Genomic DNA, 81,436 nt, shown 5'->3' on the forward strand with positions numbered 1-81,436 from the left:
CACAAAACATAAATTTGGCACTGACATTCATCGACACACTGTTGAGTTCTCAAAGAACACACCCACACCCCAGAACCCAGTCCCAAGAACCAGATCCCGCAAGCGGGGCAACCACTCTAACCTACACACCCGACCGTACCGGGGCAAACCCCGGTCTGGCTGGACGTCCCAGCTGACTGCGGTCCGAGGACCCGGTCGAGCTGGAGGGCGCCGACGTCGGTGGTCGAGATCCGGCTGGCTGGTCTTGACTGCCTGGCCCGTCTCGCGCTCTGCCGTGCGGCGCAAGAAGAAAGTTACCCGGGCGGGGAGCACGCGTCAAATCCCCTGGACACCGACGCGGGCAGCCCGGGCAGCGCGGGAGAAGGTGCTGGTCACCGTGGTGGGCGCCCCTCCCCGCGAGCTCGACCCTGCCCCTCCGGACCCCCCACGTCCAGACCTGGGCCGGGGTGACCTGCGTCACCCCGGCCGGTCTCAGGACGTCTGCGCCGCCAGGACCACGTCGACGATCTCGTCCATGATCTGGGTCATCGAGTAGTCCTTGGGCGTGAACACCCGGGCCACGCCGGCGCTGCGCAGGGTCGCGGCGTCCTCCGGCGGGATGATCCCGCCGACGATCACCGGCACGTCCCCGGCTCCGGCCTCGGCCAGCCCCCGCACCACGGCGGGCACCACCTCCAGGTGCGAGCCCGACAGCACCGAGAGCCCCACGACGTGGACGCCCTCCTGCACCGCGGCCGCGACGATCTGCGCCGGGGTGAGCCGGATCCCCTGGTAGACCACCTCGAACCCGCAGTCCCGGGCGCGCACGGCGATCTGCTCGGCCCCGTTGGAGTGCCCGTCGAGGCCCGGCTTGCCCACCAGCAGCCGCAGCCGCTCCCCGAGCTGCTCCCCGGCCTCGGCCACCCGGGTGCGGACGCGGGCGATCTCGGCCCCCGCCTCCCCCACGGCCGCGGCGGAGGAGACGCCGGTGGGGGCGCGGTACTCGCCGAACACCTCCCGCAGCGCGCCCGCCCACTCCCCCGTGGTCACCCCGGCGCGCGCGCACACCACGCTGGCCTCGACGAGGTTCTGCTCGGTCTTGGCGGCGTCCTTCAGCCCGCGCAGCGCGCCGTCGACCTCCTGGGCGTCGCGCCCGGCCCGCCACTCCTGCACGGCGACGATCGCGGCGGCCTCCACCTGGGGGTCCACCACCTCGATCGCGCCCGCCCCCTCGACCTGCAGGGGGCTGGGCTCGGTCCCGTCGAAGCGGTTCACCCCCACGACGACATCGTCCCCGGACTCCATCCGGCGGCGGCGCTCCGCGAGCGAGGCCACCAGCTCGGACTTCATGTAGCCCTGCTCGACGGCGGCGACCGCGCCCCCCATGGCCTGGACCTTGTCGATCTCCTCCCGGGCGCCGTCCACGATCTCCTTGACGGCGGCCTCGACGACGTGGCTGCCGGCGAAGAGGTCCTCGTACTCGAGCAGGTCGGTCTCGAACGCCAGCACCTGCTGCATCCGCAGTGCCCACTGCTGGTCCCACGGCCGGGGCAGGCCCAGCGCCTCGTTCCACGCGGGCAGCTGCACCGCGCGGGCGCGCGCGTCCCGCGACAGCGTGACGGCCAGCATCTCGAGCACGATGCGCTGCACGTTGTTCTCGGGCTGGGCCTCGGTGAGCCCGAGCGAGTTCACCTGCACCCCGTAGCGGAAGCGCCGCTGCTTGGCGTCGGTCACCCCGTAGCGCTGCTCCACCAGCTCGGTCCACAGCTGGCCGAAGGCGCGCATCTTGCACATCTCCTCGACGAAGCGCAGGCCCGCGTTGACGAAGAACGAGATGCGGCCGACGACCTCGCCGAACCGCTCCTCCGGCACCTGGCCCGAGTCCCGCACGGAGTCGAGCACCGCGATCGCCGTGCACAGCGCGTACGCGACCTCCTGCACGGGCGTGGCCCCGGCCTCCTGCAGGTGGTAGCTGCAGATGTTGATCGGGTTCCACTTGGGGATGGTCGTGACCGTGTAGGCGACCATGTCGGTGATCAGCCGCAGGCTGGGCGCGGGGGGGAAGACGTAGGTCCCGCGGGACAGGTACTCCTTGATGATGTCGTTCTGGGTGGTGCCGGCCAGGGTCGCCAGCACGCTCTCCCGGTCCAGGCCCGCCGCCTCGGCCTGCTCCTCGGCCACCACCTGGTACAGCGCCAGCAGCCACATCGCCGGAGCGTTGATGGTCATGGACGTGTTCGCCTCGTCCAGCGGGATGTCGGCGAAGAGCGCGCGCATGTCCCCGAGGTGGGTGACGGGCACGCCGACCTTGCCCACCTCGCCCCGGGCCAGCTCGTCGTCGGGGTCGTACCCGGTCTGGGTGGGCAGGTCGAACGCCACCGACAGGCCTGTCTGGCCCTTGGCGAGGTTGCGCCGGTAGAGGGCGTTGGACGCCGCCGCGGACGAGTGGCCCGCGTAGGTTCGCATCACCCAGGGGCGGTCGCGTCCACGGTCGCTGGGAAAAGGCACGTCAACCTCCGCGAGATCCGCGCTGCGTCACCGATGACGAGCGTGAACGCAGCGTAGGGGACGGCGCTGCGGGGGTCTCCCGGGTGTGGTCCGGGCCTCACGACGGTCCCCGGCGCTCGGGGGCGGGGCCGAGTTGTCCCCTCTGGGGCGTCGGCGCACGATGTCCGGCGTGACGCTCCCCGGTCTCTACGGGCCGACCCTGGCCCTGCTCGCCGTGGTGCTGCTCGGCGTGCTGCTGTGGTGGACCTTCGGCGACTCGCGGACCATGCCCGCGCCCAACCACCGCAGCGGGCACGGCTACGGCCTGCTGGTCGAGGTGGGCCGCGTGCCCACGGCGGTGGCCGCGGCCGAGCTGCGGGCCCGCCTGGCCGGGGCGGGGGTCAAGGCCACCGTCTCCCCCGCGGGCGAGGGCGGCCACGCCGTCCTGGTGTTCCCCGCCGACGAGGCCGACGCCCGCACCGTGCTCGCCCGCGGCGCCACCGGCTGACCCCTGCCGCTGCCGCCCGTCGGGGGCCTGTGGCCGGTCAGTCCCCGGCCGGCACCCGCACCACGTCCGCGCCGAGGCGGGCCAGGTTCTCCACGAAGTGCGGGTAGCCGCGGTCGACGTGGAAGACGTCCCACACCTCGGTGGTGCCCTCGGCGCACAGCGCGGCCAGCACGAGGCCGGCGCCGGCGCGGATGTCCGAGGCCCACACGGGGGCGCTGGAGAGCCGGGGCACGCCGCGCACCACGGCGTGGTGGCCGTCGGTGCGGGCGTCGGCGCCCAGGCGCACCATCTCCTCGACGAACCGGAACCGGCCCTCGAACACGTTCTCGGTGATCATCGAGGTCCCGTCGGAGATCGCGGCCAGCCCGATCGCCATCGGCTGCAGGTCGGTGGGGAACCCCGGGAAGGGCAGCGTCACGAAGTCGACCGCCGTCGGCCGCTCGGGCTGCACCACCCGGAAGCCCAGCGGCTCGCGGGTGACGGTGGCCCCGGCGCTGCGCAGCTTCTCCAGCACCAGGTTGAGGTGGGCGGGGTCCACTCCCGTCACCCGGACGTCGCCGCAGGTCATCGCGGCCGCGACACCCCAGGTGGCCCCGACGATCCGGTCGCCGATGACGCGGTGCGTCGCCGGCTGCAGGCTCGTCACGCCCTCCACGGTCAGCGTCGAGGTGCCTGCCCCGGAGATCCGCGCGCCCATCTGCTGCAGCATCACCACCAGGTCGACGATGTCGGGCTCGCGGGCGGCGTTGTCGATGGTCGTGGTGCCGTCGGCGAGGACGGCCGCCATGAGGATGTTCTCGGTGGCCCCCACCGACGGGAAGTCCAGCCACACCTCGGCGCCGTGCAGGCCCTCGGCGTCGGCCACCACGCAGCCGTGCTCGATGGCGCTGGTCGCGCCGAGCTGGCGCAGCCCGGCCTGGTGCATGTCCAGCGGCCGCGAGCCGATGGCGTCCCCGCCGGGCAGTGCGACGACGGCGCGGCGGCACCGGGCCACCAGCGGCCCCAGCACGCACACCGACGCGCGCAGGGCCCCCATGGCGGGGAAGTCCGCGCGGTGGTGCGGCTGCGCGGGGGTGGTGATGCGGGCGACGTCGCCCTCGAGCTCGACGTCGCAGCCCAGGCCCCGCAGCACCTCCGCCATGAGGGGGACGTCGAGGATCTCGGGGCAGTTGGTGATGGTCGTGGTGCCCTCGGCCAGCAGCGCGGCCGCCATGAGCTTGAGGACGCTGTTCTTGGCCCCGCCGACGGCCACCTCGCCCACCAGGCGCCCGCCGCCGGTGACCCGGAAGTGCTCGTTCACGACTCCCGAGCCTAGTGCCGCCGGGGCCGCTCCCCCGACGGCGGTAGCGTCGCCCCATGGCCGTGCACCTGACCCGCATCTACACCCGGACCGGCGACGACGGGACCACGGGGCTGAGCGACTTCTCCCGGGTCTCCAAGACCGACCCCCGGCTCGTCGCCTACGCCGACTGCGACGAGGCCAACGCGGCCATCGGGGTGGTGCTGTCGGTGGGCCGGCCCGCCGAGGAGGTCGTGACGATCCTGCGGCGGGTGCAGAACGACCTGTTCGACGCGGGCGCCGACCTGGCCACGCCGGTGGTCGAGGACCCGCCGTACCCGCCGCTGCGGGTGACCGAGGACTACGTCACCCGGCTCGAGGGCTGGTGCGACGAGCTCAACGAGCGCCTGGAGCCGCTGACCTCGTTCATCCTGCCCGGGGGCACCCCGGCCGCCGCGCTGCTGCACGTGGCCCGCACCGTCGTGCGGCGCGCGGAGCGCAGCGCGTGGGCGCAGCTGGCCGCCTCCCCGGAGGACACCAACCCCGTCCCGGCCACCTACCTCAACCGGCTCTCGGACCTGCTGTTCATCCTCGGCCGGCTCGCGAACCCGGACGGCGACGTGCTGTGGAAGCCCGGCGGGGAGCGCTGAGGACCGGCCCGGTCAGCGCCGCCGGGTCCCCGGTCGGCCGCGGTCGCGCCGGCTCGGCGGGCTGGACTCGACCCAGGCGAGGAACGCCGTCAGGGAGCCGCCGGCCAGCGCGAGCTCGACCTCGCCGCGGCCGTCGTCGAGCAGCAGAACGGTCCAGCCCGGCGGCACCGTCTCCCGCTCCGCCGGCCGGGCGCGGCGGCGGTCGGCGACGGTGAGCCGCCGCCGCGCCACCCGCCGGTCGGGGCCCAGCCGCACGCTGGAGACGCGGTAGAACTCGAGCGCCTCCTCGTCGTAGCGGAGCACGCCGTGCCGCCAGCCCCGGCCCTCGGGGGCGGGCAGGCCGCGCAGCACCACCATCGAGCCGCCGCGGCGGAGCAGCTGCACGCGCCGCAGCACGAGCAGCGCGCCGAGGACCACCACGACGACCAGCAGCACCTCCGCCACCTGCAGCAGCACCGACCTGCGCGCCTGCCTCTCTCTCCCCGGCCGAGGCCGAGCGCGTCAGGCGCGCTCGGCCGCCTTGATCCGCCCCTTGGCGCGGGCGGACGCCACCGCGTCGTCCCCCGCCTCGTCGAGCTCGCGGCGGGCGCCGTCGGCGTCCACGTCCTCGGCGAAGTCCGCCGACTCGGCGAGCACCGACACCGTCCCCGCCGTCACGGAGAGGAACCCGCCGTGCACCGCGGCGACGACCCGGTCGCCCTCGGTGGGGGTGACGATGACGATGCCGCCCTCGACGAGCTGGCCCAGCACCGGCTCGTGGCCGGGCAGGATGCCGATCTCGCCCTCGGTGGTCTGCGCGAGCACCGACGTCGCGGTGCCCGACCAGAGCCGGCGCTCCACGGCGACGAGCTGCACGTCCATCTCCGCCACGGCTCAGCTCTCCGAGATGCGCTTGGCGTTCGCCTCGACGTCGTCGAGCCCGCCGGTGGAGAAGAACGCCTGCTCGGGCAGGTGGTCGTACTCGCCCTTGGTCACCTTGTCGAACGCCTCGACGGTGTCCTTGAGCGGGACGTAGGAGCCCTCCTGGCCGGTGAACTGCTGGGCCACGAAGAAGTTCTGGCCCAGGTAGCGCTCCAGGCGGCGGGCCCGGCCGACGAGGACCTTGTCCTCCTCGGAGAGCTCGTCCATCCCGAGGATCGCGATGATGTCCTGCAGCTCCTTGTAGCGCTGCAGGATCCGGATGACCTCCTGGGCGACCCGGTAGTGGTCGTCACCGACGACGGCCGGGTCGAGGATGCGCGACGTCGACGTCAGCGGGTCGACCGCCGGGTAGATGCCCTTCTGGGTGATGGCCCGGGAGAGCTCGGTGGTCGCGTCGAGGTGGGCGAAGGTGGTCGCCGGCGCCGGGTCGGTGTAGTCGTCGGCGGGCACGTAGATGGCCTGCAGCGAGGTGATGGACCGGCCCCGGGTGGAGGTGATGCGCTCCTGCAGCTCGCCCATCTCGTCGGCCAGCGTCGGCTGGTAGCCCACGGCGGAGGGCATGCGGCCCAGCAGGGTCGACACCTCCTGGCCGGCCTGGGTGAACCGGAAGATGTTGTCGATGAAGAGCAGGACGTCCTGCTCCTTCACGTCGCGGAAGTACTCGGCCATGGTCAGGGCCGAGAGCGCGACGCGCATGCGCGTGCCGGGCGGCTCGTCCATCTGGCCGAACACCAGCGCGGTCTGCTCGATGACGCCGGACTCGGTCATCTCCTCGATGAGGTCGTTGCCCTCACGGGTGCGCTCGCCGACCCCGGCGAACACCGACACGCCACCGAACTCCTGGGCGACCCGGCGGATCATCTCCTGGATGAGCACGGTCTTGCCCACGCCCGCGCCGCCGAACAGGCCGATCTTGCCGCCCTGCACGTAGGGGGTCAGCAGGTCGATGACCTTGATGCCGGTCTCGAGGATCTCGGTCTTGCCCTCGAGCTGGTCGAAGGCCGGGGGCTTGCGGTGGATGCCCCACTGCTCGCCGTCGCGGCCGGTGCCCGGCGCGTCGAGGCAGTCGCCCAGGGCGTTGAAGACGTGGCCCTTGACGACGTCGCCGACCGGCACCGAGATCGGCTTGCCGGTGTCGGTGACCTCGATGCCCCGGGTCAGGCCGTCGGTGGGCTGCATCGAGATCGCGCGCACCAGGTTGTCCCCCAGGTGCTGGGCGACCTCGAGGGTCAGCGTCTTGGCGACCTGCTCCAGCGCCACCTCGGCGTGCAGCGCGTTGAACAGGTCGGGGATGTGGCCCCGGGGGAACTCGACGTCGACGACGGGGCCGACGACGCGGACGATCCGACCGGCGCCGTCGGAGTCCGAGCTCTGCTCGGGGGCGGAAGTGGTTGCTGCAGTCATGTGCGTGGTCCCTCGTGTTGTCTCAGGTGAGCTGTCTAGTCGACGTCCGCGCCGGCTGACAGCGCGTTCGCGCCACCGACGATCTCGCTGATCTCCTGGGTGATCTGGGCCTGCCGAGCCTGGTTCGCCTGCCTGCTCAGCGTCTTCACCAGCTCGTTCGCGTTGTCCGTCGCCGCCTTCATGGCCGTGCGCCGGGCCGCAGACTCCGAGGCCGCCGACTCGAGCAGCGCCGCGTAGATCCGCGTGCCCACGTACTTCGGCAGCAGCGCCGCGAGCAGCTGCTCGGGCTCGGGCTCGAACTCGTAGTTGGGCGTGGGCCCCTCGGAGCGCTTGCCCGAGGACTCGTGCCCGGACTCGCGCCCGGACTCCTGCCCCGAGCCGGACGAGGACCGCTCGCCGCCGTCGCCGTCGCCGTCGTCCCCGTCGTAGTCGGCACCGCCGGCGCGGCCCACGAGCTCGACGTCGTCCGGGGTGGCCTCGCCGTCGTCGTCGTAGGCGACCTCGAGCGGCGCCACGCGACGCGCCATCGGCGTCTGGGTGAGCATCGACTCGAACTTGGTGTAGACGACGTGGATCTCGTCGACGCCCGCCGAGGAGACCTCGACCTCCTCGGCCCCGTCGGGTGCGTCGGCGCTCGACGGGCCCGACTCGGTCATCGCCGAGCGCAGGTTCGGCGAGTGCTCCACCGAGGTGCCCGCGAAGTCCACCATCATCACCGGCTGCTCCGCGCCGGCGAGGAACGAGGCGACCATCCGCTCGCTGGCCTGCGCCGCGTCGTCGTAACCCGGCTGCTGGGAGAACCCGGTCCACGAGGCCTCGACCTCGCGGCCACGGAAGCCGTAGTAGGAGACGCCCTTCTGGCCGAGCACGTAGAGCACCGGCTCCTTGCCCTGGTCGCGCAGCAGCTGCTGCAGCTCCTCGGCCGTGCGGAGCACGTTGGCGTTGTACGCCCCGCACATCCCCCGGTCGCTGGTGACCACCAGGACGGCGGCCCGCGTCGGGTTCTCCCGCTCGGTGAGCAGCGGGTGGTCGAGGTTGGACGACGCGCTGGCCAGGGCGGTCAGCACGCGGGTGATCTCCTCCGCGTACGGCTTGGACTCCTCCACCCGGGCCTGCGCCCGGGTGATGCGGGAGGTGGCGATGAGCTCCTGCGCCTTGGTGATCTTCTTGGTCGAGTTGACCGAGCGGATCCGCTGGCGGAGCTCGCGCAGCTGTGCGGGCATGTCAGGCGGTCACTTCCCCGACTTCTTGTTGACGGTGACCTTCTCGTTCTCCTCGTCCTCGGCGTCCATGGCCTCGGACTTCTTCTCCCGGACCACCGAGCTGCCGTCGGAGGCCTCGAAGTTCTCCTTGAACGCGTCGGTGGCGTCGACCAGGCGCTGGCCGTTCTCGTCCGACAGCGCCTTGGACTCGCGGATCTCGCCCAGGATGCCCTCGTTGTTGCGGCGCAGGTCCTCCAGCAGCTCGGTCTCGAAGCGGCGCACGTCGGAGACCGGCACGGAGTCGAAGTGGCCCTCGCTGCCGAGGTAGATGACCGCGATCTGCTCCTCCACGGGCACCGGGGAGTACTGGCCCTGCTTGAGCAGCTCCACGAGCCGGGCACCGCGGTCGAGCTGCGCCTTGGACGTGGCGTCGAGGTCGGAGGCGAAGGCCGAGAACGCCTCCAGCTCGCGGTACTGCGCCAGGTCGAGGCGCAGCGACCCCGAGACCTTCTTCATGCCCTTGATCTGGGCCGAGCCACCCACGCGGGAGACCGAGATGCCGACGTTGAGCGCCGGCCGCACGCCCTGGTTGAACAGGTCGGACTCCAGGAAGCACTGGCCGTCGGTGATGGAGATGACGTTGGTCGGGATGTAGGCCGAGACGTCGTTGGCCTTGGTCTCGATGATCGGCAGACCCGTCATCGAGCCGGCGCCGAGCTCGTCGGACAGCTTGGCGCAGCGCTCGAGCAGGCGGGAGTGCAAGTAGAAGACGTCGCCGGGGAACGCCTCGCGGCCCGGCGGGCGGCGCAGCAGCAGCGAGATCGTGCGGTAGGCCTCGGCCTGCTTGGTGAGGTCGTCGAACACGATGAGGACGTGCTTGCCCTGGTACATCCAGTGCTGGCCGATGGCCGAGCCGGAGTACGGAGCGAGCCACTTGAAGCCGGCCGAGTCCGAGGCGGGGGCCGCGACGATGGTGGTGAACTCCATCGCGCCCGCGTCCTCGAGGGCCGCCTTGACGCCCGCGATGGTGGAGCCCTTCTGGCCCACGGCGACGTAGATGCAGCGCACCTGCTGCTCCGGGTCGCCGGTGTCCCAGGCGTTCTTCTGGTTGATGATCGCGTCGACGCAGACCGCGGTCTTGCCGGTCTTGCGGTCGCCGATGACGAGCTGGCGCTGGCCGCGGCCGATCGGGGTCATGGCGTCGATGGCCTTGATGCCCGTCTGCAGCGGCTGCTTGACCGGCTGGCGCTCGAGCACCGAGGCTGCCTGCAGCTCGAGGACGCGCTGCTCCTCGGCGTCGATGTCGCCGAGGCCGTCGATGGGCTGGCCGAGGGGGTTGACCACGCGGCCGAGGAAGCCGTCGCCGACCGGGACGGAGAGCACGTTGCCGGTGCGCCGGACCTCCTGGCCCTCCTCGATGTCCTCGTAGTTGCCGAGGACGACGGCGCCGATCTCGCGCGCGTCGAGGTTGAGGGCCACGCCGAGCACGCCGCCGGGGAACTCCAGCAGCTCGTTGCTCATGGCGCTGGGCAGGCCGGACACGTGGGCGATGCCGTCGCTGGTGTCCGTGACCAGGCCGACCTCCTCGCGGGAGGCCTCCGGGGCGTAGTTCTCGGTGTAGCTGTCGATTGCGCTACGGATCTCGTCGGAGGAGATCGTCAGCTCCGCCATGGTGTCCTGCTCTCCGTCGGGTCGGTCTCGGTTCGGGTTGTCTGGTGGGGCCGCGCCGCGGGGACGGGCCGGGGTGGCGCGTCAGCGGCCGCCGAGGCGCGTCCGCAGTGCCGCGAGCCGGCCCGCGGTGCTGCCGTCGATGACCTCGTCGCCCACCTGCACGACGAGGCCGCCGGTGATGTCCGGGTCCACCTCCACGTGCACGGTGACGTCGCGGCCGTAGATGCGCGACAGGCTGGTGGTCAGCCGGTCGGACTGCTGCTCGCTCAGCGGGACCGCCGTGCGGACCCGGGCCACGGACTGCTCGCGCTGCCGCGCGGCGAGCCGGGACAGCCGGTCGAGCGCGTCGGCGGGCTCCCCCGTCAGGCGGACCACGGCCTGGTCGACCAGCAGGCGGGTCGCGTCGGCCACCTTGCCGTCGACGAGCCCGGCCACCAGCGAGAGCTTGCCCTCGGCGGTCGCGGTGCGGTCGGCCAGCGCCCGCTCCAGGGCGGCGGAGGACGCCACGATGCGGCCGAGCCGGAACAGCTCGTCCTCGACGGCGTCGAGCTCACCGCGCTGCTCGGCGGCCCGCAGGACCGCCTCCTGGCCGAGGAGCTCGAGGGAGTCGACGAGGTCGCGCGCGGAGGACCAGCGCTGGGACGCGGCCTCGCGCACCACGGCGAGCGCCGCGTCGGAGACCTTGCCGTCGAGCAGCCGCTCGGCCAGGCCGCTGCGCGACGCGGGGTCGGTGGCCGGGTCGGCGAGCGTGCGGCGCAGCGCCCGCTCCCGGTCCAGCACCCCGACCACGGCGAACAGGTCCGAGCCGGTGCGGGTCAGCGCGTCGGCGTCGGACGTGCCCGACCCGACGCGGTCGCGCACGACTGCGAGGGCCTCACGACTGGCGGCGTCCACGGCTGCTCACTCCCCCCGCGTCCGGCCGGAGCCGGACATCGCGTCGAGCTCGTCGAGGAAGCGGTCCACGGTCGCGGACCGCGCGGTGTCGTCGGCCAGCCGCTCGCCGACCACGCGCTCGGCGAGGTCCACCGCGGTGCGGCCGAGGTCGCCGCGCAGCTCGGCCACGATCTGGGCGCGCTGGGCGGTGAGCTGGCTCTGCCCCGCGGCCACGATCCGACGGCTCTCCTCCTGGGCCTGCTCCCGCATCTCCTCGATGATGAGCTGGCCCTGCGCCCGGGCGTCGTCGCGGATGCGCGCGGCCTCGCCGCGCGCCTCCGCCAGCTGGGCGTTGTACCGGTCGAGGGCCGCCCGGGCCTCGCGCTGGGCCTGCTCGGCCCGCTCGATCCCGCCCTCGATCTTCTCGCTGCGCTCGGCCAGCGTCCGCTGCACGCGCGGCAGCAGGTACTTCCAGAAGAAGAACGCGATCAGCACGAGGCTGACCGTGGACCAGATCAGGTCGTAGGACGCGGGGATGAGCGGGTTCTCGCCTCCCTCGGCGGCGAGGACCAGGGTCCCGTCAGTCATGTCGTCGGCCTCGTCCGGATCAGGCGAACAGGAAGCCGGCGACGATGCCGATCAGGGCGAGCGCCTCGGTGAAGGCGATGCCCAGGAACATCGTGGTCCGCAGCTGGCCGGCCATCTCGGGCTGGCGTGCGATGCCCTCGATGGCCTTGCCGACCACGATACCGATGCCGATGCCGGGGCCGATGGCGGCGAGGCCGTAGCCGATCGCGCCGGTGTTGATCGTCCCGGAGAGCTGCTGGGCGAGGTTCATCTGGGGTTTCCGTTCCCTTTCTGTTGGCCGCTCCGGGGAGGGCTCCCCGGCCGGTCAGGTGTGGCGCCGGCCCGGTCGCCGACGGTGGAGCAGATCAGTGGGCGTTCAGCGCCAGGTCGGTGTAGACGGCGACGAGGAGCGTGAAGATGTAGGCCTGCAGCGCGATGACCAGCAGCTCGAACAGCGTGAACGCGAACCCGACGAGGAACGTGAACGGAGCCGCGATGGTGAGCAGGTTGAGCTCGCTGAGGAAGTAGCTGGTCGCGCCGAAGAACAGCACCAGCAGGATGTGACCGGCCAGCATGTTGGCCAGCAGTCGCACGGTGAGCGTGAAGGGCCGGATCAGGAACGTCGAGATGGCCTCGATGATCCCGACGAAGACGGTCAGCGCGCCGGGCAGGTCGGGCACGACGACCGTGTTCTTCAGGTGCCCGCCGAAGCCGAACTTGCGGATGCCGGCGACGTTGAAGGTGATCCACCCGGCGACGGCCAGGATCAGCGGCGTCCCGATCAACGCGTTGGGCGAGATGTTGAGCAACGGGATGACGCCGGTGAGGTTGCCCGCCAGCACCGCGAAGAAGGTGATGGCGATGACCGGCAGGAAGCGTCGCCCCTGCTCCTTGCCCAGGATCTCCTCGGCGATCTGCACCCGGACGAAGTCCAGCGCGATCTCCCCGACGTTCTGCAGGCCGCGCGGCACGATGCGCGGGGTGCGGAAGGCCAGGAAGAAGAACCCGATCAGCGCGACGGTGCTGATGAGCTTGACCATCATGACGCGGTTGATCTCGAAGATCGTGCCGCCGAACAGGATGGCGGGCGGGTAGAACTCCTCGATCGAGGGCGGCGTGTAGCCCCCGCCCTCGGCGGCGGCCAGCAGGATGGCGCTCAGCGGTCTCTCCCGTGGTTGGCCGGGCCTGTCGGGCCCGGTCGGACGGTCAGGTCGACGGGTGGTCGCCGCCGTGGAGCACGACGACCGGGCGTGCCCGCCTGTCGTGCCCCGACTCTGTCACGGATGAGGGGTCGGCGGCACTGTCGACGGTGGTTCCGGGGGTCCGGCGGTGCCGGGACCCCCGTCCCCGGCAGCAGCACGTCGGCACGGACCGGGGTCCGGGGCCGAAGTTCTACCGCCTGTGGCAAACCTTACCAACCCGTGGGACTCCGGAGCGCCAGGAGGGTCTCCCCCGGCGGGGCCTGCCTAGGCGCTGGGCTCCGGGTCTACGTAGGGCACCCGGGTGCGCAGCACGGCCAGCGTCTCCAGGCTCAGCAGACCCACGGCGGCCAGAACCACCGTCAGCCCCAGGGTGGTCCGGTCGTAGAACGTCAGGCCCCGCAGCAGGGCGAGCACCACGACGAGCAGCAGCAGCTTGACGATCCAGCTGCCGAGCAGCACCGCGCCCGAGACGGTCGGGGCGAGGTCGCGGGTGAGCAGCACAGCGACGGCGGTGAACACCACGAACGCCGCGGCGACGGCCGCACCGAGCAGCCCGCCCCACAGCCCGGGGGTGCCCCGCACCAGCAGCCCGAGCACGCCGGCGACCACGGCCAGGCCCACGGCACCCACGGCCCCGGACCGGACGGCCGCCCGCAGCGGGGCGGACGGGTCGGGCCGGTCCGGGTCGCGGCGGTCCGGGGCGGGGGTCATCGCGGTCTCCTAGGGGGTGGGGTGGCGGGGGTGGCGCGGGTCGCGCAGCCGCGGGACGGTCGAGGCGAGCAGGGCGAGCAGCAGCCCGGCGGCCACGGCCCAGGCGACCACCAGCGGGTCGAACAGGGTGCCGGCCACGGCGCCGAAGGCGAGCACGCCCGCCCACAGGTAGATCAGCAGCACGGCCCGGCGGTGGGAGTGGCCGATCTCGAGCAGCCGGTGGTGCAGGTGCATCTTGTCCGGGCTGAAGGGGCTGCGGCCCGCCCGGGTGCGGCGGACCACCGCCAGCAGCAGGTCCAGCAGCGGGATGAACACCACCGCCGCGACGACGATGACCGGGCTCAGCAGCGCCAGCAGGTCCCGGGAGCCGTAGAGCCCCGGCTGCACACGGCCCGAGGCGCTGGTGGACGCCGCGGCCAGGACGAGCCCGAGCAGCATCGACCCGGAGTCGCCCATGAAGATCCGGGCGGGCTGGAAGTTGTGGGGCAGGAAGCCCAGGCACGCCCCGGCCAGCCCGGCCGAGATGAGCGCGGGCGGGTAGTAGGAGACGTCGCCGCCGGAGCTGCGCAGCAGGCCGAGGGAGAACGCGCAGGTGGCCAGCGCGGCGATGAGCGCGATGCCCGCCGCGAGCCCGTCGAGCCCGTCGACGAAGTTCATCGCGTTGGCCAGCAGCACGGTGAGCAGGACCGTGACCAGGCCGGCCTGCAGCTGGTCGAGCACGAGCACCGAGGCCTGCCCGCCCTCCCCGAACGGGTCGTAGAACAGGAACCACGAGAGCCCGAGGTAAACCAGCACCGCCGCCGCCGTCACCTGGCCGGCGAACTTGGTCAGCGCGTCGAGGCCGAACCGGTCGTCGAGCACCCCGACGGCGACGATGACCGCACCGGCCACCAGCACGGCCTGCAGGTCGGGGGTGAACTCGAAGCCCCGGGCCAGCGCGGGCAGCTGGTGGGCGAGGTACATCGCGGCGAGCAGGCCGCCGAAGATGGCCAGCCCGCCGAGCCGCGGCGTCGGGGTCAGGTGGACGTCGCGGTCGCGCGGGTAGGCGACCGCCCCGGTGCGCACCGCGAGGACCCGCACCAGCCCGGTGAGCAGGAAGGTGGCCGCCGCGGCCGTCAGGCCCACCAGGGCGAGCTCGCGGACCGGCACCCCGCCCCGGGTGGTGCCCGCCTGGGCGAGGAGCCCACCCGCCTCGGCGAGCAGCCCCTGCGCCACGACCACGCCCGGCTCAGCCGCGGGGGTACGCCGGGTGGGTGGCGACGAGCGCGGAGACCTCGTCGGCGATCCGGGCCAGCGCGGCGTCGCCCTCGGTCGTGCCGTGCTCGGCGCGGACCGCGGCGGCGATGAGCCGGGCGACGTCGGCCATCTCGGCCTCGCCCATGCCCTGGGTGGTCACCGCGGCCGAGCCCACCCGGATGCCCGAGGCCACCATGGGCGGGGCCGGGTCGTAGGGGATCGCGTTCTTGTTCAGCGTGATCCGGGCGGCGTCGCAGCGGGCCTCGGCGTCGGCGCCGGAGATGCCCAGGCCCTGCAGGTCGAGCAGCGCGAGGTGGGTGTCGGTGCCGCCCGAGACCGCGCGCATGCCCTCGGACTCCAGGGACTTGGTCAGCGCGGCGGCGTTGCCGACCACCGACGACGCGTACGCCTGGTACTCCGGGGTCGCGGCCTCCTTGTAGGCCACCGCCTTGCCCGCGACGGCGTGCATCAGCGGGCCGCCCTGGGTGAAGGGGAACACCGCCTTGTCCAGCTTCTTGGCGTGCTCGGCGCGGGAGAGCAGCATGCCGCCGCGGGGTCCGCGCAGCACCTTGTGCGTGGTCGCGGAGACGACGTCGGCGTAGGGCACCGGGGACGGGATCGCCTTCCCGGCGACGAGACCGATGAAGTGCGCGGCGTCGACCCAGAGGACCGCGCCGACCTCGTCGGCGATCTCGCGGAACGCGGCGAAGTCGATCAGCCGCGGGTAGGCCGTGGCCCCGGCGACGATCACCTTCGGCCGGTGGGCCCGGGCCAGGTCGCGGACCTCGTCGTAGTCGATGAGCTCGGTGTCCTTGCGGACCGAGTACGGCACCGGGTTGAACCACTTGCCGGAGAAGCTGACCTTGGAGCCGTGCGTCAGGTGCCCGCCGTGCGGCAGGCTCATGGCGAGCACGGTGTCGCCCGGCTGGCAGAACGCCGCGTAGACCGCGAGGTTGGCGTTCGCGCCCGAGTGCGGCTGCACGTTGGCGTGTTCTGCGCCGAAGAGCTCCTTGGCCCGCTCGACCGCGACGGTCTCGGCGCGGTCGACCACCCCGCACCCGCCGTAGTAGCGACGGCCGGGGTAGCCCTCGGCGTACTTGTTGCTCAGCGAGGAGCCCAGGGCCGCCAGCACGGCGGGGCTGGTGAGGTTCTCGCTGGCGATGAGCTGCAGGCCGCCGCGCAGCCGGTCGAGCTCGTCGAGCACGACGCCGGCGATCTCGGGGTCGGTCTCGGCGAGGGCGTCGAAGTCGGGGCCGAAGAACGGGGTCTCGCTCAACGCGCTGCGCTCCTGGGGGGTCGGGGTGCGGGTCGGGTCGGGGGCGAGTCTAGAGGGGTGGCCGCGGGTGGGTGCCGGGCCCGGCTCAGCGGTCGCGCAGGTCGGCGACCGACACGCCGACGGCCTCGGCGACCGCCTCGGCGGGGACGGCCCCCTCGCGGAGCACCCGCGGCACCGGCCCGGTCAGGTCGACGATGGTCGACGCGGTGCCCACCCGGACCGGCCCGCCGTCGAGGTAGACCTCGGCCGAGGCGCCGAGCTGGTCGCGCGCCTCCGCGGCCGTGGTGGCCGGGGGCTGGCCCGAGACGTTCGCGCTGGAGACGGCCATCGGACCGACCTCGCGCAGCAGCTCGAGGGCGACGGGGTGCAGCGGCATGCGCAGCATCACCGTGCCGCGGGTGTCACCGAGGTCCCACCGCAGCGACGGCGCCTCGGCGACCACCAGGCTCAGCCCGCCCGGCCAGAACGCCTCGACGAGCGCCCGCGCCGCGGGGGTGACCGACTGGGTCAGCCCGTCGATGGTCTGCCACGAGCCGACGAGGACCGGCACGGGCATGTCCCGGCCCCGGTTCTTGGCCCGCAGCAGGGAGGTGACCCCGACCGCGTCGAACGCGTCGCAGCCGAGGCCGTAGAGGGTGTCGGTGGGCAGCACGACCAGCTTGCCGCCGCGCAGCGCGCGGAACGCCGCGGTCAGCCCCTCGGTGCGCGAGTCGGGGCGGGTGCAGTCGAAGACGGTGCTCACGGGGCCTGATCCTCGCAGGTGGTCCGGGGCGGTGCGGTCAGCGGGAGGACGACACCCGGCGGGCCGTGGTGTATCGAGGCCGGCCGAGCAGGTCCGCGTGGCCCTCGACGTCGGCGAAGACCGTGCGCGCCCCGAACAGCGAGGCGACCGTGCCGGCGTGGGACTCGTCGTGCTCGACGCCGACGTGGCCCCCGACCCGCAGCCACTGCGCGGCCACGCCGACCAGCGGCCGGATGACGTCGAGTCCGTCCGCCCCGGCGAAGACGGCCACCGCCGGGTCGTGCTCGGCCACCTCCGGGGGCACCGGCGTGCCCGCGGGGACGTAGGGCGGGTTGGCCACGACGAGGTCGAACTGGCCCTCCCACTGCACCAGCAGCCGCCGGTCGGTGGCGTCGCCGCGGTGCAGCCGCACCGGGGTGTCCCCCGCCTCCCGGCGCACCTCGAGGTTGCGCCGGGCCCAGGCCAGCGCCGTGGCGTCGGACTCCACGGCGTGCACGCGGGCGTCCGGTCGCGCGTGGGCCAGGGCCAGCGCCAGCACGCCCGAGCCGGTGCACAGGTCGAGCACCAGCGGCGCGGTGGTGCCCTCCAGCGTCGCCAGCGCCCAGGCCAGCAGGAGCTCGGTCTCGGGGCGGGGGGTGAACACCCCGGGGCCCACCTCGACGGTGATGTCCCCCATCGCCGCCCAGCCGGTGAGGTGGTGCAGCGGCACGCGGCGGGCCCGCTCGGCGACCAGCTCCCGGTAGGCGAGGACGGTCTCCGGGTCGACCAGCGGCACCATCGGCAGCCGGGTGCGCTCGACCCCGACGACGTGCGCCGCGAGCAGCTCCGCGTCGGCCCTCGCGTTCTCGACGCCGGCCTCGGTGAGCTCGCGCGTCGCCTCGATCACGGCCAGTCGCAGGGGTTGTCGGCTCACCGGACCAGGGTGCCACGGGCGGGCTCAGCCGTCGGCGAGGCGCTCCGCGCGGTCCGCGGCGACGAGGGCGTCGAGGACGGGGTCGAGCTCGCCGTCGAGCACCGCGTCGAGGTTGTGGGCCTTGAACCCGATGCGGTGGTCGGCGATGCGGTTCTCCGGGAAGTTGTAGGTGCGCACCCGCTCCGAGCGGTCGACGGTGCGGACCTGGCTGCGCCGGTCGGCGGAGGCCTCCGCGGCCGCGGTCTCCTCGGCCAGGGCCTGCAGCCGGGCCGCGAGCACCTCCATCGCCCGCGCCTTGTTCTGCAGCTGCGAGCGCTCGTTCTGGCAGGTCACCACGATGCCGGTGGGCAGGTGGGTCAGCCGCACCGCGGAGTCGGTGGTGTTCACGCCCTGCCCGCCCTTGCCCGAGCTGCGGTAGACGTCCACCCGCAGGTCCTTCTCGTCGATCTCCACCGCGGCGACGTCGTCGAGCTCCGGGTAGACGAGCACGCCCGCCGCGGAGGTGTGGATGCGTCCCTGCGACTCGGTGACCGGCACGCGCTGCACCCGGTGCACCCCGCCCTCGAACTTCAGCCGGGCCCACACGCCCTCGGCGGCATCGGCCCGCGAGGTCACCGAGAGGGTGGCGTCCTTGTAGCCGCCGAGGTCCGACGGGGTCGCGTCGAGCACCTCGGCCCGCCACCCGTGGCGCTCGGCGTAGCGCAGGTACATCCGCACCAGGTCGGCCGCGAACAGCGCGGACTCCTCCCCGCCCTCCCCGGACTTCACCTCGAGCACGACGTCGTCCGCGTCGTGCGGGTCCCGGGGGGCCAGCAGGTCGGTCAGCCGGGTCTCGAGCTCGGCGACGCGGGCCTCGAGCTCGCGGGCCTCGGCGGCGAACGCGGCGTCCTCGTCGGCCAGCTCGCGGGCCGCGCCGAGGTCGGACCGTGCCGCGAGCAGCTGCTCGTGGGTGGCGACCACGGGGGCGAGCTCGGCGAAGCGCTTGCCCACCCGGCGCGCGGCGGCGGCGTCGGCGTGCAGCGCCGGGTCGGCCAGCTGGGCCTGCAGGCCCGCGTGCTCGGAGAGCACGTCGTCCACCACCGAGGGGCCGGTCGTCGGGCTGGTCACGGGGGTGCCTCCTGGTCGGGCGGTCCGGCTGCGGTGGAGTCCGGGGCTGGGGTCCGGGCGGGGCCGGACCCGGGAACACGACGACGCCCGCCCTGCCGGAGCAGGACGGGCGTCGGGGTCGTGGCTACTTGCCGGCGTTGCGCTTGCCGTAGCGCGCCTCGAAGCGGGCGACGCGCCCACCGGTGTCGAGGATCTTCTGCTTGCCGGTGTAGAAGGGGTGGCACTGCGAGCAGACCTCGACGTTGATCCGGCCGCTCTCCTTGGCCGATCGCGTCGTGAACGTGTTGCCGCACCCGCAGACGACGGTGGTGTCGACGTAGGTGGGGTGGATCCCTGCCTTCATGGTGTCCTCTCTCGTGGTCCCGGGTCGCCCACCCGTGCGGGGGACGTGAACCGGGGCCGGACTCGTGGCGTGTGCCGACGGGCATCCTAGCGACCTGCCGACACCCGTGTAACCGAGCGTCCCGCCCGGGTGTTCCCGGACGGGGCGCGCGGCGGCTCAGGCCTCGTCGTCGCGGCCCGTGGGGCCGGACGGCGCGGTCTTGGAGACCTGCATGAGGAACTCGGCGTTGCTGTGGCTCTTGCGCAGCCGGTCGATGAGCAGGTCGATGGCCTGGTGGGAGTCCAGGCCGGAGAGCACGCGGCGCAGCTTCAGGGTCACCGCGTACTCGTCGGTGCCCAGCAGCAGCTCGTCCTTGCGGGTGCCCGACGGGTTCACGTCGACCGCGGGGAACACCCGGCGCTCGGCGATCTTGCGGTCGAGCTTGAGCTCGGCGTTGCCGGTGCCCTTGAACTCCTCGAAGATCACCGTGTCGCCGGTGGAGCCGGTCTCGACCATCGCGGTGGCGATGATCGTGAGCGAGCCGCCGTGCTCGATGTTGCGGGCCGCCCCGAGGAAGCGCTTGGGCGGGTAGAGCGCCGTGGAGTCGACGCCGCCGGAGAGGATCCGGCCCGACGCGGGCGAGGAGTTGTTGTACGCCCGGCCCAGGCGGGTGATCGAGTCCAGCAGCACGACGACGTCCTTGCCCCCCTCGACCAGGCGCTTGGCCCGCTCGATGGCCAGCTCGGCGACGGCGGTGTGGTCACCCGGCGGCCGGTCGAACGTCGAGGAGATGACCTCGCCGCGCACCGAGCGCTGCATGTCGGTGACCTCCTCGGGCCGCTCGTCGACGAGGACGACCATGAGGTGGCACTCCGGGTTGTTCACCGTGATCGCGTTGGCGATGGCCTGCAGCACGCTGGTCTTGCCGGCCTTGGGCGGGCTGACGATGAGCGCGCGCTGGCCCTTGCCGATGGGCATGACCAGGTCGATGACCCGGGTGGTGAGGATGTTCGGCGTGGTCTCCAGCCGCAGCCGCTGGTTCGGGTACAGCGGGGTGAGCTTGCCGAACTCCGGGCGCTTGCGCGCCGCGTCGAGGTCACCGCCGTTGATGGTGTCGATGCGCACCAGCGGGTTGAACTTCTGGTTGGACCGACCGCCGCCGCCCTGCTGCTCACCCTCGCGCGGCACCCGGACCGCGCCGGTGACCGCGTCGCCGCGCCGCAGGCCGTGCTTGCGCACCATGCCCATGGAGACGTAGACGTCGCCCGGGCCGGCGAGGTAGCCGCTGGTGCGGACGAAGGCGTAGTTGTCGAGGACGTCGAGGATGCCCGCGACGGGCTGCAGGACGTCGTCGTCGCGGACCTCCGGGTCGCGCTCCTCCTGGGGGCCCCCTGCGGTGTCGCCGCCCCGGTCGCGCCCGCGGCGCCGCTCGCGGAACCGCCTGCCGCGGCGGCCGCCCCGGCCCTCCTCGTCGTCGCCCGGGCCGTTCTGCCCGTTCTGGCCGCCGGGCCCGTTCTGACCGGAGCCGTTCTGGGCGGCAGCGTTCTGGGACGATCCGTTCTGGGACGAGCCGTTCTGGCCGGATCCGTTCTGGCTCGAGCCGTTCTGGGAGGCGCTGTTCTGGGAGCCGCCCTGCCCGCGGCCGGGGCCGCGGTCGTCGTCCCGCTCGGCGGGGCCGCGGTCCTCGTCCCGCTCGCCGGCACCGTCGCGCTGCTGCGGGCGGCCGTTCTGCCGGCCGCCCTCGGCGACGGCGTCCCGGCCCTGCTGGGCGGGGCGCTGGCCGCGGCCGTCCTGCGCGCCGCCGTGCTGGGTGTCACCGCGGTGGCTGTCACCGCGGTCCCGGCCACCGTCCGTCCGCTCGCGACCGTCCTGCTCGCGGCTGCCCTGATCGCCTCCGTCCTGCTCACGGCTGCCCTGCTCGCGACTGCCCTGCTCGGCGGCGTCCGGGCTGCCGGTCTGCTCGGGGGCGCCGGCGGAGCGCGAGGCCCCGCGGCGCTGCCGGGACCGGCGGGGGGTGGTGCCGGCGTCGGCCGCGTCACCGCCGGCGGGCGCCGTGGCACCGTCGCCGGGGGCCGTGGCACCGTCGGCGGGGCCGTCCGGCGCGGTCGTGGCCGGCGCGGTCGTCTCCGCGGGCGCGGTCGCCGCCGGAGCCGACGCGGCGGGCCCGCTGCCCGCGCCGCCACCCTGCTGGGCCTTGATGGCCACGATCAGGTCGCCCTTGCGCATGCCGGCGGTGTCACCGATCCCCATGTCGGCGGCGAGGGTCCGCAGCTCGGCGAGGACCATGCCGGTCAGCCCGCCACGGCGCTTCGGCGCGGCGGGCTCGGCGGGGGTGGTGACGGTGTCCGTATCGGTCACGGAGGTCCTTTCCTTCCCCGACGCACGCGGCACGGGGTGTCGACCCCGGCCTCGGTGGTGCACCGGGCCAGGAGAGCTCCGCGTCGACCCCACGGGGGTCGGGCGGCGGGGTGAACACCCGGACTGCCCCGGACTGGCGCGGTGCGGAGCACCGGCGACCAGCAGGCGTGCGAGAGGGTCCCCCCCGGGAGAGCCTCGGGAGGACCACCGGCACGGGAGCACGGTGGGTGGACGCCGCAACCATAACCCCGGCGCCCACCTGCAGCAACAACCCCCGGGGCCGCGCCTCAGGTGCGCCGGGCGCCGCCCGCCACGGGCAGCTCGAGCACCTGCCAGCCCTCGGCCGCGGCCCGGTCGGCGAGCTCGGCGGGCAGCCCGCCCACCGTCAGGGCCAGCACCGTCGGGCCCGCCCCGGAGACCGTCGCGGCGGTGCCCGCCTCCCGCAGCCGTGCCACCCACGCCGCGGTGCGCGGCATGGCGGGCGCCCGCTGGGCCTGGTGCAGCCGGTCCGCGGTGGCGGGGAGCAGCAGGTCGGGCCGGGAGCCCAGCGCGACGACGGCCAGGGCGCTGCGCCCGGCGTTGAACGCCGCGTCGGCGTGGGGGACGTGCGCGGGCAGCATCCCGCGGGTGGCCTCGGTGGCCGACCGCTCCGCGGGCACCAGCGCGACCGGCAGGACCGACGGGTGCACGGCCACGCGCACCGCGCGGTAGGTCGGGCCGGGCTCGGTCCACGACACCACCGCGCCGCCGAGCACGCTGGCGGCGGCGTTGTCGGGGTGGCCCTCGAACTCCGAGGCGAGCTGGACCAGCACCTCCTCGGTGAGCGGCTGCGCACCCTCCACGCCCGCCACGAGCTCGCTCGCCGCGACGAGCCCGCCGACGACCGCCGAGGCCGAGGACCCGAGGCCGCGCGAGTGCGGGATGCTGTTGCGGCACAGCACGTGCAGCCCGTCCGCCCGCACCCCCGCGCGGCGCAGGCCCGCCATGAGCCCGCGTGCGACCAGGTGCGACCCGTCGGTGGGCACCTCCCCTGCGCCCTCCCCCTCGACCTCGACGACGACGCCGCGCCCCCCGACCCGCACCTCGACGGTGTCCCACAGCCCCAGGGCCAGCCCGAGGCAGTCGAACCCGGGCCCGAGGTTGGCCGACGAGGCGGGGACCGACACCGTGACGGTGCGGCCCTCCTCCAGCTTGCCGAGCGCCTGGGCGGCGACCGTGCTCGGCAGCGGTGCGCTCACCGCGGCACCCGCCCGGTCACGCCAGCTCCAGCACCCGGGCCACCGCGGCGGGGTCGACGTCGATCGGCTCGACCGGGGCCATGCCCAGCAGGGCCGTCGCCGGGTCCTTGAGGCCGTTCCCGGTGACGGTGCAGACCACGGTCAGCCCCGCGGGGAGCCACCCCTCCTCCCGCGCGGCGAGCAGCCCGGCGATGCTCGCGGCGGACGCGGGCTCGACGAACACGCCCTCGCGGGCGGCCACCAGCCGGTAGGCGGCCAGGATGTCGTCGTCGGTGACGGCCCGGAACGCCCCGCCGGACTGCTCCTGGGCCTCGACCGCCCCCGTCCAGGAGGCCGGCGAGCCGATGCGGATGGCGGTGGCCAGGGTCTCGGGCTCCTTCACCGGCCCCCCGAGCACCAGCGGGGCCGCGCCCGCGGCCTGCACCCCGAGCATGCGCGGCAGCACGTCGACGACCCCGTCGGCGTGGTACTCGCGGTAGCCCTTCCAGTACGCGGTGATGTTGCCGGCGTTGCCGACCGGCAGCGCGTGCACGTCGGGGGCACGGCCCAGGGCGTCGCAGACCTCGAAGGCCGCCGTCTTCTGGCCCTCGATGCGCTCGGGGTTGACCGAGTTCACCAGGCCGATGGTCTCGAACTCCGCCGTCGTCTTGCGGGCGAGCTCCAGGCAGTCGTCGAAGTTGCCGCGCACCTGGATAATCGTCGCCCCGTGCATCACCGCCTGTGCGAGCTTGCCGGTCGCGATCTTGCCGTCGGGCACCAGGACCGCGCACGACATCCCGGCGGCGGCGGCGTACGCGGCGGCCGAGGCGGAGGTGTTGCCGGTGGAGGCGCACAGCACGGCGCGCTGGCCGCGGCGGTAGGCGTCCGTCACCGCCATCGTCATGCCGCGGTCCTTGAACGAGCCGGTCGGGTTGGCCCCCTCGACCTTGAGGTGCACCTCGCAGCCGGTGAGCTCGGAGAGGTGTGGGGCGGGGATCAGCGGGGTCGCGCCCTCGCGCAGCGTGATGACGCGGGTGCCCTCGGGGACGGCCAGCCGGTCGCGGTAGGCGTGGATGAGCCCCGGCCACGCCCGGTGCACCCCGGACGACCGCGCGGTCCCCAGCTCGCTCCGGTGCTCGACCCCCACGTCGCTCCGCTCGCTCATGCGTCCCCGCCTTCCACGCGCAGCACGTTGCTGATGTCGGTCACGAAGTCGAGCCCGCGCAGCGTCTCCACCGTCGCGGCCAGCGCGGCGTCGGGGGCGGAGTGGGTGACCACGACGAGCGAGGCACCCGCGCCCCGGCCCTCCTGGCGGACGCGGGAAATGCTGACGCCGCGCTCGGCGAACGCGCCCGCCACGGCGGCCAGCACCCCCGCGCGGTCGTCGACCTCGAGGTTGACGTGGTAGCGGGTGGGGGTGTCGCCCATGGGGGCCACGGCGAGGGCGGCGTAGGCGGAGTCGCGCGGGCCCCGGCCGGAGTGGACGAGGTTGCGCGCCACCGCGACCAGGTCGCCCAGCACGGCCGACGCGGTCGGCGCCCCGCCGGCGCCCTGCCCGTAGAACATGAGCCGGCCCGCGGCGTCGGCCTCGACGACGACGGCGTTGAACGCACCGCCGACCCCGGCCAGCGGGTGGGTGCGCGGCACCATCGCCGGGTACACGCGGGCGGAGACGCGCTCGACACCGTCCTCGCCCACCACCCGGTCGCACAGCGCCAGCAGCTTCACCGTGCAGTCCAGCGCGGTCGCCGCGGCGATGTCGGACGCGGTCACCCCGCGGATGCCCTCGCGGTGCACGTCGTCGGCGGTGACGCGGGAGTGGAACGCGATGCTGGCCAGGATCGCCGCCTTGGCCGCGGCGTCGAAGCCGTCCACGTCGGCGGTGGGGTCGGCCTCGGCGTAGCCCAGCCGGCCCGCCTCGTCGAGGGTCTCGGCGTAGCCCGCGCCGGTCTCCGACATCGCGGAGAGGATGAAGTTGGTGGTGCCGTTGACGATCCCGATGACCCGGGTGATGCGGTCGCCCGCGAGGGACTCCCGAAGCGGGCGCAGCAGCGGGATCGCCCCGGCCACAGCGGCTTCGAAGTACAGGTCCGCCCCGGTGGCGTCCGCGGCCGCGGCGAGCTCGGCGGTGTGGTCGGCGAGCAGCGCCTTGTTCGCCGTCACCACCGACTTGCCCGCGCCGAGCGCACGCAGCAGCAGCGAGCGCACCGGCTCGATGCCGCCGATGACCTCGACGACCACGTCGACGCCGTCGCGGGTGACGAGCTCCTCGGCGTCGGTCGTGAGCAGGTCCTGCGGCACGTCGGGGTGGCGGCCCAGGCGGCGAACGGCGATGCCGCGCAGCTCGACCGGGGCGCCCACGCGCGCGGTGAGCTCGGCGGACTGGCTCGTCACCAGCCGCACGACCTCCGATCCGACGGTGCCGCAGCCGAGCAGCGCGACGCCGATGGGCCGCACCCCCCCGGCCGCGTCGCTGCGGGTGGTCACGGCACCTCCAGGCTGAGCAGGTCCTCGACGGTCTCGCGGCGCAGCACGAGGCGCGCCGCGCCGTCGCGCACGGCCACCACGGCCGGCCGGGTGAGCAGGTTGTAGCGGCTCGACATGGCGTAGCAGTAGGCACCGGTCGCGGCCACGGCCACGAGGTCGCCCGGGCCCAGGTCGGCGGGCAGCCAGGCGTCGCGCACGACGACGTCCCCGCTCTCGCAGTGCTTCCCGACGACCCGGGACACCACCGGCTCGGCCGTGGAGCTCCGCGAGACCACCCGGCAGTCGTAGCTGGCGTCGTACAGCGCGGTGCGCAGGTTGTCGCTCATGCCGCCGTCAACGCTGACGTAGCGCCGGCCCGCCCCGCCGCCGAGGGCGACCTCCTTGGTGGTGCCCACCTCGTAGAGGGTGACGGTGCCGGGCCCGACGATCGCGCGCCCGGGCTCGACCGTCACGGTGACCTCGCCCAGCCCGGCCGCGGCGGTCTCCGCGGCGACGATGCGACGCAGCGAGGCGGCGATCTCGGCGACGGGCGGGGGCCGGTCGGCCGCGGTGTAGGCGATCCCCAGGCCACCCCCCAGGTCGAGGGTGGTGACCGAGGCGAGCCGCTCCGCGGAGTGGACGTCGACGAGCGAGCGCAGCAGCCCGACGACCCGGTGCGCGGCGACCTCGAAGCCGTCGGGGGTGAAGATCTGGGACCCGATGTGGCTGTGCAGCCCGACGAGGCGCAGGTTCTCGCAGTCCAGCACCGCGGCGGCGGCCGCGGCCGCGTCGCCCCCGGCCAGGGAGAACCCGAACTTCTGGTCCTCGTGGGCGGTGGCGATGAACTCGTGGGTGTGGGCCTCGACCCCGACGGTGACCCGCACCAGCACGTCGGCCACCACGCCGGCCTCGCGGGCCAGGGCGTCGAGCCGGTCGATCTCCACGGTCGAGTCGAGCACGACCGCGCCCACCCGGTGCTCGACCGCCATGGCCAGCTCGGCGACGGACTTGTTGTTGCCGTGCAGGGCGATCCGCTCGGCCGGGAAGCCCGCGTGCAGCGCCACGGCCAGCTCGCCGCCCGAGCACACGTCGAGCGAGAGGCCCTCCTGGTCCACCCACCGGGCGACCTCGCCGCAGAGGAAGGCCTTGCTCGCGTAGTGCACCCGCTCGGGCGCGCCGAACGCCTCGGCCATCTCCCGGCAGCGGGACCGGAAGTCGTCCTCGTCGATGACGAACAGCGGGGTGCCGTAGGTCTGCGCGAGCTCGCGGACGTCGACCCCGGCGAGGCGGACCACGCCGTCGTCGCCGCGGGCGGCCCCGCGCGGCCACACCGCGGCGGGCAGCGCGTCGACGGCGGCGGCCGACGCGGGCCGCTCCGGGGCCCGCTCGTCGGAGACGACGTCGGCGTGCCGCGGCCCCGCGGGGTGCGCCCTCACATCCGCTCCGGGGCCGAGACGCCGAGCGTCCCCAGGCCGCTCGCGAGCACGGTGCGGGTGGCCTCGCACAGCGCGACGCGGGCGGAGTGCAGCGGACCCGGCTCCTCGTCGCCCTGCGGCAGCACGCGGCAGGAGTCGTAGAACCGGTGGTAGGTCCCGGCCAGCTCCTCGAGGTAGCGGGCGACGCGGTGGGGCTCGCGCAGCTCGGCGGCCGAGGCCAGCACCCGCGGGTACTCCCCCAGCGTGCGCACCAGCGAGCCCTCGCGGTCGTGGGTGAGCAGGGCCAGGTCCGGGTCGGCCGAGGTGATGCCGAGCTCGGCGGCGCTGCGGGCCAGGGCGGAGAGCCGGGCGTGCGCGTACTGCACGTAGAAGACCGGGTTGTCGCTGCTGCGGGACTGCCACAGCCCCAGGTCGATGTCGATGCTGGAGTCCACCGAGGACCGGATGAGGGCGTAGCGGGCCGCGTCGACCCCCACGGCCTCCACGAGGTCCTCCAGGGTGATCACGGTGCCCGCGCGCTTGCTCATCCGCAGCGCCTCGCCGTCGCGCACCAGGTTCACCATCTGCCCGATGAGGACCTCGACCGCCTCGGGGTCGTCGCCCCCCGCGGCCGCGGCGGCCTTGAGCCTGCCGACGTACCCGTGGTGGTCCGCGCCCAGCATGATGATGCAGAGGTCGAAGCCCCGGGAGCGCTTGTCCCGGAAGTAGGCGATGTCGCCGGCGATGTAGGCGGCATCGCCGTCGCTCTTGATGACGACGCGGTCCTTGTCGTCGCCGTAGTCGCTGGAGCGCAGCCACCACGCCCCGTCCGCCTCGTAGAGGTTGCCGGAGTCCTTCAGCTCGGCCACCGCCCGCTCCACCGCGCCCGAGGCAAACAGGTCGTTCTCGTGGAAGTAGACGTCGAAGTCGGTGCCGAACTCGTGCAGCGAGGCCTTGATCTGGGCGAACATCAGGTCGATGCCGGTGGCGCGGAAGATCTCCGCGCGCTCCTCGACCGGCTCGGTCAGCACGGTCGGGTGGGCGCGGACCACGTCGGCGGCGATCTCCGCGATGTACGAGCCCGCGTAGCCGTCGTCGGGGGTCGGCTCGCCCAGGGCGGAGGCGACCAGCGAGCGGACGAACCGGTCGATCTGCGCGCCGTGGTCGTTGAAGTAGTACTCCCGGGCCACCTCCGCGCCCTGCGCGGCGAGGACCCGGCCCAGGGCGTCGCCCACCGCGGCCCACCGGGTGCCGCCCAGGTGGATGGGACCGGTGGGGTTGGCGGAGACGAACTCGAGGTTGACCCGGCGCCCGGCGAGGGAGTCCCCGCGGCCGTAGTCCGGGCCGGCGGCCAGCACGGCCGTGACGATGGCGCCCTGCGCCGCGGTGGCCAGCGTGACGTTGAGGAAGCCCGGCCCCGCGACGTCGGCGGAGGTGACCTCGTCGCGACGGGCCAGGCCCTCGGCGAGCCAGCCCGCCAGCTCGCGCGGGCTGGTCCCGGCGCGCTTGGCCACCTGCAGGGCCAGGTTGGTGGCGTAGTCGCCGTGCTCGGGGTTGCGGGGGCGCTCCACCGTCACCGCGGGCGGGAGGACGTCCGGGTCCAGGCCGTGCGCGGCCAGCTGCTCGGCCGCGACGGCACGGACCAGCTCGGCGAGGTCGGCGGGGGTCACGGGCGTCGATCCTATGGGCTCCCGCGTGCCCGCCCCCCACCGCCCGACGGGGCCGCGGTGCCGGACGCCGGAGCACCCGGGGCACGGCTCGTACAGTGGAGACGACCTGCGGGGTCGGGCGGACGGCCGGTGTGCGGCCGCGCCCGCGGCCCCGCACCGACGACGGCCCCGCAGCCCGGGGCGAGTGAGGACACCCGAGAGCGATGGCCAGCGGCCCCAGCAGGAAGAAGCCGGCGAGCTCCGCCAGCGCGGCGAAGTCGGCGAAGGCCCTCAAGGCGGCGGGCAGCCGCAGCCGCGGTGCCACGTCGGCGAAGGGGTCCGTCGTCACCAAGCGGCAGGTCCCCTGGATCACCATCGGCGCCGTCGTCGTCGTCCTCGCGTTCGTCGCCGCCATCGCCGTCTACCTGGTGCCGAAGTACGAGACGCGCGCCGAGGCGCAGCGCTTCGTGCCGTCGGCCGACAACCCGGACCCGTCGTCGGCCATCGACGGGGTGACCAAGGTCGACTACCCGGCGGGCCAGCACGTCACCGCCACCCAGCGCGTGGCCTACGACCAGTCCCCGCCGTTCGGCGGCCCGCACGACCAGGTGTGGGCCACCTGCACCGGCACGGTCTACCCGAACGGCCTGCGCACCGAGAACGCGGTGCACTCCCTCGAGCACGGCGCGGTGTGGATCACCTGGAACCCGGACACGCTGCCCGCCGACCAGGTGAGCGCGCTGGAGTCGAAGGTGACCGGCAAGCCCTACATGCTGGGCTCGGCCTACCCCGGGCAGAGCTCGCCGGTCTCGCTGCAGTCCTGGGGCCACCGGCTCGAGGTCGACAGCGCGAACGACCCCCGCATCGACGAGTTCATCACCGCGCTGCGGCTGAACTCCAACACCTACCCCGAGGTCGGGGCCAGCTGCGACACCGCGAACACCTCGCTGTTCGACCCGGCCGACCCGCCGCCGTTCGACCCGACCCCGCCGGGGCCCGACGCGGTCCCGATGTCGGGCACCGGCGCCACGCAGCAGGACATCACCGACCCGTCCCAGCTCAGCGGCGCCGCGACCGCCCCGTCGACGAGCGCCGCCGCCACCACCCCGGAGGCGGCCCCGACGACCGCCCCCGCGGCACCCACCCCGACCCCCGGGAGCTGATCGTGACCACCGACACCCTGGCCCGGCCCGAGCCGGAGGCGCCGCGGCGGCCTCGGCCCCGCAGCGAGAAGCCCGCGCTGCTCGTGCTCGCCGTCGTCGTCCTCGTGGGCCTCGGCTTCCTGGCCGGCGCCACGCTCGGCCCGTCCGGCAGCGGCGACACCCTCACCGTGCCTGCGGCCGACTCCGTCGACGTCGGCTTCCTGCAGGACATGACCGTGCACCACCAGCAGGCGGTGCAGATGGCCAACGTCGCCTACGTGCGGGCCCAGGCGCCGGAGGTCCGCAGCCTCGCCTTCGACATCCTCACCTCCCAGCAGGCCCAGATCGGGCAGATGCAGGGCTGGCTGACCCTGTGGGGGCGGGCGCAGCTGCCGACGGGCCCGTACATGACGTGGATGGCGGGCAGCCCCATGGCCGCCGGGATGGGGGCGATGCCCGCAGGCGGGGTCGCCCAGATGCCGGGGATGGCCAGCCAGGACGACCTGGCCGCGCTCAGCGCCGCCACGGGCACCGACGTCGACACGCTGTTCCTGCAGCTCATGCTGCGCCACCACCAGGGCGGCGCCGGGATGCTGAGCTACGCGGCCGCGAACGCCGGCCAGCCGGTCGTGGCGAGCTTCGCCAAGCAGGTCTCGGGCACCCAGGTCAACGAGGCCGAGTACATGACCACGCTGCTCGCCCAGCGCGGGGCGCAGCCGCTGCCGCTGACCGGGTAGCGGCGGGGAGCACCCCGCGGGTGCGCTAGTCTCGGCACCGCCCAGGCGAGGTCGCACCCCGGTGCGGTCCGCCCCCGTAGCTCAGGGGATAGAGCGGCGCCCTCCGGAGGCGTAGGCGCAGGTTCGAATCCTGCCGGGGGCACCACCACCACCTCAGCCACCACCCCGCCCGACGCGGCGGCCGCCCCGGGGCGGCTGCGGCAGGATGGGGCGGTGAGCTCCCCCGCCGCCCCGCGCGGACAGGTCCGGCTCACCGACCTCACGGTGCGGCTGGGCACCACCACCGCCCTGGCTGGGCTCACCTGCCGCGCCGAGCCCGGCGCGGTGACGACCGTGCTCGGGCCGCCCGGCGCCGGCAAGACCACCGCGCTGCGCGCCCTGCTGGGCCTGCTGGCCCCCACCGCGGGCAGCGCCACCGTCGACGGGCGGGCCGTGCGCGCGCTGGCGGTCCCGGCCCGCACCGTCGGCCACGTCCCGGCCACGGCCGGGCTGCACCCCGGCCGGCGCGTGCGCGACCACCTCCGGGTGCTCGCCGACGCGCTCGAGCTGCCCGCCGCACGGGTGCCCGCCGTGCTCGAGCTCGTCGGGCTCACCGCCGAGGCCGGCCTGCGGGTGCGGCGCACCTCCCCCGCCGCGCGCCGCCGCCTCACCGTGGCGGCCGCGCTGCTCGCCGACCCCCGGGTGCTGGTGGTCGACGAGCCCGCCCGGGACCTCGACCCGGCCGGGGCGGCGTGGCTGCGCGACCTGCTGCGGGCGTGGGCCGGGGCCGGGCGGACGGTCGTCGTCGCCGAGCGCGACCCCCGCGAGGCCGCCCGGCACGACGACCCCGTCGTCGTGCTGCGCGGCGGGACGTGCGTGCACCAGGGCCCGGCGTCGGGCCTGCTCACCGGGGAGACGGTGCGCGTGCTCGCCGGCAGCGCGGACCCGGCGCGGCTGGCGACGGCGCTGGTCGCCGCGGGCACCACCGACGTGCGGGTGCGCCGGGACGGCCGCCTCGACGTCGGGGGTGCGACGGGGCGGGACGTCGCGGCGGTGGCGCGGGCGGCCGGGGTGCCGCTGCACCACCTGGCCGAGCAGCACCCCGACGTGGAGCGCACGTACCTGCGCCTGACGACCGGGCCGGGGACGCCGTGACGGCCGCGGGCGGGGGCGGGACCGGGGCCGGGACGACGGGGTGGTGGCGGACCGCCCTGCTGCGGGCCGAGCTGCGCCGCGTGGCCACCACCCGCACCGCCGCGGTGCTGCTGCTCGCGGGCACCGTGCCCGCCTGCCTGGTCGCGGCCGTCGTCGCCGCGGCCACGCAGTCCGCGGCCCGCGACGAGCTGTCCGCGCTGGGGGTGGCGGTGCCGCCGCTGCAGGGTCTCGCCGCCTCGGTGGGCGCCCAGGCCGCGACCGCGGTGGCGCTGCTGCTCGGGGCCGTCGGGGCCACGACGGAGCGCCGGCACGGCACGGCGGGGGTGACCGCGCTGACCGCCGGCGGCCGGGACCCCGTGCTGCTGGCCCGGGTGCTGGTCCACGCCGGGCTCGGACTCGTGCTGGGCGTCGTCGTCACCGGGGCCGCCACCGCGGCGGCCACCGGGGGCCTCCTGCTCACCGGGGGGTCGGCGACGCTGCCCCCGGCCGCCGCGCTGCTGGGCTGGCTGCTCACCGACGCGGTGGCGCTGGCGCTGTGGACGGTGCTCGGCGTGGGCCTCGGGCTGCTGGTGGGGCACCAGGTGCGGGCGGTGGTGCTCGGCCTCGTCGCGGTGTGGGTCGTCTCCCCGGTGCTGACGTCGGTGGGGGCGGCGGCGGGCCGCTCCGGGGAGGCGGGGGTGCTCAGCCCGACGGGCGCGACGAGTGCGCTGACCCGGCGCCGGCCGCTCGAGGAGCTCGGCCAGGCGCTGGCGGACAGCGTGCCCTCGGTCACCGTCCCCGAGGCCGGGCGGTGGTGGCTCGGCGGCCTGGTCCTGCTGGCGTGGACGGCAACCGTCTGCGCCGCGGGCTGGTGGGCGGCCCGGCGCCGCCCCGTCGCCTGACCCCCGCTCGCCACCGGCCCCGGCCACCGCCCCGCGGACCCCGCGGCGGCACCGCCCGGGCGGGACTACCGTCGCGGACCGATGACCGTCGTCCCGTCGCCGGTGCCCGCCCCCCGGGGCTGGGTGCGCCGGCTCGCCACCGCCGCCTGGCAGCACCCCCGGCTCGTCGTCGCGACCGTGGTCGTGGCCCTGCTCGGGACCGGGGTCGACGCCGTGGTCCCGCTGCTGGCCCGCACGGCCGTCGACGGCGCGGTGGCCGGCGCCCGCGGGGTGGTCGGGCCCGCGGTCGCGGCCATCGCCGGGCTGGCCGCGGTGCGCTTCGTCGCCGTGTTCGCCCGCCGCTACCTGGGCGGCCGGCTCTCCCTCGACGTCCAGCACGACCTGCGCACCCGGCTGTTCACCTCGCTGCAGCGCCTCGACGGGCCCGCGCAGGACGCGCTGCGGACCGGCCAGGTGGTGTCGCGGTCCATCACCGACCTGCAGCTGGTGCAGGGGCTGCTCGCGATGGTGCCGCTGTCGCTCGGCTCGGCCGTGCAGCTGGTGGTCTCCCTCGTGGCCATGGCCTACCTCTCCCCGCTGCTCACGGTGGTCGCACTGGTCGTGGTGCCGCTGGTCGCGGTGGCCGCGGGCACGGCGCGGCGCTCCCTGTTCCCCGCCACCTGGGCCGCGCAGCAGCGGGCTGCCGACGTCGCCCAGCACGTCGAGGAGACCGTCACCGGGGTGCGGGTGGTCAAGGGCTTCGGCCAGGAGGAACGCGCCACCGCCGAGCTCGAGGGCGCCGCCCGCCGGCTCTACGCCGACCGGCTGCGGGCGGCCCGGATCAACGCGCGCTTCGCCCCCACCCTCGCCGCCCTGCCCCAGCTGGGCCTGGTCGGGGTCATCGGGGTCGGCGGCGTGCTGGCGCTGCGCGGCGACCTGACCGTGGGCACCTTCCTGGCCTTCGCCACCTACCTCAGCGCGCTGTCCGGGGTGGCGCGGCTGCTGGCCGGGCTCGTCGTCAGCGGCCAGCTGGCCCGGGCGGCCGTGGAACGGGTCGGCGACGTCATCGACGCCCGCCCGGGGGTGCGCGAGCCCGCCGCACCGCAGGACCTGCCCGACGGCCCCCTGGGGGTCACCTTCACCGGCGTCGAGTTCGGCTACACCGCGGACGACCCGGTGCTGACCGGGCTCGACCTCGACGTCGCCCCCGGGGAGACGGTGGCCCTCGTCGGCCCGGCCGGCTCCGGCAAGTCGACCACCGCGCTGCTGCTGGCCCGCTTCTACGACGTCTCGGCCGGCTCGGTGCGGCTCGGGGCGGGCGCGCACCGCGTCGACGTCCGCGACCTCCGCCTGGCCGACCTGCGCGGCGCGCTGGGCGTGGTCTTCGAGGAAGCGTTCCTCTTCTCCGACTCCGTCGCGTCCACCATCGCCTACGGCCGGCCCGACGCGGGCCCCGCCGAGGTGCGGGCCGCGGCGGACGCGGCCCAGGCCACCGGGTTCGTCGAGGCGCTGCCCGACGGGTTCGACACCCTCGTCGGGGAGCGCGGGCTGACCCTGTCCGGCGGGCAGCGCCAGCGCCTGGCCCTGGCCCGCGCGCTGCTCACCGACCCCCGGGTGCTGGTGCTGGACGACGCCACCTCCGCCGTCGACGCCGCGACGGAGGCCGCGATCCAGGAGACCCTGCGCGAGGTGACCTCGCGGCGCACCACGCTGCTCGTCGCCCACCGGCGCTCCACCCTCGCGCTGGCCGACCGGGTCGCCCTCGTGGTCGGGGGCCGGGTGGTCGACGTGGGCACGGAGGCCGAGCTCACGGCCCGCTCGGCGACGTTCCGCGGCCTGCTCGCCGGGCCCGGTGACGCGCTGGTCGAGACGCCCGACCCGGCGGCGGCCCGCGACCCGTGGCCGGACACCGGCACCGGCACCAGCACCGACGGGGGCCCCACCGGTGGCACGGCCGGTGCGCTGGCCGTCCCGCCCACCCCGGGGCTGCGCGCCGCGGTGGCCGCGCTGCCCGTCGCCGCCGACCGGCCCGACCCCGCCGACGTGCCCGCGATCGAGCGCGGCTTCCGGCTGCCCGACCTGCTCGCCCCGGTGCGGCTGGGCCTCGCGGTGGTCGTCGGCCTCGTCGCGGTCGACGCCGCCGCCACCCTCGCCTTCCCCGCGCTGGTGCAGCGGGCCATCGACGGCGGCGTGGTGGCCGGGTCCGGACGTGCCCTGGCCGTGACGGTGGCCGTCGGGCTGGGGGTGGTCGCGCTGGACTGGGCGGTGGTCGCCGCGCAGACGGTGCGCACCGCCCGCGTCGGGGAGCAGGTGCTGTTCTCGCTGCGGGTGCGCAGCTACACCCACCTGCAGCGCCTCGGCCTGGACTTCTACGAGCGCGAGCTGGCCGGCCGCATCATGACGCGGATGACGACCGACGTCGACGCGCTGGCGACGTTCCTGCAGACCGGGCTGGCCACGGCGGTGGTGAGCGTGCTGACCGTCCTCGGCGTCAGCGCGGCGCTGCTGCTGACCGACGGCGTGCTGGCCGCGGTCGCGCTGGCCGTGCTGCCGGTGCTCGTCGTCGCCACCGTGGTGTTCCAGCGCGCCTCCTCCCGGGCCTACGCCGACGCCCGGGAGAAGGTCGGCCTGGTCAACGCCGACCTGCAGGAGAACGTGGCCGGGCTGCGGGTCAGCCAGGCCTACGTCCGGGAGGAGCGCTCGGCCGGGCGCTTCGTCGCGCGCAGCGCGGACTACCGGCGCAGCCGGATGCGGGCGCAGCGGGCCATCTCGCTGTACTTCCCGCTGGTCGCGCTGCTCACCGACCTGGCCCAGGCCGCGGTGCTGCTCGTCGGGGCGGGGCGGGTCGCCTCGGGCACCACGAGCGTGGGCGCGCTCACCGCCTTCGTCCTCTACCTCGGCCTCTTCCTGGCCCCCGTGCAGCAGCTCAGCCAGGTGGTCGACGGCTACCAGCAGGCCCGGGTCGGCCTGGGGAGGATCGGTGACCTGCTGGCCACCCCCAGCTCGGTCCGGGAGCGCGAGGGCGCGGCGCCGCTGACCGCCCACCTGCGCGGCGAGGTCCACCTCGACCACGTCGGCTTCCGCTACGCGGGCGCCCCGGTCGACGCGCTGACCGACGTCGACCTGCACGTGCCCGCCGGGGCCACGGTCGCGCTGGTGGGCCGCACGGGGGCGGGCAAGTCGACGGTGGTCAAGCTGCTGGCGAGGTTCTACGACCCCACGGCCGGCGCGGTGCGGGTCGACGGCACCGACCTGCGCGACCTGGCGCTGGGCGACTACCGCCGCCGGCTGGGGGTGGTGCCGCAGGAGCCGCACCTGTTCACCGGCGACGTCGCGTCCAACATCGCGTACGGCCGGCCGGGGGCGTCCCGGGCGGAGGTGACCGCCGCGGCGGACGCCGTGGGGGCGCTGCCCGTGCTCGCGGCGCTGCCGGCCGGGCTGCGCCAGCCCACCGGGGAGCGCGGCCAGGGCCTCTCGGCCGGGCAGCGCCAGCTCGTGGCGCTGGCCCGGGCCGAGCTGGTGGACCCGGACCTGCTGCTGCTCGACGAGGCCACCGCCGCGCTCGACCCCGCCACCGAGGCCGCCGTGCTCCGAGCCGGGGACCGGGTGACGCGCAGCCGCACCGCCGTCGTCGTCGCGCACCGGCTCGCCACGGCCCAGCGGGCCGACCTCGTGGTCGTGCTCGACGGCGGCCGGGTGGTCGAGCAGGGCAGCCACGACGCGCTGCTCGCGCTCGACGGCCACTACGCCCGGCTGTGGCGGGCGGGGGACCTCGACGGCGCCCGTCCGACCCAGCCGGCCTGAGCCGCCCGACCGTGACGGGGACCTCCTCCCGGCGAGCTGCGCCGGGGACGTACCGGGCGCGTGGAAGGTCTAGCCTGACCGGCAGGTGTGCTCACAGGAGACGATATGGAATCGAGGCGAACACCTGCCGTGACCCGCAGTTCCGTGCCTAGCAGCCCGGGGTCCCAGTTCGGGGCCAACGAGTGGCTCGTCGACGAGATGTACCGCCGCTACCAGGAGGACCCGTCGTCGGTCGACGAGGCCTGGCACGAGTTCCTGGCGGACTACTCCCCCGACGACGGCGGCAGCGACCCCGCCGCCCCGGCCGCCTCCACCGGCGGCGGGAAGGCCGGCCCGGGGGCCTCCTCCGGCGGTGGCAGCGCCCGCAACGGCAGCTCGGCCAACGGCAGCGCGGGCAACGGGAGCTCGGGCACGAAGGCCCCGGAGAAGAAGGCCCCGGAGACGAAGGCCCCCGCGGAGGAGACCCCGGCGGCGAAGGCGCCCGAGAAGAAGGCCACCGCGGCGAAGGCGGCTGCGCCGAAGTCAGCCACGCAGAAGTCCAACACGGAGAAGGCCCCGGCGACGGAGCAGCCGGCCGCGAAGGCCCCGGCGCCGGCCAAGGCCGCCGCGCCCGCGGAGTCGGCCAAGCCGGCGGTCCGCTCCGGCGGCTCCGCGGGCGCGTCCGACACCGCCGAGGACGAGGACGAGCCCACCGAGTCCGCCAGCGTGCTGCGCGGCGCGGCGAACGCCGTGGCCAAGAACATGTCGGCCTCGCTGAGCGTGCCCACCGCCACCAGCGTGCGGGCGGTGCCCGCCAAGCTCATGTTCGACAACCGCATCGTCATCAACAACCACCTCAAGCGGACCCGCGGCGGGAAGATCTCCTTCACCCACCTGCTGGGCTACGCGATCGTGCGGGCCGTCGAGGCCTTCCCGAACCTCAACCGCCACTTCGAGGAGCGCGACGGCAAGCCCACCGTCGTCACCCCGGCCCACACCAACCTGGGCCTGGCCATCGACCTGCCGGGCAAGAACGGCTCCCGCTCCCTCGTCGTCGCCGCCATCAAGGGCGCCGAGACGATGAGCTTCGGCCAGTTCTGGTCGGCCTACGAGGACATCATCCGCCGGGCGCGCGACGGGAAGCTCACCGGCGAGGACTTCGCCGGGGTCACCATCTCGCTGACCAACCCCGGCACCATCGGCACCGTGCACTCGGTGCCGCGGCTGGTCCAGGGCCAGGGCGCGATCATCGGCGCGGGCGCGATGGAGTACCCCGCCGAGTTCCAGGGGGCCAGCGACAAGCGGCTCGCCGAACTCGGGGTGGGCAAGATCCTCACGCTCACCTCGACCTACGACCACCGGATCATCCAGGGTGCCGAGTCCGGCGACTTCCTGCGTACGATCCACCAGCTGCTCCTCGGCGAGGACGGCTTCTACGACGACATCTTCGACTCGCTGCACATCCCCTACGAGCCGATCCGCTGGCGCCAGGACATCCCCGAGGGCGCGGTGGACAAGAACACCCGCGTCCTGGAGATCATCGAGGCCTACCGCAACCGCGGGCACCTCATGGCCGACACCGACCCGCTGGGCCGCGGGGCGCGCAACCACCCCGACCTCGACGTGCTCAACCACGACCTGACGCTGTGGGACCTCGACCGCGAGTTCAACGTGGGCGGGTTCGCCGGCCAGGAGCGGATGAAGCTGCGCGACGTCCTCGGCGTGCTGCGCGACTCCTACTGCCGCAGCGTCGGCGTGGAGTACACCCACATCCTCGAGCCCGAGCAGCAGGCGTGGCTGCGGCAGCGGGTGGAGCGCCCGCACACCAAGCCGACGCTGGCCGAGCAGAAGTACATCCTCAACCGGCTCAACGCCGCCGAGGCGTTCGAGACGTTCCTGCAGACGAAGTACGTCGGGCAGAAGCGCTTCTCGCTCGAGGGCAGCGAGTCGACCATCCCCATGCTCGACGCGGTGCTCGACCAGGCCGCGGAGAACGGCCTCGACGAGGTCGTCATCGGCATGCCGCACCGCGGCCGGCTCAACGTGCTGGCCAACATCGTCGGCAAGCCCTACCAGCAGATCTTCACCGAGTTCGAGGGCAACCTGAACCCGACGCAGGCCCACGGGTCCGGCGACGTGAAGTACCACCTCGGCGCCGAGGGCAAGTACATCCAGATGTTCGGCGACAACGACGTCGCGGTCTCGCTGACCGCGAACCCGTCGCACCTCGAGGCCGTGGACCCGGTGCTCGAGGGCCTGGTGCGCGCCAAGCAGGACCTCCTCGACAAGGGCGAGGAGGGCTTCACCGTGATGCCGCTGATGATGCACGGCGACGCGGCGTTCGCCGGGCAGGGCGTGGTGGCGGAGACGCTCAACCTGGCCCTGCTGCGCGGCTACCGCACCGGCGGCACCGTGCACGTCATCGTCAACAACCAGGTCGGCTTCACCACCGCCCCCGAGCACTCCCGCTCCAGCGAGTACTGCACCGACGTGGCCAAGATGATCGGGGCGCCGATCTTCCACGTCAACGGCGACGACCCGGAGGCCTGCGTCTGGGTCGCCCGCCTCGCCGTCGAGTACCGCCAGGCCTTCGGCAAGGACGTGGTCATCGACCACATCTCCTACCGCCGGCGCGGGCACAACGAGGGGGACGACCCCTCGATGACGCAGCCGCGCATGTACGACCTCATCGACACCAAGCGCAGCGTCCGCAAGAGCTACACCGAGGCCCTCATCGGCCGCGGCGACCTGTCCATGAAGGAGGCCGAGGCGGCGCTGCGCGACTACCAGGGCCAGCTCGAGCGGGTGTTCAACGAGGTCCGCGAGATCGAGAAGTACACCCCGGAGCCCAGCCCGTCGGTCGAGGCGGACCAGGTGGTCCCGACCAAGGTCGACACCGCGGTCAGCGCCGAGGTGCTCGCCCGCATCGGCGACGCACACACCGACCTGCCCGAGGGCTTCTCCGCCCACCCGCGGGTCAAGCCGGTGCTCGAGCGCCGGGCGACGATGGCCCGCGAGGGCGGGGTCGACTGGGGCTTCGGCGAGCTGCTCGCGTTCGGCTCGCTGGTCATGGAGGGCCGCACCGTGCGGCTCTCCGGGCAGGACTCGCGCCGCGGCACCTTCACCCAGCGCCACTCGGTGGTCATCGACCGCAGGACCGGGGTCGAGTACACCCCGCTGCAGAACCTGGGCTCGGCCCACCAGGACGAGGACGACTCGGTCGGCAAGTTCCTGGCCTACGACTCGGCGTTGAGCGAGTTCGCCGCCGTCGGCTTCGAGTACGGCTACTCGGTGGGCGACCCCAGCGCGCTCGTGCTGTGGGAGGCGCAGTTCGGCGACTTCGTCAACGGCGCGCAGTCGATCATCGACGAGTTCATCTCCTCCGGCGAGGCCAAGTGGGGGCAGCGCTCCGACGTGGTGCTGCTGCTGCCCCACGGCCACGAGGGCCAGGGCCCGGACCACACCTCGGGTCGCATCGAGCGCTGGCTGCAGCTGTGCGCGGAGGGCTCGATGACGGTGGCGGTGCCGTCCACCCCGGCGAACTACTTCCACCTGCTGCGCCGCCACGCCATCGACGGCGTGCACCGCCCGCTGGTGGTGTTCACCCCGAAGTCGATGCTGCGGCTCAAGGCCGCCACCAGCCAGGTCGCCGACTTCACCGAGGGCAGCAAGTTCCACTCGGTGATCGACGACCCGACGTTCGAGAACGACGGCGGGGACGCATCGAAGGTCCGCAAGGTCCTGCTGTGCAGCGGCAAGCTGTACTGGGAGCTCGCGGCGCGGCAGGCCAAGGAGGGCATCACCGACACCGCGATCGTGCGGGTCGAGCAGCTCTACCCGGTGCCGCGCCGCCGCCTCACCGAGGCGCTGGACCGCTACCCGAACGCCGAGGAGGTGCGCTGGGTCCAGGAGGAGCCGGCGAACCAGGGCGCGTGGCCGTTCTACGGGCTGAACCTGCCGGAGCTGCTGCCGGACAAGCTGCAGCGCCTCGTGCGGGTCTCGCGTCGGGCCATGGCCGCCCCGTCGGCCGGGTCGTCGAAGGTGCACGCGGTGGAGCAGGCCGCGCTCATCGACGACGCGTTCGCCTGAGCGGCGCGGGCGTGTACTTCACCGACCGCGGCATCGAGGAGCTGGAGAGCCGGCGCGGCGGCGAGCAGGTGAGCCTGGAGTGGCTGGCCGGGCGCCTGCGTGTGTTCGTCGACCTCAACCCGGAGTTCGAGGACGCCGCGGAGCGCTTCGCGACGTTCCTGGCCCGCGACGATGCCGACGACCTGGACGCCGACCTCGACGACTGAGCAGTCCCCACCGGACGGACCCCCGGACGGGCGAGGCCCCCACCGCGGTGCGGTGGGGGCCTCGTCGTGGTCGGACCGGGGTCAGCCGAGGCCCTTGTCCTTGAGGAACTGCCCGGCGACGGTCTGCGCCGGCTGGTTGTCCACCGAGACCTGGCGCAGCAGCGAGGCCAGGGTGGCGGTGTCGAGCGCCTTGGAGATGTCGTTCAGCTTCGACTTCGCCGCGTCCGACAGCGAGCCGTCCTTGTACAGCGGCACCACGTTCTGGGCGGGGAAGACGTTCTTCGGGTCGGCCAGGCTGACGAACGTGCCGTCGACCAGCGTCGGGTCGGTGCTGTAGAGGTCCGCCGCCTGCACGGTGCCGTCCTTGAGCGCCTGGACCGTCAGCGGGCCGCCGGTGTCGAGCGCCTGGAACCGCTGGAAGGTGCAGCCGTACTTGTCCTTGAGCCCGACGAGGCCGGCCTGCCGGGTCTCGAACGAGCCGGAGCCGCCGACGACGAACTGCCCGCACACCGGGACCATGTCCTCGATGGACTTCAGGTTGTACTGCTGGGCGGTCTCGGGCGTCACCGCGACGACGTCCTTGTCCTCCGCCGGGGAGTACTCGAGCACCTTGAGGTCCTGCGGCAGGGCGGCCTGCAGCGCGGTGTAGACCTCGTCGGAGGAGGCCGCGGTGGCCGCCTTGTCGTACTGCAGCAGCAGGTTGCCGGTGTAGTCGGGGATCACCGAGATCTCCCCGTTCTGCATGGCGCCGAGGTAGATCTCGCGGGCGCCGATGTTGAGCTTCTTCGTCACGTTCACCCCCGCGGCCTGCAGCCCGCCGGCGTAGATCTCCGCCAGCAGCTCGTTCTCGGGGAAGTTGGCCGAGCCGACGATGACGTTGTCCTGGCTGGCCTGGCCACCGCCGAGGGCGGTGTCCGAGCTGCCGCACGCGGTCGCGGCGGTGGCGACGACGGCGAGGGCCGCCAGCGCGACGACGCCACGGCCTCTGCCGGCCCGCAGCCTGGTCCTGGTTCGGGTCATGCTGGTGTCCTCTCCTGGTCGGGTCCCCGTCGGGAGAGCACCGAGCGGCGGCGGGGACCCGCGAGGAGCCGCAGCCCGGTCGGGACGACGAGACGCTGCAGTCCGGCCAGCGCGACGTCGACGAGCACGGCGAGCAGCGCGATGAGCACCGCCCCGGAGACGACCTGCGGCACGTCACGCTGCAGCAGGCCGGAGACGATGTACTGCCCGAGGGTGCCCTGCGCCACGAGCGCGGCGATCGGCACGGTGGCCACCACCTGCAGCATCGCGGTGCGCACGCCGCCGAAGATCACCGGCATCGCGTTGGGCAGCTCGACCCGCAGCAGCACCTGCGGCTCGGTCATGCCCACCCCGCGGGCCGCGTCCGGCAGGTCCGGGTCGACCCCGGAGACGCCGGCCAGGGTGGCGAGCATGACCGGCGGCACGGCCAGCACCACGAGCGTGATGATCAGCCAGGTGAGGCTGATGGAGAAGCTGGAGACCAGCAGCAGCACCAGGCCGAGGCTGGGGATGGCCCGCAGCGCCGTGGCCGAGCCGAGCACCAGGGTCGCGCCGCGGCCGGTGTGCCCGATCAGCGCGCCCACCGGCAGCGCGATCAGCACGGCGATGGCCACGGCGAGCAGCGAGTAGCTCAGGTGCTCCACGGCGCGGGTGACGATGCCGTTCTGCCCGCCGTAGTTGGCCCCGTCGGTCAGGAAGTCCAGGACCTGCGTGACGATCACGACGCCCCCGCCCGCAGCCACGGCGTCAGCGCCTTCTGCACGCCGACGACGACCGCGTCGCCGACGAGCGCGATGAGCGCGACCAGCACGATGCCGACCAGCTGGGGCGGGACGAAACTGCGGGCGAACCCGAAGGTGAACAGCTCGCCGAGCCCGCCCGTGCCGATGAGTGCCCCGATGCTGACCAGGCTGACGTTGGACACCACGGCCACCCGCAGCCCGGCCGCGATCACGGGCACCGCCAGCGGCAGCTCGACGGTGAGGAAGCGGCGGACCGGGGCGAAGCCCATGGCCGTCGCCGCGGTCAAGGTGGCCGGCGGCAGCGCGTCGAGCGCGCCCACCGTGCTGCGCGTGAGCAGGCAGATCGTGTACGCGCTCAGCGCCACGACGATGTTGATCGACCCGGTGAACGGGGTGCCGAGGATGAACGGCAGCGCCACGAACAGCGCGAGCGACGGGATCGTGTAGATCACGCTGGTGGTGCCCAGGATCAGCGCCCGCGCGGTCGCGGTGCGGCTGGCCACCCAGCCCAGCGGCACGGCCACCACCAGCCCGACCAGGATCGGCACGAAGGACAGGTACAGGTGCTGGCCGAAGTCGGTCAGGATCTGCTGCTGGTAGATGGAGTTGGACAGGTACTCACCCACCGGCCATCTCCTTGCGGTGGGCGTCGATCCGCTCCAGGACCTCGGGCCCGCGCACGGCGCCGAGCAGCGCACCGTCGCCGTCGACCACCAGCCCCTGCCCGGACGGCGAGCTGAGCGCGGCGTCGAGGGCCGAGCGCAGCGGCTCGCCCCGGCGGTGCAGCGAGCCCCCGGGGACCACGTCGGCCGCCTCGGTGGCCCCGGGGCGCAGCCAGCCGTGGGGTCGGCCGTCGCGCAGCACCAGCCGCCACCCGGTGGCGGGCTCGACCCCGGCCGAGAGCTGCTCCTCGGCGACGGTGTCGACCTCGGCCAGCGGCAGCGCGTCGTCACCGGTGAAGCTGAGCCCGCGGTAGCCGCGGTCCCGGCCGACGAAGGAGGCGACGAAGTCGTCGGCGGGGCGGGCCAGCAGCTCGCGCGGCCTGTCGTACTGCGCCAGGTGCCCGCCCTGGCGGAACACCGCGACGCGGTCACCGAGGCGCACGGCCTCGTCGATGTCGTGGGTGACGAACAGGATGGTCTTGCCCAGCTCGGACTGCAGCCGCAGCAGCTCGTCCTGCAGCCGCTCGCGCACCTCGGGGTCGACCGCGCTGAACGGCTCGTCCATGAGCAGCACGGGCGGGTCGGCGGCCAGCGCCCGGGCCACCCCCACGCGCTGCTGCTGCCCGCCGGAGAGCTGGGCGGGGTAGCGCGACGCCAGGTCGGGGTCGAGGCCGACGACGTCGAGCAGCTCGCGGGCCCGCTCCCGCGCCTTCGCCTTCTTCGTGCCGGCCAGCATGGGCACGGTGGCCACGTTGTCCAGCACCGTGCGGTGCGGGAACAGCCCTGCGCTCTGGATGACGTAGCCGATGCCCCGGCGCAGCTCGGCGGGCTCACCGCTCATCACGTCGGTGCCGTCGAGCAGGACCTGGCCGCTGGTGGGCTCCACCATGCGGTTGACCATCCGCAGCGACGTCGTCTTGCCGCAGCCCGACGGGCCCACGAAGACCGTGATCTCCCCGTCGGGCACGGTCAGCGAGAGCGAGTCCACGGCCGTGGTGCCGTCCGGGTAGCGCTTGGTCACGTCGCGGAACTCGATCACGGAGGTGTTCCCCTCGTCAGCGGTCCCGGCAGGACGATCCTGGTCGGGCCCAGCGCCTGGGTCAGGGCCAGCGCCCGGTGGACAGTGCGGAGGAACCCTAACCACGAGCACGCCCGGGGCGCAGCGGACGACGGGAGATCCGCGCGACCCGGGCGGTGTGGTTGCCCGATCGTTACCTGGCTCAGCCCTCGCGGGCGACCCCCTCGGCGCGGGCCGCGGCCGCGACGGCCGCGGCCACGGCGGGTGCGACGCGGGGGTCCAGCGCGCTCGGCACGATCGCGTCGACGGACAGCGACTCGGCGGCCACCGCGGCGATGGCCTGCGCCGCGGCCAGCTTCATGCCCTCGGTGATGCGGGTGGCGCCGACGTCGAGCGCGCCGCGGAACACCCCGGGGAAGGCGAGCACGTTGTTGATCTGGTTCGGGAAGTCGCTGCGGCCCGTGGCGACGACCGCGGCGTGCCGCGCGGCCACGTCGGGGTGCACCTCCGGGGTGGGGTTGGACAGCGCGAACACGATCGCCCCCGGCGCCATCGAGGCGACCACGTCCTCCGACACCGTGCCCGAGCTCAGCCCCAGGAAGACGTCGGCACCGGCCATGGCCTCGGCCAGGCCCCCGGTGCGGCTGAACGGGTTGGTCCGCGCGGCGAGCTCGGCCTTGACGGGGGTGAGGTCCTCGCGGTGGGTGCCGATGATGCCGCGGGAGTCGAGCACGGTGACGTCGGCCGCGCCCGCGGCCAGCAGGATGTTCGCGCAGGCCACGCCGGCCGCGCCGGCCCCGGAGACGACCACCCGCAGCCCGGTCAGGTCGCGGTCGAGCGCCTGCGCCGCGCCCCGCAGGGCGGCCAGCACGACGATGGCGGTGCCGTGCTGGTCGTCGTGCATGACGGGGCAGTCCAGCGCGGCGACGAGCTTGGCCTCCAGCTCGAAGCACCGCGGGGCGCTGACGTCCTCGAGGTTGACGGCGCCGAAGCTGGGGCGCAGCCGCACCAGGGTCTCGACGATCTCGTCGACGTCGGTGGTGTCGAGCACGAGGGGGATGGAGTCCAGGTCGGCGAAGGACTTGAACAGCGCCGACTTGCCCTCCATGACGGGCAGGGCGGCGCGCGGGCCGATGTCGCCGAGGCCGAGCACGGCGGTGCCGTCGCTGACCACGGCGACCAGCCGCGAGGCCCAGGTGTAGGTGCGGGCGAGGCCGGCGTCCGCGGCGATCGCGGAGCTCACCTCGGCCACCCCGGGGGTGTAGGCGATGGAGAGGTCCCGGGCCGTGTCGAGCGCCACCGTCCCCGTCACCGACAGCTTGCCGCCGCGGTGGGCGTCGAAGATCTCGTCGTCGGTGAGCGCCGGGGCGGTGCTGCCCCGCTCGGTCGGTCGCTGTGCCTCGAACACGGTGGTCACGTCGTCCCTCCTCGGGATGGCGGCGCGAGGCCCGCGCCCGGGGAGGGGCGGCGGCTCGCGCCGGGTGTGGCGCAGGGGTGGCGGGCATCCGTCACGGGGCGGGGCCCACCCAGGGGTGGTCAGCGGGCGGGGCGGAGCGGTCGGCTCCCGGCACGGCCCGGGCGCTGGGGTGACCAGCGTCGTCCGGCGGCGGTCGGCCACCGGGTGCGGGTCCAGTGTGGCATCCCCGCTCCCGGCCGGTCGAGCCGCCCCTCCGGGGCCGCGCCGTACCCTGACGCCCGTGCGCACACGCGAGCTCGCCATCGCCGGGGCCTGGGAGTTCGAGCCCACCGTGTTCCCCGACGACCGCGGGTCCTTCGTCGCCCCGTTCCAGGCCGAGGCGTTCCGGGAGGCGACGGGGCACGACCTGGCCCTGGGCCAGACGAACCACAGCGTCTCCCGCCGCGGGGTGGTCCGGGGCGTGCACGTGGCCGACACCCCGCCCGGGCAGGCGAAGTACGTCTACTGCGCCCGCGGCGCCCTGCTCGACGTCGTGGTGGACCTGCGCGTCGGGTCGGAGACCTTCGGCCACCACGAGGCGGTGCTGCTGGAGTCGGTGCGCGGCAACGCGGTCTACCTCTCGGAGGGCCTCGGGCACGCCTTCGTCGCGCTCGACGACGACACCGCCATGGCCTACCTGTGCACGACCGGCTACCGGCCGGGCGCCGAGCGCGGCGTGGACCCGCTCGACCCCGAGCTGGCGCTGCCCTGGCCCAGCGAGCTCGACCTCGTGCTCTCCGACAAGGACCGCGCCGCCCCGAGCCTGGCCCAGGCCCTCGACGCGGGGTGGCTGCCCGAGCTGGCCGCGTGCCAGGAGTGGGTCGAGGGGCTCCGCGCCCGGGCCTGACGGTCCCCCACCCGGTGTCAGCCGCCGCGCAGCCGGCGCGGCCGCGGGTGCAGCCGTGCCGCCACCACGGCCACCACGGTGGCGGGGCCGAGGGTGCGGGAGTCGGTGGAGCCGTCCGGGAAGTCGCCCCGGACGTCCCAGCCCTGCCGGACGTCCCCGCCGCCGCCGGGCGCGCGGCCCGCGAGGCGCTTGACGGAGAGCTGCTCCGGGCGGGCGGCCCAGCGCACCAGCGCCACGTCGCCGGGCCGCGGCCGCAGCACGGACCACGCCAGCACCACGTCCCCGTCGGACAGGGTGGGGCTCATCGACGGGCCCCGGACCAGCACCCGGCGGGGCAGCACCGACCCGGCTCCTAGCCCCCGCACCGCACCCCTCCTCCGTCGCCCACCGGGCCGCCCCGGCGTCCCCGTCGCGTCGCCAGGTCCTCGCTGCCGCAAGCGGTTCGCAGCACGGGCCGGGTGGGGCGTCCCGGCGTAGGGTCGGCCCCGTTCGATCTTCCACCACCGACGCCCCGCTCCGCACGGGCGTCCCCGTCACAGGAGGAACCGTGGGTCTGCTGTCCCGCCTGACCACCCCCCGCCTCACCGCGACCGCCCACTGCGACCTGCCCTGCGGTGTCTACGACCCCGCCCAGGCCCGCATCGAGGCCGAGTCCGTCAAGGCCATCCAGGAGAAGTACCAGGGCAACGACGACCCGGCGTTCCGCGCCCGGGCCATCGAGATCAAGGAGCAGCGCTCCGAGCTGGTCAAGCACCACCTCTGGGTGCTGTGGACCGACTACTTCAAGCCCCCGCACTTCGAGAAGTACCCCCAGCTGCACGAGCTGTTCAACAAGGCGACCAAGGCCGCCGGCGGCGGTGCCGACGGCACCAAGAGCTCGAACGACCCGGCCACCGGCCAGGCGCTGCTCGACCAGATCGCCGAGATCGACCGCATCTTCTGGGAGACCAAGCAGGCTGCCTGACGCTGCTGCTCCCGACGCCCGCCCCACCACCCGGTGGGGCGGGCGTCGTGCTGAGCGGGGTCGGGCTCAGGTGGTCCGGAAGCTGGCCGTCCACCGGACCCGGCCCGGGGCCACCTCGCCGTGGCTGCGGGCGGTGCGGCCCGTCAGGTCGGGGAACAGCCCCCGCGGCAGCGCGACGGACATCGCCTCGGCCAGCAGCGCCTCGTCGACGTCCCACTGCGACAGGACGGCCGGCAGCACCAGCTCCACCTCGATCGGCTCCCCCACCGCCCCGATGATCGTCGCGACCGGCGCGCCGCGCCCGCTCAGGCGGGGACGCAGCTGACCGGGGCGTCGACCCGCACGCCGACCACGTCGCCCGTGGCGGGCAGCGGGCCCGCCCGCGCGCGGGCTCGCAGCGTGGTGCCTGCCGCGTCCCCGGTCCCGCCGACGACGAGGTGGACCACCGCGTCGTGGCCGTAGAAGTCCACCGCCGTGACCCGGGCCGCGATCTCGCTGCCGGGTCCGGTCCCCGCGCCGGCGGGGAGGACCTCGAGGTGCTCCGGGCGCAGCACCACCAGGGCGTCACCGGCGGGCACCGGGCCGGCCACGTCGAGCTCGCCGAGCATGTCGGTCCGGGCGCGCCGGCCCGCCACGGTGCACGGCAGCAGCATCGCGTCCCCGACGAACGTCGCGCAGAACGCGTCCACCGGCGCCTGGTACACCGCGCGGGGCTCCCCCACCTGGGCGACCACCCCGTCGCGCAGCACGGCCAGCTGGTCGGCCATCGACAGCGCCTCGTCCTGGTCGTGGGTGACCAGCACGGCGGTGGCCCCCGCCGCCCGCAGCGCCGCCGCCACCGCGGCCCGCGTCTGGCCGCGCAGGCCCGCGTCGAGGGCGGAGAACGGCTCGTCGAGCAGCACCAGCTCCGGTCGCGGGCCCAGCGCGCGCGCCAGGGCCACCCGTTGCTGCTGCCCGCCGGAGAGCTCGCTGGGCAGCCGCCCCGCCAGGTCGGGCTCCAGGCCCACCAGCGCCATGAGCTCGGTGGTCCGCGCGCCCCGGCCGCGCTGCGCCCGGGGCAGGCCGAAGGTGATGTTCGCGGCGACGTCGAGGTGCGGGAACAGCGCCCCCTCCTGCGCCACGTACCCCACCCGGCGGCGCTGCGGCGGGACCGCGCGGCCGGCACCCGCCACGGTCCGCCCGCCGAGCGTGACGGTCCCCGCGTCCGGGGCGTCGAACCCGGCGACGAGGCGCAGCAACGTGGTCTTGCCGCAGCCGGAGGGACCCAGGACGGCGGTCAGGCTGCCCGAGGGCACGGTGAGGTCGACCCCGTCGAGCACGGGCGGGCCGCCGAACGCCTTGCGCACGTCGGTCAGGACGAGGTCGGTCACCCCACCAGCGTCCCAGACGGCGCCGCGCCCGCCGCGACGCTCCCCGGGGCGCCACCGTCCGGCTCGGCGCCGGGCCGGGGCCGGGCCACGGCCGCGCGGGTGAGCAGCCAGGTCGCCGGCGTGGAGACCAGCACGAGCAGGGCGGCGTAGGGCGCGGCGGCGGAGTACTCCAGCGCGCTGGAGTGGCTCCAGAACTGCGTCGCCAGCGTCCGGGTGCCCGTGGGGGCGAGCAGGAGGGTGGAGGTCAGCTCGGTCGAGGCCGCGATGAACACCAGGGCGGCCCCCGCCCCCAGCCCGGGGGCGAGCAACGGCACCTCGACCCGCAGGAACGTGGCGACCCGGCCGGCCCCGAGGCTGCGGGCGGCCTCGGCCAGCCCGGGCGGGGCCTGCGCGAGGGCGGCGCGGACGTTGGCCACCGCGCGCGGCAGGAACAGGATCGCGTAGGCCGCCAGCAGCATCCACACGGTCTGGTAGAGCGGGCGGGCGTGCCGGATGGCCAGCACCACCAGTGCGAGCGCGACGACGATGCCGGGCAGCGCGCTCGCGAACCACGTCGAGCGCTCGACGACGGTGGCCACCACCCCGCGGTGGCGCACGGCCAGCCAGCCCACGGGCAGGGCGAGCACGAGCGTCACCCCGGCCGCGACGAGACCCAGCCCCACGGTGCTGAGCACGGCCGGGCCGAGCCGGTCGAGGTCGGCCCCGGTGGTCGCGTCGAGCGCCAGCCAGCGCACCAGGATGCCCAGCGGGACGACGAGCGTGGCGCCGACGACCACCGCGAGACCGGCCGTCAGGGCCCCCCGGGCGCGGGTCACCACGGGCTGCCCGGGCCGGGCCGCTCCCTGCCCCACGCGGGCGTAGCGCGCCGAGCCCCGGGCGCCCTGCTCGGCGACCAGCAGCAGCAGGCACGCCAGCACGAGCACCGAGGCCAGCGCGGTCGCGGCGGGGCCGGCGAACGACGAGCGGTACTGGTCGTAGATCGCGGTGGTGAAGGTGGGGAACTGCAGCAGCTGCAGCGCGCCGAACTCCGAGAGCATGTGCAGCGCGACCAGCAGCGAGCCGCCGAGCAGCGCGGGCCGGACCTGGGGCAGCACGACGCGGCGGAACACCGCCCACTCCCCCAGGCCGAGGGCCCGGGCGGTGTCCTCCAGCGCCGGGTCCAGCCGGCGGAGCATGGCGACGACGGGCAGGTAGACCAGCGGGAAGTACGACGAGACGACGACGAGCAGCGCACCGTCGAGACCGTTCAGGCCGGGGGCCACGGAGATCCAGGCGTAGCTGGAGACGAACGCGGGCACCGCGAGCGGTGCGACGAGCAGCACGTGCCAGACGCGCCGGCCGACCACCGCGCGGCGCTCGACCACCCAGGCGGCGCCCACCCCGAGGACGGCGCAGAGCACCACGCCCAGCACCGTCAGCTCGGCGGTGTTGGCCAGCAGCTCGACGGTGCGGGCGCGCACGAGCAGCGTGCGGAGCTCCGCCAGCGGTGTCGTCGCGGTGAACCCGACGACGTAGGCGAGCGGGAGCAGGGCCAGCACCGCCACGCCGACGCCCCCCAGCAGGAGCGCGGGCGAGGCGCGCCGGGCGCCGCGGGTGCGGCCGGCCACGTCAGATGAGCCCGGCGCCGCGCATCAGCTCGACGACCTTCGGACCGTTCAGCGCGGTCACGTCGACGACGGGGGCGCCCAGCTCGGCCAGCGGGCGCAGCGCCGGGTTGGAGGGCACGCCGGAGGCGACGGTGTACTCCAGGTTGGTGCTCTGCGCCGACACCTCCTGGCCCTGGGTGCTGGTCAGGAAGGCCACCAGCTGCTGCGCCTGCGCCGGGTGCGCGCTCGAGGCGAGCACGCCGGCCCCGGACACGCTGACGAACGCCCCGGGGTCCTGGTCGCCCAGGAACTTCAGGGCCACGTTCGCCGTGTTCGGGGCGCCGCCGGCCTGGTCCTTGTACCAGTAGTAGTGGTAGATGATCCCGGTCTGGACCTCGCCGGAGTTGACGGCCTTGAGGACCGCGTTGTTGCCCTGGTAGATCCGGGCGTTGGACTTCAGCCCCGCGAGCCAGCGCGCGGTGGCCTCCTCGCCGCGCAGCTGCAGGACCGCGCTGACGATGGCCTGGAAGTCCGCGCCACCGGGGGAGATGCCGACCTTGCCCGCCCACGCCGGGTCGGCCAGGTCGAGCACGGACGCCGGCAGCTGGTCCTCGGTGAGAGCGCGGGTGTCGTAGGGCAGCACGGTGGCGCGGGCGGCCCACCCGACCCAGCTGCCGTCGGCGGCCTGGTACTGCGCGGGCACCTGCGCCCGGGTGGCCGCGTCGACGGGGGCGAGCAGGCCCGCACCGGCGACGAGGCTCATGGCCGGGGAGTTCTCGGTGACGAAGACGTCGGCGGGCGACGCGTCGCCCTCGGCGACGATCTGGTTGCCCAGCTCGGAGTCGTCCCCGTTGCGGAGCTCCACGGCGATGCCGGTCTGCGCGGTGAAGGCGTCCACCTCGGCCTGGCTGAGGTCCTCGTGCTGGGCGTTGTAGAGCACCAGCGTCGTGTCGCCGGCGTCGGACGAGCCGGAGCAGGCGGCGGCGGTGAGCGCGGTGGCGAGCGTGAGCGCGGCGACGGCGGCGCCGCGTCGGGCGCGGCGGCGGAGCGGGAGCATCGGGACCTCGCGGGGTGGGGGACGGGACGCCCGGCGGGGTCGACCCCGACCGGTGCAGGTGAGGCTAGCCTAAATCGGGCACGGTCCCCACCGACCGCCCCCACCCGGTCGTCCCCACCGGTCGCCCCCGCGCGACGCGGCCCGCCAGGATGGGGCCATGCACACGGCAGCGTCGCCCCCCGACCACCAGCACCGCGTGATCCTGCTGCGCCACGGGCAGACCGAGTGGTCGCAGTCCGGCCAGCACACGGGGACCACCGACATCCCCCTCACCGAGGACGGCGTCGCGCAGGCGCGGGCGGCGGCGGACCTGGTCACCGCGCTCGAGCTCGACCACCCGACCGTGATCACCAGCCCGCGCCGCCGCGCGACGCGCACGGCCGAGCTCGCCGGGCTGGACGTGGACGAGCAGACCGAGGACCTCGCCGAGTGGGACTACGGCGAGTACGAGGGCCTGACCACCCCGGAGATCCGGGAGACCGTGCCCGGCTGGACGGTGTGGACGCACCCCTGCCCGGGCGGGGAGACCGCGGAGCAGGTGCAGGCCCGGGCCGACCGCATCCTGGGCCGCGCCCGCGCCGTGCTGCTCGACGGTGACGTCGTGCTCGTGGGGCACGGGCACTTCTCCCGCGCGCTGCTGGCCCGCTGGGTGGGCATGGGCGTCACCGCGGGCATCCACTTCGGCATGTCCCCCGCCGGTCTCGCCGTGCTGGGCCAGGAGCACGGCCAGGACCAGATCGTGGCCATGAACATCACCCCGGCCCTGCCGTGACGGGCCCGGGCCCCGCTGCGGACGAGCCGACCCCCGCCGGGGCGGGGCGGGTGCCGCGACGGGTCGAGCCGGGTGACGTGGCCGCCGTCGTGGCCATGGTGCACGACCTGGCCGCGTACGAGCGCGCCGCGCAGGAGTGCACGCTGACGGCCCCGCAGCTGCACGCGGCGCTGTTCTCCGACGCGCCGGCGCTGTTCGGCCACGTCGTCGAGGACGGCGCGGGCGGCCTGGCCGGGTTCGCGCTGTGGTTCCTGAACTACTCGACGTGGGACGGCGTGCACGGGGTCTACCTCGAGGACCTCTACGTCCGGCCCGAGCTGCGCGGCGGCGGGCACGGCGCGGCGCTGCTCGCCGCCCTGGCCCGGGTGTGCGACGAGCGCGGGTACAGCCGGCTGACGTGGTGGGTGCTGGACTGGAACGCCCCGTCGATCGGCTTCTACCGCTCGCTGGGCGCGGTCCCGATGGACGAGTGGACGACGTTCCGGCTCAGCGGCGACGCCCTCGCCGCGCTCGCGGCCCGCGGCTGAGCGGGCCCGGTCAGGCCATCGGCGGACGGTACTGCCCGGCGACCCACTCCGAGGTGGCGCGGCCGAGCAGGAGCACCAGCACCGCGACCGCGACCAGGCCCATGACCACGCCCGCCAGCGCCTGGCCCGACCCGACGAGCAGGTACCAGGCCGCGCCGAGCAGCAGCACCTGCACCACCACGGCCGGGGCGCGCGCGGCGCGGCGGCCGCGCACCAGCGAGGCCCCGGCCAGCACGATGCCCACCCCCATCACCGCGAAGTACCCGGCGGTGCCGTAGCCCGAGCGGGCCGACGCGCCGGGGTCGGACGCGGTGGAGAACGCGATCGAGACCGCGAACACCAGCGCGGCCGCCCCCTGCAGGAGGACGACGACCCCGGCGCGGCGCACCGCCGCCGGGGCGGGCGGCGGGCCGGCCGGGTCGGTGCCGGTCGGCGGTGGGCTGGACGTCACGGGGCCAGGGTAGGACCCGGATAGGGTCGCTGCCCGTGCGTGCCCTGCTGATCGTCAACCCCAACGCGACCTCGACGACGGCGGCGGGGCGCGACGTGCTGGCGCGCGCACTGACCTCGGGGGTGCGGCTGCGCGTGGCCCACACCGACCACCGCGGGCACGCCGCCGAGCTCGCCCGCGGCGCCGTCGACGACGGCCTGGACCTGGTGGTCGTCCACGGCGGCGACGGCACCGTCAACGAGGCGGTCAACGGCATGCTCGGCGCGCCCGGCTCCTCGCCGGGGCCGCTGCCGGCGCTCGGGGTGCTGCCGGGCGGCTCGGCCAACGTCTTCGCGCGGTCCCTGGGCATCTCCCCCGAGCCCATGGCGGCCGCGCGGCAGCTGCTCGCCGCGGTCGACTCGGGGGCGCGCCGGCGGACCGGGCTGGGGGTGGCCGACGACCGCTGGTTCCTGTTCAACGCGGGGCTGGGCTGGGACGCGGAGGTGGTCGCCTCGGTGGACCGGCACCGCCGCCACGGCGGGGACGCCAGCCCCGCGCGCTACGTCCGGGCCGCGGTCGCCGGCTACGTCCGGGCACGGCGGCACCGCCTCGCGCTGCACGCGACGCTAGACGGGCCGGACGGGCGCGAGGAGGTGGGCGCGCTGCGGTCGTTGTTCGTCTCCGCGACGGACCCGTGGACCTACCTGGGGCCGCGCGCCGTGCACACCAACCCCGACACCCGCCCCGACCGCGGCCTGGGGGTGTTCGCGCTGCGCAGCATGGGCCTGGCCACGGTCGCCCGGGTCGTGCCGGCGATGCTCCGCGCGGGCGGGCAGCCCCGCTCGGCGGCGCTGCTGCGGCGCGACGACGTCGACCGCGTCGAGGTCCGCTGCGGCAGCGAGGTCGACCTGCAGCTCGACGGCGAGCACCTGGGCACCCGCACCGCGGTCACCTTCGCCCGGGCGCCCGAGGCGCTCGAGGTGGCGCTCGAGCCGCCGCGCCCGACCGGCTGAGCCGCCGGGCCCCCGGCGCCCGGTCGACACCGTCCCCGGACGGGGGGATCATGGCCCCACCAGCACGTCCACCCCGGGACCGCAGCGTGACGTGACGTGCAGCACGACCGGGACGCGACCCCTTGACTTGCCGACGTCGCGTGAAAGCATTCACAAGCAACAGCCCGGAAACATTCGGGTACACGTACGTGCCCACACCCCCCCGAGACGGTGCACCCCCCGCACCCAGCAAGGAGCAGACGATGGATTGGCGTCACAGGGCCATCTGCCGCGACGAGGACCCGGAGCTCTTCTTCCCGGTCGGCAACAGCGGTCCCGCCCTCGCCCAGATCGCCGAGGCCAAGGTCGTCTGCCGTCGCTGCCCCGTCGTCTCCGACTGCCTGGCCTGGGCGCTGGAGTCCGGCCAGGACGCCGGCGTCTGGGGCGCGATGAGCGAGGACGAGCGCCGCGCGCTCAAGCGGCGCAACGCCCGCAGCCGGGCCCGCTCGCGCGCCTGAGCCGCACCGCAGCCCACGTCGGGCCCGTCCCCAGCCGGGGGCGGGCCCGACGTGCGTCCGTGGTCAGCGGGTCTGCCGGTAGCGCCCGGAGAGCGGCACGCGCAGCACGGCCTCCGTGCCGCGCTCGGCGCCGCGGTGCAGGCCCAGCGTGCCGCGCAGCTCCGCGTCGACGAGCGTGCGCACGATCTGCAGGCCGAGCCGGTCGGCCCGGGCCAGGCTGAACCCCTCGGGCAGGCCCCTGCCGTCGTCGGCGACGACCAGCTCGAGCGCCCCCGCGGAACGCTCGGCCCGGATCTGCACCGTGCCCCGCTCGCCGGCGGAGTAGGCGTGCTCGATCGCGTTCTGCACCAGCTCGGTGAGCACCATGACCAGCGGGGTGGCCAGCTCGGCGGCCAGCACCCCGATGCGTCCGGTCCGCACCACCGCGATGTCGCTGGTCACGGTGGCGACGTCGGCCATCATCGGCACCAGGCGGTCGACCACGTCGTCGAGGTCGACGCGCTCGTCGACCGACATGGACAGCGTGTCGTGCACCAGGGCGATGGAGGCCACCCGGCGCACGGCCTCCGACAGCGCCCCGCGGGTCTCCTCGTTGCCGGTGCGCCGCGCCTGCAGCCGCAGCAGGGCCGCCACGGTCTGCAGGTTGTTCTTCACCCGGTGGTGGATCTCGCGGATGGTGGCGTCCTTGCTCAGCAGCGCCCGGTCACGCCGCTTGACGTCGGTGACGTCGCGGACCAGCACCAGGGCACCGCCGGGACGCCCTCCGGGGCGCAGCGGCAGGGCCCGCAGCAGGACGGTGGCGCCCCGGGCGTCGGCCTCCACGCGCGGGGTCGGCGACCCGCCGAGCGCGGCCCGCACCCGGCCGACGACCTCGCCGGCGTCGAACGGGTCGGTCACCAGCTCTCGGGTCACCTTGGCCAGCTCGGTGCCCACCAGCTCGACCGCCAGCCCCATGCGGTGGTAGGCCGAGACCGCGTTGGGGCTGGCGTAGAGCACGGTCCCGCTCGGGTCGACGCGGACCAGCCCGTCCCCGGCCCGTGGGCTGGAGTGCACGTCGGTCACCGACTCCCGCGGCGGGAAGGACCCGTCGGCGACCATCTGCGAGAGGTCGCCCGCGCACTCGAGGTAGGCCACCTCCAGCGGGCTCGCCGCCCGGTCCTGCGCGGTGGTCACGTCCCGGCCGAGCACGGCCACCACGACGCCCTCGCAGCGCACCGGCAGGGCGTGCCGGCGCAGCGGCACCCCCTCGTGCAGCAGCACGTCGGGGGCGGTGCGCGCCTCGCCGAGCTCGAGCGCCTCCCGGAGGTGGGCGTCGACGCCCGGGTCGGACCGCGAGCCCACCTCGTCCTCGGCGAAGACGGTGTGCGACGTGGTGGGCCGGGCCTGTGCGACGCAGAGCAGCGCCCCGCCCGGGTCGGTGCCGGGCTCGTCGGGGCGCACCCACATCCGGAAGTCGGCGAAGGAGAGGTCGGCCAGCAGCTGCCACTCCGAGACCAGCCGCTGCAGGTGCTCCACGGCGTGGCCGGGGAGGCTGGTGTGGACGGCGAGCAGCTCGCTGAGGGTGGACACCGGGGGCAGGTCTCGACGCGGGCCGGTCAGGAGATCACGGCGATGAGGTCGCCGGACCGGAGGACGTCGCCGACGGTGACCTCGACGTGGGACACGGTGCCGGCGAGCTCGGCCAGCACGGGGATCTCCATCTTCATCGACTCCAGGACCACCAGGGTGTCGCCCGCGGCCACCGGGTCGCCCGGGCGCACGACGACCTCGCCCACCGTGGCGACCATCTCCGCGACCACCCGCTCCCCCACCGGCCACCCCCTCGACGTCGGGCCCCGATCCAACCACGCCCCGTCCCGGGCGGGCGTGGGAGGATGGCACCAGCACCGTGCCCGGGCCCCGGGTGCGGACACCACCGCGACCGGCCCGCAGCGCCGGCCCCCGAGCAGGAAGGAGCCCGCGATGGCCAAGCGAGGCAACAAGCGGCGCGCCCGCAAGAAGAACAAGGCGAACCACGGCAAGCGCCCCAACGCCTGACCCGAGACACGACCGAGGCCCCCTCCCGCAGCTGCGGGTGGGGGCCTCGGTCGTGGTGAGGGAGCGGGTGGTCCTACTGCTCGCCGTGCTGGGAGACGCGGCTGCGGATGCGGTCGCGCAGGCCCGCGGGGGCGCGGTCGCCACCGCACTTGCGGCTGACCAGCAGCTTGACCTGCTCCTCGATGCCGAACGCGGTCAGGCAGGGGCCGCAGTCGTCGAGGTGGCGCTGCAGCCGGGCCCGGCTGTGCTCGTCGCACTCGTGGTCCAGGAACAGCCACACGTCGGCGATGACGGCGGAGCAGTCGAGCTGCTCCTCCTGCGGCGTGGTGGCGGGGTGGTCGTGGTCGGTGCTCATCGGGTCGCCTCCTCGGTCGCCCGGACGAACCCCCGGTCGGTGGCGACGTCGGCCAGCAGGCCGCGCAGCTGCTTGCGCCCGCGGTGCAGCCGGGACATCACGGTCCCGATGGGGGTGCCCATGATCTCGGCGATCTCCTTGTACGCGAAGCCCTCGACGTCGGCGTAGTACACCGCCATGCGGAAGTCCTCCGGCAGCGCGGCCAGCGCCTCCTTGATGTCGGAGTCCGGCAGCGCGTCGAGTGCCTCGACCTCGGCGGAGCGCAGGCCCCGGGAGGTGTGCTCGGCGGCGTCGGCGAGCTGCCAGTCGGTGATCTCGTCCGTCGGGTACTGCGCCGGCTGGCGCTGCTTCTTGCGGTAGGAGTTGATGTAGGTGTTGGTCAGGATGCGGTACAGCCAGGCCTTGAGGTTGGTGCCCTTGGAGAACGACCCGAAGGCGGAGTACGCCTTGAGGTAGGCCTCCTGCACCAGGTCCTCGGCGTCGGCCGGGTTGCGCGTCATCCGCAGCGCCGCGCCGTAGAGCTGGTCGATCAGCGGCATCGCGTCGGCCTCGAACCGGGCGGTCCGCTCGGCGTCGGACTCCGCCGCCTGCTCGGCCGCCGCCCGCTCGCGCTCCTCAGCCCCGGTCGACGCAGCCCCGGTCGATGCGGCCCCGGCCGGCTCGGCCGTGGCCCCGGTGCGTGACGCCATCGTGCTCCCTCCGCGCACCACGGCGTGGGCACCGCCGGACGCGGCGCCGGCACGGGCGCGGCCCGAGGCTACCGCCGCCACCACCGCGCCGTCGCGCCGTGGGTCGGTCGTCACCGGTGCGAGCACGTCGAGCACGGTCACGTGCCCGGTGCCCCCGACCGTGGGTCGTGGTGCGCACTGCAGTGCCATCTGCGCCTCCTGTCGTGCTGCCCGCCGCGGGGCGGGTGGACCCGGGTGCGGGTCGCTCGTGCCTGGTCCAACACCACCCGGGCGCGCCGGTGTTCCCACCGGCGCTGGCTAGCGTGGCCCCCGTGGCGACGAGGCGGGCGGGCGCGACCCCGGCGACCACCGTGCTCGAGCGGGCGGGCACCGCGCACCGGGTGCACCGCTACGCCCACGACCCGCGGGCGGCCGACTTCGGGGCCGAGGCGGTGCGGGCGCTGGCCGAGGCCCTCGACGTCGCCGCGGCCCGCGTGCTCAAGACGCTGGTGCTCGACCTGGGCACCGGGCTGGGGGTGGCCGTGGTGCCCGTGCCCGCGCGGGCCGACCTCAAGGCCTGCGCCCACGCGCTCGGGGTGCGCCGCGCCGAGCTGGCCCAGCCGCGCGCCGCCGAGCGCGCCACCGGCTACGTCGTGGGCGGGATCTCCCCGCTGGGCCAGCGCCGCAGCCTGCCCACGGTCGTCGACGCGAGCGCGCTCACCCACCCGACCGTGCTGGTCAGCGGGGGCCGGCGCGGCCTGGAGGTGGAGCTCGACCCCGCGGAGCTGGTCCGGCTCACCGCCGCGGTGACGGCGCCGGTGTGCGCCTAGAGCCGGCCCAGCCAGGCGGTGACGGCCGCGGACGTGCCGGGGGGGTCGCGGCGCAGCGCGTGGTCACCGGGGACGACGACGACCTCCCGGCCGGGGGCGGGCGCGGGCACACCGAAGCGGTCCGACGCGCCCTGCACCACCAGCACCGGCACGCCCGCGCCGTCGAGCTCGGGCAGCCGGCTCACCGGGTCCCCGGCGCGCCGCGGGGCCAGCAGCGGGAACGCCAGGCACAGCACGGCGTCGGCGCGGGCGGCCGCGGCCGTCCGGCACGCGACCCGGGCCCCGGAGGACCGCCCGCCCACCACAAGCCGGGGCCCCGCCCTCCGACCGACGGCGGCCACGACCGCCAGCCACGCCGCGTCGAGCTGGGCGGCCGGGGCCGGGGCGCGCCGGCCCGCGACCCGGTAGGGCTGGGTGAGCAGGTCGACGTGCCAGCCGTCGTCGTGCGCCGCCGCCGCCACCGCCTGCAGGTCGGGTGCCGCCACCGTGCCCCCGGCGCCGTGGCCCAGCAGCAGCGTCCCCCGCGCGGCCGCGGCGGGCCGCACCCGCCGCCGGTCGAGGTGGGCCGGGCCGTGGGGCGTGGCGACGGTGCGCTCGCTGCGGGTCACCCGGACACGATGGCAGGTGGGTGCGGGATGATCGGCCGGTGACGACGCACGGGACCGCACCCACCACCGGCTGGGCCGCCCCGCCCGCCCCCGGGCCGGTGCGGGCGACCGTCACCGTCCCGGGCTCCAAGTCGGTGACCAACCGGGCCCTGGTGCTGGCCGCGCTGGCCGACGGCCCGTCGACGCTGCGCGGGGCGCTGCGCAGCCGCGACACCGAGCTGATGGCCGCGGCGCTGCGCTCCCTGGGCGCCGAGGTCGACCTCGCGGGCCCGGTCGTGCCCGGCCCGCTGCGCGGCGGCGTCGACGTCGACTGCGGGCTCGCGGGGACCGTCATGCGCTTCCTGCCGCCGCTGGCCGCGCTGGCGGACGGCGAGGTCCGCCTCGACGGGGACGCCCACGCCCGGACCCGGCCGATGGGGACGGTGCTGGGGGCGCTGCGGTCGCTCGGCGTCGAGGTGGCCGGGGACGCGCTGCCGTTCACCGTCCGCGGCCGGGGGGCCGTGCGCGGTGGCGAGGTGGTGCTCGACGCGTCGGCGTCCTCGCAGTTCGTCTCCGGGCTGCTGCTCTCCGGGGCGCGCTACGACCACGGTCTCGTCGTCCGCCACGACGGGCCGCCGGTGCCGTCGCAGCCGCACCTGGACATGACCGTGGCCATGCTGCGGCAGGCGGGGGTCGCGGTGGACGACGCCGAGCCCGACGTCTGGCGCGTCACCCCCGGCCCCGTGGCCGGCCGGGACTGGGAGGTGGAGCCGGACCTGTCTAACGCCACCCCGTTCCTGGCCGCGGCCGCCGTGACCGGTGGCAGCGTCACCGTGCCCGGCTGGCCCCCGGCCACGACGCAGCCGGGGGACGCGATCCGCGGGGTGCTCGAGCAGATGGGCGCGGAGGTGGTGCTTACCGACGACGCGCTCACCGTCACCGGGCCGGACGCGCTGCACGGCGTCGACCTCGACCTGCGTGACGTCGGCGAGCTCACCCCCACCATCGCCGCGCTGTGTGCCGTCGCCGACGGGCCGTCGACCCTGCGCGGCATCGCCCACCTGCGCGGGCACGAGACCGACCGGCTCGCCGCGCTGGTCACCGAGCTGACCGCGCTGGGCTGCGGGGCCGAGGAGCTGGCCGACGGGATAGCGGTGCGCCCCGCGCCGATGCGCGCCCCCGACCGGCCGTGGCACGCCTACGCCGACCACCGGATGGCGACCGCGGGCGCCGTGCTGGGCCTGGTGGTGCCCGGGCTCGTCGTCGACGACGTCGACACCACGGCCAAGACGCTGCCCGGCTTCGCCGCGATGTGGGCCGCCGTGCTGGGAGCGGGCTCCTGAGCCCGGCCCGGCGCTACGACGAGTCCGACGTCCGGGTCCGGCCGGGGCGCGGCTCACGGCCGCGCACCAAGGACCGGCCCGCGCACGCCGACGCGGTCGAGGCGATGGTCGTCACCGTCGACCGCGGCCGCTGGGGCGTGGTGGTCGACGGCGACCCCGACCGCCCGGTGGTCACCATGCGGGCCCGCGAGCTGGGTCGCACCCCCGTCGTCGTCGGGGACCGCGTCGACGTCGTCGGCGACACCTCCGGGGCCACCGACACCCTGGCGCGCATCGTCCGCGTCCACGACCGCCGCACAGTGCTGCGGCGCACCGCCGACGACACCGACCCCTACGAGCGCATCGTCGTGGCCAACGCCGACCAGCTCGTCGTCGTCGTGGCCCTGGCCGACCCGCCGCCGCGCACCGGGCTGGTCGACCGCTGCCTCGTCGCCGCCCTGGCCGGGGGGCTGCGCCCGCTGCTGTGCCTGACCAAGGCCGACCTGGCGGCGCCCGACGACATGGCCGCCGCCTACGCCGACCTCGCCGTGCCCGTCGTCGTGCTCGACCGGGAGGCCGACCTCGCCCCGCTGGTGGGCCGGCTCGACGGCCAGGTCAGCGCGCTGGTCGGGCACTCCGGGGTGGGCAAGTCGACGCTGGTCAACCGGCTGGTGCCCGACGCGCACCGGGCCACCGGGGTGGTCAGCGGGGTCGGCAAGGGCCGCCACACCTCGACCCAGTCGGTGGCGCTGCCGCTGCACGGGGGCGGCTGGGTGGTCGACACCCCGGGGCTGCGCTCCTTCGGCCTGGCCCACGTCTCCCCCGGCGACGTCATCGCCGCGTTCGAGGACCTGGCCGCCGCCGCGCAGCGGTGCCCCCGGGGCTGCACGCACCTCGGCCCGCCCGCCGACCCGGAGTGCGCGCTGGACGGGCTGACCGGGGCGTCCGGGGACCGGGTGGCCGCGGTGCGGCGGCTGCTCGTCGCCGTGCGCAGCAACGAGGCCCACTAGCCGCGCTGCGCCCCGGGCCCGGTGGCCCCACCCTGTCCGGGTGACCCTGCTGCCCGTGCCCCCCGTCGACGACGTCCCCGCCTGGGTCGAGGCCCACCTGGGCGACCTGCACCGCGACGACGCGGTGACGCCCTCGCAGCGGTTCCGCGGCGGGCAGTCGGCCGCGGACGCCGCGCTGGCCACCCTCGACGTGACCGGGTACGCGGGGCGGCGCAACCAGGTGCTGCCGGAGTCCGCCCGGGGCGCGAGCGCGATGTCGCCGTACCTGCGCCACGGCCTGCTGACGCTGCCCGAGGTGTGGGCGGCGGTGGCCGACGCCCCGGCCCGCGACCGGTCGAAGTACCGCGACGAGCTGCTGTGGCAGGAGTACGCCCGGCACCTCTACGCCCGCGTCGGCACCCGCACCCGCAGCGCCCTGCGCTTCGACCCGCCGCGGCCGGCCACGAGCTGGCCCGAGCCGTGGCCGCGGGAGATGGCGTGCCTGGACTCGGTGCTCGGCGAGCTGGACCGCGACGGCTGGATGGTGAACCAGGCGCGGATGTGGGTGAGCTCGCAGTGGACGGTCCGCGCGGGCCACGACTGGGCGGCGGGCGAGGACGAGCTGTTCGCCCGGCTGCTCGACGGCTCCCGGGCCGCGAACCGGCTGGGCTGGCAGTGGTCGGTCGGGGCGGGGACGGGCAAGGCCTACGGCTTCTCTCGGTTCCAGGTGCGCAAGCGCGCCCCAGAGCTGTGCCGGTCCTGTCCGCTGGCGCACGACTGCCCCATCGAGGACTGGCCCGCCGAGCAGGACACCGCACGGGTCGCCCACGAGCAGCTGCTGCGCCGCGACCCCGACCCGCAGCGCACGGCCGGGCCCCGCGAGCCGGTGCGCACGGCCGAGCCCGACGCGGTGTGGCTGACGGCCGAGTCGCTGGGCTCGTCGGACCCGGCGCTGGCCGCGCACCCGGACCTGCCCGTGGTGTTCGTGTTCGACGAGCCGCTGCTGGCCCGGCTGCGGCTGGCCAGCAAGCGGCTGGTGTTCCTGGCCGAGACCCTGGCCGAGATCGGGGCCGAGCGGGAGCTCGCCGTGCACCGGGGACGGCCCGCGCAGGTGCTCGAGGGCGGGGCGGTGGCCGTGACCCACGCCCCGGTGCCGGGGTTCGCGCGGATCGCCCGTGCGGTGGGGCCGGCCGTGGTGCACCCGTGGCCGTGGCTGCGCCGTCCCGGCGGCGGGCCGGTGCAGAGCTTCACCGCCTGGCGCAACGGCCTGCGCTGACCCCGTTCCCTCCCGCATCTAGCGGGCTTCCTGCGCGCCCCGGCGCCTGCCCGGCCCCAGGAAGCCCGCTACATGCAGGGACCGGCCCCGCACACTGCCCGCAGTGAGCCCGGCTGCGGCGGGCAGGAGGACACACTGCCCGCAGTGTGCGGAGGGCGGTGGAGGCGGGCGCGGGTCAGGGGCGGACGGGGCGCAGCCGGACCGGGCCCTTGGCGTGGGAGGGGTCGACGACGTGCCCGGCCTGGGTCATCTCCAGCTCGCCCTCGGCCACGAGCAGCCGGGCCGCGCGGCGCACCGGCTCCATGAGCTCGCGCCAGCCGTCGCCCTCCCCACCGCGGGCGCGGTGGACGGCCCGCGCGACCTCCGACGGGCAGGCGGTGGACCCGGCGGGGACGCGGGCCATGCGCTCGCGCACCGCGGCCACCAGCTCGGCCGTCTCCCCCGACCCGGCCCGCGAGCGGCAGGCCTGCGAGCAGTAGCGCACCTGCTCCCAGTCCCGCACCCACTTCTTGCGCCAGGTGATGGTGCGGCCGCACACCGCGCACGTCTTCTCGGGCAGGGCCCCGCCACCACGTCCGCTCACCCCACCATGCTCCCAGCGCGTGGCGGCTACAGCAGGTCGAGCAGGAAGGGCAGCTCCTGGCTGGCGTACCAGGCCAGCTCGTGGTCCTCGGCCTCCCCGAGCACGAACTCGGCGTCGAGGTCGCCGAGGTCGGCGTCGTCGACCACCCGCACCGCCGCCCGCACCGCGTCCTCGGCGTCGGCGAGGTCGACGTGCACGGCCGCGACCTGGGCCATCGCGATCGTCCCGGGGACCTTGACCACCGCGTCGTCGAGGTCGGGGCGCAGGGTGACGCCGTCGACGTCCGCGCTGAGCACGGCCCGGCGCAGCAGCACCTCGTCGCCGTGCTCGGCCTCGAGCTCGACCGCGAGCAGCCGCAGCGAGGCCCGCGCCGCCTCGCCCAGCGCCACGTGGGACAGCTCGTCGTCACCGCCGGCGGCGTAGGACTCCCGCAGCGCCGGGGTCAGCGCGAACGCCGTGCCCCCCACCGGCCGCAGCTCGCCGGTCTCGACCAGCGACGTCAGCATCCGCAGCGTCACCGGCACGTGCACCCGCGTGGTCGCGCCCATCGCCCCGCTCCCGTCGTCCCGCCCCGCGCTCACCGGGGCACCGTGTCCACCAGCTCGGCCAGGGACTCCTCGATCATGGTCGCCAGGGCGTCCACGTCCCCCATCGCGTCCCGGTCGGCGTTGAGGCCGAAGTAGACGCCGCCGTCGTAGGAGGTCAGGCCGATGGCGAGGGCGTGGCGGCGGCCCAGCGGCACCACCGGGTACATCTCGAGCAGCTTGGCCCCGGCCGCGTAGAGCGGCAGCTGGGGGCCGGGCACGTTGGTCACCAGCACGTTGAACGAGCGCCGCGAGAGGGTGCCGGCCAGCCGGGCGCCGACGGCGTGCAGCGTGGGCGGGGCGAAGCCGGACATCCGGGCCAGGGTCTGGGCCCCGACCGACGAGCTCGACGCCCCGTGGGCGCGGGTGGCGTGGGAGACCTGCGAGAGCCGCACCACCGGGTTTGCCTCGCCCGCCGGGAGGTCGAGCAGGAACGACTCGACCTGGCTGCCGGGCGAGCCGACCACCGCGCCGGAGTCGGGCCGGCCCGCGTCGGAGGTCACCGACATGGGGACGAGGGCCCGCACGACGGTCGAGGCCGTGACCGACTCCCCCCGGGACAGCAGCCAGGTGCGCATCGCCCCGCTGACCACGGCCAGCACGACGTCGTTGACGGTCCCGCCGTGCCGCGCGCGGACCGCCCGGTAGTCCTCGAGCCGGGTGCGGGCGACGGCGAAGCGGCGCTGCCGGGAGACGGGGACGTTGAGCGGGGTGCTCGGCGCGGGGGCGGCGGCCGTGCGCACGACCGAGACGAGGTCGCCGGCGAGATCGACCGCCCGGCCCGCCGCGGCCCCGACGTCCCGGGTGGCCCAGCGCAGCGCGCCCGCGACCCCGGCCGGCTGCTGCACCAGGTCGGTCACCGCGCCCGCGACCATCCCCAGCGGGCCCGGCTGGGCGCGGGGCATCCACAGCTCGCTGCGCACGGCCCGCGGCTTGGGCGTGACGTCGAGGATGACCTGGCCGATCTCCAGGGCGCCGTCGCCGTCGACCATGGCCTGGTGGGTCTTGGTGATGATGGCGATGCGGCCCCGCTCCAGGCCCTCGACGAGGTACATCTCCCACAGCGGCCGGGTGCGGTCGAGCTGGCGGGAGACGAGCCGGGCCACGAGGTCGTGCAGCTGGGCGTCGGAACCCGGCCGGGGCAGCGCGGAGCGGCGCACGTGGTAGGAGATGTCGAAGTCCGCGTCGTCCACCCACACCGGGCGCGCCAGCCCGCCGGGCACGCCGCGGAGCTTCTGCCGGTAGCGGGGCACCAGCGCGATGCGGGTCTCGATGAGCCGCAGCAGCGTCTCGTAGTCGAGCCCGTGGCGCGGCCGCCGGAACACCGACAGCGCCCCGACGTGCATCGGGGTGGTGCCGTCCTCCAGCAGCAGGAACGAGGCGTCCAGCGGGCTGAGCCGGTCGTTCACGCCCGCACCCCGGCCGGCCCCACGAGGTCCACGCCCAGCACCGCGGTCAGCTCGGCGGCGGTGGTGGCCGCGTCGCGGTGGCGCACCCCGGTCATGCCGACCTCCTGCGCGGCCCGCACGTTCAGCGGCGAGTCGTCGACGAAGACGCAGCGGGCCGGCTCGACCCCGAGCCGCTCGGCGGTGAGCCGGTAGATCGCGGGGTCGGGCTTGCGCAGGCCGACCTCCCCGGAGATGACGACGACGTCGAACAGCGCATCCCACCCGGTGCGGTCGTAGTCGAAGCCCCACGAGTTGCTCAGCAGCGCCGTGCGCACCCCGAGCTCGCGGGCCCGGGCGAGGACCGCGGCCATGCCGGAATCGCCGCGGAAGCCGGCGAACATGCGACTCAGCAGACCCTCGGGCTCGGGCGCCGACCCGTCCGGCCCGGCCAGGGCGGCGGCGAAGGCCCGCTCGAACTCCGCCGGCGCCAGGGTGCCCGTCTCCAGGTCGTGCGCGGGGTTCGGCGGCGCGTCGTGGGACATCCACGCGCGCATCACGTCCCGGAACCGCTCGACCGGGATGCCCTCGCGGGCGAGCCAGGGCCCGGTGGTGTCGGACAGCGGGGTGGTCAGCACCCCGCCGTAGTCGAGCAGCAGGCAGTCGACCCCGGACGGCCCGGCCCCCGGTCCGCTCTGCTGCGCTGCCACGCCTCCCACCCTAGGGAACCGGTGCGGGGTTGTCGGCGTCGGAGGTCACGATCCACCGGCCCGGACGTCGCCCCGCACCCGCGGGGCAGGCCCCCTCCTCCGGCCACGGGCGCGCACCCCCGCGCGCCCGGCGCCCGCACCTGCCGAGGAGGAACCCGTGACCGCCCAGCCCCTGTCCCCGTCGCCCGAGCCCCAGCCCCAGCCCGAGCCCCAGCCCCCGGCCCCGTCGACCCAGCTCCCGTCGCCCGGGCCCCGGCTGTGCGTGGTGCGGCCGGTGCCGCGCTACGAGCCCGAGCCCGACGGGCCGACCACCGCTCGGCTGGCGCGGCACCTGGTCGCGGTGCCCGGTCCCCCGGGCGCGGGGGCTGCGACGGACCGCACCACGACCGCGACCCCGCCGGCCGGCCCGCTGCACGGTGACCGGGCCGACCCGGCCACGCGCGACGCGGCCGCGGCCCTGCTGCGCACTGTGCTCGAGGTGCTCGACCGGCGCCGCCCGGCCGCCCACCTCGCGGGGGTGCTGGCCCCCGCGCTGCACCAGCGGGTGGCGGCCTCGATGGTCGCCGCCCACCGCGGCCGGCCGCCGGCGCAGCTGCGCAGCGTCCGCGCCCAGCGCAGCGGACCCGGCGCGGCCGAGGTCAGCGCCCGGCTGCAGCGGGGGCCGCGGTCGCACGCCCTGGCCGCCCGCGTGGAGCTCGTCGGCGGCCGGTGGGTGGCCACCGCGCTGCGCATCGCCTGACGGGGCCACCGGAGCGGGGTGCCCGCCCGGGCGACCCCGCCCCGGTCAGCGCTTGCGCTTGGGCGGCTTCGGCCCCTTGCCCTGCGTGCGGGCGGCGGCCCGGCGGTCGCGGCGGCTCGCGCCGTTCGACCCGGCCCCGTCCGCCCCGGCCCCGGCGCGGGCCGCACCGTTCTGGGCGGCACCGTTCTGGGCGGCCACCGTGCGCCCACCGGTGCGCGCCGCGTCCCCGCTGACCTGCGTGCCGCCCTCGGCGTCGGGCCCGGAGAACGTCATCCCCGCCGGTGCCGACGCGGTGTCGAGGCCCTTCGCGCGCAGGGCCGCGGGCACCGGGGCCGAGGGGGCGGCGACCGGCGCCTGCTGGGTGGGCAGCGGGGCGGGCGCCGCGGCGGCCGGCGTGGTCCCCGACGCCGTCCCGCCACCCCCGGCAGCCGCCGCGGCCGCAGCAGCGCGCGCGGCCCCCGCGGCCGCCGCCTCGGGCGAGACCGGCGTCGCGATCGGCGCCGCCGCCTCGACGGTGACGTTGAACAGGAAGCCGACGGACTCCTCCTTGAGGCCGTCGAGCATGCCGCGGAACATGTCGTAGCCCTCGCGCTGGTACTCCACGAGCGGGTCGCGCTGGGCCATCGCGCGCAGCCCGATGCCCTCCTTGAGGTAGTCCATCTCGTAGAGGTGCTCGCGCCACTTGCGGTCGAGCACGCTGAGCAGCACGCGGCGCTCGAGGTCGCGCATGCCGCCCTCCCCGGCGATGCCGTCGATCTCGGCCTCGCGTCGGGTGTAGGCGGCTCGGACGTCGGCCAGCACGGCCTCGAGCAGCTCGTCGGAGCCGAGGTCGCCCACGTCGCCGACCTCGGTGGGCCCGACGAGGTCGTGCCAGTCGAGGCTGACGGGGTAGAGCGTGCGCAGCGCGGTCCACAGCGTCTCGAGGTCCCAGTCCTCGGCGTAGCCCTCCGCCGTCGCGCCCGTCACGTAGGCGGTGACCACGTCGGTGATCATGGCCTGCACCTGGTCGGCGATGTCCTCGCCCTCCAGCACCGCGCGGCGCTCGCCGTAGATGACGGTGCGCTGCTGGTTCATCACCTCGTCGTACTTGAGGACGTTCTTGCGGATCTCGAAGTTCTGCTGCTCGACCTGGGTCTGTGCGCTCTTGATGGCCTTGGAGACCATCCCGGCCTCGATGGGCACGTCGTCCGGGAGGTTGAGCCGCGTCATGATCGACTCGACCATGGAGCCGTTGAACCGGCGCATCAGCTCGTCGCCGAGGGACAGGTAGAACCGGGACTCGCCGGGGTCGCCCTGCCGGCCGGAGCGCCCGCGCAGCTGGTTGTCGATGCGGCGCGACTCGTGGCGCTCGGTGCCCAGCACGTAGAGCCCGCCGGCCTCGCGGACCTCCTCGGCCTCCTCGGCCACCTGCTTCTTCAGGTCGGTCAGGACGCCGTCCCAGGCCTCCTCGTAGTCCTCGGCCGTCTCCACCGGGTCCAGCCCGCGCCCGCGCAGCTCGAGGTCGGCCAGGATGTCGGGGTTGCCGCCCAGCACGATGTCGGTGCCGCGGCCGGCCATGTTCGTGGCCACGGTGACCGCGCCCCTGCGGCCCGCCTCGGCGATGACCGTGGCCTCGCGCTCGTGCTGCTTGGCGTTGAGCACGTTGTGCGGCACGCCCTTCGCCGTGAGCTGCTTCGAGAGGTACTCCGAGCGCTCCACGCTGGTCGTGCCGATGAGGACGGGCTGGCCCTGCTCGTGGCGCTCGGTGACGTCGGCGACCACGGCGTCGAACTTGGCCTCCTCCGTCTTGTAGATGAGGTCGCCCTGGTCGGCGCGCACCATGGGCCGGTTCGTCGGGATCTGCACGACGCCCAGGGAGTAGGTCTGGTCGAGCTCGGCCGCCTCGGTCTCGGCCGTGCCGGTCATCCCGGAGAGCTTGTCGTAGAGGCGGAAGTAGTTCTGCAGGGTGATGGTGGCCAGGGTCTGGTTCTCGGCCTTGATCTCCACCCCCTCCTTGGCCTCGATCGCCTGGTGCATGCCCTCGTTGTAGCGGCGCCCGGCCAGCACGCGGCCGGTGAACTCGTCGACGATGAACACCTCGCCGCCGCGGACGATGTAGTCCTTGTCGCGCAGGTAGAGCTCCTTGGCCTTGATGGCGTTGTTCAGGTAGCTCACCAGCGGCGAGTTGGCCGCCTCGTACAGGTTGTCGATGCCCAGCTGGTCCTCGACGAGCTCCACGCCGAGCTCGTGCACGCCGATGGTGCGCTTCTTGACGTCGACCTCGTAGTGGGTGTCCAGCGTCATGAGCGGCACGAGCCGGGCGAACTCCGCGTACCAGCGCGACGAGGCGTCCGCGGGGCCGGAGATGATCAGCGGGGTGCGCGCCTCGTCGATGAGGATGGAGTCGACCTCGTCGACGATGGCGAAGTGGTGGCCGCGCTGCACGCACTCCGGGATCGAGCTGGCCATGTTGTCGCGCAGGTAGTCGAAGCCGAACTCGTTGTTCGTGCCGTAGGTGATGTCGGCCGCGTAGGCCACCCGGCGCTCGTCCGGGGTCATGCCGGACAGGATCACGCCGACCTCGAGGCCCAGGAAGCGGTGCACCCGGCCCATCCACTCCGAGTCGCGCCGGGCGAGGTAGTCGTTGACCGTGACGACGTGCACGCCCTTGCCGGCGAGCGCGTTGAGGTAGGCGGGCAGCACGCAGGTCAGGGTCTTGCCCTCACCGGTCTTCATCTCCGCCACGTTGCCCAGGTGCAGCGCCGCCCCGCCCATCACCTGGACGTCGAAGTGGCGCTGGCCGAGCACCCGCATCGAGGCCTCGCGGGCCACGGCGAACGCCTCGGGCAGCAGGGAGTCGAGGTCCTCGCCGTCGGCGTGGCGCGCGCGCAGCTCGTCGGTCTTGGCCCGCAGCTCGGCGTCGGTCAGCTCCTCGACGTCGGCCGAGAGCGTCTCGACGTGGTCGGCGATGGCGCGGAGCCGCTTGACCATGCGGGCCTCTCCGGCCCGGAGCAGCTTGGAGAACGACAGCACGACTTCCCTCAGTCCCTCGACGACGACAGGGTCCGGCGCGCCCGGGAGCGGGCACGCCGGACCCCATCGTAGGTGCGGCGGCGGCGGGACCGGCCCGAACCGGCCCCGCCGCTGCTCAGGACAGCCGGATGACGCCGTAGTCGAACGCGTGGCGGCGGTAGACCACGCTGGGGCGGTCCGACGCGGCGTCGTGGAACAGGAAGAAGTCGTGCCCGACGAGCTCCATCTCGTAGAGCGCGTCGTCGACCGTCATCGGCACCGCCGGGTGTTCCTTCTCCCGGACCACGCGGCCCGGGCCGTCCTCGACGGGGTCGGGCTCCACCGCGGGACCGGCCTCGGGCACCTCGGGCAGGGCGGCCAGCGCGGCCGTGGCCTCGGCCACCGAGACGGGCGTGTGGCGCCCGTGGTGGACGGTGCGGCGGTCCTTGCTGCGGCGCAGCCGCGACTCCAGCTTGTCCGCCGCGGACTCCAGGGCGGCGTAGAACGAGTCGGCGCACGCCTCGGCCCGCACGACGGGGCCGCGGCCGACGGCCGTGATCTCCACCCGCTGGCAGCTCTTGGCCTGGCGGCGGTTGCGCTCGTGCTGCAGCTCGACCGACATGCGCTGCAGCGACGGGTCGTAGCGCTCGAGGCGGGCCAGCCGCTCCTCCACCCGGCCGCGGAAGTGCTCCGGGACCTCGACGTTGCGGCCCGTCACCCGCAGGTCCACCCCACTCCCGGTGTCGACGGGTGGGTCCCCCACGAACCCGTCGGCGGGCGCGGCGCTCGGCGGGGTCCGGGTCGCGGTGCGACCGGGGCCGAGCGGGTCCGTGGTGGACACGTCGCCGGGCGTGGTGCTGGACGTCGGTGCGGTGGTGCTGGTCGTCACTCGAACCTCCCACGGGGTGACCGGCCGGGGCCGGCCTGCGTGCGCGCCGGGCGGGTGCCCGGCGCCTCTGGTGATGGGCGAGCTCCCTCCTCGACGGGCGTGCCGTGCCGTGCACGGGCGCTGTCGGTGCGTGGTCCGGCTGACGCTAGTCGTCGCCGGGTCCGGGCAGAAGGGTCGACACCGGACCGTCACCGGACCGGACGAACCGGGCGTCACCGCACCGGGCCACCATTCGTCACCGCACCGTGCACACCACCAGCACCCCCGCGCTCGCCACGCCCGCGGCGGTGAGCGCCCGGCGCACCGCGGCGGCCGTGGCCCCGGTGGTGAGCACGTCGTCGACCACGAGCACGCACGCCCCCGGCGGCGGCCGCACCCCGCCGCGCACCCGCACCCGGCCGGCCAGGTTGGCCACCCGCTCCCCCACGCCCAGGCCCACCGAGTCCCGGGTGCCGCGGCGCAGCGCCACCCCCGGCCACACCACGGGGGCCAGCCCGGGCCGGGCCAGGCAGCGCGCGGCCGCGACGGTCATCGCCGCCACCGCGTCCCCGCCCCGCCGCCGCGCCGCCCCGGGCCGGCTGGGCGCGGGCACCAGCCACAGCGGGGCCAGCTCGGCCGGGTCCAGCTCGCCCCACTCGCGCAGGTGGGTCACCCCCGCGGCCAGCGCCTCCCCCACCGGCCGGGCCAGGTCGCGGCGGCCCCGCTCCTTGGCGGCCACCACTGCGGCTCGCGCCGGCCCGCCGTAGGGCGCCAGCGCCCAGGCCGGTCCCGCGGCACCCGCGCGGGGCCGCAGCGCCAGCGGCTCCCCCCCGAGCGTGGCGGCGCACCCCGGGCACCACCGGACGCCCGGCGCACCGCAGCCGCCGCACAGCAGCGGGAGCACCAGGTCGAGCAGGCTGCGCACCCGTCCCAGGCTGCCCGGTCGGTGCGCCCGGCGGCAGGCCCGCGAGCCGACCTGTGGATGCCGGACGGCGTCAGCCGGGGAGCAGGGTCACCGCGGCGTCAGCCGGGGAGCACCGGCACCGCGTCCGGGCCCGCCAGGCCCACGACCTGGCGCCACACGCGCGTGCCGGTGTCGTCCCCCGGGTCCAGCCGCTGCACCCCGCGGGTGTCGGCCACCAGCTGAGTGGTGGGCGAGGCCGCGACCACCCGCACGGGCGGGGACAGGTTGCGGCTGGGCAGGGCGGCGACCTGGGCGCCCTCGATGCCGGTGGTCAGCACCGGGGAGTCGTCGTCGCTGTGCGCCACGACGAGGCTGTCCGGCCCGCTCCAGTCGACCGCCGTCGCGACCGTGGCCGCCGGGGTCACCGGCTGCGGGTTCGACAGCGTCACCGCCCCGCTGTCCGCCCGGGTCACCACGGCCAGCTCCACGCGGCCGCCGACCACCACCGCGGCCCGGGTGCCGTCGCGGGAGAGCCGCAGCGAGGTGATGGGTCCGCCGACGGCGGTGACCGCGGCCGCGTCCACGGGGGCGGTGGTGACCTGCCCGGTGCCGGTCTCCCGCGTCGCCCGCAGCACCGACTTGCCGTCGACGACGACCCACGCCGAGCCGTCCTCGCTCGACCACGTCGGCCGCGTCATGCTCGCCCCCTCGGCGACGGGCACGGCGGGGCCGCCCAGCGCGCCGACCAGCAGCTGCACCCCGGACCCGGCGCGCAGCCCGGCCGCGCGGGTGACGGCGGCGACCTGCTGGCCGTCGCGGGACAGTGCCGCGTCCAGCAGGGAGGTCGAGGTGCCCAGCGGTCCCGCCACCGGGGTCGTGCCGGTGTCGGTCACCGTCACCAGCGCCCCGGAGCGCACGGCGTGCAGGCCCACGTCGGCGGCCGGGGACGCGGCCGGGTCGGTCGCGGCGACCGCGGCCGTCGTCCAGCCGTCGGGGTGACTGTCGTCCAGCGGCGCCCCGTCGGCCTGCAGCACGTAGGGCCCGGGCACCCGGGCCGCGTCCAGGGTCCAGATGATCTGGGCGGCGAGCAGCTGGCGCTGCGCGGCCGAGCGGCCCTCCAGCCCGGCGAGGTCGACACGCACCCCGCCGGCACCGCCCACCGTGGCCGAGCCGGAGCCGTTGGCCGCGGTGACGTTGCTGCGCAGCCGCACCCCCGGCGACAGCTCGGTGGTCACCGCCGGCGCGAGCTGCGGCGACGGGCCCGCCAGCAGCAGGTCCACCAGGCGCGAGGGCAGCGACTCGGGGTCGCTGACGAGCCAGCGCGGGTCCGGCACCACGGTGGTGGCGCCCGGGTCGACGAAGTACACCGGCTGGCGCTGGTAGGACCGCAGGAACTCGGCCCGGTCGAGCAGCACCCCGTCGGGCAGCTGGTCGATGCGCCACTGGCCGCCCACCTTGACCAGGGCGAGGCGCTGCTCCAGCGTGCCCGCGTCGACGGCGAACACCCCGGCGGGGCTGAGGCGTCCGACCCGGTCGGCCCGGACGAGGATCGAGGCGGTGTCGGTGCCGCGCTGGTCGTAGAGGATGTCCACGTTGGCCAGCACGGACGTGCTCACCGCGTCGTCCCAGCGCGCCGACGCCGCGTCGGTGAGGTAACGCCGGCCCGCCGCGTGCCGGTCGGCCGGGCTCGAGCTGGTGCCCAGGAAGTCGCGGACGAGCAGGTCGGGCTCGCGGCCCGGGACCGGGTCCTGCGCGGTGCGGGTCGCGGCCTCGTCCCCCACCGTCCCCACCACCTGCGGCGAGGACTCCAGCGGCACCGTGGCGCAGCCGGCCAGCAGGGCCACCCCGAGCAGCGCCACCAGCAGCCGCAGCCGCGTCACGCCCGCACCTGCGCCCGGGTGGGCGTCGTCGCCGGCAGCTCGCCCGGTGCGGCGGCGGGGCCCGGCTCCAGCGGCAGCGGGCTGCGGGTCAGGGTGGTGCCGCGGCGCAGCGGCAGGGTGAGCCGGAAGCACGCCCCGCGGCCCGGCTCGCCCCACGCCTCGAGCCTGCCGTCGTGCAGCAGCGCGTCCTCGAGGCTGATGGCCAGGCCGAGCCCGGTGCCGCCGGAGCGGCGCACGCGGGAGGGGTCGGCGCGCCAGAACCGGTGGAACACCAGCTCGGCCTCCCCCGGACGCAGCCCCACCCCCGCGTCGCGCACGGTCACCGCGGCGCCCGTCCGGTCGCTGCGCAGCGTCAGGGTCACGGGCCTGCCCTCGCCGTGGTCGAGCGCGTTGGCCAGCAGGTTGCGCAGCACCCGCTCCACCCGGCGGGCGTCGACCTCGGCCAGCACGGGCCGGGCGGGCAGGTCGAGCACCAGCTCGCTGCCCGACTCGGCCACCAGGTGGTGCACGGTGGAGACGGCCGCCTCCACGCTGCTGCGCAGGTCGATCGGCTCCACGGCCAGCTCGGCCACGCCGGCGTCGTGCCGGGAGATCTCCAGCAGGTCGCCCAGCAGGGACTCGAAGCGGTCCAGCTCGGTGACCAGCAGCTCGGCGGAGCGGCGCAGCGCGGGGTTCATGTCGTCGCTGCCCGCGTGCAGCACGTCCGCGGCCATGCGCACCGTGGTCAGCGGGGTGCGCAGCTCGTGGCTGACGTCGGAGGTGAACCGGCGCTGCAGCGAGCCGAACTCCTCGAGCTGGGCGATCTGGTCGGCCAGGCTCTCCGCCATCTCGTTGAACGCCTCGCCCAGGCGGGCCACGTCGTCCTCGCCGCGGACCACCATCCGCTCGTCGAGGTGCCCGGAGGCGAACCGCTCAGCGACCTCGACGGCCGTCCGCACGGGCAGCACCACCTGGCGCACCACCAGCAGCGCGATGCCGGCCAGCAGCAGCAGGAGCACGAGCCCGCCGAGCAGCAGGATGGTCCGGACCAGGCCGACGCTGGACTCCTCGCTGGTCAGCGGGAAGACCAGGTACAGCTCGAGGCCCGGCACGTCGGCGTTGACGGGGGTGCCCACCACCAGCCCGGCGACGACCCGGCCCGGGCTGCCGACGTCGGCGTAGACGTAGGTGACCTGCCCGGCCTGGACGAAGCTGCGCAGGTTCTGCGGCACCGCGTCCACCGGGCCGCTGCTGGTGGTGCCGCGCGGGCCCGACCCGGGGGCCAGCAGCACCGAGTCGAACGCGCCCGCACCGCTGGAGGCCGGGTCGGTGGTGGCCGAGCCGGAGGTGGTCAGCGCCGTGCGGGCCACGGTGAGCCGGCTGAGCAGCGAGTTGGACTCGTCCGCCCCGGCGAGCTCGCGGGAGACGGTGACCCGGGCCCGCTCGGCCTCCTCGGTGGCGGCGGCGACCTTGGAGTCGAGGATGCGGGCGGTGATCTGGTCGAGCAGCACCAGGCCCAGGACGAGGACGACGACCGAGGACAGCGCGAGCGTGGACACGACCACCCGCAGCTGCAGCGACCGGCGCCAGGCGTGGGCGAAGCGGCCGCCCAGCCGGGCCCCGCGGCGGCGCCCCGGACGGGTCGTGCGCGCCGCCCAGAGCCCGACCCGCCGCAGCGGCCCGGGCACCCTCACGGCGGTCCGGCCTTGTACCCGACCCCGCGCACGGTGAGGACGACCTCCGGGTGCTCCGGGTCGGTCTCGATCTTGGCCCGCAGCCGCTGCACGTGGACGTTGACCAGCCGGGTGTCCGCGGCGTGTCGGTAGCCCCACACCTGCTCCAGCAGCACCGCGCGGGTGAACACCTGGCGCGGCTTCTGCGCGAGCGCCACGAGGAGGTCGAACTCCAGGGGGGTCAGCGACACGGGGCGCCCGGCCCGGGTGACCTGGTGGGCGGGCACGTCGATGGTGACGTCGCCGATGGCCAGGGTCTCCGCAGGCACGTCGTCGGTGCGCCGCAGCCGCGCGCGCACCCGCGCGACGAGCTCCTTGGGCTTGAACGGCTTCATCACGTAGTCGTCGGCCCCGGACTCCAGGCCGAGCACGACGTCGACGGTGTCGGTCTTGGCCGTGAGCATCACGATGGGCACACCGGACTCCGCGCGGACCGCCCGGCACACGTCGATGCCGTTCATGCCGGGGAGCATGAGGTCGAGCAGCACCAGGTCGGGGTCGTGGGCGTGCACGGCGTCCAGCGCCAGGCTGCCGTCGGCGACGACGAACGGCTCGAAGCCCTCGCCGCGCAGCACGATCGTGAGCATCTCCGCCAGGGCCGCGTCGTCGTCGACGACCAGGATGCGCTGCTTCATCCCTGCATCGTCCCACCCCGGTGCCCGGCGGGGCCCGGCAGCGCGCCGAGCCGGTCGAGCACCGCCGCGGCGGCCGCGCCCGGCGTGCCCGCACCGTCGGCCACCAGCCAGGGCCCGGACCACGACCGCGCCGCGAGCCCGTCGTAGACCGCGGCGGTCCGCTGCTGCAGGCCGTCGTCGCGCTCGTAGGCGTCGCGGTCGCGCCCGGGGTCGGCGTCCGCCCGCTGCCGGGCGCGGCCCCCTGCCACCCCCGGGTCGACGCGCAGCAGCACGTGCAGGTCGGGCACCGGGAGCCCCAGGCGACCCAGCTCGAGCTGCAGCACCCACTCCGCGAACGGGCCGTCGGCCCCCTCGTGGCGCCGCGCAGCGCCGAAGGCCGCGTTGGACGCCGCGTAGCGGTCCAGCAGCACCAGGTCGTGGGCCTCGCGCAGGCCGCGCAGCTCCTCGGCCGCCCCGGCGCGGTCGAGCGCGAACAGCACGGCCATGGCCCGGACGCTGCCGGCCAGGTCCCCGTGCTCGCCGCGCAGCGCCTCGGCGACGAGGTCGGCCTCGACGCTCGCGCCGTACCGGGGGAACGCCAGGCCGGCCACCGTGGCCCCCCGCTCCCGGGCGGCCGCGGTCAGGGCCGCGGTGAGCGTGGCCTTGCCCGCCCCGTCGAGCCCCTCCACCGCCACCAGGTACCCCACCCGCGCCAGCGTGCCAGACGCGCCGACGCCCCCGACCACGTGCAGGTCGGGGGCGCCGGGCGGCGGTGCGGTGGGGCTCAGCAGCGGCTCAGTAGCGGTAGTGGTCGGGCTTGTAGGGGCCCTCCACGTCGACGCCGAGGTACTCGGCCTGGTCCTTGGTCAGCTTGGTGATGGTGCCGCCGAGCGCCTCGACGTGGATGCGGGCGACCTTCTCGTCGAGGTGCTTGGGCAGCCGGTAGACCTCGTTGGCGTACTCGCCGTTCTTGGTCCACACCTCGATCTGGGCGATGACCTGGTTGGAGAACGAGTTGCTCATGACGAAGCTGGGGTGCCCGGTGGCGTTGCCCAGGTTCAGCAGCCGGCCCTCGCTGAGCACGATGATGGAGTGGCCGTCGGGGAAGACGAACTCGTCGACCTGGGGCTTGATGTTGACGTGGCGGACGTCGGGGCTGCGCTGCAGCCCGGCCATGTCGATCTCGTTGTCGAAGTGGCCGATGTTGCCCAGGATCGCCTGGTGCTTCATCTGGCGCATGTGGTCGAACGTGATGATGTCCTTGTTGCCGGTCGAGGTGATGATGATGTCGGCGCCGCCGACGGCCTGCTCCACGGTCTGCACCGGGAAGCCGTCCATCAGGGCCTGCAGCGCGTTGATGGGGTCGGCCTCGGTGACGGTGACCCGGGCGCCCTGCCCGCGCAGCGCCTCAGCGCAGCCCTTGCCCACGTCGCCGTAGCCGCACACCAGCGCGGCCTTGCCGCCGATGAGGACGTCGGTGCCGCGGTTGATGCCGTCGATGAGCGAGTGCCGCGTGCCGTACTTGTTGTCGAACTTGCTCTTGGTGACCGAGTCGTTGACGTTGATCGCCGGGAAGGGCAGCTCGCCCGCGGCCGCGAACTGGTAGAGCCGCAGCACGCCGGTGGTGGTCTCCTCGGTGACGCCCTGGACCGACTCCGCGATGCGGGTCCACTTGTCCTCGGACGCGGCCAGCGAGCGGCGCAGCAGCGCCTTGAAGACCTTGACCTCGTCGGAGTCGGCGTCGTCGTCGGGGGGCACCACGCCGGCCTGCTCGAACTGCTTGCCGCGCAGCACCAGCATGGTGGCGTCGCCACCGTCGTCGAGGATCATGTTGGCGGGCTCGTCGGGCCAGGTCATGACCTGCTCCGCGGCCCACCAGTACTCGGCCAGGGTCTCGTTCTTCCACGCGAACACGGGCACGCCCTTGGGCTCCTCGGGCGTGCCGTCGCGGCCGACGACGACGGCGGCGGCCGCGTGGTCCTGGGTGGAGAAGATGTTGCAGCTGGCCCAGCGGACCTCGGCGCCGAGGTCGACCAGGGTCTCGATGAGCACGGCGGTCTGCACCGTCATGTGCAGCGAGCCGGAGACGCGCGCCCCGGCGAGGGGCTTGACCTCGGAGTACTCGCGGCGCAGCGCGATCAGGCCGGGCATCTCGTGCTCGGCGAGCCGGATCTCGCGGCGGCCGAACTCGGCCAGGGAGAGGTCCGCGACCTTGAAGTCGAGGCCGCCTCGGGTCTCCACCGTCAGGTCGGGTGCGTCGGTGCTCGTCGTCACGGTCAGTCGTCTCCTCGTGGGGGTCGATCGGTGCGGGGGCCTGCGCGGGGTCGCGCGGGCGACGCCTGCGGCGCCGGGCCCGGGTCGGACCAACCCTAGCGAGGAGCCCCGGTCCCGGCGCGCCCACCGGGCAGGTGCGCGCACGTCAGCGGCCGGGGCGCAGCAGGGGGCACAGTGGGGGCATGGAGCTGCGACGGGTGGGCACGCGTCAGGTCGGTGCGGTGGGGCTGGGGGCGATGCCGCTGGCCGTCACCGGCCGCCCGGACCTCGAGCAGGCGGTGGCCACGGTGCACGCCGCGCTGCTGGCGGGGGTGACGCTCGTCGACACCGCCGACGCCTACAGCGAGTCGGCGGCGGACTTCGGTCGCGGCGAGGACGTCGTGGCCGCCGCGCTGCGGGCCTGGGGCGGCAGCACCGACGACGTCGTGGTGGCGACCAAGGGCGGGCACACCCGCGGCGAGGACGGCGGTTGGGGCCTCGACGGCAGCCCGGCGTACCTGCGCCGCGCGTGCGAGGCCTCGCTGCGCCGGCTCGGCACCGAGCAGGTCGACCTCTACCAGCACCACCGCCCCGACCCGCAGGTGCCGCTGGCCGAGAGCGTCGGCGGCCTGGCGGACCTGCTCGACGCGGGCCTCGTCGCCCAGGTCGGGGTGTCCAACTACTCGGCGCAGGAGATCCGGGACGCGCACGCGCAGCTCGGGGGCCGGCTCGCGGCGGTGCAGAACCAGTTCTCCCCGGCGTTCCGCAGCTCGCGGGCGGAGATCGACGTGTGCGCCGAGCTCGGGGTGGCGTTCCTGCCCTGGTCCCCGCTGGGCGGGATGTCGGCCGCGGCGGGCCTGGGCGACGCCCACGCCGCGTTCGCCGAGGTCGCCGCCGAGCACGGGGTGAGCCCGCAGCAGGTCACGCTGGCCTGGGAGCTGGCCCAGTCCGAGGTGGTCGTGCCCATCCCCGGGGCCTCGCGCCCCGCCAGCACCACCGCCTCGGCCGCGGCGGCCGAGCTCGTGCTCACCGCCGAGCAGCTGGCCCGGCTCGACGCGGCCTGACCCGGACGCCCCCTGACCCGCTCGACGCCGCCTGAACCGCCCGGCGCGGCTCAGGCCCGGGTGCGCTCCCGGTCGAGGTCCGGCTCGAGGTAGATGAGCCGGGCCGCGGGCACCGCGTCGCGCACCCGCGCCTCCGCGGCGTCGATGGCCGCCGCGACCTCGGCCACGGTGTCCCCCGCGCCGAGGGCGATCTTGGCCGCGACCAGCAGCTCGTCGGGCCCCAGGTACTGGGTGCGCAGGTGGATGACGCGGTCGATGTCGTCCTGGGCCAGCGCGGCCTCGATCGCCGCCTCCTCGGTGGCGGTCGCGCCCTCCCCGATGAGCAGGCTCTTCATCTCCACGATGAGCACGACCGCGATGACGCCGAGCAGCACGCCGATGCCGACCGTGCCCACGCCGTCCCACACCGGGTCCCCGGTGAGCAGGGTGAGCCCGACCCCGGCGAGCGCCAGCACCAGCCCGATGAGCGCGCCGAAGTCCTCGAGCAGCACCACGGGCAGCTCGGGGCTGCGCGAGGTGCGGATGAACGACCACCACGAGCCCTCGCCCTTGAGCGGCCGGGACTCGTGCACCGCGGTGCGGAAGCTGTAGCCCTCGAGCGCGACGGCCACGAGCAGGATGGCCACGGCCACCGCCGGCGAAGTCAGCTCCTCGGGCTCCGCGATCTTGTGGATGCCCTCGTAGACGGCGAACACCGAGCCCAGGGTGAACAGCACCAGGGCCACGACGAACGAGTAGAAGTAGCGGTTGCGGCCGAACCCGAACGGGTGCAGCCGCGTCGCCTGCTTGCGGGACTGCTGCTTGCCCAGCAGGAGCAGGCCCTGGTTGGACGTGTCGGCGAGCGAGTGCACGGACTCGGCCAGCATCGAGGACGACCCGGTGACGAGGAAGCCGACGAACTTGGCCACCGCGATCCCGGCGTTGGCGCCGAGCGCGGCGACGATGGCCTTGCTGCTCCCACCCGAGGACATGGGCGTGACCCTAGCGCCCGGTCGCGCCCGCACCGTCCGGTTCGTCCCCCGGTCGGCCCGGCCCGGTCGGCCCCGCCCGGTCAGCCCGGCGGGGTGACGACGCGGAACAGCGCGAGCCCCGGCTCCCCGGCGCGCACCTCGACCCCCGCGTCGCCCGCCGGCACCCACGCCGCCCGGCCGCGGGCCAGGGCCACCGCCGGGGACCCACCCGCCGCCACCGCCTCGCCGGACCCGCCGACGGCCAGGAGCACCTGCGGCCCGGAGTGGTCCAGCCGGGCGGTCGCGCCGGGGGCCAGGTCGAGCCGGGAGAGCTCGAACTCGGTGGCGCCGGTGCGGTAGACGAGCTCGTCACCGTCGCGCTCGGGCGCCACCACGGGCACGTCGGCCGCGTCGAAGTCGAGCACGCGCAGCAGCTCGGGCACGTCGACGTGCTTGGGCGTGAGCCCGCCGCGGAGCACGTTGTCGGAGTTCGCCATCACCTCCACGCCCACCCCGGAGAGGTAGGCGTGCAGGTTGCCCGCGGGCAGGTACAGCGCCTCGCCCGGGGCGAGGGTGACCCGGTTGAGCAGCAGCGAGGCGAGCACGCCCGCGTCGCCCGGGTAGGCCTCGCCCAGCTCGAGGGCGGTGCGGGCCTCCGCGGCGAAGTCGCCGTGGCCGCGGACGTGGGCGACGCACGCGTCGAGCACGGCGGGGACCAGCGCGTCGAGGCTGGGCTGGGGCAGCGTGATCCAGGTGGTGAACAGCGCCCGCAGCCCGGCCGCGTCGGGCTGGTCGGCCAGCAGCGCACGGTGCGGGGCCAGGGCGGTGCAGTCCAGCGCGTCGAGCAGGGCGACCGTCCGCGGCACCGCCCGGAACCCGGCCAGGGCGTGGAACTCGGTCAGCGCGCAGACCAGCTCCGGCTTGTGGTTGTCGTCCTTGTAGTTGCGCTCCGCGGCCCCCAGGGGGATCCCCCGCGCCTGCTCCCGGGCGAACCCCTCCGCCGCCTGCGCGGCCGACGGGTGGGCCTGCAGCGAGAGCGGCTCGTCGGCGGCGAGCACCTTGGCCAGGAACGGCAGCCGGTCGCCGAACACGGCCCGGACGACGCCGCCGAGGTGGTGCTCCGGGTCGGCGGCGACCACGTCGAGCAGGGACTCCCCGCCGCCGAGGTGCGCCGGGTCTGCGGGGTGCGCCCCCAGCCACAGCTCGGCCTCCGGCCACGGGGTGGGCGCGGGCCTGCCCTGCAGCTCGGCGATGGCGTGCCGCGAGCCCCAGGCGTAGGAGCGGACGGCCCCGCGCAGCTCATCCACGGCCGACCCCCGCGACGAGCCCCAGCAGCACGGCCGCGGTCTCCAGCCGGGGCACCAGCAGCAGCAGCCCGGCCAGCGGGTCCCCCGCCAGCGGTGCGGTGCTCACGTCGCTGCCGACGAGCTCCGCGTCGGGGAGCGCGGACGCCCGGGCCGCGGTGCGCTCCGCGTCCGGCCCCGCGAGCAGCACGACCACCCGGGTGGGCGCGGCCGGGCCGGGCCCGTCGAGCAGCGGGTCGTGGAAGAACGGGTCGACCTCGGCGGCGGGGGCGGCGGCCCGGGCGGCGTGCCCGCCCGCCACGGCGACGCCCAGCTCGACCCCGGCGGCGGGCCGCCCCGTCCGCAGCAGCAGCTGGTCGGCGGCGTGGGCGGCCACCGCCAGCCCGGCGGGGCCCTCCCCGGCCACGACCACGGCGTGGTCGAGCAGCCGGGCGGCCAGCGCCTTGGCGGGGTTGGTGAACACCTCGGCGGCGGGGTGGTGGCGCTCGGCGTCGCGGTCGAGCTCGTCGGCGAGGACGTCGAGCGGCAGCACCGGCTCGCCGGACACCCCGAGCGCGGCCAGCACGGCCAGCGCGGTGGCGGTGAAGCGGGCGTGCTCGAGGCCCGGGGGCACCGGCACGCGCGGCGGGACGAGGGTGGCCCGGCCCGCGGCGGCCGCGCCCGCCGGCCCGTCGGCGGGGTCGGCGGGGGTGGTGCGGGCGGTAGGCTGCGAGCCGATGTCCACCTCCCCGCCGCACGTCGTGACCCCCCGACCCGACCCGCT

General features: G+C 75.3%; 76 protein-coding genes, 1 tRNA gene and 1 pseudogene. 23 read left to right on the forward strand and 55 right to left on the reverse strand.

The window, feature by feature from the left end:
* Positions 1 to 471: 471 nt before the first annotated feature.
* Positions 472 to 2,487, reverse strand: coding sequence for a protein meaA (locus ACYVOF_RS03360; RefSeq protein ID WP_460864109.1), 2,016 nt, complete (start codon positions 2,485 to 2,487; stop codon positions 472 to 474).
* Between the two features lie 169 nt (positions 2,488 to 2,656).
* Between ACYVOF_RS03360 and ACYVOF_RS03365 the strand changes: the two genes are divergently transcribed.
* Positions 2,657 to 2,974, forward strand: a complete 318-nt coding sequence (locus ACYVOF_RS03365; RefSeq protein ID WP_460864110.1) for a hypothetical protein — start codon at positions 2,657 to 2,659, stop codon at positions 2,972 to 2,974.
* A 37-nt stretch (positions 2,975 to 3,011) separates the two neighbouring features.
* Here the strand turns inward: ACYVOF_RS03365 and murA are convergent, their stop codons facing one another.
* A complete protein-coding gene (gene murA / locus ACYVOF_RS03370; protein ID WP_460864111.1) occupies positions 3,012 to 4,274 on the reverse strand; it encodes a UDP-N-acetylglucosamine 1-carboxyvinyltransferase in 1,263 nt (420 codons plus the stop codon).
* Between the two features lie 56 nt (positions 4,275 to 4,330).
* Here murA and ACYVOF_RS03375 point away from each other — a divergent pair, with 56 nt between their 5' ends.
* The gene (locus ACYVOF_RS03375) at positions 4,331 to 4,903 is read left to right on the forward strand and encodes a cob(I)yrinic acid a,c-diamide adenosyltransferase (protein WP_460864112.1); all 573 of its coding nucleotides are present in this window, start codon (positions 4,331 to 4,333) and stop codon (positions 4,901 to 4,903) included.
* A 12-nt stretch (positions 4,904 to 4,915) separates the two neighbouring features.
* On the opposite strand, the gene ACYVOF_RS03380 is transcribed toward ACYVOF_RS03375, so the two are convergent.
* From ACYVOF_RS03380 to argS, 22 genes are all read right to left on the reverse strand, one after another.
* Positions 4,916 to 5,359, reverse strand: a complete 444-nt coding sequence (locus ACYVOF_RS03380; RefSeq protein WP_460864113.1) for a DUF2550 domain-containing protein — start codon at positions 5,357 to 5,359, stop codon at positions 4,916 to 4,918.
* 45 nt (positions 5,360 to 5,404) lie between these two features.
* The gene (locus tag ACYVOF_RS03385; RefSeq protein ID WP_460864114.1) at positions 5,405 to 5,773 is read right to left on the reverse strand and encodes a F0F1 ATP synthase subunit epsilon; all 369 of its coding nucleotides are present in this window, start codon (positions 5,771 to 5,773) and stop codon (positions 5,405 to 5,407) included.
* Positions 5,774 to 5,776: 3 nt separating this feature from the next.
* Positions 5,777 to 7,228 carry a F0F1 ATP synthase subunit beta gene (gene atpD / locus ACYVOF_RS03390; RefSeq protein WP_460864115.1) on the reverse strand — a complete coding sequence of 484 codons (1,452 nt, stop codon included), beginning with the start codon at positions 7,226 to 7,228 and terminating at the stop codon, positions 5,777 to 5,779.
* A gap of 35 nt (positions 7,229 to 7,263) precedes the next feature.
* Positions 7,264 to 8,451, reverse strand: coding sequence for a F0F1 ATP synthase subunit gamma (locus ACYVOF_RS03395; protein ID WP_460864116.1), 1,188 nt, complete (start codon positions 8,449 to 8,451; stop codon positions 7,264 to 7,266).
* 9 nt (positions 8,452 to 8,460) lie between these two features.
* On the reverse strand, positions 8,461 to 10,101 hold the full coding sequence (atpA, locus tag ACYVOF_RS03400; RefSeq protein WP_460864117.1) for a F0F1 ATP synthase subunit alpha: 1,641 nt from the start codon (positions 10,099 to 10,101) through the stop codon (positions 8,461 to 8,463).
* Between the two features lie 81 nt (positions 10,102 to 10,182).
* Entirely contained in the window at positions 10,183 to 10,995 is an 813-nt protein-coding gene (locus ACYVOF_RS03405; RefSeq protein ID WP_460864118.1) for a F0F1 ATP synthase subunit delta, read from the reverse strand.
* 6 nt (positions 10,996 to 11,001) lie between these two features.
* On the reverse strand, positions 11,002 to 11,562 hold the full coding sequence (locus tag ACYVOF_RS03410; RefSeq protein WP_460864119.1) for a F0F1 ATP synthase subunit B: 561 nt from the start codon (positions 11,560 to 11,562) through the stop codon (positions 11,002 to 11,004).
* 19 nt (positions 11,563 to 11,581) lie between these two features.
* Positions 11,582 to 11,812: an ATP synthase F0 subunit C gene (locus tag ACYVOF_RS03415; RefSeq protein ID WP_460864120.1), complete on the reverse strand. Its 231-nt coding sequence runs from the start codon at positions 11,810 to 11,812 to the stop codon at positions 11,582 to 11,584.
* 94 nt (positions 11,813 to 11,906) lie between these two features.
* Positions 11,907 to 12,701, reverse strand: a complete 795-nt coding sequence (gene atpB / locus ACYVOF_RS03420; protein WP_460864285.1) for a F0F1 ATP synthase subunit A — start codon at positions 12,699 to 12,701, stop codon at positions 11,907 to 11,909.
* Between the two features lie 306 nt (positions 12,702 to 13,007).
* Positions 13,008 to 13,454 (reverse strand): hypothetical protein, encoded by a 447-nt coding sequence (locus ACYVOF_RS03425; protein WP_460864121.1) that lies wholly within the window; start codon positions 13,452 to 13,454, stop codon positions 13,008 to 13,010.
* Between the two features lie 9 nt (positions 13,455 to 13,463).
* Positions 13,464 to 14,675 carry a glycosyltransferase family 4 protein gene (locus ACYVOF_RS03430; RefSeq protein ID WP_460864122.1) on the reverse strand — a complete coding sequence of 404 codons (1,212 nt, stop codon included), beginning with the start codon at positions 14,673 to 14,675 and terminating at the stop codon, positions 13,464 to 13,466.
* A gap of 7 nt (positions 14,676 to 14,682) precedes the next feature.
* A complete protein-coding gene (locus tag ACYVOF_RS03435) occupies positions 14,683 to 15,966 on the reverse strand; it encodes a serine hydroxymethyltransferase (protein WP_460864123.1) in 1,284 nt (427 codons plus the stop codon).
* 85 nt (positions 15,967 to 16,051) lie between these two features.
* Positions 16,052 to 16,708: an L-threonylcarbamoyladenylate synthase gene (locus tag ACYVOF_RS03440; RefSeq protein WP_460864124.1), complete on the reverse strand. Its 657-nt coding sequence runs from the start codon at positions 16,706 to 16,708 to the stop codon at positions 16,052 to 16,054.
* Between the two features lie 37 nt (positions 16,709 to 16,745).
* On the reverse strand, positions 16,746 to 17,621 hold the full coding sequence (gene prmC / locus ACYVOF_RS03445; RefSeq protein WP_460864125.1) for a peptide chain release factor N(5)-glutamine methyltransferase: 876 nt from the start codon (positions 17,619 to 17,621) through the stop codon (positions 16,746 to 16,748).
* A 24-nt stretch (positions 17,622 to 17,645) separates the two neighbouring features.
* Complete coding sequence (gene prfA, locus ACYVOF_RS03450) at positions 17,646 to 18,728, reverse strand: peptide chain release factor 1 (protein ID WP_460864126.1); 1,083 nt, start codon at positions 18,726 to 18,728, stop codon at positions 17,646 to 17,648.
* 124 nt (positions 18,729 to 18,852) lie between these two features.
* Positions 18,853 to 19,071, reverse strand: coding sequence for a 50S ribosomal protein L31 (gene rpmE, locus ACYVOF_RS03455; RefSeq protein WP_460864127.1), 219 nt, complete (start codon positions 19,069 to 19,071; stop codon positions 18,853 to 18,855).
* Positions 19,072 to 19,227: 156 nt separating this feature from the next.
* Complete coding sequence (gene rho, locus ACYVOF_RS03460; RefSeq protein WP_460864286.1) at positions 19,228 to 21,336, reverse strand: transcription termination factor Rho; 2,109 nt, start codon at positions 21,334 to 21,336, stop codon at positions 19,228 to 19,230.
* A gap of 359 nt (positions 21,337 to 21,695) precedes the next feature.
* The gene (gene thrB, locus ACYVOF_RS03465) at positions 21,696 to 22,646 is read right to left on the reverse strand and encodes a homoserine kinase (protein WP_460864128.1); all 951 of its coding nucleotides are present in this window, start codon (positions 22,644 to 22,646) and stop codon (positions 21,696 to 21,698) included.
* Between the two features lie 16 nt (positions 22,647 to 22,662).
* A complete protein-coding gene (thrC, locus tag ACYVOF_RS03470) occupies positions 22,663 to 23,790 on the reverse strand; it encodes a threonine synthase (RefSeq protein ID WP_460864129.1) in 1,128 nt (375 codons plus the stop codon).
* Complete coding sequence (locus tag ACYVOF_RS03475; protein WP_460864130.1) at positions 23,787 to 25,112, reverse strand: homoserine dehydrogenase; 1,326 nt, start codon at positions 25,110 to 25,112, stop codon at positions 23,787 to 23,789. The genes thrC and ACYVOF_RS03475 overlap by 4 nt, the downstream gene beginning before the upstream one ends.
* Positions 25,109 to 26,527, reverse strand: coding sequence for a diaminopimelate decarboxylase (gene lysA, locus ACYVOF_RS03480; protein ID WP_460864131.1), 1,419 nt, complete (start codon positions 26,525 to 26,527; stop codon positions 25,109 to 25,111). The genes ACYVOF_RS03475 and lysA overlap by 4 nt, the downstream gene beginning before the upstream one ends.
* A complete protein-coding gene (argS, locus tag ACYVOF_RS03485) occupies positions 26,524 to 28,176 on the reverse strand; it encodes an arginine--tRNA ligase (protein ID WP_460864132.1) in 1,653 nt (550 codons plus the stop codon). The genes lysA and argS overlap by 4 nt, the downstream gene beginning before the upstream one ends.
* Positions 28,177 to 28,379: 203 nt before the next feature.
* Here argS and ACYVOF_RS03490 point away from each other — a divergent pair, with 203 nt between their 5' ends.
* From ACYVOF_RS03490 to ACYVOF_RS03525, 8 genes are all read left to right on the forward strand, one after another.
* Positions 28,380 to 29,318: a DUF3105 domain-containing protein gene (locus tag ACYVOF_RS03490; RefSeq protein WP_460864133.1), complete on the forward strand. Its 939-nt coding sequence runs from the start codon at positions 28,380 to 28,382 to the stop codon at positions 29,316 to 29,318.
* A gap of 2 nt (positions 29,319 to 29,320) precedes the next feature.
* Complete coding sequence (locus ACYVOF_RS03495) at positions 29,321 to 30,034, forward strand: DUF305 domain-containing protein (protein WP_460864134.1); 714 nt, start codon at positions 29,321 to 29,323, stop codon at positions 30,032 to 30,034.
* A 70-nt stretch (positions 30,035 to 30,104) separates the two neighbouring features.
* Positions 30,105 to 30,179: transfer RNA gene (locus ACYVOF_RS03500), tRNA-Arg, on the forward strand.
* Between the two features lie 68 nt (positions 30,180 to 30,247).
* Complete coding sequence (locus ACYVOF_RS03505; protein WP_460864135.1) at positions 30,248 to 31,168, forward strand: ATP-binding cassette domain-containing protein; 921 nt, start codon at positions 30,248 to 30,250, stop codon at positions 31,166 to 31,168.
* Entirely contained in the window at positions 31,165 to 32,049 is an 885-nt protein-coding gene (locus ACYVOF_RS03510) for a hypothetical protein (RefSeq protein ID WP_460864136.1), read from the forward strand. Before ACYVOF_RS03505 ends, ACYVOF_RS03510 begins: the two co-directional genes overlap by 4 nt.
* 81 nt (positions 32,050 to 32,130) lie before the next feature.
* Positions 32,131 to 35,832: an ABC transporter ATP-binding protein gene (locus ACYVOF_RS03515; RefSeq protein ID WP_460864137.1), complete on the forward strand. Its 3,702-nt coding sequence runs from the start codon at positions 32,131 to 32,133 to the stop codon at positions 35,830 to 35,832.
* A 144-nt stretch (positions 35,833 to 35,976) separates the two neighbouring features.
* Positions 35,977 to 39,900, forward strand: a complete 3,924-nt coding sequence (locus ACYVOF_RS03520; RefSeq protein WP_460864138.1) for a multifunctional oxoglutarate decarboxylase/oxoglutarate dehydrogenase thiamine pyrophosphate-binding subunit/dihydrolipoyllysine-residue succinyltransferase subunit — start codon at positions 35,977 to 35,979, stop codon at positions 39,898 to 39,900.
* Between the two features lie 11 nt (positions 39,901 to 39,911).
* Positions 39,912 to 40,106, forward strand: a complete 195-nt coding sequence (locus ACYVOF_RS03525) for a DUF6104 family protein (RefSeq protein WP_460864139.1) — start codon at positions 39,912 to 39,914, stop codon at positions 40,104 to 40,106.
* A gap of 81 nt (positions 40,107 to 40,187) precedes the next feature.
* On the opposite strand, the gene ACYVOF_RS03530 is transcribed toward ACYVOF_RS03525, so the two are convergent.
* The 5 genes from ACYVOF_RS03530 to ACYVOF_RS03550 form a co-directional block, all read right to left on the reverse strand.
* Complete coding sequence (locus tag ACYVOF_RS03530) at positions 40,188 to 41,126, reverse strand: ABC transporter substrate-binding protein (protein ID WP_460864140.1); 939 nt, start codon at positions 41,124 to 41,126, stop codon at positions 40,188 to 40,190.
* Positions 41,123 to 41,848, reverse strand: coding sequence for an ABC transporter permease (locus ACYVOF_RS03535; protein WP_460864141.1), 726 nt, complete (start codon positions 41,846 to 41,848; stop codon positions 41,123 to 41,125). Before ACYVOF_RS03535 ends, ACYVOF_RS03530 begins: the two co-directional genes overlap by 4 nt.
* Positions 41,845 to 42,495, reverse strand: coding sequence for an ABC transporter permease (locus ACYVOF_RS03540; protein ID WP_460864142.1), 651 nt, complete (start codon positions 42,493 to 42,495; stop codon positions 41,845 to 41,847). Before ACYVOF_RS03540 ends, ACYVOF_RS03535 begins: the two co-directional genes overlap by 4 nt.
* The gene (locus ACYVOF_RS03545) at positions 42,488 to 43,570 is read right to left on the reverse strand and encodes an ABC transporter ATP-binding protein (protein ID WP_460864143.1); all 1,083 of its coding nucleotides are present in this window, start codon (positions 43,568 to 43,570) and stop codon (positions 42,488 to 42,490) included. Before ACYVOF_RS03545 ends, ACYVOF_RS03540 begins: the two co-directional genes overlap by 8 nt.
* A gap of 181 nt (positions 43,571 to 43,751) precedes the next feature.
* Positions 43,752 to 44,957 carry an NAD(P)-dependent malic enzyme gene (locus tag ACYVOF_RS03550; RefSeq protein ID WP_460864287.1) on the reverse strand — a complete coding sequence of 402 codons (1,206 nt, stop codon included), beginning with the start codon at positions 44,955 to 44,957 and terminating at the stop codon, positions 43,752 to 43,754.
* A 289-nt stretch (positions 44,958 to 45,246) separates the two neighbouring features.
* Here ACYVOF_RS03550 and ACYVOF_RS03555 point away from each other — a divergent pair, with 289 nt between their 5' ends.
* A complete protein-coding gene (locus ACYVOF_RS03555; RefSeq protein WP_460864144.1) occupies positions 45,247 to 45,852 on the forward strand; it encodes a dTDP-4-dehydrorhamnose 3,5-epimerase family protein in 606 nt (201 codons plus the stop codon).
* Between the two features lie 17 nt (positions 45,853 to 45,869).
* On the opposite strand, the gene ACYVOF_RS03560 is transcribed toward ACYVOF_RS03555, so the two are convergent.
* Complete coding sequence (locus ACYVOF_RS03560; protein WP_460864145.1) at positions 45,870 to 46,193, reverse strand: S26 family signal peptidase; 324 nt, start codon at positions 46,191 to 46,193, stop codon at positions 45,870 to 45,872.
* 212 nt (positions 46,194 to 46,405) lie between these two features.
* Between ACYVOF_RS03560 and sodN the strand changes: the two genes are divergently transcribed.
* Positions 46,406 to 46,816 (forward strand): superoxide dismutase, Ni, encoded by a 411-nt coding sequence (sodN, locus tag ACYVOF_RS03565; RefSeq protein WP_460864288.1) that lies wholly within the window; start codon positions 46,406 to 46,408, stop codon positions 46,814 to 46,816.
* A gap of 66 nt (positions 46,817 to 46,882) precedes the next feature.
* On the opposite strand, the gene ACYVOF_RS03570 is transcribed toward sodN, so the two are convergent.
* From ACYVOF_RS03570 to ACYVOF_RS03585, 4 genes are read right to left on the reverse strand one after another with little or no spacing between them, the layout of a single operon-like run.
* Entirely contained in the window at positions 46,883 to 47,083 is a 201-nt protein-coding gene (locus ACYVOF_RS03570) for a hypothetical protein (protein WP_460864146.1), read from the reverse strand.
* Positions 47,084 to 47,121: 38 nt separating this feature from the next.
* Entirely contained in the window at positions 47,122 to 48,186 is a 1,065-nt protein-coding gene (locus tag ACYVOF_RS03575; protein ID WP_460864147.1) for an ABC transporter ATP-binding protein, read from the reverse strand.
* Positions 48,183 to 49,793: an ABC transporter permease gene (locus ACYVOF_RS03580; protein ID WP_460864148.1), complete on the reverse strand. Its 1,611-nt coding sequence runs from the start codon at positions 49,791 to 49,793 to the stop codon at positions 48,183 to 48,185. Before ACYVOF_RS03580 ends, ACYVOF_RS03575 begins: the two co-directional genes overlap by 4 nt.
* Before the next feature lies 1 nt (position 49,794).
* Positions 49,795 to 50,829: an iron ABC transporter substrate-binding protein gene (locus ACYVOF_RS03585; protein WP_460864149.1), complete on the reverse strand. Its 1,035-nt coding sequence runs from the start codon at positions 50,827 to 50,829 to the stop codon at positions 49,795 to 49,797.
* A gap of 157 nt (positions 50,830 to 50,986) precedes the next feature.
* On the opposite strand from ACYVOF_RS03585, the gene ACYVOF_RS03590 reads away from it, so the two are divergent.
* Complete coding sequence (locus tag ACYVOF_RS03590; RefSeq protein WP_460864150.1) at positions 50,987 to 51,601, forward strand: acid phosphatase; 615 nt, start codon at positions 50,987 to 50,989, stop codon at positions 51,599 to 51,601.
* A 50-nt stretch (positions 51,602 to 51,651) separates the two neighbouring features.
* Positions 51,652 to 52,128 (forward strand): GNAT family N-acetyltransferase, encoded by a 477-nt coding sequence (locus tag ACYVOF_RS03595; RefSeq protein WP_460864289.1) that lies wholly within the window; start codon positions 51,652 to 51,654, stop codon positions 52,126 to 52,128.
* A gap of 10 nt (positions 52,129 to 52,138) precedes the next feature.
* Here the strand turns inward: ACYVOF_RS03595 and ACYVOF_RS03600 are convergent, their stop codons facing one another.
* Positions 52,139 to 52,579, reverse strand: a complete 441-nt coding sequence (locus ACYVOF_RS03600; protein WP_460864151.1) for a hypothetical protein — start codon at positions 52,577 to 52,579, stop codon at positions 52,139 to 52,141.
* Positions 52,580 to 52,614: 35 nt separating this feature from the next.
* On the opposite strand from ACYVOF_RS03600, the gene ACYVOF_RS03605 reads away from it, so the two are divergent.
* Positions 52,615 to 53,571, forward strand: a complete 957-nt coding sequence (locus ACYVOF_RS03605) for a diacylglycerol/lipid kinase family protein (protein WP_460864152.1) — start codon at positions 52,615 to 52,617, stop codon at positions 53,569 to 53,571.
* Positions 53,572 to 53,813: 242 nt separating this feature from the next.
* Positions 53,814 to 54,068 (forward strand): WhiB family transcriptional regulator, encoded by a 255-nt coding sequence (locus ACYVOF_RS03610; RefSeq protein ID WP_460864153.1) that lies wholly within the window; start codon positions 53,814 to 53,816, stop codon positions 54,066 to 54,068.
* Positions 54,069 to 54,131: 63 nt separating this feature from the next.
* Here the strand turns inward: ACYVOF_RS03610 and ACYVOF_RS03615 are convergent, their stop codons facing one another.
* Positions 54,132 to 55,637: a sensor histidine kinase gene (locus ACYVOF_RS03615; protein WP_460864154.1), complete on the reverse strand. Its 1,506-nt coding sequence runs from the start codon at positions 55,635 to 55,637 to the stop codon at positions 54,132 to 54,134.
* Between the two features lie 26 nt (positions 55,638 to 55,663).
* Positions 55,664 to 55,879: a biotin/lipoyl-binding carrier protein gene (locus ACYVOF_RS03620; RefSeq protein ID WP_460864155.1), complete on the reverse strand. Its 216-nt coding sequence runs from the start codon at positions 55,877 to 55,879 to the stop codon at positions 55,664 to 55,666.
* A 151-nt stretch (positions 55,880 to 56,030) separates the two neighbouring features.
* On the opposite strand from ACYVOF_RS03620, the gene ACYVOF_RS03625 reads away from it, so the two are divergent.
* Positions 56,031 to 56,105, forward strand: a complete 75-nt coding sequence (locus ACYVOF_RS03625) for a 50S ribosomal protein bL37 (RefSeq protein WP_460864290.1) — start codon at positions 56,031 to 56,033, stop codon at positions 56,103 to 56,105.
* 73 nt (positions 56,106 to 56,178) lie between these two features.
* On the opposite strand, the gene rsrA is transcribed toward ACYVOF_RS03625, so the two are convergent.
* Both rsrA and ACYVOF_RS03635 read right to left on the reverse strand, forming a co-directional pair.
* Positions 56,179 to 56,460, reverse strand: coding sequence for a mycothiol system anti-sigma-R factor (rsrA, locus tag ACYVOF_RS03630; protein ID WP_460864156.1), 282 nt, complete (start codon positions 56,458 to 56,460; stop codon positions 56,179 to 56,181).
* Entirely contained in the window at positions 56,457 to 57,149 is a 693-nt protein-coding gene (locus ACYVOF_RS03635) for a sigma-70 family RNA polymerase sigma factor (RefSeq protein ID WP_460864291.1), read from the reverse strand. The genes rsrA and ACYVOF_RS03635 overlap by 4 nt, the downstream gene beginning before the upstream one ends.
* A gap of 311 nt (positions 57,150 to 57,460) precedes the next feature.
* Between ACYVOF_RS03635 and ACYVOF_RS03640 the strand changes: the two genes are divergently transcribed.
* On the forward strand, positions 57,461 to 57,958 hold the full coding sequence (locus ACYVOF_RS03640) for an aminoacyl-tRNA deacylase (RefSeq protein ID WP_460864157.1): 498 nt from the start codon (positions 57,461 to 57,463) through the stop codon (positions 57,956 to 57,958).
* On the opposite strand, the gene ACYVOF_RS03645 is transcribed toward ACYVOF_RS03640, so the two are convergent.
* Positions 57,955 to 58,566 carry an alpha/beta family hydrolase gene (locus ACYVOF_RS03645; RefSeq protein ID WP_460864158.1) on the reverse strand — a complete coding sequence of 204 codons (612 nt, stop codon included), beginning with the start codon at positions 58,564 to 58,566 and terminating at the stop codon, positions 57,955 to 57,957. The two genes, ACYVOF_RS03640 and ACYVOF_RS03645, sit on opposite strands and share 4 nt — an antisense overlap.
* A 38-nt stretch (positions 58,567 to 58,604) precedes the next feature.
* On the opposite strand from ACYVOF_RS03645, the gene aroA reads away from it, so the two are divergent.
* Genes aroA through ACYVOF_RS03660 form a run of 3 tightly spaced genes read left to right on the forward strand, consistent with a single transcriptional unit; the run spans position 58,605 to position 62,132 of the window.
* Complete coding sequence (gene aroA / locus ACYVOF_RS03650; RefSeq protein WP_460864159.1) at positions 58,605 to 59,888, forward strand: 3-phosphoshikimate 1-carboxyvinyltransferase; 1,284 nt, start codon at positions 58,605 to 58,607, stop codon at positions 59,886 to 59,888.
* Positions 59,858 to 60,877 (forward strand): ribosome small subunit-dependent GTPase A, encoded by a 1,020-nt coding sequence (gene rsgA / locus ACYVOF_RS03655; RefSeq protein WP_460864160.1) that lies wholly within the window; start codon positions 59,858 to 59,860, stop codon positions 60,875 to 60,877. The genes aroA and rsgA overlap by 31 nt, the downstream gene beginning before the upstream one ends.
* 40 nt (positions 60,878 to 60,917) lie before the next feature.
* Complete coding sequence (locus ACYVOF_RS03660; RefSeq protein ID WP_460864161.1) at positions 60,918 to 62,132, forward strand: FAD-binding domain-containing protein; 1,215 nt, start codon at positions 60,918 to 60,920, stop codon at positions 62,130 to 62,132.
* Positions 62,133 to 62,307: 175 nt separating this feature from the next.
* On the opposite strand, the gene ACYVOF_RS03665 is transcribed toward ACYVOF_RS03660, so the two are convergent.
* From ACYVOF_RS03665 to ACYVOF_RS03680, 4 genes are read right to left on the reverse strand one after another with little or no spacing between them, the layout of a single operon-like run.
* Positions 62,308 to 62,715 (reverse strand): DUF3253 domain-containing protein, encoded by a 408-nt coding sequence (locus tag ACYVOF_RS03665; protein ID WP_460864162.1) that lies wholly within the window; start codon positions 62,713 to 62,715, stop codon positions 62,308 to 62,310.
* A gap of 26 nt (positions 62,716 to 62,741) precedes the next feature.
* On the reverse strand, positions 62,742 to 63,263 hold the full coding sequence (locus ACYVOF_RS03670; protein ID WP_460864292.1) for a DUF6912 family protein: 522 nt from the start codon (positions 63,261 to 63,263) through the stop codon (positions 62,742 to 62,744).
* Between the two features lie 29 nt (positions 63,264 to 63,292).
* The gene (locus ACYVOF_RS03675) at positions 63,293 to 64,708 is read right to left on the reverse strand and encodes a WS/DGAT/MGAT family O-acyltransferase (protein WP_460864163.1); all 1,416 of its coding nucleotides are present in this window, start codon (positions 64,706 to 64,708) and stop codon (positions 63,293 to 63,295) included.
* Positions 64,705 to 65,394, reverse strand: a complete 690-nt coding sequence (locus tag ACYVOF_RS03680) for an HAD family hydrolase (RefSeq protein WP_460864164.1) — start codon at positions 65,392 to 65,394, stop codon at positions 64,705 to 64,707. Before ACYVOF_RS03680 ends, ACYVOF_RS03675 begins: the two co-directional genes overlap by 4 nt.
* Before the next feature lie 157 nt (positions 65,395 to 65,551).
* On the opposite strand from ACYVOF_RS03680, the gene ACYVOF_RS03685 reads away from it, so the two are divergent.
* Positions 65,552 to 66,133 (forward strand): Rv3235 family protein, encoded by a 582-nt coding sequence (locus ACYVOF_RS03685; protein WP_460864165.1) that lies wholly within the window; start codon positions 65,552 to 65,554, stop codon positions 66,131 to 66,133.
* A 45-nt stretch (positions 66,134 to 66,178) separates the two neighbouring features.
* Here the strand turns inward: ACYVOF_RS03685 and secA are convergent, their stop codons facing one another.
* From secA to ahcY, 8 genes are all read right to left on the reverse strand, one after another.
* A complete protein-coding gene (gene secA, locus ACYVOF_RS03690) occupies positions 66,179 to 69,103 on the reverse strand; it encodes a preprotein translocase subunit SecA (RefSeq protein ID WP_460864293.1) in 2,925 nt (974 codons plus the stop codon).
* Positions 69,104 to 69,260: 157 nt separating this feature from the next.
* Complete coding sequence (gene hpf / locus ACYVOF_RS03695) at positions 69,261 to 69,887, reverse strand: ribosome hibernation-promoting factor, HPF/YfiA family (protein WP_460864294.1); 627 nt, start codon at positions 69,885 to 69,887, stop codon at positions 69,261 to 69,263.
* A gap of 361 nt (positions 69,888 to 70,248) precedes the next feature.
* Positions 70,249 to 70,917 (reverse strand): ComF family protein, encoded by a 669-nt coding sequence (locus ACYVOF_RS03700; protein WP_460864166.1) that lies wholly within the window; start codon positions 70,915 to 70,917, stop codon positions 70,249 to 70,251.
* Between the two features lie 98 nt (positions 70,918 to 71,015).
* Positions 71,016 to 72,776, reverse strand: a complete 1,761-nt coding sequence (lpqB, locus tag ACYVOF_RS03705; protein WP_460864167.1) for an MtrAB system accessory lipoprotein LpqB — start codon at positions 72,774 to 72,776, stop codon at positions 71,016 to 71,018.
* Positions 72,773 to 74,431: an MtrAB system histidine kinase MtrB gene (mtrB, locus tag ACYVOF_RS03710; RefSeq protein WP_460864295.1), complete on the reverse strand. Its 1,659-nt coding sequence runs from the start codon at positions 74,429 to 74,431 to the stop codon at positions 72,773 to 72,775. The genes lpqB and mtrB overlap by 4 nt, the downstream gene beginning before the upstream one ends.
* Positions 74,432 to 74,445: 14 nt before the next feature.
* Positions 74,446 to 75,123 (reverse strand): MtrAB system response regulator MtrA, encoded by a 678-nt coding sequence (gene mtrA / locus ACYVOF_RS03715; RefSeq protein WP_460864168.1) that lies wholly within the window; start codon positions 75,121 to 75,123, stop codon positions 74,446 to 74,448.
* Positions 75,120 to 75,809 (reverse strand): dTMP kinase, encoded by a 690-nt coding sequence (locus ACYVOF_RS03720; RefSeq protein ID WP_460864169.1) that lies wholly within the window; start codon positions 75,807 to 75,809, stop codon positions 75,120 to 75,122. The genes mtrA and ACYVOF_RS03720 overlap by 4 nt, the downstream gene beginning before the upstream one ends.
* An 88-nt stretch (positions 75,810 to 75,897) precedes the next feature.
* Positions 75,898 to 77,376, reverse strand: coding sequence for an adenosylhomocysteinase (gene ahcY / locus ACYVOF_RS03725; protein ID WP_460864170.1), 1,479 nt, complete (start codon positions 77,374 to 77,376; stop codon positions 75,898 to 75,900).
* 182 nt (positions 77,377 to 77,558) lie between these two features.
* Between ahcY and ACYVOF_RS03730 the strand changes: the two genes are divergently transcribed.
* The gene (locus ACYVOF_RS03730) at positions 77,559 to 78,419 is read left to right on the forward strand and encodes an aldo/keto reductase (RefSeq protein WP_460864171.1); all 861 of its coding nucleotides are present in this window, start codon (positions 77,559 to 77,561) and stop codon (positions 78,417 to 78,419) included.
* 50 nt (positions 78,420 to 78,469) lie between these two features.
* On the opposite strand, the gene ACYVOF_RS03735 is transcribed toward ACYVOF_RS03730, so the two are convergent.
* The 3 genes and pseudogenes from ACYVOF_RS03735 to ACYVOF_RS03745 form a co-directional block, all read right to left on the reverse strand.
* The gene (locus tag ACYVOF_RS03735; protein ID WP_460864172.1) at positions 78,470 to 79,390 is read right to left on the reverse strand and encodes a cation diffusion facilitator family transporter; all 921 of its coding nucleotides are present in this window, start codon (positions 79,388 to 79,390) and stop codon (positions 78,470 to 78,472) included.
* Positions 79,391 to 79,470: 80 nt separating this feature from the next.
* Positions 79,471 to 80,676, reverse strand: a complete 1,206-nt coding sequence (gene manA / locus ACYVOF_RS03740; RefSeq protein WP_460864173.1) for a mannose-6-phosphate isomerase, class I — start codon at positions 80,674 to 80,676, stop codon at positions 79,471 to 79,473.
* Positions 80,669 to 81,436, reverse strand: a pseudogene (locus ACYVOF_RS03745) (tobH protein); the annotation flags it as partial. The gene manA and the pseudogene ACYVOF_RS03745, both read right to left, overlap by 8 nt.

It is taken from the genome of Rhodococcus aerolatus (assembly GCF_054783215.1).

Excerpts from the sequence above, each read along its gene's own strand:
- ACYVOF_RS03375 (WP_460864112.1), top strand. The coding sequence starts at position 4,331 with ATGGCCGTGCACCTGACCCGCATCTACACCCGGACCGGCGACGACGGG.
- atpD (WP_460864115.1), bottom strand. The coding sequence starts at position 7,228 with ATGACTGCAGCAACCACTTCCGCCCCCGAGCAGAGCTCGGACTCCGAC.
- ACYVOF_RS03395 (WP_460864116.1), bottom strand. The coding sequence starts at position 8,451 with ATGCCCGCACAGCTGCGCGAGCTCCGCCAGCGGATCCGCTCGGTCAAC.
- atpA (WP_460864117.1), bottom strand. The coding sequence starts at position 10,101 with ATGGCGGAGCTGACGATCTCCTCCGACGAGATCCGTAGCGCAATCGAC.
- ACYVOF_RS03410 (WP_460864119.1), bottom strand. The coding sequence starts at position 11,562 with ATGACTGACGGGACCCTGGTCCTCGCCGCCGAGGGAGGCGAGAACCCG.
- ACYVOF_RS03415 (WP_460864120.1), bottom strand. The coding sequence starts at position 11,812 with ATGAACCTCGCCCAGCAGCTCTCCGGGACGATCAACACCGGCGCGATC.
- ACYVOF_RS03425 (WP_460864121.1), bottom strand. The coding sequence starts at position 13,454 with ATGACCCCCGCCCCGGACCGCCGCGACCCGGACCGGCCCGACCCGTCC.
- rpmE (WP_460864127.1), bottom strand. The coding sequence starts at position 19,071 with ATGAAGGCAGGGATCCACCCCACCTACGTCGACACCACCGTCGTCTGC.
- rho (WP_460864286.1), bottom strand. The coding sequence starts at position 21,336 with ATGGTCCTCGCCGAGCTGCGGACCCTCGCCGCCGACATGGGGATCGGT.
- thrC (WP_460864129.1), bottom strand. The coding sequence starts at position 23,790 with ATGAGCGAGCGGAGCGACGTGGGGGTCGAGCACCGGAGCGAGCTGGGG.
- ACYVOF_RS03490 (WP_460864133.1), top strand. The coding sequence starts at position 28,380 with ATGGCCAGCGGCCCCAGCAGGAAGAAGCCGGCGAGCTCCGCCAGCGCG.
- ACYVOF_RS03515 (WP_460864137.1), top strand. The coding sequence starts at position 32,131 with ATGACCGTCGTCCCGTCGCCGGTGCCCGCCCCCCGGGGCTGGGTGCGC.
- ACYVOF_RS03530 (WP_460864140.1), bottom strand. The coding sequence starts at position 41,126 with ATGACCCGAACCAGGACCAGGCTGCGGGCCGGCAGAGGCCGTGGCGTC.
- ACYVOF_RS03585 (WP_460864149.1), bottom strand. The coding sequence starts at position 50,829 with ATGCTCCCGCTCCGCCGCCGCGCCCGACGCGGCGCCGCCGTCGCCGCG.
- ACYVOF_RS03590 (WP_460864150.1), top strand. The coding sequence starts at position 50,987 with ATGCACACGGCAGCGTCGCCCCCCGACCACCAGCACCGCGTGATCCTG.
- ACYVOF_RS03610 (WP_460864153.1), top strand. The coding sequence starts at position 53,814 with ATGGATTGGCGTCACAGGGCCATCTGCCGCGACGAGGACCCGGAGCTC.
- rsrA (WP_460864156.1), bottom strand. The coding sequence starts at position 56,460 with ATGAGCACCGACCACGACCACCCCGCCACCACGCCGCAGGAGGAGCAG.
- ACYVOF_RS03635 (WP_460864291.1), bottom strand. The coding sequence starts at position 57,149 with ATGGCGTCACGCACCGGGGCCACGGCCGAGCCGGCCGGGGCCGCATCG.
- ACYVOF_RS03670 (WP_460864292.1), bottom strand. The coding sequence starts at position 63,263 with ATGGGCGCGACCACGCGGGTGCACGTGCCGGTGACGCTGCGGATGCTG.
- secA (WP_460864293.1), bottom strand. The coding sequence starts at position 69,103 with ATGGTCAAGCGGCTCCGCGCCATCGCCGACCACGTCGAGACGCTCTCG.
- mtrA (WP_460864168.1), bottom strand. The coding sequence starts at position 75,123 with ATGAAGCAGCGCATCCTGGTCGTCGACGACGACGCGGCCCTGGCGGAG.
- ACYVOF_RS03730 (WP_460864171.1), top strand. The coding sequence starts at position 77,559 with ATGGAGCTGCGACGGGTGGGCACGCGTCAGGTCGGTGCGGTGGGGCTG.
- ACYVOF_RS03735 (WP_460864172.1), bottom strand. The coding sequence starts at position 79,390 with ATGTCCTCGGGTGGGAGCAGCAAGGCCATCGTCGCCGCGCTCGGCGCC.